This window comes from Ralstonia nicotianae, from assembly GCF_018243235.1.
Lineage (GTDB): Bacteria > Pseudomonadota > Gammaproteobacteria > Burkholderiales > Burkholderiaceae > Ralstonia > Ralstonia nicotianae.
Window position 1 is genome coordinate 1842168 of the sequence record NZ_CP046675.1, and the last position, 112872, is coordinate 1955039.

A 112872-nucleotide genomic window follows, 5' to 3' on the forward strand; every position below is an offset into this window, starting at 1 on the left:
ACAGGGCGCAGGCGAACGCGAACGGGTCGTCGATGCACAGCGCATAGCGGTTTGCTGGGCGGTCCGACCATGCCGCGATGCAGGCCGCTACATGCGCGCGGAACATGCCGCGCGTCATGGTCGTCGTTTCGTCGAAGCAGACCGGGGTATCGTCGGGCGTATCGGCGCACAGTAACGTGTGCAATGCGATCATGCCGCCTCCGTGCCGGAGGCATGGGGGCGGACGACCAGGTTGCGGTAAGCGATTTCCCCGACGATCAGCAGGCAGACCAGTGCATAGGCAATGGCGCCGTTGTAGAGTGCCCAGGCCTGCCGCGACCCATACAGCGCAACGAGCGCGGCGATCAGTGCGTTGACGGCAAAGAAGCCGCACCATACCTGCGTGACGTGGCGGGTGTACCGGACGGCGCGCGGGGGCAGCTCGGGCGTGCGCAGGCGGGCAAACTTCTCGACCATCGAGGGGCCATGGCGTAGCGTCGCGCCAAACGTGAGCAGCAATGCCGTATTCACCATGACGGGATACAGGCGCAGCAGGGTTTCACTGTCGGTGATGGCGATCGCCGCCGAGCCGCAGGTCAACAGCCCGGCAAGCGCCCAATCGAGCCGGGTGAGTACCCGCAAGCGCGCGGTTGCGCTGCCTGTTCCGATCCATCGCTGGACCCATAGCAGCGCGAGCAGGACGATGCCGACATAGCGGGGAGCGCCAATGTGCCAGGCGCAGAGGATGACTGCCGGATACGCCAGCTTCAGGACAACGTTGGCCGCATGGCGTGGCCACCGCGCACGGGAGGGAGGTGTCGCCTGCATCCGTTCAGGCCGCGAGCAGCGATTGGACCGCGCCGATGACGTCGCCAACCGTGCGGACCGATTTGAACTCTTCCGGTTTGATGCGGCGCCCGGTCATTTCCTGCAGTTTGATGGCCAGATCGACGGCGTCGATGCTGTCGAGGTCGAGTTCTTCGAACAGGTGCGCCTCGGGCGTGACGCGTGCCGGGTCGATGGCGAAGTTCTCTTGGAAAATGGAGCGGATGCGTTCCAGGATTTCGGTTTCGGTCACGTGATGTTCTCCCGTTCCAGCGGTGGTGCGTGTTGGTGTTATTGGTGGCTCTGGACCAGCGCGGCCAATGTGCTGACCGAGCGGAAGTATTCGCGCGTGCGCTGGTCATCGGCGGCGATGGTCAGCTGATACTGCTTGCGCAGTGCGATACCGATTTCCAATGCGTCGATGGAATCCAGGCCGATGCCGTTGGTGTCAAAAAGAGGCGCGTCGTCGTCGATATCCGCCGGCGTCATATCCTCCAGATCGAGCGTCTCGATCAGGAGCCGCTTAATTTCGAGCTTTAAAGAATCCATATTGGTACAAGTGGTCTGTGATCTGGGTCTCGACACCTGCGGTCAGCGTGCGCGCTGCCACTGCGGGCGGGGTATCCGGGGCTGCGTACTGCCCGATACGGATGGGGTCGAGGACGGCGATGCGCATGCGCATGCGTCGCGGCGGGATGTGATACCAGCGCATCGTCTTGGTGAAAGCGGGGGGATCGCAATCCATGAGCACCGGCACAATGGGCACCGCCGCGCTCAGGGCCATGTGGGCGAAACCGCGCGAGAACGGATGCAGCCGGTCCTGCCCCGGGCTGCGCGTGCCCTCGGGGAAGATGATCATGGTGTAGCCGGCGGCCAGTTGCCGTGCGCCTGCCTCGACCAGTGCCGTCGGGTCCGCGTTGCTGACGTATTCGGCCGCGCGCACGATGCCCCAGAAGCATGGATTGCCCCAGTGGGCGTTCTTGACCACGCAGCATGCCGATGGCGTGAGCGACAGCAGCACCATGACGTCAAGGTAGGTCGGATGATTGGCCACCACGATGGCTGGCCCGCCCGAGCGCAACGCCGATGCACCCTGCACTTCGAGCGTCATCACGCCCAGCCAGTCGAGCATGCGCACCAGCGCCTGGAAGAACCGGTGAATGACGGTCGTGACGGCACGCTGGCGCGACGCGCGATGCGGCCACAGCCAAACGAGCGGGAACACGGCGACGGAAAACAGCAGCCCGCATATGCCGAAAACCAGGAAGCCGAAGCCCGTCGCCAGCAAGCGCCATCCCCGGTTGAGGGCGGTTTTCAGTCGGCTTGCCATGCGCCCTCGCGCCAATGCCATTGCCACGCGCCATCAGGGTGCTCCCAGGCGCCCGATGTCCGTGATCGCAGGCAGTGCAGCACGGCTTCGCTTTGCGTACGAAGGCGAGTGGCAGGACGGCTGCATGCCGTGTCGCGCGAGCAGTCGAGCATGGCCGATGCGGAGGCGTCCAGCAGGATGGCAAGCGCGCCTTCCGTGATTTCATCGTCGATGACGCCGTAGCGCGGGTCCGCGGGTTCGTCGGCATAGACCAGCAATACCGGGGAGCCGGGATCGGACACATACTGCGCGTAGGCTTCCAGCAGCGCCCAGCCAAGCGTGCCGGGGCCGGCCGATATCGCCGTGGCGGCGGCGTTGTCGCGGCGCGCAATGCTGAAAATCCCGCTCATGGCATTCAGTACGGACAGGCTGAATGCCGTGGGCGAAACCGGCTCGGCATTGCCGATGTCATCCAGGACGCTGGTCGAGCGGCGCAGCTCGCCATGCCGCGATGCAAAGACAACGCGGACTTCCGGCAAATCGGCGGCGCAGTCGTGCGCAACTTTCAGCGCGCTTTTAGAGAGCGAACTCAAACGCCGCCGGACGATCGGCTCGATAAAGCTGATATCCGGAGACTTCGATTCTGATTCACTGCCAAGCCAGCAAGACCAGCGAGCAACCGGAATTGTCCAGTGCAAATCGGGCATATCGGTGTTCGCGCATTGGAGCATCGCTGACGATCGCGAAAAGCGTGCAGCGGCGAAGCGGCGATCACAGGCTATGCGTGACTGGCCGGCATCCCATCAGCTCTATTTGTTTTATGACTCGGGGGAATGCCCGGACTCGCTTGTTGCGATCCGTTAATGCCTGCTAAAGACGGTCGATTCTCCCACCCCGGGCCGAATCATACTGAAGAACCGCTGTCCGAAACAACCGTTCGCGCTTGCGCGTCTCGTGTGCGCGACGAATCTCCATGGATCCGCAGGGCCGGTGTCGATTGCGGTTGGAATGTTCTCAAGAGGGGCGCCGGTTTTTCCCCGTGTCACCCCTCAATTGGGTGAGGGAGCGCCTGATTTTCGTGTTTGGGGCAGGCAGATCATCGGGTGCCGAATTGCCCGAACGCCCGTCCGCCCAGTTCCAGCGCATTCATCACCGAGCGCTCCACCACGGGCGCCAGCGAGGTCATCATCACCATCACCAGCATCAGCCCGACCACCAGCGTGGCGGCGATGCCCACGGCGAACGGGTTGAGCGCCTGGGCCGTGCGCGACAGCACCGCAAAGGCCAGGTTGACGACCATCATGATGGCGATGATCGGCAGGGCGATGCGCACGGCCAGCGCAAAGACCGCGGCGCCGCCGCCGGCCAGCGTCTGCCAGCCGCCGCCCGCGAGCGGAGCGGCGGACACCGGCAGCACGGTGAAACTGTCGAACAGGGCGTGCATCAGCACCAGGTGGCCGTCGCCGGCAATGAAGGCGGTGATGGCGGTCAGGCTGATGAAGCGGCCGAGCAGCAGGCTGCTCTCGGTCTGCTGCGGGTCGAGCAGGGTCGCGAAGCCCAGGCCGATCTGGATCGACATCAGCTCGCCGGCGCCGCTGATGGCGGCAAACACCATCTGCACGCAGACGCCGAGCGCCATGCCGATCGCCACCTGCAGCAGGGTGATCCACAGCCCTTCGTACGAGCCGACGGAGATGCCGGCCGGCACCGGCAGCATCGGCGCCAGGGCCACCGTCAGCACCACGCCGAAGGCCACCTTGATCGAGGTCGGGATCTCCGTGTTGGCAAACGGCGGCGCCACCGCGATGAAGGCCAGCACGCGCACCAGCGGCCACCAGTACAGGGCGATCCAGCCGTTGAGCTGGGCGGCGGTGAACTGGATCATGGGCGGTGCGTCACGGTGGCGTGGCCGTCAGTTGACGTAGTTCGGGATATTGGTGAGCACGTCGCGCGTGTAGTCGACGATCACGCCCAGGACCCACGGGCCGGCCAGGATCATGGTGGCGGCCACGGCCAGCAGCTTGGGGATGAACGACAGCGTCTGCTCGTTGAGCTGGGTGGCGGCCTGGAACACCGCCACCAGCAGGCCGACGATGAGCGACACCAGCAGCATCGGCGCGCCGATCATCATGGCGACCTGCATGGCCTGGCGGGCCATGTTCAGCACGTATTCGGGTGTCATGGGGCGTTTCCTATGGCTATTGCGTGAAGCTCTGGGCCAGCGACCCCAGCAGCAGATGCCAGCCGTCCACCAGCACGAACAGCATGATCTTGAACGGCAGCGAGAAGATGGACGGCGTGACCATCATCATCCCCATCGACATCAGCACCGCCGCCACCACGATATCGATCACCAGGAACGGGATGAAGATGGCGAAGCCGATCTGGAACGCGGTCTTCAGCTCGCTGGTGACGAAGGCCGGGATCAGCGCGCGCATCGGCACCTGGTCCGGGCTGGCGATGGGCGGCAGGTTGCCCATCTTGGCGAACAGGGCGAGATCGGGCTCGCGGGTCTGCTTGAGCATGAACTGGCGCAGCGGCGTGGCGGCGGTGTCGAGCGCCTGCTCCACGGAGATCTTGCTGTCGCGCAGCGGCAGGTAGGCATCGGTGTAGACCTTGTCCAGCACCGGCGACATCACGAAGAAGGTCAGGAACAGCGCCAGGCCGATCAGCACCTGGTTGGGCGGCGTGGTCTGCGTGCCCAGCGCATGGCGCAGCAGCGACAGCACGATGATGATGCGCGTGAAGCTGCTCATCATCAGCAGGATGGCCGGCAGGAAGCCGAGCGAGGTCAGGAAGACCAGCGTCTGGACCGGCAGCGAATAGCTCTGGCCGCCGGCGGTGCCGGTCAGCAGCGGCAGGCCGGGCTGGGCCTGCGCGAACACGGCGGGCGCGGCGCACAGCAGGGCGAGCGCGGCCAGCGGACGCAGAAGGGCGGACAGCTTCATTGCGGCTTCCCCGTCAGGCGGCGCTTGATCTGCAGCGCCAGCGCATCGGCAAAGGCGGGCGGCTTGCCGCCGTGGGTGTCGTGGGTGGGCGGATCATCGGCCACGGGCGCGCCGGCATCGGCCGGGCGCGGCAGGGTGTGCAGCGTCTGGACGTGCTGCTGCGTGACGCCCAGCACCAGCCACGTGCCCTGCACCTCCACCACCACCACTTTTTCGCGCGCGCCCAGCATCTGCTGGGCCACCACGGACAGCACCTGGCTGCGGCGCCCGGCGGGGCCCATGCCCGCGCGCTGCTGCAGCTTGCGCAGCAGCCAGCCGGCCGCCACGATCATGGCAAGCACTATGAGCAGCCCGCCGAAGGTGCGGGCCCAATCGACTGCGTGATTCATCTCGACACGTTGCCCGGGGGGAGCGTTGGCTGTGCAGGTGCGTCAGGCTTGACGGCTTAGCGGTTGAGTTTGCGGATGCGCTCGGACGGCGTGATGATGTCGGTCAGGCGGATGCCGAACTTCTCGTTGACCACCACCACTTCGCCCTGGGCGATCAGGTAGCCGTTGACCAGCACGTCCATCGGCTCGCCGGCCAGGGCGTCGAGCTCGACCACCGAACCCTGTGCCAACTGCAGCAGGTTCTTGATGGGCACCTTGGTGCGGCCCAGTTCCACCGTCAGCTGCACGGGGATATCGAGGATCATGTCGATATCGTTGCGCGGCGCTGCCGCCGTGGTTTTTTCGCCGGGCATCAGCGGCTTGAAGACCGAGCTGAGGGGGTTGTCCGGCTCGGCCGCGGGCGCGGGCGCCGGTGCGGCGGCCGCGCGCTGGGCGGCTTCCAGCGCCATCGCCTCTTCCATCGTCATCTCGGCATCGAAATCGTCGGCGCCGGCGGCCTGGTTGGGTTGGGTCGATTCACTTGTCATTTTCTGGCTCCGGGGCAGGTTCGCTGCCATTCATGTTCAGCATGCGGTTGACGCGCAGCGCGTATTGGCCGTTGAAGGTGCCGTACGCGCATTCCATGACGGGCACGCCGTCCACCCTGGCGGTGACGCTGTCGTCCAGCTCGATCGGGACCACATCGCCCACCTTCATGTTGAGGATGTCGGACACATGCACGTTGGCGTTGGCCAGATGCGCCACCACCTCCACCTCGGCGGTCTGCACCTGCTGCGACAGCAGCCGCACCCAGCGCTTGTCCACTTCCAGCGCTTCGCCCTGGATGGCACTGGTGAGCAGATCGCGGATCGGCTCGATCATGGTGTACGGCATGCAGACATGCACGTCGCCGCCGTTGCTGCCGAGCTCCATGCTGAAGCGCGTCGAGACCACCACCTCGTTGGGGGTGGCCACGTTGGCGAATTCCGTGTGCATTTCCATGCGCAGGGGCTCGAACTCGATCGGGTAGATCGGCTGCCAGGCCTTGCCGTAGTGCTCGAACATCAGCTGAAGCATGCGCTGGATGATGCGCTGCTCCACCTGGGTGAAATCGCGGCCCTCCACGCGCATGTGGAAGCGGCCGTCGCCGCCGAACAGGTGGTCGACCACGATGAAGATCAGGTTCGGGTCGAACACGAACAGCGCCGTGCCGCGCAGCGGCTTGACGTGCACCAGGTTGATGGCGGCCGGCACGACCAGGTTGCGGATGAATTCGCTGTACTTCTGGACCTTCACTGGCCCGACGGAGATCTCCGCGTTGCGCCGCAGGAAGTTGAACAGGCCCATGCGCCAGTTGCGCGCGAACCGCTCGTTGATGATTTCCAGCGTGGGCATGCGCCCGCGGACGATGCGCTCCTGCGAGCCCAGGTTGTAAGTGCGTACACTCGCCGCTTCGGCCTCGGCCGGTTCCTCGTCGACCTCGTTGGTGACGCCCTTGAGGAGCGCGTCGATCTCCTCCTGGGAAAGAAACTCTTCCTTGAGCATGTCACTGGATCACAAAGTTGGTGAACAGGACATCGACCACCGGCGATTCCTTGCCGACCGCCTTGTAGGCCTGTTCGCACTGTTCGACGATTTCCTTGGCCAGCTTGGCCTTGCCTTCGTTGGAATACAGCTCGGCGGGCGCCTTGGACGACAGCAGCATCAGCACGCGGCTGCGCAGCTCGGGCGTGTAGGACTTGATTTCCTCTTCGGCGTGCTTGTTGTAGCTCTTGAAGGTGATGGCGATCTGCAGGTAGCGGTCGTTGCCTTCCTCGGGCTGCAGGTTGACGGTGAGCGTTTCCATGGGCACGAAGACCGGCTCCTTCGGCTTGGGCGGGGCGGCCGGGCTGGCGGCGTGGCTGCCGCCGCCCAGGAAGAACCATGCGGCGGCGCCGCCCATGCCGATCAGCACGAGCACGATCAGGATGATCAGCAGCAGCTTGGTGGAGCCGCCCTTCGCGGGGGCGGGAGCGGTATTGGCGGCAGCAGCTTCGGCCATGGGGATTACTCGACGAATGGGGGGGATTGGCCCTCCCGGCCGGAACGGGCTGGGCAGGGTCGGGTTCTCGGATGGCATTCTTCCGCAGCCGCGTCCACCTCATTCCAGTAAGAAACGCGGTCAATCCCGTTCATCTCGGGGGTTTGCGGACGCCGGACAGTCGGATCGCCGGTCGCCGCAGGTGTTGCAACAGGCACTTTCCGGGGCGGGAAATCGCATGGCGCCGGGCGCTGCGCACCGAATGCGGTGCCGGCCCGAAAGATTTGCCGCCGCCTGCCGTTTTAGCTTTCAACACAGGATCGCCGGGCCGCCCGGCGCCACATTTGCCGGAAGCCGCCTTGAACCCGTCGCCTCTTTCCGCCCGCGCCGTCTCCGCGCCCGTCAGTCCGGCCAGTCCGGACGCATGGGGCGGACTGCCCGCCGCTTGCCCCGCGCAGGCCGGGCCGCCCGGCGCGTGCGCGAAGCTGGACCTGCTGTCGATGGTCAACGCGCTGACCGAGGGGCTCCTGGTGTGCGATGGGCAGCGCCGGATCACCTATGCCAACCCGAGCGCGGCGCGCCTGCTGGGCGTGCCGCTCGACGCGCTGGTCGGCATGCGGCTGCCGGAGGTGGTGGCATCGGCCATCGACGAGTTCGATACCCCCATCCGCGAGGTCGACTGGCCGGACGGCGAGGTGCTGGCCCAGGGCCAGCCCCAGCTCAACCAGATCTTCGGCATGCGCTGCCTGGACGGGCGCACCGTGTGGGTTTCCACCAACTGGACGCCGCTGTATGCCGAGGCCGGCGAGCCGATGACGGCCGCGCCCGCGGCCCGCCACGCGCAGCCCTATGCCGTGCTGGTGTCGCTGGTCGACATCACGCAGATCCGCGAGGCGCAGCAGCGCATCCGCCACCTGGCCACGCACGATACGCTGACCGGCCTGCTGAACCGCTGCGCGCTGGAAGACCGGCTGGAGCACGCGCTGGCGCTGGCGCGGCGCAACCGCTCGCGCGTGTCCGTGATGTTCCTCGACCTGGACCGCTTCAAGAACGTCAACGACACGCTGGGCCACCAGTTCGGCGACCAGCTCCTGCGCGAGGTGGCCGCCCGCCTGCAGGCCTGCGCCCGCGAGGCCGACACCGTGGCCCGCCTGGGCGGCGACGAATTCGTCGTCATGCTGGAGTCGCTCGACGGCACGGGCACGCGCCGCGTGGCCGAGCGCATCCTGGCGGCCATCGGCGCGCCGTTCCATATCGACGGGCAGGAGCTGTTCCTGGGCGTGTCGATCGGCATCGCCGTGGCGCCGCACGACGGCGACGACCCCAACACGCTGCTGCGCAAGGCCGACGCCGCCATGTACCTGGCCAAGGAGCGCGGCCGCAACAACTTCCAGACCTTCACCAGCGACCTGGACGACCGCGTCTCGCGGCGCTTCCGCATCGAATCGGGCCTGCGCCGCGCCAGCGACCGCAATGAGTTCTACGCCAACTACCAGCCGCGGGTGGACGTCCGCACCGGCCGCATCGTCGGGGTAGAGGCGCTGATCCGCTGGAATTCCACCGATTTCGGGCGCCTGATGCCCGGCCAGTTCATCCAGGATGCCGAAGAGACCGGCCTGATCGTCGAGATCGACCGCTGGATCCTGCGCGCCGCCTGCGACCAGCTGGCGCGCTGGCGCCGCATCGGGCTGCCGCACCTGCGCATGTCGATCAACCTGTCGGGGCAGGCGTTCAGCTCCGGCCAGCTGAGCGGCATGGTGCGGGGCGCGCTGACGAGCAGCGGCCTGCCGGGCGAGGCCGTCGAGCTGGAGATGACCGAAGGCATCCTGATCCGCGATGATCCGTCGCTGCACACGCTGCTGACCGAGCTGCGGGCACTGGGCGTGTCCCTGGCGCTGGACGATTTCGGCACGGGGTATTCGTCGCTGTCCTATCTGCACCGCTTCCCGATCGATACCCTCAAGATCGACCGCTCGTTCGTGCAGGACCTGCCCCACGTGGCCGAACGCGCGGCCATCACCCGGGCCATCATCATGATGGCGCAGGCGATGGGCATGAAGACCGTGGCCGAGGGCGTGGAGACCGCCGGGCAGCTCGAATTCCTGAGCGAGATCGGTTGCGACGAGTACCAGGGCTACCTGCTGACGCGGCCGCTGGAGCCGGCCGCCATGCACGACCTCGTGCGCGAGCACGAGCGGCGCTACGGCGCGGCGCGGCCGGGTTTCCTGCCGCTGTAACCGCGGCTACAGCTGGAGCCCGTTGCTGACGACGTACATGGTCAGCTCCGCGTTGTTGCGCAGCCTCATCTTCGCCAGGACGCGCCCACGGTACACGCTGACCGTCTTGGCGCTGATCTGCAGCGCGTCGGCGATCTCGCCCAGCGTGCGGCCCGAGCCCAGCATGCGCAGCGTCTGGAATTCGCGGTCGGACAGCACGTCATGGCGCGGCTTGTCCCAATCCACGTTCAGGTTGTCGGCCAGCACTTCGACCAGGTCCGGGGGCAGGTATTTCTTGCCCTTGGAGATGGCGTTGACGGCCGCCAGCAGCTGCGGCTGGGTGGCGTTCATCGGCAGGTAGCCGGAGGCGCCGGCCTTGAGCGCGCGCACGGCGAGCAGCGCCTCCGGGTGGCGGCCCATCGCCAGCACCGCCAGGCGCGCGTGCTGCTGGCGGACCGCCTTGATGGTCTGGAACTCGTCGCCGCTGGCCGATTCGACGGAAAACAGCAGGACGTCCCACTCGCGCTGGTCGAGCAGGCCCGGGTTTCCGGATAAATCCGGTACGGCTTCGATCTGCCGGGCCAGGCGCGAATCCTTCAGGATCTGGCGCAGGCCCGTACGGGCGATATCGTGCGGTTCGACGATGAGGACGTTCAGCATGGCGGGTGTTGCGGTCGGGATAGGCTCGTTCGAGCTCTTGTTGCCGGGCGGGCCGGCAGCGTTGCAACTCCCCGTCTGTGCACTGTGCGGCGGCGCTCTGTGTTCATCCGATGCGTCGGAAGACGGGCGCCTTGTTTGTGGACCGAGTATAGCCGAGGGGCCTCCCGGCAAGAAGATGGTCGGGCGTCTCTTTCGGTGGAGGGCCCGTCCGGCGGGGCAATCCGCCGCCGGCGCACAAAATTGTCAAGGCGACCCTAAACTTTCTCCGGCGGCCACCGATAACCTGAGTACAACGCAGACCTGGTCCCCTTCAAGTTGCAGGTCACGTTGCCTGGCCTAGCCGGAACAAGTATTCATCGGGCAACACTTCATCGGGAAATTTAGGAGCCGTCATGTCCCTCAGCCTCAATACCAACATCTCGTCCCTGCAAACGCAGCAAGCCCTGTCGCAATCGCAGTCCGCTCTGCAAAAGTCGCTGCAGCGCCTGTCGACCGGTCTGCGTGTGAACAGCGCGCAGGATGATTCTGCGGCCTACGCGGCATCCAGCAGCCTGACCACGACCCTGAACTCGCAAACGCAAGGTATTCAGAACGCCAACGGTGCGAACTCGTACCTGCAAACGGCCGACTCGTACCTGGGCCAGGTTGAAAACAACCTGCAACGTATGCGCCAACTGGCTGTGGAATCCAACAACGGCGGTCTGTCGGCAGCCGACCAGACCAACCTGGACAAGGAATACCAACAGCTGGCAACGGCCAACAAGAACATCGAAACCAACGCCAACTACAACGGCAACAAGCTGTTCGACGGCTCGGTGGCTTCGACGACCTTCCAATATGGCCAGAACGCAGCCACGGACGTGACCACGGTCACCAACGTCAACATGTCGACCTTCGGCACGCTGACCGGCACGAGCGTGACCAGCGCTGCCAACGCGACCGCAGCCCAGGCCGCGATCGATACCGACCTGACCTCCCTGAAGGCCGCCCGCGCCAGCCTGGGTGCGCAGCAGTCGGGTCTGGCGTCGACCATCAACACGCTGACGTCGAACAACACGGCCCTGTCGGCCGCCAAGTCGACGCTGATCGATACCGACTACGCTTCTGAAACGTCGAACATGACCCGCCAGAACATCCTGCAGCAAGCGGGTACCGCCATGCTGGCGCAGGCCAACTCGGCACCCAACAGCATTCTGAACCTGCTGAAGGGCTAATCGGCAAGGCCGCATGACTTCCGGCCGGTACCGGCCGGAGGCGAGGCCGGCGCTCCTTCGGGGGCGCCGGCCTTTCTTTTTGCGCAACGCCCGCAATTTTGCGTTTCTCCCGCATGACGCGCTAAAGAAGTGGCGGGCGCCGCCGTTGATTGTGGAAACACCCGCTGGCGCAGACGTTCACGAGACTTTTTGACATGGCGACCACCACGAGCACCACGAGCACCACCAGCACCTCCAGCGCGGGGACGATTTCCTTCCCGGGCATCGGCACGAGCATCGATGTCTCCACGCTGGTCACCAAGCTGATGAGTGTGGAAAGCCAGCCGCTGACGCTGCTGCAGAGTACGCAAACGTCATATCAGGCACAGCTGTCCGCGGTGGGCACGCTCAAGAGTTCGCTCTCCACCTTTCAGTCCGCGCTCTCAAGCCTGACCTCGCTGTCGGGCTTCACCTCGATGAAGGCGAGCGGCTATGACACCTCGATCCTGAGCGCCTCGGTGACGAGCTCGGCCCCGTCGGGCACCTACGCCGTCAATGTGACCCAGCTTGCGCAATCGCAGGTCCTGGCGGCGCAGGGGCAGACCTCGACCACCGCGGCCATCGGCAGCGGCGCATCGACCACGATTTCGTTCCAGTTCGGCACCGTGTCGGGTGGCACGCTGTCCAACGGCAAGTACACCGGCGCGACGTTCACGCAGAACGGCAACCTGACCGGCGGTTCGATCACCATCAATTCGTCGAACAACACCCTGGCCGGCATTCGCGATGCGATCAATTCGGCCAACCTGGGCGTGTCGGCCAGCATCGTCAACGATGGCAGCAGCACGCCCAACCGTCTGGTGCTGACCTCCACGGCGGGCGGCTCCAGCTCGGAGATGAAGATCTCGGTGTCGGGCGATTCGACCCTGGCCTCGCTGCTGTCGAACGATCCGGCCGGCACGCAGAACATGAGCGAAGTCACCACGGGCCAGAATGCCCAGGCGACCATCAATGGCATTGCCGTGCAGAGCCCGACCAACACGCTGTCGAACGTGGTCGATGGGACCTCGCTGACGTTGTCCAAGACCGGCAGCACGACGGTCTCGGTCGCCAACGACTCGACGTCCACCACCACCGGCGTGGTCAATTTCGTCAAGGCCTACAACGCGCTGCGCATTTCGCTGAACTCGCTCACCAACATCGATACCAGCAACAGCGCCAACAACGGTGCGCTGGCGAGCGACGTCAGCACCAAGACGCTGATCAACCAGATTACCGATGTGCTCGGCCAAGCCATCGGCTCGGGCACCTATCAGTCGATGGGCAGCATCGGCGTGACAATGGGTTCGGACGGCACGCTGTCGATCGACGACACCAAGCTGTCGGCCGCGATCGCCGCATCGCCCAGCCAGGTGGCGAGCCTGTTCGCGGGCGCCGGCACGGCCACGGATGCGCTGGTGTCGGTGCCGAGCTTCTCGGATTCGACCCAGGCGGGCACCTACGCCGTCAACGTGACGCAACTGGCCACGCAGGGCTCGCTGAAAGGCTCGGCGGCGGCCAATACGACGATCACGCAGGGCGCGAACGACACGCTGGCGATTACCGTCAGCAACATCACCACCAATATCACGGTGCCGGCCGGCAGCTACACGGCCTCGAGCCTGGCGGCACAGATCCAGAGTCAGCTCAACGCCTCGACCGGTTTGCAGAACGCCGGGATCACGGCCTCCGTGGCGGCGGACTCCAGCGGCGTGCTGACGTTCACATCCAGCCAGTACGGCTCGACGTCGAACGTCTCGATCTCGGGCAACGGCGCTTCGTCGCTGGTGGGCAGCAGCCCGACCTCGGTGACCGGCCAGGATGTGCAGGGCACCATCAACGGTGTGGCGGCAACCGGGTCGGGCCAGAACCTGTACGGCGCCACCGGCACGGCGGTCGACGGCCTGACCGTGAAGGTGGCTGGCGGCGCGGTCGGCAGCCGCGGTACCGTGACCGTGCAGCGTGGCTATGCCGCGCAGCTCAACACGGTGATGACGAGCCTGCTGTCCTCCACCGGCATGGTGCAGAACGAGACCGACTCCATCAACAACTCGCTGACGTCGCTGGCGAGCCGGATCAGCACCATGCAGACACAACTGAGCGCCAAAGAGGCGCTGTACTACACGCAGTTCAACACGCTGTCTGCCCTGGTGGCCAGCATGACGAATACCAGCACCTATCTGACCACGCAGCTGGCGGCCATCGCGAAGCAGACGTCGTCGAGCAGCAGCTGATCTTGAGCGCCTCTGGCCAATTCTCGACCCCTTAACGAGCCCCAAGCGAGGATTCTTCCATGTACGCAGCACACCGTGCCATCGGTGCCTACGCACAAGTCGGCGTTGAAACGTCCGTGGTGGACGCCAGCCCGCACCGGCTGATCGCCATGCTGTTCGAAGCGGCGCGCGCCGCCATCAGCCTGGCGTCGGCCGCCATGCAGCGCGGCGATGTGCTGGTCAGGCTGCGCGCCTTCGACAAGGTCATCTCGATCATCGGCCAGGGCCTGCAGGCCAGCCTGGACCGCGAGCGCGGCGGCGAAATCGCCACGCAGCTCGACACGCTGTACGATTACATGCTGCGTCGGCTGTTGCTGGCCAACGCGACCAACGATGTGGCGATCCTGGAAGAAGTCGATCGTTTGCTGGCGCCGTTGCAGGAAGCCTGGAGCGAGATCGGCAAGCCTGGTGTCGTCGCAGGCCATCTGAGTGTCGTGAGTTGAAGCGGTTGACCGCGTAGCTACCACGTCATCGATTCCGGCCCAACTCAACTGGAGCCATCATGTTCCGGAACCTACCGATCAAGGACAGCGAAAGCCTGTTCATTTGCTATGAAGCCATCGCACGGCTGACCGCCGAGATGGTCGCCGCGGCCGATGTGGGCAACTGGGAAGTCGTCAGCACGCTCGAGCGCGAAAGCGCGACCTACGTCGAGATGCTGCGTCGCTCCGAGCCCCATCCGCCGCTGTCGCACGCGGATCTCGAGCGCAAGCGCGCGCTGCTCGTGCGCATTCTCGAAGACGATGCGCGTGTGCGGGCCGTGGTGCATCCCAGGCTCGACCGCCTGCAGAAGCGCATCGACACGGCGCGCCGCGCCAGCAACGCCAGCCTGGCCTACGGCAGCATGGCGCGCTTCTAGATCCAGCGAAATGTTTGATTGCGGGCCGGCCGCTACGCGCGGTCGTCCGCGACTGCCAGCGCATCCAGCAGCTTGCGCAGCACATCCCGCGTGGCGCCGATTTCGCCGGGTTCGAGCGGAATCCGGCACACCAGCGCATCCGGCACTTTGACTGCGCGTTCGCGCAGCCCCCGGCCGGCTTCCGTCAGTTCGATCACCACGCGGCGCTGGTCGTCGCGGTCGCGGGTGCGGGTCACCAGCCCCTGTTCTTCCAGCCGCTTGAGCAGCGGCGTCAGCGTGCCGGTGTCCAGGTACAGCGTGCGGCCGAGGTCGCCCACCGCGCACGGCGCCTGCTGCCAGCAGGCCAGCATCACCAGGTATTGCGGATAGGTCAGCCCGAGCTCGTCGAGCAACGGACGGTACAGCCGGGTCAGCAGGTGGCCGGCGGCATACAGGGGAAAGCAAAGCTGCTGATCGAGCGCCAGCGCGTCGGTCACGGAAGACTCCCGGAGAGGGTCGCGGCTCGCGTCGCGGTGCTTGCCGCGAAGCCGCCCGCGAGCGGCTGATGCGCGACCGTGGTCTATTCAATGGGATGTCAATATTGCCACGGACCGCATGCAAATAGGCGCACCCGCCGTGCGCCGGCGCAACAAGCGCCGTGGCCGCCACCTGGCGGGCGACGCTGTCGATGAAGGGGACCGCAGGATGATTGCCGGGGCTGCGATCGGCGCCGTCAGCGCGCGGCCGGGTCCGCCTTCAGGCGCTGCGACAGCGCCTGGTATTCGTCGGCTTTCAGGGGCTGGTTCAGGGCCCGGTAGACGACGGCCAGGTTCTCGGCCGCGGCGAAGCTGCCGCGTCCGAAGACGCTGTCGTCGAGTTTCGGCTGGTCGCCGATGGCCAGGCAGCGCAGGAAGGCGTGCTCCGCCATCGGCAGCCAGTGCTCCGCGGCCTGGGCGGGGTGCCTGAGCGCCGCATCGAACATGAGGTGCCCGAGCACGAAGAAGTAATCGGGCGATGCGGCCCATGTGTCCATCCACTCGCCGGCGCGGGTGATCGCCTCGTCGAGCCGGCCCGATTGCCTCAGGCACAGCAGCAGGCGGATGCAGGCGTCGTGCCGATAGGGCGCGTTGGCCGGCGCGCCGGCAGCGGCCTGCGCATACAGGTCGGCGGCTTGTGCCGGGTCCTTGCCGTTGATTTCCGTTTCCTTGCCCAGTTGGTACAGGACATAGGGATCGTCCGGGCGATCGGCCAGCTCCGCGTGCAGCAGCGCGGCATTGCGGCCGCGCTTCTTTTCCAGCTTGGCGCTGACGTAGCCGTCGTGGCCGAACACCAGCGGCAGCCGCACGCGCCGCAGCGACGCGACCGGCTGCTCGTGGACGCGGCCCTGGTAGCGGACGCCGCGCGGCAGCAGGCGCGGAATCCAGGTGTTGGTCCGCTGCGTCGCGCCGCCGGCATCGTCCAGGCTCTGGATGCAGACCACCCCGAGCAGGGGGCCGAACGTGCAGGCTTCGCGCAGTTCGCCGGCGCCGCTCTCCAGCCACTCGTCTGCGTCCATCACCAGGTTCCAGTCGGCATCGGCGAATTGCAGCGCGGCATTCCGGGCGGCGGAAAAATCGTCGACCCAGGTGAAATGGCGGACCTGCGCGCCGCAGGCCTCGGCAATGGCGACGGTCGCGTCGGTCGAGCCCGTGTCGAGCACGATCATGCGGTCGACATGGGGCCGGGCGCTGCGCAGGCAGCGCTCGATGCAGGCCGCCTCGTTGCGCGCGATGACGACCAGCGCGAGGTCAGGCCGCCTGCCGGGCTTGGGCTGTCTGCGCATGGTCGTCAGCGGCGTTTGCTGGCCAGCATGAACAGCGAGATCGCATTGAAGAACCACATCCCGTCGATCGCCCAGGGCGTGTACTTCCGGATCGTGTTCGAGAACGTGTAGGGCGTGTACCAGCAGTTGTGGTCGGGGTGCACGACCTCGACAAAGGTCTGCGCGTCGTGCAGGTAGTCGAAATGCCGGGCGCGGCACTGAAAGGCGTCCGGCACGGTGATGGCGTACGAGGCGGCGTCGAGCGCATCGAGCTGCGCCAGGAACTCGGCCGTGTTGGGCACGTGCTCCATGACCTCGGGCACCAGCACGATGTCGTACTGGTCGACGATGTCCTCGAAGCGGGAGAACAGCCTGCCGCGCGTATAGGGCGCCAGCGCCTCGAGCGCTTCCGCGTGGATATCGAAGCCGTCGAGCTTCGCGCACACCGATTCCAGGGCCAGGTGCAGCGAGGTCTTGGGATCGGTGATCGGCCAGTCGGCGCAGCCGATATGCAGCACGCGCTGGCCGGCGCAGAGCTTGCGGAAGACGTCGACGCGGCTCAGGTTCATGATGTCCGTGCTGATCGGCACGCGTTGCACGAAGTAGGGGTCGTGCGCGGCCTCCAGCGGCGAGCGTGACGGGGCGGGCTGGGCCGGTGCCGGCGTTGGCGTCGGTGCCGTGTCCGCCTGGGCCGCCTGCCGGGCCGGGACCGGGGCGGCCGCTTCGTCCGCGCCGGCCTGCGCCACGATGTTGCCGTCGGCGTCGAACTGCTGCAGGTGCAGGCTCTGGTAGGCGTTCTTGGTGCTGCCCCACATCTGGTTGGCATACACCGGGCCGGGCCCGCTGTACTTCACGCCGGTGAAATGCTCGGGGATGAAGTAGTGGCTCGGCAGGATGCGCAACGGGTGGTACTGGTAGCGCCGGTACGACTCGGTCAGGCGCTGGGGGCCGACCGTCTTCCAGGCTCGGTCGTGCACGACCGACGGCTCCCGGTGGATGTCCTGCATGATCTGGTGGACGAACGGATTCTTCGCCCGGCATCCGAAATAGCCCGCCGCGATCAGCCCCGGGCGCGCGATCTCGCTTTCCCAGCAGGCGAACGCCTCGCAATCGAGCAGGGCATCGTCCAGCGCCCGGATGCAGATGCTGTCGGCATCCACCACGATGCCGCCTTCGCGGTAGAGGATCTCCCAGCGCATCATGTCGGCCACGCCGTTGAATTCGCGCTCGAGCATGGCGTCCATGTGGCGCGCATTGAGCCACGTGTGCTGCCCCAGCGTGTCGTTGCCCCAGATCTTGATCTGGTAGTCCGGGTTGAGCCTGGCCCAGGTCTGGATGCAATTGTCGGGCCGCTTGGCCTCGTCGCCGATCCAGATGAAGTGAAGTGTCTTGGGGATCATGGGGATTTGACCGGAGTCGGGATGAGCGCCACCGGGGGCGCCACGGCAACGCGCGGCGCCCCGGCGGGCCTGCCGGGTGGATCGGACGGCCGCGCGGGCGGCGTCAGATCGACATGCTCATGATGTTCTGGTAGGCCGAGACCAGCTTGTTGCGCACCTGCACCGCGGTCTGCAGGTCGATGTTGGCCTTCTGCAACGACAGCATGACGTCGTGCAGGTCAACGTCGTTGTTGCCCAGCTCGAAGCTGCGCGACAGGGTTTCGGCCTTCTGCTGCGAGGCGTCGACCTTGTCGAGCGACGATTTCAGCACCGCGCCGAAATCGATGCTGACCTTGGCGTTGTCGCCGGCGCTGCCGTCGAGGCTGCCGACTTTGCTGGACGGTGCCAGCACGCTGTTCATCAGCGAGACGACCGAGTTGGCGTTCGTAATGTCCATGTGATGAGTGCTCCCCTTGATACACCGGCGCCCGGCGGCCTTCGTCCGGCCGGCATGGCGCCACGGTGCAGCAAAGGTAGCACCCGGACCGGGGCGGCCAAGCCCCCAAATGAGCCGGAAAAGGCCTTCTTCTTGCCGGTTTGCTTGCGCGAGCCCTGCTGATAATGCCAACACGGAGCCTTGCCTGTTTTTGGGGCTGGAGGGCTCCCGCAACGCAGTCAGTCAGGAGAAACGGATGCCAACGACAGCAGATTCCGTCGCTGTCGCCGACACGCTCGGTACGGTTGAAATGCCAGCGGTGGGCCAGGGCGCGATCGTGCGCCAGAACGCAGGGGGGCTGGGCGCCCTCGGGCCGCTGGGCCGCCTGTCGCCGCGCATGCTGGCGATGATCGCCGCCGCCGCGCTGATTGCCGTGGTCGCCGCCGGCATGCTGTGGAGCCGCGCCCCCAGCTATCGCGTCCTGTACAGCAATGTGGCGGACAGCGACGGGGGCGCCATCATCGCCGCGCTGCAGCAGATGAACGTGCCGTACCGCTTCGCGGACGGCGGCAGCGCCATCATGGTGCCCGAAGCCAACGTACACGAGGCCCGCCTGAAGCTGGCGGCGCAGGGGCTGCCCAAGGGCGGCCTGGCCGGCTTCGAGCTGATGGAGAACCAGAAGTTCGGCACCAGCCAGTTTGTCGAACAGGTCAATTACCAGCGCGCCCTGGAGGGCGAGCTGGCCCGCACCATCCAGGCCATGCAGGAGGTGCAGTCCGCCCGCGTGCACCTGGCGCTGTCCAAGCCGTCGGTGTTCGTGCGCGAGCAGGTCAAGCCCAGCGCCTCGGTGCTGCTCAAGCTGTATCCGGGCCGCATGCTCGACCGCTCCCAGGTGCAGGCCATCGGCCACCTGCTCGCCAGCAGTGTGCCGGACCTGCCGCTGGCCAACGTGACGGTGGTCGACCAGTCGGGCCGGCTGCTGTCTGCGTCGTTCCAGGACAACGCCTCGGGCCTGGACCCGACCCAGCTCAATTACGTCCGCGACATCGAGCAAGGCTACATCAAGCGCATCGAGGCCATCCTCGGCCCGGTGGTGGGCGAAGACAACGTGCGCGCCCAGGTGACCGCCAACGTCGACCTCGACAACACCGAGCAGATGGCCGAGACGTACCGTCCGAACCAGGACCCGGCCAACGGCGCCGTGCGCAGCACGCATACCAGCGAATCGACGCAGAACAAGGCCGGCGCGCAGGGCGGCGTGCCGGGTGCGCTGTCCAACCAGCCGCCGACCGCGCCGCGCATGCTGCCGACCGCGCCGGCGCCCGCCGCGCAGCAGGCCGCCGCCGGACAGAACGGCCAGAATGGCCAGAACGGTCAGCAGCAGGGCGCCGCCGCCGGCACCGGTCAGGCCGCGGCCAACACCGCCGAGTCCAGCGCGCGCGACACCACCATCAACTACGAAGTCGACAAGACCGTGCGCCGCACCCGCGCCGCGGTGGGCACCGTGCGCCGCCTGTCGGTGGCCGTGGTGGTCAACTACCGCGCCGACGGCAAGACGTGGAAGCCGCTGTCGGATGCCGAGATGACCAAGCTCAACGCGCTGGTCAAGGACGCCGTGGGCTATGACGCCAAGCGCGGCGATTCGGTGAATGTGGTCAACAGCCAGTTCTCGGGCACGTTGCCGACGTCCAAGGACGACCTGCCGCTGTGGAAGCAGCCGGAGATGATCCACTACGCCATCCAGGCCGCCAAGTACGGTGCGCTGGCGATCGGGTTCCTGATCCTGGTGTTCGCCGTGATCCGCCCGCTGATCCGTTCGATGAACAAGAAGGACGAGCCCGTCACGGCCACCTTCGTGGGCCGCGAGGGCGAAGACCCGAACGCGCCGATCATCACCGGCGCGGCGGCCCCGGCCGGTCCGGAGCTCGAAGGCCCGTCGGCCTCCACCGACGGCGACGAAGTCCCGGACGAGCTGCCGCAGCTCAAGCAGAACCACGATTTCGAACAGAAGCTGGAGACGATGCGCCGCGTCGCCCAGCAGAACCCGCGCGCGGTCGCGGCCGTCATCAAGCAATGGGTGAGTAACGAATGAGCGCCGAAGGACTCCAACGCAGCGCCATCCTGCTGATGTCGCTCGGCGAAAACGAAGCCGCCGAGGTGCTCAAGCACCTGGGCCCGCGCGAAGTGCAGAAGCTGGGCGCCACCATGGCCGCGCTCAAGAACGTCTCGCGCGACCGCGTGCTCGATGCCTTCGACGCGTTCTTCATCGAGGCCGAAGACCTGCCGCTGGACATCGACTCCAACGAGTACATCCGCTCCGTCTTCCGCAAGGCCCTGGGCGACGACCGCGCCGCCAACATCATCGACCGCATCCTGTCGGGCGGCGATACCAGCGGCATCGAAGGCCTGAAATGGATGGACGCCTCGTCGGTGGCCGAACTGATCCGCAACGAGCACCCGCAGATCATCGCCACCATCCTGGTCCACCTGGACCGCGACCAGGCGTCCGAAATCCTGACCTACTTCACTGAGCGCCTGCGCAACGACACCGTCCTGCGCATTGCCACGCTCGACGGCATCCAGCCGAGCGCGCTGCGCGAGCTGAACGAAGTGCTGACCGGGCTGCTGCAGGGCAACGACCACCGCAAGAAGAGCACGCTGGGTGGCGTGCTCACGGCGGCGGAAATCCTCAACCTGGTGCCGAGCGCCGTGGAAAGCGCCGTCATCGAGGGCGTGCGCTCGCGCGATCCGGAACTGGCCGATGCCATCGTCGAGAAGATGTTCGTCTTCGACAACCTGATCGACCTGGACAACCGCAGCCTGCAGAGCCTGCTGCGCGAGGTCGGCCAGGATGTCCTGGTGGTGGCGCTCAAGGGCGCCAAGCAGGAGTTCCGCGACAAGGTGTTCGCCAACATGTCGCAGCGTGCCGGCCAGATGCTCAAGGAAGAACTGGAGGTGCTGGGCCCGGTCAAGGTGTCGGAGGTGGAGACGCAGCAGAAGGAAATCCTGCAGATCGCCCGCCGCCTGGCCGACGAAGGCGAAATCACCATCGGTCGCAAGGCGGAGGACGCCTATGTCTGACGCCGTCCTGCATGCCCGCCTGACGGAGCGCTGAGATGCCGCGCCCGCCCATCATCCCGCGCGATACGCTGGTCGACTGCCATCCGTGGGAGCCGACCGACTTCGTGCGCCAGGCCGAGTTGGCCGCCGCCGCCGCGGCACCGCCGCCTCCGCCGCCCGAGCCCGAGCCGCCCGAGGAGCCGCCGATTTCCGAAGAGGAATGGCAGGCCATGCTGGAGGCCGAGCTGGCCAACGCCCGCGACGAAGGCCGCCGCGACGGCTTTGCCCAGGGTTTCCAGGACGGCTTCGAGCAGGGCCGCCGGCAGGGCGAGGAAGATTCCCGGCAGATCGCCGCGCTGATGCAGTCGGTGCGCGAGGCCATCGACCAGATGAACGGCAGCGTCGCCGAAGAGCTGGTCGGCCTGGCATTGCAGCTGGCGCAGCAGTTCCTGCGCGGCGCGCTGCGTGCCCAGCCCGAGCGCATCCTGCCGCTGGTGCGCGAAGTGCTGGGCGATGCGCCCACCGCGCCGGCGCCCGCCATGCTGCGCGTGCATGCGGACGACGCCGAACTGATCCGCCAGGCGCTGGGCACCGAACTGGCCGCCGCCGGCTGGACACTGGTGGTCGATGCCGCCATCGAGCGCGGCGGCTGCCGCGTGCAGACCCGCTTCGGCGAGACCGACGCCACCCTGCAGACGCGCTGGGCCGAGCTGACCCGCGCACTGGGCCGCGACACCGCCTGGATCGTCAGCGAACGGGTCGAAGCCGAGCGCGTGGCGGGAGGAGCGCTCCATGTTGCCTGACCCCGCGCAGACCGGCGCCCGCGCGCCGGCCTCCCAGGCCAACCCGAATGTCAACCTGTGGCAGGCGCACCTGCACCAGACCGCCCAGCGCGCACGCCTGGCGCGTCCGGTGGTGACCTGCGGCAAGCTCACGCGGGTGGCGGGCCTGGTGATGGAAGCGGTGGGGCTGAAGCTGCCGGTCGGCAGTGCCTGTCGCGTGGAGCTGCCGTACGGCCGCCACGTGCTGGCGGAGGTGGTCGGCTTTGCCGAGGAGCGCGCCTTCCTGATGCCGCAGACCGATCTGGTCGGCGTGGTGCCGGGCGCGCGCGTGTTTCCGCTCGAGCCGCAGCATCTGCCGCTCGATACCGCCGATCCGACCATCGCGCACAGCAAGTTCCTGCCGGTCGGCCCGCGCCTGCTGGGCCGCGTGGTCGATGCCAACGGCGAGCCGCTGGACGGCAAGGGCCCGCTGGGCGCGTCGGAAGAGCTGGCGTGGGGCTCGCTGGCGCCCGCGCCGCTGAACCCGCTCAAGCGCAAGCCGATCGAGCACGTGCTCGACGTGGGCGTGCGCGCCATCAACGGCCTGCTGACGGTGGGCCAGGGGCAGCGCCTGGGCCTGTTCGCCGGCTCCGGTGTCGGCAAGAGCGTGCTGCTGGGCATGATGGCCCGCTACACACAGGCCGACGTGGTGGTGGTCGGGCTGATCGGCGAGCGCGGCCGGGAAGTGAAGGAATTCATCGACGAGATCCTCGGCGACGAAGGGCTCGCGCGCTCGGCCGTGGTGGCCGCGCCGGCCGACAACTCGCCGCTGATGCGCCTGCAGGGCGCGGCCTACGCCCACACCATCGCCGAATACTTCCGCGATCGCGGCTGCAATGTGCTGCTGATCGTCGATTCGCTCACGCGCTATGCGATGGCGCAGCGCGAGATCGCGCTGGCCATCGGCGAGCCGCCGGCCACCAAGGGCTATCCGCCCTCGGCCTTCGCCAAGCTGCCGGCGCTGGTCGAGCGTGCCGGCAACGGCATGGTCGATGCCGCCGGCCGGGGCGGCTCCATCACCGCCTTCTACACCGTGCTGGCCGAAGGCGATGACCAGCAGGACCCGATCGCCGACGCCGCGCGCGCGATCCTGGACGGCCACTTCGTGCTGTCGCGCAAGCTGGCCGAGCAGGGCCACTACCCGGCCATCGACATCGAGCAGTCGATCAGCCGCGTGATGTCCGCCATCGTGCCGCGCGAGCAGCTCGACGCCGCGCGCCGCTTCAAGCAGCTGTATGCCCGCTACCAGCGCAACCGCGACCTGATCGCCGTGGGTGCCTACGCGCGCGGCAGCGACCCGGTGACCGATCAGGCCATCGCGCGCTACCCCAGCATGGAGGGCTTCCTGCAGCAGGGGATGTTCGAAAACGAAAGCCGCGAACGCACGCTGGAAAAGATGAACGCGGTGCTGTCTTGACAGTGTGAAGAGGGGCCGGGGCCCGCGCGTCGCGCTAAAGCCCCCGCAGTTTGCAACCGATTGGATTGAAGTCACGGAAATCATCCGGAGGATCGACGATGACCACCACGCACAAGCCGTTCCGCCTTGAAACCGTGCTGGAGCTGGCGAAAAAGGACACCGAAAAGGCCACGCAGGAAGTCGGCCGCCTGATGAACACGCGTGAGCTGGCCGCGCAGAAGCTGGCGATGTTGTCCGACTACCGCAACAACTACCGCCAGCAGATGCAGGTCAACGCCGAGGGCGGCATCGACGCCGCCCGGCTGCACAACTACGCCGCCTTCATCGACCGCCTGGGCTCGGCGGTCGACCATCAGCGCGGCACCATCAGCGCGCTGGAGGCGCAGTTGCAGCGCAGCCGTGACAACTGGCTGGAGAAGCAGCGCCGCGAACAGTCGTTCGACATCTTGCGCCAGCGCCATGTCGAAGAGCAGCGCCAGGACCAGGAGCGCCGCGCCCAGCGCGAAAACGACGAACACGCCGCCAAGCTGATCCGCATGCGTGCGGCGCAGGCCGGCAGCAACTGAACGAGCAAGACGGAGGCAACGTGGGCTTGAGTGCCACTCCCAATACCGCCGCGACCGACCTGGGCGCGATGCTGTCGAGCGCCGGCACGGCCGCCGACAAGTCGCAGGCCGCGTCGTCCGGCGCCGATACCTTCGGCAACCTGCTGTCGGATCGCCTGAACCAGGAGGCCGCGCGCCGCCAGACCGATGCGCAATCGGCCGGCAGCCGCGCCGCCGCCCGCCGCGCCGATGCCACGAAGAAAGACGCGGCCAAGGCCAGCGCGGCCGGCAACGATCAGGACGCGCGTCAGGCCGACCGCAATGCCGACGCGGCGCCGGCGACCGCCGCCGCTTCGGCCACGCAGGATGCACAGGCTTCCAAGGCCGCGTCGAGCGACGACACCCAGGACAAGACCGCCGCCGCGCAGGCGGGCGTCGATCCCGCGGCACAGCTGGCCGCGCAGATCGAAGCCGCGCGCCAGGCCATGCAGCAGGCCGCCGCTCCGGTGGCCCAGCCCGGCACGCAGGTCGCGACGGCGGACGATGCCGCCGCGCAGCTCGCGGCCGGCAAGGCGGGCGCCGCCACCACCGACGCGGCCGCGCTGGCGGCCTTGAGCGCCGCCAATGCCGCGGCCGGCAAATTGACCGATCCGGCGGCCACCGTCGCCCAGCCGCAGGCTGCGCAAGCCGACGCCCTCAAGGCGGCGGCCGGCAAGGAGGCCCAGGCGGCCAAGCCGACGCCGCTGCCCGATGCCAGCACCGTCGCCCAGGCGCTGGCCCGCACGCGCGGCACCACCGACAATACGCCGCCGGCCGTGCGGCACCTGGGCAGCGCATCGTCGTCCGCGCAGGGCGCCGGCAGCGAGCGTGGCAGCGCGGCGCACCGCACCGAAGCCGGGCAGGGCACGCAGGCGCAAGCCGCGACCGCCGCCACGGCCGAGACCGGCCGCAACGCGGACACCAGCGGCAACCCCAACACGCAGGCCGATGCCCAGGGCGCCGGCACCAAGTTCGATGGCGTCCTGACGCGCGCCAACGGGGATGCCGTCGCCACCGCGCCAACCTTCACCGTGGGCGGCGCCGGTACCGCCGGCAGCGCCGCGAGCGCCGCGGTCACACCCGCGCAGACGCATACCCTGCCGACCTTCGGCGATGCCGCCTGGCCGCACACCATGGCGAGCCAGCTGGCCTACATGCAGGTCCATCGCCAGTCGTCCGCTGAACTGCAGTTGAGCCCGGCCGAGCTCGGCGGGCTGCATGTCAAGCTCGAGATCGACAACGGCGCCGTCAATGCCAGCTTCGTCTGTCAGCACCAGGCCGTGGCGGAACTGGTGCAGGACGCCATGCCACGCCTGCGCGATGCCATGCAGCAGGGCGGCATGGAGCTCGCGCAGACCTCCGTCAGCACCGGCGATTTCAGCCAGCAGGGCGCCTCGCAAGGGTCGTCCGCGCAGGGCAACGGCAGCGGTGGCGGCAATGGCGGCGGCAGCGGCGGCAACCGGTTTGCCGGCATGCAGGGGCAGGCCGGCACCGGCACGGTGGCCGTGTCCGCGCCGCGCGTCTCCAGCCATGCCGGCGCCATTGACACCTTTGCTTAACTCCGCAGATTAAAGTTTTGCGAAAATCTGACGTTGAATCGCCGGAGCAACGTACAATCAGCGAGCCCGCGGGGCGATGAGCCCGGCAATAGCGAAGGGTGGGGTGTATTGACCAGACAGCACGCAACGACCCACGACGTGTCTGCAACGAATAACAAGGGGGTCAAGTCCGATCGGCGAAGACGGGATCAAACGGGGATCACTTCGCCACATCCGCTCTCGGGCGGGTGCAAAAACGGACTGATGCGGTGTGTCCGAGCCGGGGGGCTGGCACACTGCATGTTTGCCGTGCTTACGGGGGAGCGCACCGCGAGGTGCGCTTTTTGTTTTTGTGCGCCCCGGAATCAGCCGCCCGCCGCCTCGGCCGCGGCGAGCGTGGCCGGCGTGACCGACACCACGTGCTCGACGCCATAGCCCCGGTCCATCCATGCATCGATGCCGCCGTGCAGCGGACGCACGCGCCTGAAGCCGCGGCCCATCAGCGTGCGCGCCAGCATCACGGCGGATGCCTCGTTGGGGCAGGCGCAATAGATGACGATCTCGCGATCCGGGCCCTCGATCTCGATGGGCCCATCCTTGGCCGACATGTCGTACAGCATCGCCCCGGGAATGCGGTGCGGCTGGCTCATGCGCGAGCTGCCCGCGCGCACGTCGATGATGACCGGCGCCTCGCCGGATTCGATCAGCGCATGGAGCTCGTCCGGAGAGATCCGCACCATCTCCAGCATCTTGCGGAAGCGCCAGCGCTGCAGCCAGCGTGCCGCGACGTATACCGCCACCAGCAGCGCCACCAGCACGACGGCATGCCCGCCGAGCTGGTCCAGGTGCGTCAGCAGCGGGTCGATGCTGCCGTGCGCGCCGCGGCCGAGCAGCATCCAGCCAGCCGCCCATAGCGCGGAGCCGAGCAGGTCGTACAGCGCAAAGGTGCTGAACGGCGTGCGCATCGTCCCCAGCAGCGCCGACGAGACGGTCGACAGTCCCGGCACGAACTTGGCGATCAGCAGCATCGGCGCGCCCCAGCGCTCGAACTGCGTGCGCGTACGCCGCACGCAGGAATCCGGCGACAGCGACAGGCGGCACAGCAGCGCCATCACGTGGCGTCCGTATCGCTGGCCGGCCAGGTACCAGAGGCCATCGCCCAGCAGCGCGCCGGTCAGCGCGGCGGGCAGCAGCTCGGGCCACGGCAGCGCGCCGTTGGCGGTGAGGGCGCCCGCCACCAGCAGGGTCGGGACAGCGGGCAGCGGCGCGCCCGCCTGCGTCAGGAAGACGTTGGCAAAGACGGCGAACACGCCGTATTCGGCGATCAGGGGAAACAGGTCGTGCATGGAAGACACCCGCCGCGGCGAGGAGCGGCGCGGCTGCCAAGTTACCGCATTCCGGCCGTGTCCGATAGCCATGTCACGATGCGGGATCGGGTGACGTGTGCGGCGCCCGGTTTGGCGAGGCAATGGGCGTTTGCCCGGCGTGCCCGGCACGTCTTCTTCCTCTGCGCATCATGTCGTCCGCAACGCCCGCCGCTGTCTCCCCGCCGATCGCCGGCGCCTCCGATGCCGTCGTGGTCCGGCCCGCGCGCCTGGCCGACCTGCCGGCCATTGCCGCGATCTACGCGCATCACGTGCGGACCGGCACCGCCAGCTTCGAAATCGACCCGCCCGACCTGGCCGAGATGACACGCCGTTTCCAGACCCTGCAGGACACCGGCATGCCCTACCTCGTGGCGCAAACCGGCCGCAAGCTGCTCGGCTTCGCCTATGCCGGCCCGCATCGCGCGCGCCCGGCCTATCGCCATACCGTGGAGGACTCGATCTACCTGGATGCCGCCGCGCGGGGACGCGGCGTCGGCACGCTGCTGCTGGAGGCGCTGGTGCGCGAATGCGTCGCGCGTGGGTTCCGGCAGATCGTGGCGGTGGTCGGCGGCGGGCAGGAGAACCTCGGGTCGATGCGGCTGCATGCCCGCTGCGGGTTTCGGGAGGTCGGGGTGCTGGCCGGGGTGGGCTACAAGTTCGATCGATGGCTCGATGTCGTGCTCATGCAGCGGACGCTATAGCCTCTCGCCCGACGCCGCCATGCCTGCGCTCCGCAGGCATCCCGGCGCTACGGCATCGTCCGATTCCGCCCCGACGTCTTCGCCCGATACAACTGCGCATCCGCCGCCTTGGTCAGGGTCGCCGCACGCGGCTCGCCCGACGATGCCGGCGTGCCGGACGCCGCGCCGATGCTGACGGTCAGGGCAGTGGATGCACTTCGCGCATGCGGAATGTTGAGCACCAGGATGGCGCGGCGGATGGTTTCCGCGACAACGTTTGCGCTGTCGAGATCGCTGCCCGGCAGCACGACGCAGAACTCTTCGCCGCCGTAGCGCGCGGCGAGGTCGCCGGGCCGGCGCAGGTTGGCCTGGATGCAGCGCGCAACCGCCTGGAGGGCGGCGTCGCCGTCGGGGTGGCCGTAGTGGTCGTTGTAGGCCTTGAAGTGGTCCACATCGATCATCAGCACGGACAGCGGCTGCCGCTCGCGCGCGGCGCGGCGCCACTCCGCGTCCAGGCGCTCGTCCAGCGCGCGCCGGTTGGCCAGGCCGGTGAGGGCGTCGGTGGCCGCGAGCTCGGCATGCCGGCGCTGTTCTTCGATCCGTCGCTCCAGGTGCTGGGCAAACAGGTAGGCCATCGCCAGTGTGACCACGTTGAACAGCACCACGAGCATGCCGATCCACCAGGCCCGGGCTTTCCAGTTGGCGTAGATGTCTTCCGTCGCGGTGCCGACCGCTACGAACAGCGGGTAATTGCCGATGCGCCGATAGGTGTAGAGCCGCTCGACACCGTCGCGCACGGAGGCATCGAGATAGGTCCCGCCCGCGGTGTTGGCGAACAGCGCCAGGTGCTCGCTGCGTTTCGCGGCGGCGGTGGCCGATGTGAGCGCGGGACGGCGCGTGGCCAGGGTGCCGTCGGCGTACAGCAGCGCGATCGCGCCGTTCTTGCCCAGCGTCACGCCGGAGAACAGCCGATCGAAATAGCGCACGCGCAGGCCGCCCGACACCACCCCCGAGAACCGGCCGTCCGCATCGTTCAGGCGCAGGCTGAGGGCGATGGCCAGGCCGAGCCCGGTGCGCGCCTCGAACGGCTTGCTGACATAGATGCCCAGGTTGTCGTTCTTGGCCTGCTGCAGGAAATAGTCGCGGTCGCCGAAGTCGAGCGCGCGCGCGGGTTCGACTTTGGAGTCGAGTATCACGCGCCCCTCGCGGTCGGTCACCAGCATGGAGCCGAGATCCTGCGCCTGGATCCGCCCGTCGAACAGGACCATGCGCTGGACATGATCGGGCAGGCGGCGGACTTCGGGGTCGGCCAGCCTGTCCGCCACGTTCTGCAACGACAGCGAGTAGAACTCCAGGTTGCGCGTGATGTCGTGCTCGATGACCAGGGCGATGTTGGCCCCGGCGTCCTTGGCCCGCTCGAAGGCGTCGACCCGCATCTCGTGCAGCGACAGCATGGCGGCGGCACTCACGGTGAGCGAGAGCAGCAAGGCGAGGCCAATCAGCCGTTTGGGCTTGTTGATCAGCAGTTTCAGCATGTCGCCTCGATGGGGCTCGGTATCCTGGAAGGGGCAGAATGGGTTATCGACCTGGTCGGCATTTTCTTTAGAGTTTGATGCCAAATCATCGGGAAATCATGTTGCCCGGGCAATGTTACCGGGATTGGAGCGGCTCGCGGCGCCGGGGTCGAGGGGGCAGGCCAGTGTCAGCGGTGCGCGGCTGCTTGCCCGAGCGGCGGCAAGTGTCTTCCGGCGTCGTGACAGCGCGTCGGGCCGCTCCATGAAAGCGCGAGGGTGGGCAGGCGGGGGACGCACGGCCGCCACGCGGCTTCGTCGGCATGGCCGTGATCCGGTCGTCCGGCCGTTGCCCGCAGATGCCGGGCTCGCGGAGACGGGGTGTTCCTCTTCTTTTTGATTGCCGCCGGCAGGAGGAAAACCCGGTTTGCATGCATATGGGCAGATTTCGTGGATGTCGGCGACTCGAACATCCAAACCTGCATGCGTTTTGAATGACGCCGATTTTCGAATGGCAGATCGGATTTCCGCTGGATCCGTCGTGCAGTCATGCGCGGTCCGACTGCGATGCCGCGGCCTGCCCGGTCCCGGGAAATACCAAGGCCGACGCCGGCAGGGGCAATCGCGGACCGGTAAAACGCAGCGACTCGGCTGCGTACGATGTGCCCGTGAGGGGAAACCTTTCCTTGCTCAGGAATCCGACCGGCACATAACGAAAAATATTGTCGCGATCAGATTTAAGTGGAATTTTGTTGGTTTACTGACATCGCTCTGTCAAAAATACAGGGTATGGCGTCAACCGTGTAAAAGGGGACGTATGCCGACTTGGTCTATCGAACGGTATCGGGGGTGCTCGATCCATGTGCTGGCCGTGCCTGGCGGTGGCGGTTTTCAGTACGCCTACACCGGATTCGTCTGCTCGCCCAAATCAGACGCGATGGCGTATCCGGATCTGCAGCGCTTCCATCACGTGTCGGCGGCGTTCGATTCCGCCGGCGAGGCGATTTCGGCGGGCATGGAAGCAGGGCGCGCCATCATCGAGGGCTGGCTCGGCGCGCATCCCGTGCCGGTTGGCCGCAGAGGCGAGCGCAGGGGCGCGGTCGCGCTGCGGGTTTGACGCTCGTCGCCGTGAGCCGTGTTCCGTGATTCAGCTGCCGTGCTCCGCAAGCACGGCGGGGTGGCCGGGCGTCGTTTTCGGGGCGTTCTCCGCCTCCGCGCCGGTGGGCATGGTGCGGTTGCGTCCCTGCGTCTTGGCGCGATAGAGCTGGGTGTCCGCCGCCTGGGTCAGGGTCTCGGCACGGTCGCCCGACAGCGCGGGCGTGTCGGTGGCCGCGCCGATGCTCACGCTCAGGATGCCGGCCGGCCCCTGCGCGTGCGGAATATGCAGGGCTAGCACGGCCTGGCGGATGTGCTCCGCGACCGCGATCGCACCCTCCAGATCCGTGTGCGGCAGCACGATACAGAATTCTTCGCCCCCATAGCGCGCGGCGAGATCGCCGGATCGGCTGGCATGGGCCTGGATGCAGCGGGCGACGGCCTTGAGGGCGGTGTCGCCGCCCAGGTGACCGTAGTGATCGTTGTAGGGCTTGAAGGCGTCGACGTCGATCATCAGCACGGACACCGGCCAGCGCTCGCGCAGGGCGCGCTTCCACTCCTTGTCCAGGAAGGCATCCAGGGCGCGCCGGTTGGGCAGGCCGGTCAGCGCATCGGTGATCGCCAGTTCCGCATGCCGGCGGCCTGCCGCGAGCCGCTTTTCCAGCTGCTTGGCGAACTGGTAGGCCAGCGCCATCGTGACGAGATTGAACACCGCGACGAGCAGGCCGATCGCCCAGGCCCGCGATGTCCAGTTGGCATAGATGTCTTCGGTCGCGGCGCCGACGGCAACGTAGAGCGGGTAGTGTCCGATGCGCCGGTAGGTATAGAGCCGCTCGATGCCGTCGCGCACCGATTTGCCCAGGTAGAGGCCATCCGTCGTGTCGATGACCCGCTTCAGCGCTTCGGGACTGCGTTTTTCTGCCGCGCCGGCGGCCGGCGGGGCCGGGCGGCGCGCGATCAGGGTGCCGTCGGCGTAGAACAGCGCGATCGCGCCCTTGGGGCCGAGCGTCATGCCCGAGAACAGGCGATTGAAATAGCTGATGCGCAGCGCCCCCGAAACCACCCCGGCGAACTTGCCCTGTGCGTCGTTCAGGCGCCGGCTGACCGTGATGGAGGCGCCATAGCCCGTGCGCGCCTCGAGCGGCTTGCTGATGAGAACGGCCGTGCTGTCGATGCGGGCCTGCTGCTGGAAATAGTCGCGGTCGCCGATGTGGATGTTGCGTGCGGGCTCGGCCTTCGAGTCCAGGACCACCTGGCCCCGGGCGTCCGTGACGAGGATGGAGCCGAGATCCCGCGCCTGCGCGACACCGTCGAACAGGACGAGGCGGCGGATATGGTTGGACACCTGGTGGACTTCGGGATCCGCCAGCCGTTCGAGCACCGTTTCCACGGACAGCGAATAGAGCTCCAGATTGCGCGCGACATCCCGCTCGATGATGAGGGCGATGTTGGCGCCGGCGTCCTTGGCGCATTTCAAGGCGTCGAGCCGCATCTCATAGAGCGACAAGGCGGCCCCGGCACTGACGGTCAGCGAGAAGAGCAGGGCCGTGCCGATGAGACGGGCGGGCGTGTTGATCGAGAAAATGGACATGACGTCTCAGCGGCGCGCTGGAACTCTGGAGCGGGGGCTCTGGACGCTATCGACAAAGGTGCGCCCTTCTTTAGCGCGCCGTACCCGTCGATGGCGGAAGCGGGGAAGCCGGTTGCGTGGGCAGGTCTACGATGTCTTGCGGTACGGCCTGGAAAGGCGGCCTGGCGGCGGGTCGCTGAGTGTCCGGCAGCCTTGGGCGGGGGCGGGGTCAGTCGATGATGTCCGCGCAGGCATCGGTCGGCGCGGCCGCGACGTGGCCCACCAGCGGCACCATCTTCAGCCCGGCCGAGGCGACGCGGCACGGTGCGGCAGCCACGCCGCAGCCGGAGAGCAGGACGACAACCAGCAGGGACAGTCCGGAGAGGAGACGTTTCATGTTCGTCGAGGCGAAGAATGCGCAGGGAGCGATGGCCGTCGGAAAGGGCCGGCCTGGATTGTCGCAGAGTCTGGCGTGGCCGGCACGCCGGATCGGTGCGCGTGGTCTGGGGCTGGCGATCTGCATGGCCATGCCCGTCGCTTTTGCGCAAATGCCGCCCGCGTCGGGGCCGTCCGGCGTGCCGGGCCGGGACCTGCGCAATGGGGTCAGCGCTCCGTTCGTCCAGATCAGCCAGGACGTGCCGGACTGCTCCGTCCCGCGTGACCCCTTGCCGGCGGGGGCCCAGGCGCGCGGCCAGCCGCACGATCGCACCGAGCGCGGCAACAACTGCTGCCACCCCGGCGGCCATGCCACTGACCCGGAGATCGCCGGCGCCGCGCAGCAGCGGCTGCGCAACGATCCGCGCCTGCGCGACAGTACGCTGTGGATCGCGGTGCAGGACCATGTCATCGCGCTCCAGGGCTGTGCCGCGTCGGCACGCCAGATCGACTACGTGGCGGAAGTGCTGCGCCAGCTCCCGGACGTGCAGCATGTCACGGTCGACGTGGCTGTGCGGCGTCCGGGGGCGGCGGCCATGCCCCGGTAGCGATTGGTGCGTTGCACCAAATGTGCGGTAGAAAGACTGTTCGAATATCGAACATATTGTGCGCCGCGCTGGAAAACAACAGGTGTCCAGATCAGCCGGATCGGCGCCATGCCTCGTCATGCCTGATACGAGACTGTAGAACGTGCCGCTACGCGGGTTTCTCAAGAATTGTTGATTGCACAACAATAAATTGTTTTTCTGGATATTTATTGTCTTGAAATGGTCGCCTACGATGGGTGCATCACTCTGCGGCGCCGCAGCGAAAACGTCCTCGGGACGGCTGCCGGACGCGCTGCGCCCCCACCGGAAAGGACCCATCATGAAAGCCCAACGCACCCTGATCGCCCTCGCCTCCGTGCCGGCTCTGGCGGCTGCCCAGTTCGATGTCTATACGCAGGGCGCGAAGGCTGGCGAGCGCTTCGATGTCTACACGCAGGGCGCCAAGGTGAACGGCAAGTTCGACACCTACACGGAAGGCGCCAAGGCCGGCAGCAAGTTCGATCCGTACACGGATGGTGCGCTTGCCCGCGTCGGCAAGTTCGATACCTACACCGAAGGCGCGAAGGCCGGCAGCAGGTTCGACCCATACACGGACGGTGCGCTCGCTCGCGCCGGCAAGTTCGATACCTATACCGAAGGTGCCAAGGCCGGCAGCAAGTACGATCCGTACACGGATGGCGCCCTGGCCTGAGCCGCGCTCCGGCGTGACCGCGCCGTTTTCAAGCCTGCAACGCCCGCATTGATGCGGGCGTTTCTTTTTGGCCGTTGCGCCTGAATCTGCCCGGTGCCATCGCGCTCGGGCCGCTGTTTCCCGGTCTCGCGGCCCACGGTCCGAGCCTCGCGGCCGCGTTGCAATCGGAACCCCGGTTGCCCACACTGATTGCAGTGCCGCTCCGGAGCCTGCCAATGGATTCAGTGCTCGATTGCCTGGAACACTGGGCGCGACTGCAGCCGGAAAACGTCCTGTTCGAGTTCCGCGATATCGCAGGGGCGGCTGTTGCGAGGCACACCTACGGGTCGATGCTTGCGGCAGTCGATGGCCTGGCTGCGCGGTTGCTGGAGCACGGCCGCTTCCGGCATGGCGACCGCGTGCTGCTGGCGCATGGGCCGGGGCTGGGCACCATCGTCTCTCTGCTGGGCTGCGCGCGGGCCGGGTTGATTGCGGTGCCCGTCGCCCTCCCGGCACGCGCGGACGATGCGGCCATGCGCCGGCTGCGGGCGATCGCCGCAAATTGCTCGGCCGTGGCGGTCTTGTCGGAAGGCGCGCAGCTGCATCGCTTGCGTGATTTGCTGGCGGCCTGCCCTGAGACGGCGGGCCTTGCCGTGCAGGACAGCGCAGCGGGATCGCCGGACGGGGCGGCCGGGCGATCGGGCGTGCTGCGTCGCGCTGTGGGCGCCGCGTCGCAACCCGTGCTGTTCCTGCAATACACCTCGGGCTCCACGGGCCGCCCGCGGGGCGTGGTGGTGTCGCACCGCAACGTCATCGCGAATGCCGGCGCCACGGTCGAGGGCTCGCCCGTCGGCGTGTCGTGGCTGCCGGCGCACCATGACATGGGGCTGATCGGCTACACCCTGTTTCCTCTCGTATCGGGCGGCGCCAGTTACGGCATGGCGCCGGCGGACTTTCTGCATACGCCGGCCGCCTGGCTGCGCCTGATCTCGGAAGTCCGCGCCACGCACACGTCGGCGCCCGACTTCGGCTACGACTATTGCCTGCGGCCCGGCAAGATCGACGATGGCGAGATCGCGGGGATCGACCTCGGCTGCCTGCGCGCGATGATGAGCGGAGGCGAGCGGGTGCGGCCCGCGACGATACGGCGCTTTCTGGAGCGCTTCGCCCGGTACGGGCTGCGGCGCGAGGCGTGCGTCGCGTCCTATGGGCTGGCCGAGGCCACGCTCAATGTCGCGCACGAGGGACGCGGCAGTCTGTGCTTTTCGCGCGAGGCGCTGCGCGGACATCGCGCCGTGATCGCCGCGCCCGGCGAGGCGTCGGTCGAGATCGCGAGCTGCGGCAGGCCGGCGCCGGGCGTGGTGGTGTCGATTGCGCCCGCGAAGGGCGCGGTCATCGACGCGGCCGGCGCCCCGGCCGCGAACGGGCAGGCGCATGCGGCGGTCGCGATGGCGCCGGAAGATCCGTCCGGCGCCAGGGTGGGAGAAATCTGCGTGCAGGGCGAGAGCGTCACCGCCGGCTACTGGAACGACGCCGCGCCGGCGGGGGGTGCGCTGCGTACCGGCGACCTCGGCTTCCTCTGGCAAGGCGAGCTCTATGTCTGCGGGCGCCAGAAGGAGTTGATGATCGTAGCGGGCGCCAATTTCTATCCGGAGGACGTGGAGGAGGCGGTGCACGCCAGCGGCGCCGCGGTGCGCCCGCGCGGCGTCTGCGCGTTCCAGGATGCGCAGGGCCAGGTGATCCTGCTGGCGGAGCCGCGCCGCGTGGAGGCCTTGCCCGACCCGGCCGAGCTGGCCCAGGCGGCGCGGCGCGCGGCGGGCCTGATGCCGGACCGGGTCGAGCTGGTGGCGCCGCGCAGCATCGCGCTGACGACCTCCGGCAAGCTGGCCCGCGCCGAGACGCGCGCGGCCTGGGCGGCGGGCGCGCTGCGGGTGCTGGCGAGCCATCGGTGCGGCGCCGCGCCGGGCCTGGTGCCCGAGGGCCGGCAATATGCCTCCTGGCGACAGGGCTTGCGGGATGTGCTGGGCCGGTACGGCGCGGCCGGCCCGGTCAACGCGGCGCTGCCGCTGTCGGCGCTGGGCATCGACTCGCTTGGGCTCGCGTCGATCCAGGTCGAGCTGGAAGCGCTGCTGCGGCAGCACGGGTCGGGCGCCGTTGCCGAGGCGCTCGATGCGCCGCTGCTTCAGCAGGTGTCGCTCAATGGCCTGCTGGCCGCGCTGGCGCCGCTGGATCGCGGCCGGGCGGAGGGCGCGCCGCAAGCGCTGGCTTCGATCGAGCAATTGAAAGCCGCGTTCGACAGCGCCGTCGGCAGCCGCATGCAGGCCGATCTTCAGCTGGACACCCAGCCGCTGCCGCAGGCCCGGGCGTCCTTGCCGGCCGAGCCCGGCCGGGCCGGCACCGCCATCCTGCTGACCGGGGCGACGGGCTTCTTCGGCCCGTTCCTGCTGCACGCGCTGTTGCGGCAGACCGCGCGGGACGTGATGGTGCTGGTGCGCGCCCGCGATCCGGAGCACGCAATGGAACGCATCGACGACGCACTGCGCCGCGCGTACCTGCCGTCGCCGGCGCCGCGAACGCGCGTGCGGGCGGTGTGCGGCGACCTGGCCCTGCCACGGTTCGGGCTGGCGGACGAGGCCTGGGATCGGCTGGCCGCCGAGACCGCGGAGGTCTTTCACAACGGCGCCTGCGTGAACTACGTGATGACCTACGATGCCATGCGCCCCGCGAATGTCGAGGGGACGCGCTCCGTGCTCCGGCTCGCCCGGCACGGCGGCGCGCGGCGGACGGTGCATCTGGTGTCGAGCACCTTCATCTTCGGCTGGAGCGCGCGCGGCGTGCTGCTGGAGACGGACTGCAACGCGGCCATGCAGGCCCTGGATTTCGGCTACGCGCAGACCAAGTGGGTTGCCGAGCAGATGGCCATGGCGGCCCGCGCCGACGGGCTGGACGTGCGCATCTATCGCCCGTCGCTGATCTCGGTCTCCACGCGCGGCGCGGGCGACACGGACGATGTGGCGCTGCGCATGCTGGCGTTCATGATCCGCCACGGCGTGGCGGTGGACACGCCGAACCAGCTGAGCATCGTGGCCGCCGATGTCATTGCGCACAACATGGTCGGCATTTCACGCAACGCCGCGAGCGCGTCCGCGCTGCATTTCACGGCAGACCGCTACTACAGCATGACGGAGCTGACCCGGGTGATCGAGCGGGATTACGGCGCGACGTTCCGCTACTACGACATCCCCCGCTTCATCGACGAACTGAACCGGCGCTGCAGCGACCGGGACCCGGTCTTTCCGCTGCTCGATTTCTTCAATCGGTCCGCCGACAAGATCGCGGCGATGCAGCTCAAGCGCTACAGCAGCGAACACTACCAGCAGGCGCGCGCGGCGCTGGCCGATCCGATGATGGACCCGTCCCTGGCGCAGACGGCGGCGTATCTGATGCGGTATCTGCGTGAACGCGGATGGGTGGAGCCGGCACCGGTCTTGCCGCATTGAGCCCCGTGGACTGCCATGTCGTGGATCTCGCCGGTATCGCGGCGGGCTCGTCCGGCTACGCGATGGCATCCCGCCGGCCGGCGGTGGCCAGCCGGGCGCACAGCCACGCCAGCAGCAGGCCGGCCACGGCGTCCAGCACGGTGTGCTGCTTCACCAGGCAGACCGATGCCGTGATGGCGACGGCGGTGACATGGCAGGCATGGCGCCATGGCCGACGTTGCCGCCCCAGCGCCCACGCCGCCAGCCACGCCAGCGCGACGTGCAGCGACGGCAGCAGGTTGACCGGCGCATCCATGCGATGCAGCGTGAGCAGGGCCCACGCGGTCGCGGTGCCGAGCCCGTCGGGCACCGCTTGCGCGCGCAGTGCCGGCGCTTCGGTCTGCAGCGCGGTGAAGCACAGGAAGCCCGCGCCGATGGCGATGGCATAGGCAAACGCGGCGCGCCGGAACAGGCGAGGCTCGCGGACCAGCGCCAGCGGCGCGATGATCCAGGCCAGCCCGGCCAGGTAGACCCACACGGTCCAGCCGATGAACGGTATCGCCGTGTCCAGCGCGGTGGTCGGGTCCGCGACGGGCGCGATGCGCCAGGCAATGCCGAAGTAGCCGACGGCCCAGATGCCGCCCAACACGGCACCGCATGCGATGCGGTGGGTCAGCGGCAGCCGGTGGTTTTGCGGGAAGGTCGCCGTGTGTCCTTGCTTCGGCGGGAGGCCGAGCATGGCCGTGGATGCCCGGGCGAAAGACTCCGCTCCGGGCATCCGTGCCGCGCTGTGGGTTTCCGGGGCTGCGATCGGGGCCTCCTCAGGTCTGGCGTTCGCACAGGTCGACACGGGCCAGGGCCTCGGCGCTGGCCGGCCAGGCGGCGGCCAGCCGCACGCCCACGGTCGAGCGGGCATCCGCATCGAACGCCAGCAGCGAAGCCAGATCGGCCAGTTCGGCATGCAGCGTAGCGGCATCCGGCATGGCCAGCGTGTCGAGCGGTGCGCCGCCCAGCCAGGCCGCCACCTGCTGCCGCATGTCGAGGTGATCCGCCGCGCCTTGCCAGGTGCGCAGCAGCGGCTCGAGGATCGCCCAGCGGACCAGCGGCAAGCCCAGTGCCTGCTGCAGCCTGGGCGCCAACTGCGCGAGCAGCGGCGGCATGGAGGCGGGCAGGGCCTGTCCGTCGGCAAGCTGCTGCAGGTAGCCGGCCACCTTGGCCGGGCCGAGGTAGCGCGGGCAGGCGCCGCGCAGTGCCTTCTCGGCTTGGCCGACGGCGGCGGTGTCGGACGGGCCCAGCGCCAGCTGGCCGGCGAGCTGGTACCACGCGAACAGCGGCCGCACCACCAGCGCCATGACGGCCATGCGCGCGCTTTCGCTGTCGCGGATGCGGTCTGCGATGGCCGGGCTGAATTGCCAGTACTCGTCGTAGATCGCGTCGATCAGGCGGCCCGCCAGCGCGGACCGCGCGCTCACCCGGTCGCGCAGCGCGCGCATGCCGGCGACTTCCTCGGAGGTCTCGGAACCGGTCGCGGCGGTGACGATAAAGCAACTGATCTGCCAACCACCGCCGCCGCCGCTGGGCGGCGCCACGTAGACGGTCAGGCAGGTGTTCTGCACGGTGCCGATCTGCGAGCGGTCGAACGTGAAGTTGCGCGCGTTGTAGTTCGCCTTCGAGATCTGGACGACGTAGCCGGTGTAGGCGTCGTCGATGACGGCGATGAACTGTCCGTAGCTGTCGGTGTAGCCGCCGCCGACGCCATCGGTGACCAGCGCGCCGGGGATGGGGGCCGAGGAGCTGCAATCCTTGACGATCAGGGTAACTGCCCAGGGCATGATCATTCTCCTTTGGCGCGAGTGGACCCGAACACCGAGCCGCCGCTGAAGTGATGCGTCGGAATCGACGGGCCGGCGGCCTCGCCGCGGCGCAGCAGCCCGGCCGCCACGTTGGCGACGGCATCGCCCACGGGCGTGCCCTGGCCGCCCTGGTGCGCGGCGACGGTCAGCACGCCGGCGATCTTGCGCACGAGGTCCTTGCTGTCCTGGATCGGCAGCAGCTGCTTGATGCCCATCCGCTCGATCATGCCCGCCGCGATGGGATGGCCGCCGATGGTGCCGTACTTCGCGGCCTGCTCGAGCGCGTCGGCAGAGGTGATCGGCAAATGGCTGTGCAGCATGCGTGCGACTTCCAGGGTGAGCTGCGCCTGCGGGAACTGCTCGATGACGAGGTCCCGCAGATCGTTGCCCTTATCTGCGCCGGCTTGTTGCATGGGGTTCTCCTTCGATGAATGCGTCAGCGGGTCTTTGAGCCAGTCCGGATGCACGAGGACCAGCACGTACCCGCCGCGGATGACGCCCGCGGACACGAGCGTCACGTTCAACACAACAAATTCGTGGGCCTGCAGCGGGATGGCGCGCAGTTGGAGCGCGATCTGGCGCGCCGTGCCGGGTTCACCATCGATGAACAGCAGGTGCTGCCTGCCGGCACCGGCATCGCGGGCCGGCATGCCGCAGGGTTGCGGTGCGCCCTCGGCGCCCTTGTTGCCGCAGCAGCCGGCCGGGTGTTCGCCGCCGCATTGGCGCCGCTGGATGGCCTCGGTGAGGCGCGCCGATTCGATGACGTCCTGCGCGTCCAGCAGCTTCGCGATGACCGGCGGCGGTGGCGGCGCGGCGTTGCCGGCCTCGCGCCGGGCGGTGACCTGCGGAGGCACCAGCCCGGTCAGCAGCCGCGCCGCCGCCTCGCTGAAGAACCGCGCGGGCGGAAGGCGCCGGTCGGGCAGGGCGCGCAGCACTGCGTGCAGTGCCGTGACACGCAGTTCTGCACGCACCCCCTCGATGCCCGCCGGCGCCCAAAGGTGGAAAGCTTGCGCGACGGCCGGCAGCACGTGCATGTTGCGCTGGCCCACATGGCGATCGGCCCAGGGCTGGAAGGGCAGCAGCAGCGGGTCCAGCACGTGGTTGTCGCATTGAACGAAGACGCACTCGTGGCCGTCATTCAGATAGCTGGGAATCCATGGCGTGGCGCAGCGCACGACCTGCGAGGTCATCGGCTGGACTTCGACGTACTCGGTGCCGATGAAATGGGCATCCGCCGCGCCCAGGCCCACCGACGGATCGCTCCAGAAGAAATCGACCTTGGTGGGCGCGGCCGTCGCCGCGCCGAGGTTGAAGATGCGGGCCACGATGTGGTTCTCGGCGCCGGCCACCGGGTTGCCCGACGGGCTCGGGCTCTCGGCCCAGATGAAGGGCGAGGCCCAGTACGGCGTGCCGGAGGGCAGGGCGCGCATGCCGTAGTCGCTGGCATTGCAGGGCAGCACCAGCCAGGCCGAGTAGCGCGCCCGTTCGGTCTGCTCCTTGACATAGCCGGGCCACGCACGCTCGCGGGCCTGCTGCTGCCGCCTGAGCACGGCGTCGGACTGCTTCCACTGGTCGAGCCACCACGCGTCGTCGCGCTTGCCGTCGTTTTGCTGGTTGCCCATGGCAGCCCCCTCACGCAGACGGTTCGATGTTGACCGGATTGGTCCAGTCGTCGTTGATGAAGTGCCAGTTCTGGTGGCCCAGGCCGCGGTCGCCGTCCAGGTCGTGCTCCGGCAGCGGGGTGCCGGTCGGGGCCGCGAGCCAGCCCAGCATGGCATCCACGGTGTTGATGAATCCGGCGGGCGTCTGCATGCCGGCACCCTGCGTGGCGAACGGCCAGGGTGCCGCATCGAAGGTCGAACGGCTGCCCAGCGGATTGGCGGGATCGTCCAGGAAACCCGACGGATAGGCGGCCGCCAGCGCCGCGACCCGCATGGGCGCTTCCAGGGTGCCGGTGGCGTCCTCGAACCAGGTGAAGCCGCTGCCGTCCCACGGCACGACGGGATACCGCTCCTGCCCGGGCCGGGACATCACGATGTGGTCGCCGGTCCGGATGTGCGTGGGCATGCTGGAGAGCAGTTGGACGGCGGTGTCGTCCGCGCTCAGTTCCGGCGTGTAGGGATGCACCAGGCCGCCCAGGCTCATCACGTCGTGCAGGGCGCGCAGGCCGTTGTACATATAGACCCGGTACCACACCAGGCTGCAGCGGAATCTGTCCCAGTCGATGGTGCCGGCGGTCGCGGCCAGCGCAATCGCGCCGGCGATCGCGGCGCCGCCCGCGACCCAGCCGCCGAAGCAGAACGCGACAATGCCCAGGATGGCCAGGATGATCGCGCAGACCACGTTGCCCGGCTTGACCTTCTTGTCGATCTCCGGAGGCGGCGGACCGCCCACGCCGGCGCCCGCGTCGCCCGGCACCACCGGGTTGCTCCAGGGCGGCGCGCCGCCGCAGTTGGTGGGGGCCACCGGGGCCACCGCGTTGCAGCCCAGGCTTTCGCGGCTGGTCTGGAACCACAGCACCAGCCACGCCATGGCATAGGCGTCGTTCAGCTTGTCGGCGTCCATCTGGGGACGGTTGGTGCCCAGGTCGCCATAGACGGTTTCGTAGGCATTGAGCCACCACGCGGTGAACTCCGCCGGGAGCGCCGTGCCGAGCGCGTTGCCCAGGCGCAGGTCCTTCATCATCTGCACCGGGTCGAAGCCGGCGCCGGGCAACTCCACGGTCTTGTGCAGTTCCTGCGCGCACAGATTGGGCCAGTCGGTGTACGGCTTGGGCCGCGGGCCGACCTTGGCATACCCGTAGCTCCACAGGTCGATGTAGTTGCCGACGAAGCGGGAGCGCCACCACTGGTTGCGGTACGGGGCGCCCACGATGCTGGCCACCGCGCTGGCGCCGCCCGCGCTCAGCGACCAGCTCGAGAGCCAGCCCAGCGCGTATGCCCGGAAGCGGTCGTCGCCGGTGCTCTGTGCGGAGTCCCACAGCTGCCGGGCGAATTTGCCGGTGCGCCGCTTGGACAGGAAGTCGCGCACGGTCCAGAAGCGCGGCGGAAAGCCCACCCCGCCGCCCACGCGCGGGCGCACCATGGCCGGCTGCGCGTGCGCGCCGATCAGGTCGACCACGCGCGGCACGATGCCCAGGTTCGCCAGCGTGCCGTCGCCCTTGATGGCCACCAGGATGGCGTTCAGGTCGGTGGCGATCTGGTTGAGCGTGTCGACCTCGCCGCTCATCGCTTTCAGGGCATCGAGGTCTTCGGCCGCGGCGATGGTGTCCAGCTTGTCGAGCAGGGTGCGGATCTTGTCCAGCACCGGCTTGAGGCCGGGGTTGGTGGTGGTGCCGTCGCCGCCGAACACGTTGAAGACCAGCTTCCAGAGTTCGACGTACGGATTGGCCCCCGATGACCCGAGCGGCGCGTCCGCCGGCAGCCTGACCGGTGAGAAGTCGCCCAGCGCGGTGCCGAGCGCGCCCATGCGGCAGAACTCGGGGTGGGTGTCGATCAGGTGTCCGAGGCTCTGCAGGTTGGCGTCGGCGCTGGAGAGCAAGCGCTTGCGCAGCAGTTCGAGCGCGGCAAGCTTGGTGGTCATGCCGATCATGTGCACCTCCCTCTGCGATGGCTGCACAGTCAGGGGTGCGTCCGGTTGATGCCGGATCTGGATTGGCTACGTGGGCGTCGACGTCGAAGTCGGCGATGCAAGCGTGGCTCGCACCGCCGTGTCCCGGTCAGCCCTCGTCCCCCCCTTTCCTCGACGGGCGGCGGTTGCGGCGCCGCCCGTTTGCGGTATCAGCACTATATGTGGCGAACCGGGAAAGGCAACGCGAACGGATTTAACTCTGATTTTTCGCGATGTATTTGTGAGATCAATGAAGCGGATGCCTAATTCGCGCGTTTGCACGGGGCCGCGCAGACGTGCTTGGCACGGCACCGGAGGGCTGCGCGGCGGTGCGCTTCCCTCCATTTGAGGCCGTGATGTCGGGTGCACGGCAGGGGGCGGCAACCCAAACCCAACCCATGTCCACGTCGCGTCGCATCCTCGGCGGTCGCGCGGATCGGCGTGCCGTTGCATGCCGTCGTGGCGCGCGATCGGCAAGCCGCATCGCCCGGCCGGCACCGGGCGCATCCTGGTGCTGACCTGCGGTGGGGGCAGCGTTGGCATCGTCCACGCATCCGCGCGCTTGCGCCGGCGGCTCCGGATGCCGACGCGGCCGGACGGCGATGTCTCGATGGCGCAGGCGGATTGGCCGGCGCGGGCGCCGGGCACTTGCCTGCCCGGGGCAACGCGAGGCGCCTCGCGGCAGCGCGCGCGGCCATGCGGACTGAACCTGCGGTGACCCTGGACGTCTGATCGTATTTGCCACGGAGTGTCCCGATGATGCCTGTCTGCCCGATCCATTGCCCGCAGACCCGAACGCCACGGCAGGCGCGGCGGCCGCATCCGGTGCGGGCGGCTTCGATGGTCGTGGCGGCGGTGCTGGCGGCCGGCTGTGCCACGGTCACGCCCGGTCCGTTCCAGATCACCGTGCGCGATGCGGACGACTCGGTGCTGGAGCAGTTCCAGTTCCAGGCGGGTTCGCAGGCCTCGCTGGAGAGTGCGATGATCGGGATGTGCCGCGTGTATCCCGATGCCACCGTGGTGGCCGAGCAGTTGCAGACGCATGAGCAGCTGCACGAGCGCTGCAAGCGTTCCCTGGCGTCCATGCTGTCGGCTTCCTGAGCGGGCAGGGTGCCCGGCATCGCCGGCGCGGGCGGCTACCATGTCGGCTTGGTGGCCGGCACGCCCGGCCAGGACACACGCCAGGGAGAACGCACGTGAAGGAACAGGTGGAACCCGTCGAGCCGACGGCGGTGCAGCGCTTCATCGCCACGCGCCCGCGCCTGCTGGCCGCGCTGATGCTGGGCGCGGTGGCGGGTATCCTCGCGCCGATCGAGAGCAGCCGGCTGACGCGCATCCTGCTGGGCTGGGATGTGGCGGTCTGGACCTACCTGGTGCTGGCCGGCGCGATGATGTTGCGGGCCAACCCGCGCCGCATCCAGGCCGTCGCCCGCCGCGAGGACGAGCGGGCCGCGGCGGTGCTGGCGGCCGTGTGCGTGGGCGTGATCGCCAGCATGGTGGCGATCGTCTTCGAGCTGGCGACGGCCAAGTCCGCCGGGCACGCGCAGGCCGTGCACTACGCCTTCACGGGCGTGACGGTGCTGGGCGCATGGTTGATGGTGCCGATGATGTTCACCGTGCACTACGCGCACCTGTACTACCGCACCGACGGCGAGCCGCCGCTGAAATTCCCCGACGAGCAGATCGCGCCCGATTACTGGGATTTCCTCTACTTCTCCTTTACCATCGCGGTCGCCAGCCAGACGGCGGACGTCAGCATCCGCTCGCGCGCGATGCGGCGCGCGGTGCTGGGGCAATCGCTGCTGTCGTTCTTTTTCAATACGAGCATCCTCGCGCTCTCCATCAATATCGCCGCGGGCCTCTTCTCATGACCAAGCTTCCCCAACCCCTGCCTTCGCGCACCATCGATACCGCCAGCTACGTGCTGGTGGCCGCCATGATCGCGGCCGTGCTGTGGCTGCACCTGCTGTCGGCGGCCATTGCCGGCTTCCTCGTCTATGCGCTGGCGCGCCGGCTGGAGGCGCGCCTGCATGCGCGGCGTGTGCTGTCTCAGCGGGCCAAGTCGATCGCCGTGATCGGCGTGTTCCTGATCGCCGCGCTGATCCTCGGGGGGATCGGCCTGGGCATCGGCCGGCTGGTGGAGCACGGCCACGGCCTCGACGGCATGCTGCTGCGCATCGCCGATGTGCTCGACCATCTGCGCGACTCGCTGCCGCCGACCTTTGCCGATTACGTTCCGCAGTCGGTCAGCGAGCTGCGGGCACGGCTGGTCGAGATGCTCAAGGAGCATGGCCGCCAGGTCTCGACGCTCGGCATCGACGGCCTGCGGGCGAGCGCGATGGCGCTGGTGGGGCTGATCCTGGGCGCCATGGTGGCGTGGTCGGAGGCGCCCGATCCGGCGGGCAGCAAGCCTCTGTCGGCGGCACTGCTGCGCCGGCTGGGCCGGCTGGAGACGGCCTTCGAGGCGGTGGTGTTCGCCCAGGTCAAGATCTCCGCGCTCAACACCGTGCTGGCCGTCATCTACCTGATGGGCGTGCTGCCGGCGCTCGGTCTGCATGTGCCGTATTCCAAGTCGCTGGTGCTGCTGACCTTCGTGGCCGGGCTGATCCCGGTGGCGGGCAACCTGATCTCCAACACGGCCATCGTCCTGATGAGCGTGGCGGTGTCGCTGGAGCTGGCGCTGGCGTCGCTGGCGTTCCTGGTGATCGTGCACAAGCTGGAATACTTCGTGAACGCGCGCATCATCGGCAGCCGCATCGATGCGCGCGCCTGGGAGCTGATCCTGGCGCTGATCGTGATGGAGGCGCTGTTCGGCGTGGGCGGTGTGATTGCCGCGCCGGTGCTGTACGCCTATCTGAAGCGCGAGCTGTCGGACGCCGGGCTGATCGGCTGACGGCCGGTGGGCAGGTGAGGCCGCCAGCGCGCTTGCGCTGGCGGTGTCGGCAGAAAAGAGCGCGCCCTACGGGACGATGGGCGCGCAATAACTCGCTGACCGAGAGACGTCAGCGAGCCGAGGGCCGGTACGCGGGATGCGGTGCCTGGGGCGGTGGGCGTGTCGCGTCGCGCGCCGTGTCCGCTGCTTCGGCAATCACGAAGCAGCCGGTCATGCGGCCAGCGAGCGGCGCCTGGTGGACGTGGTCTCCCATCGCGCGGCGGATCGTTCCCGGTGATACAACATGCATGCTCCCCTCCCGCGGACTGGCCGGCGTGCGCGTCTGTTGCGCGTGTCGCCGGCTCGGGATGCGGATCGGCGCGCGTCGCACGTTCCATGCGGGCATCGTTTCCGTCCGCTCGCCTGCATCGTGCAATGGCGTGTGCGGCGATCCATGCAGCCGAGTATAGAAAGCGTCTCCTGACGGACCCATGCTCCGAACGGACGAGCCCGGCCGACGAAAATGACTAACGGGTCTGCTGCCTGCCGAGGCAGGTGTCATGCGGGTTTGCGGGAGACCGGCGGTTTTTTTCGGGCAGCGATGCGGGCCTTCGCCGGCTCGTTTGCCCAATCAGCAAATTGTCCGCTTCGCGCTAATCATTGTCGAATTTGCGGCATCACGCCTGCCCCGTTCCGGCGCATGATGGAGCGCGTTCCGCTTCTCCTTCCCTCTGTCTCGACACCATGGACACCACCGCAAACGGCACGGCCACCGCGCAGGCGCGCGCTCAGGCCGGGACGACCGGCTTCGGCGTGATCGGCGCCATCAGCTTCGCCCACTTCCTCAACGACATGATGCAGTCGTTGATCCTGGCGATCTATCCGCTGCTCAAGGGCAACTTCCATCTCGACTTCACGCAGATCGGCCTGATTACGCTGACCTACCAGATCACCGCCTCGCTGCTGCAGCCGATGGTCGGGCTGTACACCGACCGGCACCCGAAGCCGTATTCGCTGCCGGTGGGCATGGGCTTCACGCTGGTGGGGCTGCTGCTGATGTCGGTCGCGCCCAATTTCGGCACGCTGCTGCTGGCGGCGGCGCTGGTGGGCACGGGCTCGTCGATCTTCCATCCGGAATCGTCGCGGGTGGCGCGCATGGCTTCGGGCGGCCGGCATGGGCTGGCGCAGTCGCTGTTCCAGGTGGGCGGCAACGTGGGCAGCGCGATGGGGCCGCTGCTTGCCGCGGCGGTCATCATGCCGTACGGCCAGCACAGCCTGGCGTGGTTCTCGATTGCCGCGCTCGTCGCCATGGTCGTGCTGTACCACGTGGGCGGCTGGTACAGGCGCGAGCGCGCCGCCGGGCAGGGCCGCAAGGCCGGGGCGCGCGCGCATGCCGCCGCGCGCCTGCCGGCGGGCAAGGTGGTGACGGCGATGCTGCTGCTGGTGGTGCTGCTGTTCTCCAAGTACTTCTACCTGGCCAGCCTGAACAGCTATTACACGTTCTACCTGATCAGCAAGTTCCACCTGTCGGCGCAGGCGTCGCAGCTGTTCCTGTTCCTCTTCCTGTTCTCGGTGGCGGCGGGCACCATCGCCGGCGGCCCGATCGGCGACCGCTTCGGCCGCAAGGTCGTGATCTGGGTGTCGATCCTGGGCGTCGCGCCGTTCACGCTGCTGCTGCCGCATGCCAACCTGTTCTGGACCGCCGTGCTGACGGTCGTGATCGGGCTGGTGCTGGCCTCGGCGTTCTCGGCCATCCTGGTCTACGCGCAGGAGCTGATTCCCGGCCAGGTGGGGATGGTGTCGGGGCTGTTCTTCGGCTTCGCCTTCGGGCTGGGCGGCATCGGCGCCGCGGTGCTCGGCAGGCTGGCCGACGCGACCGGTATCGACCACGTCTACCACCTGTGCTCGTTCCTGCCGCTGATCGGCCTGCTGACGGTGTTCCTGCCCGACATCGAGCGCCGCCGCGCCCAGCCGGCCTGAGCCGCTACGCCAGGGCGGCGACCCGCGCGCCGTGCGTGGCGCCCAGCACTGTCAGCGGGATCTCCGTGCCGGGCAGCGCGGGCGCGAAGCGGTGGCGTGTCGTTTTGTACGGGAACAGGCGCCGCTGCGCCACGATGCGCTGCCGGATGCTGGCGACGCTGAACGGCGCGCCCGACTCCCAGTGCGTGACCGACACGCGCGGGTCGGCGTAATCCAGCAGCACGCATGGCAGGTGGTGCAGCCCCAGCAGCGCGGCCGCGCGGATGCGGTGGTTGCCGTCCATCACGATGCCGGTGTCGCGCTCGATCGGGATCGGCGTGGTCCACAGGCCGGTGGCGCGGATGGCGTCGGCCAGGCGGCGGACATGATCGGCGTCCACTTCTTCGGACGGCATGAAAAACGCGGTGGGCCGCAGCGCCACGCAGTATGCAAGGTCAGCCTGCATCGGCCATCTCCTGTGCGAGGTTTGCGAAGGGATCGGCCAGCGCGCCGGTTGCCCCGATGCGGCCGGTGCGCGAGCGGCGCGCGGCGGGGATCGGCGTGCTGGGGTGAGTCGATGAAACAGGGCGGTGCCTGCCCGGCGCCGGCGCGGTTCAGAAATCCACCGCAGCCGACAGCAGCACCGTGCGCGGCGCGCCCAGCGAAATGGTCCCGAACGACGCCACGCCCGACCAGTACTTGCGGTCGAGCACGTTCAGCACGGTGGCGCGGAAGGTGGTGGACTTGCCCTGCAGCCTGGTGGTGTAGCGCGCGCCCACGTCCACCGTGGTCCACGACGGCACCGACTGCGTGTTGGCCTGGTTGATGTATTCCTTGGCTGTGTAGGTGACGCTGCCGTTCAGCGCCAGGCCGGGCATCCATGGCAGGTCCCATTCGGCGCCGGCATTGGCCATCAGGCCCGGCACGCCCACCGGACGGTTGCCGACCGTGGCGGCGCTGTTGGTCTTGGTCAGCACGGCGTCGAGCACGGTCACGCCGCCCAGCAGCCGCACGCCCCTGACCGGCTCGCCGGACAGGTTCAGTTCCACGCCGCGGTTGCGCTGCTCGCCGTCCACGCCATAGACGGTGCCGGTCAGCTGGCCGCTGGGCTTGGTGATCTGGAACACGGCGAGCGTGGCCAGCAGGCCGTTGCGGTCCACCTTGACGCCGGCCTCGTACTGCCGGGTCTTGTACGGCGCGAAGACCTGGCCCGCGTTCGATGCCGTGGTCGGGGCGATGTCGCCCTTGCTCAGCCCCTCGATGTAGTTGGCGTACAGCGAGACGTCGCCCCGCCAGGGCTTGATGACGATGCCCGCCATCGGCGTCACCGCGCGCTTGTCGTACGAAGCCGTGACGGCACCGGTGCTGGCGCTGAAGTTGTCGGAGTTGACCTGCTGCTGCCGCAGTCCGAGCGTCAGCTGTAGGCGATCGTCGAGCACGCCCATCGTATCGGCCAGGGCCACGCCGGAGAGCTGCGACGACGAGGTCTTCGGCACCGCGGCCGGCGCGGCGATGAACGGCTCGGGCGCGCTCACCGGCGCATAGAGGTTCGACAGGATCGCCGTGCCCATGTTGCTGGCCGTGGCGATGCGATCGTGATAGGTGCTGGCCTGCAGCGCCAGGGCGTGCCTGACCGGGCCGGTGTCGACGCGCGCGCGCACGCCGGCGTCGGCGCTCAGGCGGTTGACCTGGAACTTGTAGTAGCCCGGCGTCGACCGGGTGTTGCCCGCCGCGTCGAGGAGGGTCGGGGTCTGGTCCGACAGCCGGCCGATGCGGGTCTGCGAGCCGCCCGCGTCGGCGAACACGGTGACGCGGTCGGAGACGTCGTATTCCGCATGCGCCAGCGCCGACTGTCCGTCCGATTTCCACCAGCCCCACGGCTGCGAGACGTTGCGACGCCCATCCGCCGCCGAAGGCATGGCCACGCCGGCGGCCAGCAGGAAGGGGCGCGTGGGCGCATCCACCGCTTCGTGCTGCGTGATGACGTCGAGCGAGGCGCGCAGGCGGTCGCCCTGGTAGTCGAGCGACAGCGCGCCGATGTCGGTGCGCGAGCGCTGGTGGTCGAGCGGGGTCTTGCCCTGGCGGGCCACGCCGTTGAAGCGGATGCCGAACGCCCGCCCTTGGCCGAAGCGCCGGCTCAGGTCGATGTGGCCGCCCAGCTGCAGGTCGGAGGCGTAGGTTGCCGTGAAGCGGGTCAGGTCTTGCGGTAGCGCGCGCTTGGGCACGATGTTGACCACCCCGCCCACGCCGCTGTTGGGCGACATGCCGTAGAGCAGCGCGGCCGGCCCCTTGATGACTTCGACGCGCTCCACGTACTCCGGAAAGACGTGGTAGTTGGGCGCGACACCGTAGACGCCGTCGAACGCCACCTCGCTCAGGTTGCCTTCGCCGACGGGGAAGCCGCGGATGTAGAAGGAGTCCGTCACGCCGCCGGTCTGGCCGGTGAAGCGTACCGACGCATCCTTGTTCAGCACGTCGGCCAGCGTGGTGGCCTGCTGGTCTTCCATGCGCCTGGCGGTGGTGGTGCTGACGCTGAAGGGCGTGTCCATGGTGTCCTGGTTGCCGAGCAGGCCCACGCGGGCGCCGCGCGCGGTCTGCCCGCCTGCGTACGGGCGCAGCGGGTCGTCGGAGGTGCGGCCGGTCGCCACCGTTTCCGGCAGCTGGATGGCCTGCTCGGCGGTCTCCGTGGCCGACTTGGACACGCTCTGCGCGAAGGCGGGCAGCCCGAGCCCGGAGGTCAGCACGCCCGCGAACGCCATGCGCGCGGTCAGGGCCAGCGGCCGGAACGGTGCCCCGGACCCGCGGGCAGGTAGCGGCATGGCCGAGGCGGGCTTGCGGCGAAGCGAGGACAACATGAAACGGGCTCCAGGTGCGTTGGGTTGCAATCAGGCCTGCACAATAGTACAAATGAGAATTATTCTCAATAATTCTCATGGAAGGCGTGGGTGCATGGCGCGCCGGGCTGGCGATCTGGCGGCTTTTGATCGGAGTTGCGTGATCTTCCTGCTGGAAAACCTGCATTGGGCGGCAAATCCCCATGACTGCCGATGGTTTCCATGCGAGTTGACAGCTGCAAAAATGAAACTCGATAATGAGAATCATTCTTGATAAAGGCAGCTAAAGCTCGCTCATCCCGGATGACCATGACCGGTCCGCATTGCGATTCCGCCTGTTCCTCGTTGATGACTGCCTTCGTCGATCATTACGAGGAGCTGGTCGATCATGTCCGGCACCGTTTCGGTGACCGGGCGTTCGCCCGCGATGTCGTCCAGGATGTCTGCGTGCAACTGCTGCACCGCCCGCCGGCGGAGCCGATCTGTACGCCGCTGGCGTTCCTGCGGCATCTGTCGATCCATCGGGCGATCGATCGCTGGCGCAGCGACGAAACGTACGCCGCGTACGCGGAGCAGGCCGGGCAGGTCGCGCCCGATACCGACGATGTCGATGGCGAGCGGGTGGTGGCCTCCCGCCAGGCCGTCCACCAGGTCGAGCAGGCCATCGGCGGCCTGCCGGCGCGCTGCCGCGAGGTGTTCATCCTGCACAAGCTGCACGACCTGTCGCAGGACGAAGTCGCGGTGCGGCTGTGCATTTCACGCAATATGGTCGCCAAGCATCTGGCCCGCGCGATGCTGGCGATGGATCCCATCTCTCCCGCGCTCCGCATGCCGAAACGGCGGGCGCCGATGTTGACCGCGTATTCCAGCGGTCCCGATCCCTGCGGGCCCTGATATTGCGCATCCTGATCGCCGGTGCCGGCACGGTGCCATGGCATGGCGCATCTCCCCGGTGACCTTAAGAAATCCTTTCTTCGGCAGGTCAACAAAACCACCGCGTCAAACGGCAAGCCTCATGAAACCAATCCATTCTGATAAGGAGTTGCGGCATGAGCGGTACTGGGCGCCACTGGGGGGTGGGGCATTTCGTGTGTGTGGCAGTTGCAGGCGGCTGCGTGTCGACCGTTGCCTGGGGGCAGGGGGCGACGGTGCCGATCGACATTCCGGCGCAACGGCTGGACCGTGCGCTGACTGCGCTCGCACAGCAATCCGGCGTACCAATCCAGTTTGCCGATGCGCTTGCCGGGCAGCGGACCGCGCAGGCGGTGCAGGGCCGGATGGCGGTCTCCGATGCGCTCGAGCGGCTGCTCGCGGGCTCGGGGCTGCGGGCCCGGTCGACCGGGGCGAACGCGTTCACGGTCGAAGCGCAGGCGCAGGACGTGCCGGCCAAGGCTGCCGCGGACGGGCCGAAGGCGCCGGCCGTGGCTGAACTCGAGGCCACCGTGGTGTCCACCGACCGCACGCGCAGCGACCTCGTCCGGCCGACCCGCCAGGTCACGCAGATCAGCCACGAAGAGCTGGGCGACCTGCAGGTCGGCTCGGGCACCCTGGCGACGGCGCTGAGCAAAGTGGTGCCCGGCATGGCCGATTCCAGCCACACGATCACCGACTACGGACAGACGCTGCGCGGCCGCGGCACGCTGGTGCTGCTCGACGGCATGCCGCTCAATACCAACCGGGATTCCGCGCGCAACCTGGCCAGCCTCGACCCGAACAACATCGAACGGATCGAAGTGCTGCGCGGCAGCAGCGCGCTCTACGGCAGCGGGGCCACGGGCGGCATCGTGTCGATCACGACCCGGCCGGCCGGGGGCGAGCCGCGCGCCGAGACGACCGTCTCGATGACCTCGCCGTTGTCGCATCCCGGCGCCGCGGGCCTGGGCGGCGCGGTGCAGCAGTATGTGGCCGGCAGCAAGGGGCCGGTCGATTACGAATTCAATGTCGGCACACAGCATGTCGGCGGCTCCTACGACGCCCGCGGCCACCGCATCGCGCCGGAGCCCAGCCAGGGCGATCTGTTCGATTCGAACATCTACAGCATCGGCGGCAAGCTCGGGCTGCGCATCGATCCGAACCAGCGCGTGGTGTTCTCGGCCAGCCACTACGACGCGAAGCAGGACACCGACTACGCGAGCGATCCGTCGGTCGCGCGGCTGCCGGCGGGCTCGGCCGTGGCGCGCGCGATCAATGGACTGCAACTGGCCGACCAGAACCGCATCAAGAACACGCTGCTCAACCTGCAATACGAGAACAAGGATGTGTTCGGCAGCCAGGTGGGCGCCCAGTTCTACTACCGCGACTACTTCAGCCGGTTCGCGCCGTTCGATGCGCGCGCCGTGTCGACGCGCGGCAACAATGTCGACCAGGTGATGCAGGACAGCAAGGTCTTCGGCAGCCGGCTGACCGTGACCACGCCGCTCGACAAGGACGCGCGCACGAAGCTGCTGTGGGGCGCGGACTTCAACCAGGAACGCAGCGACATGCCCGACGACATCTTCTCGCCGACGGCCTATGACGCGAGCGGCGGCCTGGTCTACCGGAAGATCGGCACGGTGACCTACCTGCCGCCGCTGACCACGCGCAGCGTCGGCGGATTCGGCCAGCTGCAGCACAAGTTCAACGATCGCTGGTCGGCGGAGGCCGGGGTGCGCTACGAACACGCGAGCGCGAGCTTCGACAGCTTCGTGCCGCTGTCGCAATCGCGGCTGGCGCAGAAGTACACGGTGCCCGGCGGCGAGACGGGCTTCGGCGCCTGGCTGTTCAACGCCGGCGTCACGTACGCGCCGGTGCGCGGGCAGGAGGTCTACGCGTCGTTCAGCCAGGGGTTCCAGCTGCCGGATGTCGGGCTGCAGCTGCGCAACGCCACGGCGGGCTTCAACATCAATTCGTCGAGCCTCGAGCCCGTGAAGACCAACAATTACGAGATCGGCTGGCGCGGCAATCTCGGCAGCCACGCACGCGGGACGCTGGCGCTGTTCTACACGACCTCGGAACTGGGCGACGTGCAGAGCTTCAACAACGGCCTGATCCTGACCCGCACCGCCGAGCGGATCGCCGGCGTGGAGGCCGGCGTCGACTACGCGACCGACGATGAGAAGTGGGGCGCGGGCGGCACGGTGACCTACATGGAGGGGCGCGAGCGTCCGCAGGGCGCGGCGAACTTCCAGAACATGACGGGCTACCGCATTCCGCCGCTGAAGCTGACCGGCTATCTCGAATACCGGCCGAACGCGCGCTGGAGCAATCGCCTGCAGGCGACGTTCTACGCGGCGCGCGACTATCGCCTGAACGGCAGGACGAGCTTCGGGCGGATCGACGTGGCCAGCTACACGACGATCGACCTGATCTCGACCTACCAAGTCACCAAGAAGGACAAGGTGCGGGTGGGCATCGAGAACCTGCTGAACCGCTATTACCTGCCGCTGTACAGCCAGCTGATGCGCAACAGCAATAACACCAGCCGCCTGCCCGCCGCGGGCGCGGTCTTGACGGTGAGCTACACCCACCGCTGGTAACGGCACACGGCGCCCGAGGGGGCGTCGTGCGGCCTAAGTATGGAATGAGACGCATTCTCATTCCAAATTGATGGATCGCCACGACAAGGAGGCAAGCATGATCGCGAAAAGCATCGTCGACTGCATTGGCGGCACCCCGCTCGTGCAGCTCGCCCGCCTGTACGACGGCCGCAAGGCCGAGGTGTTCGCCAAGCTGGAAATGCTGAACCCGGCCGGCAGCATCAAGGACCGGCCGGCCCGCTACATCATCGAGCGCGGATTGGCCGAGGGTTCGATCGCGCCGGGCACGCACATCATCGAAAGCTCCTCGGGGAACCTCGCCATCGCGCTGGCGATGGTGTGCCGGATCAAGGGACTGCGCTTCACGGCGGTGGTCGATCCGAAGATCTCCCCGACCAACCTGAAGATCCTGCGCTGCTACGGCGCCGGCATCGAGCGCGTGACCCGCAAGGACAGCCAGGGCGGCTACCTGGAGACGCGCATCGAGCGTGTCCGGCAGATGCTGGCGAGCGAGCCGGGCGCGGTGTGGATCAACCAGTACGGCAATCCGCGCAACTGGGAAAGCCACTTCCACGGCGAAGGCGATGAGATCGCGCGCGCGCTCGACCGGCCGGCCGACATGCTGGTGCTGGGTGTCAGCACGTCGGGCACCGTGCTCGGCATTGCCCGGCGCCTGCGCCGCGAGTGGCCGGGGCTCAAGGTGGTCGCGGTCGATGCGGTGGGCTCGGTGCTGTTCGGCGCCAAGCCGGGCCCGCGCGAGCTGCCCGGCATCGGCGCGAGCCGGGTGCCCGAGCTGCTGTGCCGCGACGACATCGACGACGTCATCCATGTCGACGACTACGACGCGGCCATGGGCTGCCGGCGCCTGCTCGAACGCGAAGGCATCTTCGCGGGCGGATCGTCGGGCGCCGTCGTGGTCGCCATCGATCGCCTGCTGGCGCGCGCCACGCGGCCGCTGCGCATCGTCACACTGCTGCCCGATCGCGGCGAGCGTTATCTCGACAGCGTCTACGACGACGAGTGGCTCGCGCGCATCGCTGCATCCCGGGCGGGCGGCGCCGTTTCCGCCGCCTCGCCGTCTCTCCACGTCCCATCCCTTGAAGAGGTGCTCTGAACATGACCCATCCAGCCGATACCACCGGTCTGCTTTACCTTGGCCGCCAGGACCTGGTCGCCCTCGGCGGCGACCGCTCGCAGCCTTACGTCGACGCGATCACCGAAGGGCTCGCCCTGCATGCGAAGGACGACTTCGTGCAGCCGCTCAAGCCGTACCTGCGCTGGCCCGGCGCCGACCACATCGCCGACCGCATCATCGCGATGCCGTGCTATGTCGGCGGCGAGAAGCCGATCGCGGGGCTGAAGTGGATCGGTAGCCGCCAGCACAATCCGTCGCGCTTCCAGCTCGAACGCGCGAGCGCCGTGATCGTGCTCAACGACGCCGACACCAACTATCCCGTCGCCATCATGGAAGGCGGCCTGATCAGCGGCATGCGCACGGCCGCGATCAGCGCGGTCGCGACGCGGCACCTGGCGCGCGAGGGCTTCACCGACGTCGCCTGCATCGGCTGCGGCCCGATCGCGCGGATGCAGATGCAGACGCTGATCGAGCAGTTCCCCGGCATCCGCCGCATCCATCTCTTCGATGTGTCCCGGGACGCGATGCGCGCGTTCGGCGATGCGCTCACGGCGCGGTTCCCGCAAGTGGCGTGCGAAGCGGCCGACAGCGCGGAGCAGGCCGTGCGCGCGGCCGACGTGATCGTCACCTGCACCGTCACCGATTCGCCCTATCTCGAATACGACTGGCTGCGGCGCGGGGCCTTCGTCTGCAACGTGTCGATCATGGACGTGCACAAGGAGGTCTACGAGAAGGCCGACAAGGTGGTCGTCGACGACTGGGATCAGTCGAACCGCGAAAAGAAGGTCATCAACCAGCTGGTGCTCGAAGGCCGCTTCAGCCGCGAGCGCCTGCATGCCGAACTGGGCGAGATCGTGATCGGCGAACGCCCCGGGCGCGAGAACGACGACGAGATCATCCTGCTCAACCCGATGGGCATGGCGATCGACGACATGGTCTGCGCGCGCCATTTCTATCAGCTTGCCGCGCGGGCCGGTGTCGGCACGCGGCTGCCGCTGCTATGACGCACGTCGAGGAGCGACCGGAGGCCCCGGACACCGCCGCCGAGGGGCCGGCCGGGTTTGCGGACCGCATCGACCGGGTACTCGCGCAGGACCTGCTCGACGCGCTCTGGCTGGAGGACCTGTACGGATTCCGTGGTCGGGCGACGTGGCGCACCGATGCGGCGGGCGAGGCCGTGCTGTCGGTGCCGGTGGCCGACGGTGCCGCGCTGCGGTGGCGCGGGGCGCGGCTGTCGGGCATGCGCGCGCTGCGGTTGTCGCAGGACGGCGCGGCCGTGGCGCTGCAACACGCCGCGACGTGCCGCCCGCTGCGCGCCGTGCAGACGCTCGATGCCCTGCAGCATGCGCCCTGGTGGCCGGCGTACAGCGAGCGCCTGGCGCAGCAGCTCGCGGTTGCGCAGCATCAGATGGCCCGCACCTTCGCGGCCGAGGCGGCACTGCTGGCGCGCGTGGCCGCCGCGCCGCGCAGCCTGGCCGCGTGGGAGGCCGTCTGCTGCCTGCGCGACCGGCCGTTCCATCCGCTCGCGCGCGCGAAGGTCTGGCCGGACCTGCCGGGCGAGGCGTTCGAGGTGGAGTCCGGACGCAGTGTCCCGCTGCATTGGGTGGCGGTGGCGCGCGACGCGCTGTTCTCGGGCGACGGCGCGGCCGGCGCGGACGAGGGCCGGTACGCGGCGCAGCCCGTCGCGGCGGCGCTGCTGAGCGAGGACGACTACGACGGGCTGGCCCGGCGCGCCGTCGAGCGCTGTACCGACCCCGCGGCGCTCTGGCTGCCGGTGCATCCGTGGCAGTGGCGCTATCTGCAGCGCAACCGCGTGGCGCTGGCGCTGCAGTGCGTGGATCTGGGCAGCGGGCCGGGCGCGGCGATGCCGACCGCATCGCTGCGCACGCTGAGCGTGGCGGACGGCGAGCGCCTGCACCTGAAGCTCGCGCTGAACGTGCAGGCGCTCGGGGCGGCGCGCACCTTGCCGCCGCGCTATCTGCGCAACGGCGTGCTGGCCGAGCGCTGCCTGGAGGCGCTGCGCGCGCGCGATGCCTGGCTCGGCGCGCACCTCGCGTTGTGCGGCGAGGGCGCGTGGTGGGCGCTGGGCAACGCCGCCTCGCTGATCGAGTCGCAGGGCGAGCTGGCCTGCATGCTGCGGCATTACCCCGCGCACGACGGCTGGCTGCTGCCGATGGCCGCCTGCGCGGCGGTGACGCTCGACGGCCGCCTGCCTGCACTCGAGGCGCTGTGCGGCGACCCTGCGTTGCAGACGTTGGCCGGGTCGGTGCCGGACGCACCCGCGGAGCGTGCGTGGCGCGTGTTCGGCCGGATCGCGCACCTGCTGATCGAACTCGGGCTGCGCTGCTTCGCGCATGGCGTGATGCCGGAACTGCACGGGCAGAACGTCATGCTGCGCATCGGCGCGGATGGCCTGCAGGGGCTGGTCCTGCGCGACCACGACACGCTGCGCATCTGCCCCGTGCTGATGGCGGCGGCCGGTGTCGAGGCGCCCGACTACGCGATCGACCGGAGCACGCCGAACACGCTGATCCTCGACGCGCCCGAGGCGCTGCTGGCGTACTTCCAGACCCTGGCCGTCGAAGTCAACCTGTACGCGATCCTGGCCGCGCTCGCCGAGCGCTACGGCACCGACGAGTCCATCGGCTGGCGCATCGTCGGGCGGACGCTGCGCGAAAGCGTGGACCTCGTCTTCGGCGAGGGTGGGGCCGCGGCGCTGCAAGGCTGCGTCGCGCAGGCGCTGTTCGACGCGCCGCAGTGGCCGTTCAAGCAGATCCTGGCTCCGCTGGCCGCCCGCGCTTCGATCGGCACCGGCATGCCGAGCGGCCTCGGCACGATCGCCAATCCGTTGCGGCAAGAGGCGCCGCCGCAGGAGGTGCCGCGCCGATGACCTTCCGCCCGAACCTTGCCGTCGTCACGCTGATCGGCTGCCAGGCCGTGATCACGCTGGGCCTGATGGTGCTGGTGCCGATCATGCCGTTCTTTCTGCGCGACCTGATGGGCGGTGGCGTTGCCGCCGCCGATGCGGTGCGCTGGACCAGCATCGCGCTCGCCGCGCCCGGCGTCGGCGCGCTGCTGTGCGCGCCGTTTGCCGGACGGTGGTGCGAGCGCTTCGGCTACCGGCGCGCGCTGCTGCTGGCGCTGTCGCTGTTCGTGGCGAGCATGGCGATGATGGCGCTGTCGCGCGGCCTCGCGATGTTCATCGCCGGGCGCCTGCTGCAGGGCGCGAGCACTGTCGGCGTGATCGTGACCGCGTTCATCGCGCGCGTCAGCGATCCGGCCGGCCGGGGGCGCGCGCTGGGCTGGCAGGAGTCGGCGGTGGCCGCCGGCGCGCTTGCCGGGCCGGTGCTCGGCGGCGTGCTGCAGGATGTCTGGTCGGTGCGTCCGCTGCTGCTGGCCGTGGCCGTCTGTACCGGATGCGCGGTGCTGGGGCTGGCCCTCAGCCTGCGCGAGCCCGCGGCGCCGGCCACGCACGAGGCCTCGCCCGAGGCCGGCGACGGGCCGTCCGCCCGCGGCCTGCTCGCCGATCCGGCGTTCGTGCGCTGGCTGATGGCGGGCGCGCTGACGCAGGCCGGCGCGTTCGCGCTCGTGAATGTGTTCGCGCTGTTTGTCGAGGCGCGCTTTGCGGGCATGGCCGCGCTGGCCAGCAAGGTGGGCGTGCTGCACGCGCTCGGGTGGTGCGCGACGCTGGTCGCCGGGCCGCTGTGGGGGGCCTGGAACGACCGCCGCGATCCGGCGCGCCAGTTTGCCGGCGCGGCGCTCGCGTGCGCCCTGGCGCTCGCGCTGATGCCGTGGGCTGCCCATCTGTGGCAGATCGGCCTGCTGCGTGTCTTGCAGGGGGCCTGCTACGCGGCGCTCGCGCAGTCGATGCTGCTGATCTGCTGTCGCGCCGCGCCGCCCGCGCTCCAGGGCCGGGCGACCGTGATCGCGAAAAGCGCGATGACGCTCGGGCAATTGCTCGGGCCGCTCGCCGTGCTCGTTGTTCTCCCGTTCACCGGACCTGCCGCGACGCTGTGGCTGACGGCGGCGATGTTCATCGCTGCCGCGGCCATCGCGCGGCCGAGGCTGGTGGTGCGTTTCTCTCCCGTATCCGATCCGAGGTGAGTGCCATGACGTTTTCTTCCACGCAGCGCGGCTCGCCCGTGCGAGACGCCGCCCTTCACGTGCCGCAGGCATCCCGCGCGATGCACCGCGTCGATGCGCCGGCCGGCCGCGACCGATTGCCGGCGCTCGATCGCCGGCTGCTCGAACAGTACTTCAACACGTATTGCCGCGAAACGGGCCGCTTCGATCCGCGCGTGACGGACGATGCCGGCCTGGCCGACGACCTGCGCCGCGCCGCGCAGGCCTGGCGCGACGAAGGCCATGCCGTTGCCTGCGTGGCGTTTGCGCACGACGGCAGCCGGCTGTATGTGGCGATCGAGCGGTTTTCGCCGATGGGGTTCCACCGGCTCGCGCCTTATGCGGCACTGCAGCTGGCCGACGGCAGCGTGACGGCCTGCGACAGCCCCGAGGCGCTGACCGCGCGCATCGCCGGGGCGCTCGCGTTCCGCCAGCCGCCCGCCGATGCGGCATGGCCGCAGCGCTTCGCCGCGCTGATGCGCAACAGCATCGAGCGCGTGCGCTACTACCACGACCACGCGCCGCGCCGCGAGCAGCCCGCCACGCCGTTCGTCGGCGCGGAGCAGGCGCTGCTGTTCGGCCATGTCTTCCATGTCACGTCCAAGGCGTCGGAGGGCTTCAGCGAGAACGACATGCAGGCCTACGCTCCGGAGCTGGGCGCGTCGTTCCGCCTGCACTACTTCGCGGTGTCGAGCCGCTTGTTCGACGCGCGCACGATCGACGCATCGCAGCCGCCGATCGATCCCGAGGCGATGCATGCGGCCACGGCGCTGCTCGGCGACAGCGAATACCGGCTGCTGCCGTGTCACCCGTGGCAAGCCGGCCATCTGCTGCGGCAGGCCGTGATCCAGTCGCTGATCGCGCGGCGCGAGCTGATCTCGCTCGGCGCGCTGGGTGAGGTCGTGTGGCCGACGTCGTCGGTGCGCACGGTGTGGCTGCCCCGGCAGCGGCAATTCCTGAAGCTGTCGCTCGACGTGCGGATCACGAACTTCGTACGCAACAACCCGCCCGAGCAGGTTGCCCGCGCGCTCGACGCGAGCCGGTACCTCGCGGCGTTGCCGGCCGCGTGCCGGTCGTCGGAGGCCTTCGAGATCCTGCTCGATGCCGGCAGCGCGTCGCTGGCGGTGGGCGATGAAGCGCTGCGCGCCAGCACCACGGTCGTCTATCGCCAGGCGATGCGCGACGCGGTGGGCGACGATGCGCGCGTGCTGGCCACCGTGCTCGAAGCGCCGGCGAGCGGCGCGGCGCCGCTGCAAGCCCTGCTGCAGGAAGCCCTGGGCCAGGCGCCGTCGTTCGAGCGGCTCGCCGCCTGGTGGACGCGCTACCTCGATGTCACGCTGATGCCGCTGCTGCGTCTGTTCGCGTGCCACGGCGTCAGTCTCGAGGCGCATCTGCAGAACGCGATGGTGGCCTTCCGGGCCGGCTGGCCGGTGCGCGGCTACGTGCGCGACATGGAAGGCGCCAGCATCAGCCGCACGCGCTGCGCACGGCCTGAGCTGCTCGCGCAACAGAGCCCCGCGCTCTACGACGACGAGGCCGCATGGAAGCGCTTCCGCTACTACGTGCTGGTCAACCATATCGGCCATGTCATCGCGAGCATTGCCCGCACCGGCGCTTGCGACGAAGCCGCGCTCTGGCGCGTGACCGCGCAGGTCTGGGCGCGCGATGCCGAGCCCGCCGTGGCCGCGCTGCTGGACGACGTGCGGCGCCGGCCGACACTGCCCGCCAAGGCGAACATGCTGAGCTGCTTCGGCGGCCACGGCGAGGCGCCTGCCTGGGTCGAGATTCCCAACCCGCTTGCCGACGAGGAGCACCGCGCATGACACCCACCGAATTCGATGCGCTGCTCGACAGCGGCGCCTATCGCGACGCGGCACAGCGCGTCGTCCGCCAACTGCTCGAAGCGCTGCTGTTCGAGGGGGCGCTGCCGGACGTCGCGTGGTCGGGCGACGTGCTGTCGATTGCCGGCACGCGCGAGGACGGCGCACCGCTGGTCTACCGTTGCCGCGCGCGCCGCACCGTCTCGTTCGGCCGCATCCGCATCGTGTCGCCGGTACGGCGCATCTGCGGCTCGCAGGAATCGGACGCCGACGATGTCGCGCGCGTCGTGGCCGAACTCGGCGCCCAGTTGGGGGCCGATCCGCTGCGGCTCGCGCAGTTCAGCGCGGAGCTGCTGGCCACGCACATCAAGGACGCGCAGACGCGGGCCGCGCAGGCCGGCCATCTGCTGCGCGAGGCCGGCTACGACGCGATCGAGGCGGGCCTGACCGGCGCGCATCCCTATCACCCCGGCTACAAATCCCGCATGGGATTCACGCTGGACGACAACCGCCGCTACGCGCCCGAATGCGCGTCGGGTGTCACGCCGCTGCTGCTGGCCGCGCGGCGCGATCGCTGCCGCTGGAGCGCGAGCCGCGATGTCGGGCAGGGTGAGCCGCGGCATCTGCTGTCGGCCTCCGAACAGGCTGCGTTCGATGCGCGGCTCGCGCAGCTGGGGCTCGATCCGGCGGACTATCTGCCGCTGCCGGTGCATCCGTGGCAATGGGAGGCGCTGGTCGAGACGGCCTATCACACGGCATTCGCCCGCCGCGAGCTGGTGCCGATCGGCATGCTGTCCGAGCGCTACGCGCCGCAGCAGTCGATCCGCACGCTCGCCAACACCGGCCGGCGCGATGCGCCTTCGCTCAAGCTGGCGATGAGCCTGGTCAACACCTCGACCTCGCGCGTGCTCGCGCCGCACACGGTGCGCAACGCCGCCCTGATGAGCGACTGGCTCGCCGACCTTGCCGAGCGCACCGACTGGCCCGCGCCGCTCGCGCGCCCGGTCTTCCTCAAAGAGATCGCGGGCGTCGGCTATGTGCCGCAGACGCCCGTCGCGGGGCAGTACGGCGCGCTGGCCTGCATCTGGCGCGAAAGCGTGCATCGCCACCTGCGCGCGGGCGAGGCGGCGCTGCCCGTGACCGCCATCACGCACGTCGATGCCGACGGCCGGCCGCTGGTCGCCGATTGGGTCGCCCGCCACGGTGTGCAGGCGTGGGTGCGCCGGTTGGTCGAGCGGGTCTGGCTGCCGGTGCTGCACATGCTGTGGCGCAACGGCACCGCGCTCGAGTCGCACGCGCAGAACATGGTGCTGCTGCACGTGGACGGCCTGCCCGAACGGGTTGCCCTGAAGGACTTCCACGACGGGGTGCGCTACTCCCGCCGCTGGCTGCGGGTCGCGCCGCCGGCGCTCGAAGGCCCGCCTGCCGAGCACGCGCGCGTCAATCCCAATTCGTTCATCGAGACCGACGATGCCGACGAGCTGCGCGACTTCACCGGCGACGCGCTGTTCTTCGTCAACCTGGCGGAGATCGCCTGGTTCTTCGCCTGCCATTTCGGGCTCGACGAAACCGCCTTCTGGGAGATCGCCGCGGGCGCGATCCGCGACTACCAGGCGAACTGTCCGGACCTCGCGGACAGCTTCGCCCGCTTCGACTGCTTCGCGCCGACGATGCAGATCGAGTTGCTGGCCAGCCGGCGCTTCCTGCCGGAGATCCGGCTGCGCACGCGCGCCGCGAACAACCCGCTGGCCCAGATGGAGTACGCATGAGCGCGCCGCAGTCGCTCAAGGCCCGGCTGCGGCAGGCGGAAGGCCGGCCGCTGGTCGGGCTGTTCTGCTCGACGCCCGCGCCGCTGATGGTCGAACTGATCGCGGCGGCCGGCTACGACTTTGTCGTGATCGACCTGGAGCACACGCTGCTCGACGGCGCCGCGCTGACGGCCATGCTGCTCGCCGCGCGCGCCGGCGGCATGGCGGCGCTGGTGCGGGTCGCCGCGCCCTTCCAGATCGTGCAGGTGCTGGATGCCGGAGCGCAGGGCGTGGTCATCCCGCGTGTCCGCTCGGTCGAGGAGGCGCGTGAGGCGGTCGCGGCCGCCCATCACGCGCCGCTCGGCCGGCGCGGGCTGAATGCGATCTGCGCGAGCCGCTTCGGCCGCGACGACCTGGCCCGGACAGTTGCGCGGGCGGCGGCGGACACGCTGGTTGTCGCGATGATCGAAGACCGCGCGGGGCTCGATGCACTGGATGCCATTGCCGCCGTCGATGGCGTCGACGTGCTGCTCGGCGGCGCGGCGGACCTGTCGCAGGACCTGGGCATGCCCTGGCAGACCGGGCACGCCGACGTGCGCGCGGCGATCGCGCGGGTGGCCGCCGCCGCGCGCCGCCACGGCAAGGTGTTCTGCGCCCTGCCGCGCCATCCCGACGACATCGCGGACATGCATCGCACGGGCGTGCGCCTGGCGATTGCCGGCGACGACCGCGGCATTGCGCGTCGCGCGATGGCCGCGCAATTGCAGGCGCTTTTGCCTGATCTCGAACACGAAGGAGCCGCCCGATGCACCGGGAACTGATCGAACGCTATCTCCAGGGCGCGACCTCGCCCGTCTGCGCCTATCTCTACGACCTCGACCACTTGCGCGAGCGGGCCGCGCGGCTCAGCGCGATGCTGCCGCCCGGCTGCGAGCTGTTCTACGCGATCAAGGCCAACAGCGATGCGCCCGTGCTGGCCGCGCTCGATGGCGCGGTGGCCGGCTACGAGGTCGCCTCGCTCGGCGAGGTAGTGCGCGCGCGCGAAGTCGGCGCGCAGGCGCGGATCGTCTTCGGCGGCCCCGGCAAGACCGACGATGAGCTGCAGGGCGCGCTCGAACGCGGGGTCGAACTGATCCACGTCGAAAGCGAGTTGCAACTGCGCAGGCTCGACGCGATTGCGTGCCGGATGGGGCGGCGCGCCCGCGTGCTGCTGCGCGTCAACCCCAACCCGCTGTCGGCGGATGCCGTGGGCAAGCGTGCGCAAGGTACGCTGACCATGGGCGGCCAGCCGACGCAATTCGGCATCGAAGAGGACGCGGTGCCCGATCTGATCCGCCTGGCGCGGACCTTGCCGGGCGTCGAGGTGGTCGGCCTGCATCTGCATGCCTTGTCCAACAACCTCGATGCCGAGTCGCATCTCGCGCTGATGCGCCACTACCTTTCTCTGGCGCTGCGCTTGCGCCGCGAGCACGGGTTGACGCTCGACACGCTGAACGTCGGCGGCGGCATCGGTGTGGACTACGCGGATCCGTCCCATGCATTCGACTGGCGGCGGTTCTGCGATGGGCTCGGGGTGCTGCTCGCCGAGGCCGGCGCCGGCTGCCGGATCGTGTTCGAGTGCGGGCGTTTCATCGCGGCCGACTGCGGCTATTACGTCACCGAGGTGGTGGACCTCAAGCGCAATCACGGCCAGTGGTTCGCCGTGCTGCGCGGCGGCACGCATCATTTCAGGCTGCCGGCATCGTGGCAGCACAATCATCCGTTCGTGATCCTGCCGAATGCGCGATGGGACTACCCGTTCGAGCGGCCATCGGTGCAGGCGCAGGCGGTCACGCTGTGCGGCGAGCTGTGTACGCCGAAGGACGTGCTGGCGCGCGACGTCGTGGTGGACCGCCTGCGCGTCGGCGACCGCATTGTGTTTCAGCTGGCGGGCGCCTACGGCTGGCACATCTCGCACCATGACTTCCTGAGCCATCCGCATCCCGAGCGTCGCTTCGTGGGGGCGTTGCATGCGGCGAGCGATGCGCGCCTGGAAGTCGCTGCATAGCGCCTGGGGCATGCGTGGCCCGTCGTGGTTGTCGCGCGAGTGGTTGCCGGGCGCAGCGGCGCGGATGGCGCGGCGCGCAGCAAGGCGGCCCGGACCGCGGCGCTAGGGGGCGCGGCAGTCGGCCAGCAGGGCGATGACCTCATCATCGCCGGTCTGCTCGAAGTCGCGGTAGTACAGGCCGACGGCGCGGAACAGGTCGGAGGGGGGCGTGAGCAGACAGACGCTTTCGTCGGCCTGCCCGCGCAGCATGAGCCAGGCATCGTCCGGTGCGACCGGCACGGCGAGCACCAGCCTGGCTGGGTGCGCACGCCGCACGGCGGCCAGCGCGGCGCGCATGGTGGCGCCGGTCGCCACGCCGTCATCGGTGACGATGACCGTCGCGTCGGCCAGCGAGCCGGCCTGTGGCGGCTGCATCGCGCCGTAGCGGACGCGGCGGCGTTCGAGTTCGTCCCGCTCGTCGGCCACGGCCCGGTCCAGATAGGCCTGGAGCGGGCCGGCCGCGTGCAGCAGCATCGTGTTCCATTCGATGTAGGGCGGCACGCCGGCGCCGCAATCGGCGATGGCCCCCAGTGCCAGTTCGGGTTGGCCCGGCGCGCCGATCTTGCGCACCAGCACGATGTCCAGCGCCGCATCCAGCGCCTGCGCGATCGCATGGCCCACCGGCACGCCACCGCGCGGCAGCGCCAGCACGATGCGCGGCGGGGGCAGGTCCAGTACCGCCAGCGCGGCGGCCAGTTGCCTGCCCGCGTCGGTCCGGTCGCGGAAGTCGGCGGACATGGCCGGGCACTCCGGATGCGCTCGGGCTACGCGAAGGCGCGGGCCGAGCCGCTGCGCGCCCACCTGCGGATGCGCAGCGCGGCGCCGACCAGCGCGGCGCCCCAGACCAGCGCCCACGCGCCGATCCACCACAGCACCGCCAGCGCCCCGGCCTGCGGCTGCCACAACAGCCAGATCGACAGCAGCACGCTGAGCACGCCCGACGCGATCAGCCACCACTCGCCGCTCAGCGCTTCGCGCAGGCGTACCGCCACGACGATCTGCAGCACCCCGTGGGCCAGCAGCCACGCCGCGATGTAGAACAGCAGGGCCAGCGCCGTGACGGCCGGGCTGAGCAGCGTCAGCGTGCCCACCGCCACGCCCAGCAGGCCCTGCAGCAGCAGCGGCCAGCGGTCCGGCGCGGCGCGATGGTTGCCGAGCGCGGTCACCAGCAGCAGGGCGCCCTCGACCAGCGCATAGGCCCCGAATACGAGGATCAGGACAGCCAGCGTCGCGGCCGGCACCACGAACGCCCCGGTGCCGATCACGATGGCGCAGAGTCCGCGCAGGGCCAGCACCCACCACAGTTTGGAAAGCGCATGCAGCATCCGTGAGCCTCCTTGAAGCGACCTGCCGTGAAACGAAAAGCGATCGCGCACCGGCCCGGCGTGCGATCGCTGCTGTCTTCAAGGTAGTGCAAGATGCCGAACCCCTCAATCGCATGACGGCTGCAGAGGCGGGATGCGTCACTTTCCCGTGACGGGCATGTTGGTGTGTGCGCTGGTCGTTGCCTCGCTTGCCGCGGCCTCAGGCCGTGCCGTCCGGGTGTGCGGATCGGCTTGCGTCGCGCGCCGGCCGCGCAACGCCCGGCATCATCCCGGCACGAGATCAGGCGTGCGCCAACGACGCGATCCACGGCGCGCCGCCGTGCGTGCCGGTGGGGCAGGGATCAGGCTGGGGCATGCCCGCCGGTGCGGTGGCCGGCCAGGAGCGCACGGATGCTGGCAAGGTAAGCCTCGCCGACCGCCCGGTTGATGGCGCCCGATCCGCGCCTGCGCGGCGGCGGTGCCAGCCCCAGCGCGCGGCAGACAGCCGAGGCATAGGGCTTGTCGCGCCCCTGCATGCGCAGCACCACTTCGCTCAGGGCTTGCTCACCGAGGCGCTCGCGCAGCCACGCTACGGTCTGGCGGTCGTATTCGTTCTCGATGCGGATCAGGTCGTCCATGATGGCGATGACTGTATATACGTACACTGTAAATATATACAGGCATCCGCCTTTTTCAAGGGGAATGTGCGGTCCAGGACGCCATGAGCGGACTCGCGCAGCAAGGGATGCCATGTTCTGCGTGACGCACGACATGGGTTTCGCAAAGGCGGTAGCGGATCGCGTGATCTTGATGGCCCCGGGATCGGTTGTTGAGCAGAACTCACCGCAGGCGTTCTTCAGCAATCCGCGTGGTGAGCGCAGGCAGGACTTCTTGTCCGATATCCTCGGTCACTGACGCAGTCCCGCCTGGGCTGACTCGGGCGGGCTTGAGCGAACCGCGCGATACCGCCTCGTTTCAGCCCGAACGGCTCAACCGTCTGCCTGCATTCCGGTTGCGCGCGGGAGGTACGCTTCGGAGCGTTGCCCCTCCTGCTTCCAATGGCGCATTGGCGCGCATGTAGGGCGATGACATGGTTTCTCAGTCACTTGACGCCTGTTGGCCTGTTCGGGGTGTTTTCCTTAGCAGCCAAAAAGCGCTTGCTGCTGCGATCAGCACCGGAGGCAAGATCAGGCCGCACACCAGTGACCATCCGAAAGTGGTCAACAGGCCGCCCGATGCGAAAGAGCCAACGACCATGGCGCCGAACACCACAAAATCGTAAATCGACTGGACGCGAGGCCCTTCCGCCGGCGTATGGCAGGCCAGCACCATGGCGGATGCCCCCAGAAACCCGAAGTTCCATCCCAAACCGAGCAGCATCAGCGCGCCCCAGAAGTGGTCCACCGCAAGGCCGGTCATGCCCGTGATGGCTGCCAGCGCCGTCAAGGCTAGCCCGGCCAGACTGACGTTAGGCGCGCCAAAGCGGGAGATCAGGCGTCCGGTAAAAAAGCTTGGCGCGTACATGGCGACGACGTGTATCTCAATGCCATCGTTGGCCTGCGCACGCGAGATGCCGCACAACTCCATGGCGAGCGGCGCCGAGGTCATCATGAAGTTCATCATCATGTAGCTCACGACACCGCAAAGCATCGCCACAACGAAACGCGGCTGCCGAACGATGGCGGAACTCGGGCGCCCTTGTACGCGGGCCGAGATCGGGGGCTGGTGTTCGAACCGCACGCCGAGCAACACGATGGCCGAGAGGGCCGCCGCGCCAGCGGAGGCCAGGTAGGTGACCGCATACGCATGGGGCGGCCATCGATTCATGGTGGCTGTAACCAGCTGCGGCCCAAGCACGCCGGCTGCGATACCGCCAGCAAGCACCGTGGACATTGCCCGCGGGCGATCCTCCGGGGGCACGCACTCGGCGGCCGCGAAGCGGAACGTCAGCACGACCGCCGCATACGCGCCGCCAAACAACATGGCGACGCAGAATAGGTTGAACGACTGGATAACGAGCGCCAATGCCGCCAGAAGGCCGACGATCACGCCGCACGCGTTACCGAGCAGGGCGGCAATTTTCCGGCCGTAGCGCCGGGCCACTGCGCCGACTGGAAGCGTCGCAGCCGCCATTCCCACGACGAAGATCGAGACCGGTACGGTTGCCAGCGCCGGACTCGGGGCGAGCATATTGCCGATGATGGCACCGGTCGCGTAGACAACCGTTGAATTGGCGCCGGCCAGGGCTTGCGCGGCGGCCAAGCGCAGGACGTGACGATTGAATCTTGAGGTGGACATCAGGATGTTGGATTTCGAGCGTTGCCGTCAACCGGCGTTCATCGTCAGCACCATGCGGAACTTGACTTGCCCCGACATCATGCGCTGGTACGCTTCGTGAGCCTTCTCAAGCGGCATGGTTTCGATCAGCGGACGAACGTCTGTCAGGACGCTGAAGTCCAGAGCCTTCTCGGATTCAAAAGGCGAGCCAGTGAGGGTCCCCTGGACCATGCGTTCACCACCTACCAGGGCGCTGGGCATGACGGCCAGCGGCGCTTGTCCGACGCCAACGACAAGCAACCGTCCTTGAGGCGCGAGGGCCGACATGAGCGGGGCGGCCGCGGCGCTGTCCGTGATGGTGGTCAAGATCACCTGCGCCCCGCCCAATTCCCGCAGCCGGACCGCCGGATCCTCGATATGGGTGTCGATATAGATGTGCGCACCCAACGCGCGAACGTCGTTGACGATATCGGTACCTCGGCCTACGGCCACAACCCGAAAGCCCATCCTGCGCGCGTACTGGATGGCCATGTGCCCCAGGCCCCCAATGCCTTGGATGGCAACGAGATCGCCTGCTTGCGCGCCCGATTTCCTGAGCGCGTTGAAGGTGGCAATGCCGGCGCACAGAATGGGGGCTGCCGCTTCCGAGCTAAGTGTGTCGGGGATCGAGACCAGCCCTGCACTGCGGGCCAGCATCATTTCCGCATAGCCGCCGTCTTGTGTGCTCCCCACAATGGGCTGGTTCCTGCAGAGCTGGAATTGCCCGCGTCGGCACTGCTCGCATTCGCTGCAGTGTCCGCCCAGCCGGCCCACACCTACACGCTGGCCCACCCTCCAGATCGAAGCGGTACCGGGTCCGGTCGCCACGATGCGCCCGACGACTTCGTGGCCCGGAACGCGTGGGTACTGCAGCCCGGCCTCCCGTCCTTCAATGACACCTGCATCGGCACCGCAGATGCCGCATGCCTCCACCTGGATCAGGACCTCACCGATCGCTGGTGTCGGCGTATCCCGTTCAACCATTTCCAGCACGCCTGGCCTGGTCACCTGCATCGCTTTGTATGTCGTCTTCTCCGGCATACCCAATGTTCCCTTGCAACGAAAAACTTGACCCGATGGACGCCCGCATGGCGCCCATGGGCGAAGGCCCCCGCTTTCGCAGACGGACCGGCCTGAATTCCGCCGCGCTCCAGCCACATTGGCGCACGGCACGCCTCTTCAATGTGAAAGCGTTGCGAGCAGCTTCGCTACCCCGCGCTGCGCTGCATCCACCGCTCCTGCGACATAGCCGGAGAAGTCCGGCGACCACTCGCTTGCAATGCCTGTGAGTCGATCTCGCCAGACGCCGGAGGGGGCCTCGGACGGGAGCATTACGCCGTCGTGCAGCGCCGGGTTTTGATCGGCTGTCACTGCCGTGCATGGGTCGCTGGTCCAATCCTTCAGGAACTCCGCCTTGGGTGTTCCAGCGCGCTCGCCAAACAGCCGTACAAGCTGGGCGCGGCAATGAGAAAGCAGGATCGTCTCCGGCGTCCTGCTTCGCACCTGAGCGGGAACGCCCAGGAATCCAAAGAGCGCGGCGCCGCCTTCCCGCGCCGACGCGTCATGAATTTCGGCGAGTGGCCCCACGGAACTCCGCGCCTCACCCGAAAGCCTTTGCTCGCGCCAGAAGGGCTTGCTGAACACTGCCACGTACTTCGCATGCGGTGCCATCCACGTCCCGCAGTCTTGCCACCGCCGCATCGTGGTCTCCGGCAGCATCGGCGCGAACCCGATCGTGGTCGCCGCAAGGCGCGGCGGCACGGCGAGCAATACATGCCCGACGCGATGACACATCATCGAACCCAGCGCGTCATCGGCCTCCAGTTCGATGCAGTCTCCCAGGTGCCGCAGCCGCCGCACGCGATGGCCGCAGACCAGGCATTCCGTTGTCAGGCGATCGCGAATGGCATCGGTGAACGCCCCCATGCCGCCCACGAGCCGCAGGGCGGGCGGCGACGAGCGATCACCCTTCACTCGCGTGGGCGCGCTCGACCTTGAGCGTTCCAGCAGCATGTCACCGGTTTCGAACTGCTCGAATGTCTCCAGCCCAAGCGTTTCCACCACCTGCGCCAGGTCGGCATGCAGCGCTGGCCAGAGCCAGGTTGCACCGAGGTCGTAACGCTCGGTCGCTGCCGACGGTGCATGATGTTCGTCCGCACGTACGCCGGAGTCGGCCGACACGGACAGGATGCGTCCGCCAAATGTCTCGCGCGCCTCCAGCAGTACGTAGTCCTGGATGCCGTGCTGCTCAAGCAAAGCAGCCGCATACAGGCCGCTGAGGCCGCCGCCAATAATTGCAATGCGCGCTGTCAACATTCGGCACCCTCATTCGAGCGGCTGCCCATGAGGTGGCCCGTCTTGAGATACACCATGGCGCCGGCGCCACCCGAAACCAATGTCGGGCACTCGCCTGGCGGCAGCCGTATCCAGGCCCCGCGGTCATGCTGTTGCGTGCCTTCCTGCAGTGTGCCGTCCAGCACCAACAGCTCTGCGCCGCCAACAGGGGTGTCCAGGATTTGCACGCCTGCCGCGATGCGTTCGATGGACACATGCTCGGTGTGATCCGCGAAGAGCCGGCAGGTTTCGCGTCCTTCCCGAGCCACCCATCGCGATGGGTCGCGGGTATCGATGCGCACGGGTTCTTGCTCACGGCCAGACATCTGCCAGAGCTTGACAAACAGGAGCGCGCCTTCATCGCTGGACGGCTGGTGGGATGATCCAGGCGGGTTACGCAGATACCAGCCTGCCGGATAGCGGCGCGCACCTTCTATCAACGTGCCGGCGAGGACCAAGATCTCCTCGCCTCCCGGATGCTGGTGATGCGGAAAATGCGAAGCCGTGGCATATCGCACGATGCTGGTGGCGCGGGCCTTTTCTTTGCCGAGCCTGTCAAGCATCACGCGGTCCACGCCATCCTGCGGCGACGTGACCCAGTGGTACTGGTCTGGCGCGACAACCGCACGCTGAGAAAAATCGTGATTGACGAGCATGGCAATGGGGACACCGTGAGTAGACCGAGGGGGCACCGCGGCCGCCCGATCTCCCCGGCGCGGATCCGTGGCCGGTGAAATCATGGGGCCGTTGTCCTATCAAGTCGCTCCGGGTGTCTCGATCCGCGACTTGAAGTGAGCGGCATCAAGCGACCTGATAGACCCTGATGTCGGGCGTGTCGTCAAGCAGCGGCGAGAGGCTGCGGACCACATCAGCGTTGAACAGCGCGCTATTTAGATAGGCCTGCGCGTTTTCCTTGGAGTCGAAGCCATGCAGTACCTGTACGTCCTCGTCGCGCACCAGCAACGACTTCGATTTCGCACCGGTGATTGTGTCGAGGAACGCGGCCTTGTACTTCTGGTAGACCTCAGCGGCCGCGGCGCGGTTAGCGACGACGATCTTCAGGGTGATTTGCAAATAGACCATGGGTTGGCTCCTATGTAGAAAAGATCAGGCTTGGCGACCAGCCATCACGTTGCCGTCGACAATTGGCCGTTATGCCCAGGTCGATGGAATGTGTTGCAGGCGGGTGCCTTTGCGACGGCGATGCCTCGTGTGGCCGTGTTGACTTTAGCGGGAAGAAAAACTATTTAACGATACTTAAGAAGGGGCGAGTGTGGGGGCGCGCAGTTCGGGCGTTTTTCCATGTCTATGCCAGGAATAAGCCTATTGTTCGACGGATCACGCTCTGTCGCAAATGAGATATTCTGTTTGTCATTGAAAGAAAATCTTTCTTGATGTGAAATCGCCCATCTACTTGAATGCACTGCGCGCGTTCGAGGCAAGTGCTCGGCATCAGAGCTTTTCCGCCGCGGCCGCAGAACTCAACGTGACCCCCGCGGCAGTTGGCCAACTTGTGCGCAGCCTGGAGGCATCGCTTGGCACCCCGCTGTTTCATCGAGGCAGCGGTGGACGGGTTCGGCTTGTCGCCACGGAGGTCGCGCAGCGGGCGCTGCCCGACATACGCGCGGGGTTCGATCGATTGAGCCTCGGCCTGGAACGACTCAAAGAGGCATCGGCAAGCGGTGTGTTGACAGTGACGGTCAGCCCCGCCTTTGCGGCCAAGTGGCTGTTGCCGCGAATCGATCGGTTTCAGGCGGCATGGCCAGACACGGATGTCCGGCTCGATACCAGTCTCAGGCTGGTCGATTTCGTCGTCCAGGGGATCGACATTGGTGTGCGGTATGGCGCCGGGAGCTGGCCTGGCCTGGTGGTGGAAAAGCTCATGGACGAGGAGATCTACCCTGTCTGTTCCCCGGAGCTATTGCGCCGGAAACGGCGATTGCGCAGTCCGGCCGATCTTGCCGGTGAAACGCTGATTCATGATCTGTCGGTGGATCGTCACGAGGGCTTCGCGTCCTGGGATGCGTGGCTCGAGAAAGCGGGCGTGACGACGGTCACAACCAAACGTGGCATGCGGATCAACAACTCCGCCGCGGTGTTGCAAGCGGCGATCGACGGACACGGAGTGGCATTGGCCCGTAGCGTCATGGCTCGCGACGATCTCGTGGCTGGACGGCTCGTTCGTCTCTTTCCGGAGGTCGAGTTCACGTCGGCGCTTGCCTATTACGTGGTGTATCGAGCGGAATGTGCCAGCTTGCCGAGGCTGGTTGCTTTCCGAGACTGGCTGGTCAGCGAAGCCGCCGCCGGATAGGCCGGTCATCTTCGCGCTGATCGCCTCGGAATGCATGCCTGTGAGCGTGCCGATGCCGCTTACCGCTGAACTCCATGTGCGCGAAGGCGTCGCAGGCTACTGCATCGCAGGCTTTCCCGGCACGATGCGCATTGGCGGAGGCTCGAAGACGGGCATGTACGTACCCTGACGGTCAGGCTGCTGCCATCGCCATGACCGCGCTGGCCCTGGTCGCTTTCCGGCGGCTGGATTGCCGTGGTTTTCGTGTTGCTTGGCCGCTGAGGGCTGCTGGTGACGGCGCCCTCCCAAGAGGCTGGCGGTTATCCGCCCGCATGGAAGGTTCCGAAGGCGCGAACACGTGCTGGATGACGAACACCGGTGCCCGTGGCAAGCCCTGGGGCGTGCAATCAACTCCGTTCAACCATGATCCCGCGAGCCCGCAGGCTGCGGCGTCCCTCGGTCAGGATCTTCATCAGCCGATCGCGGCTATCGCGGAGATGCTGGCTGACGAGTGCGGATGCCTTGGCGGCGTCGCCTTCGCGCAAGGCCGCGAGCACCGCGCGATGCTCGTCCCAGCCCTGATGCTCGGGCGTGGTGCCCAGCCAGCGGGCGCGAGACAGGCGCGTCATGGCGTCGGCAACGCCACGGGCGATGAAGTCATTGGCCGCCAGCGCCGCCAGTTGAACGTGGAATTCCGTGCCGAGCTGGTGCGCTTCGCGTGTTGACGTGCCCGGCCTGCAGGCTTCAAGCGCGGCCTCCAGCCGGTCCAGCGCTTCGATGTTTGCGTGCTTCGCGGCAAGCTGGATTGCAGCCACTTCCAGGACCTCGCGATAGACGAAGAGCTGCTCGATCTCCTGAATGTCGAGCGGCGTCACCATCCAGCCGCGGCCTTCGCGGCAGATCAGGCCGTCCGTCTCCAGGCGCAACAACGCAGCCCGGACCGGCGTCCGCGAGGCGCCCAACTGGGCTTCGGCCCAGCGTTCCGTCAGGCGCTCGCCGGGGCCGATCTCCATGTTGAGGATCATTTCCCGAAGGCGGGTTTCCACGTTTTGCGCTTGTGTCATGGGCAGATAGGGGCGGTTGGGACCGTTCGACGTGTCTCGGATTCAACGAGGGTTGTTTGACAGCAACCTTCGTGGATTGTTATTGTATCCCACTTTGGGATACCAAAGTGGGGGCCCCTTTCCCATGACACCGGGTAGTGATGAGCCCTGGCGGCGCAACCTTGCCGTTTGCCTGTTCGGCTCCTTTTCGACGGTCCTGGCGATGACGCTGATGCTGCCGTTTCTGCCGATCTATGTGGAGCAACTCGGCGTGATCGGCCATGCGGCCATCGTCCAATGGTCTGGCGTCGCGTTTGGGGCGACCTTCGTCACCGCGGGGCTCACTGCGCCGCTATGGGGGCATCTGGGCGACCGCTACGGCCGGAAGCCGATGCTGCTGAGGGCGAGTCTCGGGATGGCGATCGTGGTGTCGCTGATGGGGCTCGCGACGAACATCTGGCAACTGGTGGCGCTGCGCTTATTGGCCGGTCTGGCGGGCGGGTACGCGTCGGGGGCCACGATCCTCGTCGCGGTGCAAACGCCGAAAGCGCGGTCGGGCTGGGCGCTCGGGGTGCTCGCTTCCGGTGTGATGGCCGGCAATCTGGTGGGGCCGCTCGTCGGCGGCGCATTGCCCCCGATGATCGGCATGCGCGCCACCTTCTGGTGTGCCGGTGGACTGATCTTCGTCTCGTTCCTCGCGACGGCGTGGTTGGTCCGCGAAGCGCAGAAACTGCCGGAGGCGGTGCGGACCGTTGCCTCTTGGGCGCAGGTTCCGAACAAGCGCGCCGTCATCGCGATGCTGCTGGCCGGGCTGATTCTGATGGTCGCCAATATGTCCATCGAGCCCATCATCACCGTCTATGTGCAACGCCTCGTCAGCGATCCGCGGAAGGTCACGTTCGTGGCGGGTCTGGTCATGTCGGCCGCGGCGCTGGGCAGCGTGCTTTCCGCTTCGCAGCTCGGCAAGCTCGCGGACCGGATCGGCCATTCCACCGTGATCATCACCGCGCTGGCTTCGGCCGGGCTGCTGCTCATCCCGCAGGCGTTGGTCACGGCAAGCTGGCAGCTCATCGGCTTGCGCTTCGCCATGGGCCTCGCGCTGGGCGGTCTGTTGCCCTGCATCGCCGCAGTCCTGCGTCACAACGTACCCGACCCGCTCGTCGGCAAGGTGATGGGCTATGCGCTGTCATTCCAGTTCGCGGGGCAGGTTGTGGGGCCCTTGGCCGGTGGCTTTGTCGGCGGTCACGCCGGTATGCGTGCCGTGTTCTTTATGACTGGCGGGCTGTTGCTGCTTGGCGCTTTTTTTATCTGGCGGATCGTGGGCTTCGCGCCGGGCCGGTCACGTATTCGCGCTTCCCGTCTTTGATGGAGCTTGTCGATGTCTGAGCCGTTTCAACTGAACCCAGCCAAATCAGCCTTGCTGGTGATGGATTACCAGAACGTGTTGCTGGAGCACTTTGTTTCGGAGGATCAGCGTGCCGGCGTGCTCGCCAACACCGCACGGATGATCGAGGCCGCGCGTGCGGCCCAGATGCCGGTCGTCTACGTGATGGTGGCATTCAGGCAAGGCTACCCGGAAGTCAGCGAACGGAACCGGCTGTTTTCGCGGGTCAAGCAAAGCGGTGCGTTCGGGTGCGGTCAGGTGGAAACCGCCATCCATCCCGCCGTCGCGCCGCTGGACAACGAACCCGTCGTCATCAAGCACCGCATCGGCGCGTTTACCGGGACAGCGCTGGAAACGCTGCTGCGCTCGAACGGCATCGAAACGCTCGTACTTGCCGGCGTCACGACCGCCGGCGTCGTGCTGTCGACCGTCAGGCAGGCGCTCGACCTGGACTACCGTGTCGTGGTGGCAAGAGACTGCTGCGCCGATCCGGACCACGACGTGCACCACGTGCTGCTCGACAAGGTGATCGCGCAGCATGCGGAGGTCGTGTCTGCGCAGCGGGTCGTCGACGCTTTGCCGGCGTAGACCCGCGCCCCTTCCGTGACGCCACGGACGGCAGGGTGGGCGCCCCGCTGATTCGCACACGGTTCCAGGGCGGCCATGCTCCCGATATCATTTCGGGCATCGCGGCAGCCAAGTCACGCTGCAGCGCCGCGGCCATCGTGAACCGGCCGGCAGTGCCCGTGGCCATGGCATGGCGGCCATCCGCCGGGCGGCGCCAGCGGGATCGCCCGATCGGCGGCGCACGGCAGCGTCCCCCGGTATTCCGGCGGGCTCGTGTCCGAAACAGGCGAGCCCGCGGACAAGATGATTGCCGTTGGGAAGCATGACTTCCGTGATGGCCTTGATGTTTCACTTGCCTACCACCCAAGCATCCGACACCCAGACTGATGAAGCCAGCACATCGAAAGGACGCCAATGGCACAACCCTGGCGGCGGCCCCGGGAAGCCGGGACGAGCCGCCCGGCGAGCTCATCGATGCCAGGACGGCGATGGCGATGCTGGCCGTCAAGCCGCAAACGCTTTACGCCTATGTGAGCCGGGGATTGATCCGCGCGGTCAGTGCGCAGCCGGGCAGCAAGGGCAGCCTGTACTACCGCCAGGATGTGGAGGTGCTGCAGCTGCGCGGACGCAAGGATCGTCCCCGCGTGCAAACGGCCCAGAGCGCGCTGCGCATCGGCGGCGAGCCGGTGCTCAAGAGCGGCATCACGGCCATCACGGACGAGGGGCCATGCTATCGCGGCGTCAAGGCGACGGATCTGGCGCGCAGCGGCCGCCCGTTCGAGGATTGCATCGAACTGCTCTGGAGCGGTGTGCTGCCTGCACGATCCCTCCGCTGGCAGGCCCAATCGCTGCCGCCGGCATTCGATGGCTTTCTCGATTCGATTGCCGCGGCCGCGGCTGTCAGCAATACGCGGCGGCTGTTCTCGTTGAGTATCGAAGCGTTGGCGATATGCCGGGGCGCGAACGCCGAACTCAGCGCTGGCGCCTCGGTGCTCGCGGCGCGGCAGCTCATGCAGGTGCTGGCGTCGATGCTCGGCTTCTTGCGGGAGCGCCCCCGCTTCGAGCCCGCCAGCGAACACGCTTCGCTTGCCGAATGGCTGTGCGGCAGCCTCGACCTGGAGGCCAGCGCCGCGAACGTGCAGATGCTGAACGCCGCGCTGATCATTTGCGCCGATCACGAACTGGCGCCTTCCACGTTCGTTGCCCGCATTGCCGCATCAGCGGGTGCCGACCTCTATTCCTGCGTGAGTTCGGCGCTCGGCGCGTTCGAGGGGATCTTCACCGGCCTGGGCTGCGATCTCGCCGAGGACATGCTCCGCCGTTGCCCGACGCCCGCGAAGTACGTGGAAAGCCTGAGGGAGATCATGCTGACCCGGCAGCCGCTGCCCGGCTACAACCATGCCATCTATCCCGATGGCGATCCGCGCGCCGCGGTGCTGCTCAACCTGCTGCATGCGCGTGCCCAGAAAGACAAGCGGGCGGAGATCGTGCTGGCCTCGATCCGTGCCGCGCGCGCCAGGCTCAAGGTGATGCCGAGCCTCAACGTGGGATTGGCCGGCGTGACGGTGGCGCTGGGGTTGCCGGCGCGCACGGCGGGCGCGCTGATGGCGCTTGCGCGCACGGCCGGATGGATCGCCCATGTCTTCGAGCAGCGCCTCGCCGGGTTTCTCGTGCGGCCGCGCGTGGAGTACGTCGGGGCCATCACCGCTGCGCCCCGGTGACGCCTCGCGCAAGAAGGCGCGCGAAGCTAGCGTGATCCACGGGAGGCATCGGCCGGCCCGGTGCCGGGCATGACGCCGACCGTGTTCCGATGGTGAAACGCCGGGTTGCAAAAGCGCTGCGCTGCGTCTGCCGGCCGCGTTCTAGTATGGGGCCTCAAGAACGACTCGGGACAGGCATTCAACCATGCAGGAAGCGACTTCTTTCTCTCCCCGGCAGTCCGATGATCGCGATCTGGTCGCGGCGCTGGAGCGCGTCAATGTGCAGCCGCTCTGGGACCGGTTCAAGACCCTGATGACGCGCGAGCCGGCGGCGCCGGATGCGCCGTTCCTCTGGCCCTGGAAGTCCATGCTGCCGATGATCGACCGGGCCTCGGCCGAGGTCCGGATGGAGGATGCGGAACGGCGGGTGCTGCTGCTGGTCAATCCGGCGTTCGGCGGCAAGGTGAAAACCACCACCAACCTCAATGCCGCGCTGCAGATTCTGGGGCCGCACGAGCATGCGCATGAGCATCGGCACCGGCTGTCGGCCATCCGACTGATTCTCGAAGGCAACACCGCCACGACCACCGTGAACGGCGAGCATGTTCCGATGAGCCGGGGCGATCTGATCCTGACGCCCGCCATGTGCTGGCACGGCCATGTCAACCACGGCGAGGACCGCATGGTCTGGCTCGATGGGCTCGATCTGCCGCTCGCGCTGTTCGACCTGGGCGTTGTCTCGTTCGAGCCGGGGGCGGCCAATGAGGCTGCCGCCTCGCCGCCGGCTTCGCTTGCCGGCGGCGCATTCGCGCAGGCCGGCATGTCGCCCCAAGGGGTGCTTCCCCAGGGCGGCGCGACGTTCCCGCTGCTGCGCTACCCCTGGGAATCCATGTGCCGGACCTTCGAGAGCATGCCGGCAGCGGCCGACGGCTCCAAGACCGTGCGATACACCCATCCCGTCGCCGGCGGCGCCGTGATGCCGACGATCGACTGCTATGCGCTCGAGCTGTCCGGGAATGCCCAGACCGTCGCGCGCAGGACCACGCACAACGCCATCGTCGCCGTGCTGGAAGGGGAGGGCACCTCTCGGATCGGGTCGACGGAGATCCGCTGGCAGCCGAACGATGTCTTCACCATTCCGCACTGGAACTGGGCGTCGCACCGCGCTGAAGGCGGCAACGCACGGCTCTTCATGATGACCGATCGCGAGGTGCTGGCCCGCCTGGGCTATCTCGTGGAAGAAGCGTGGGCATGACCGCCGCGTGACGGGCGAGATGGCGGCGGCGCGCGGCTGCCGCGCCACGCGATCAGTGGGGCCCCGTGCCCAACGGGGACACGGTGCTTCGTGCCGTGGCCGGGTGAGGCGTGGCCTCGTGCCCGATTCCGTTGACCAATAAAAATGATTCAGGGCTGGATGCCCAGGAGACATCGTCATGAATACCAGGAACGTCGCCAAGCCGGAGGTGGTGGTGATCGGTGCAGGCATCGGTGGCCTTGCGCTGGCATTGGCCCTCCATGAGGTCGGGGTGCCTTGCCGGATCATCGAGTCGGCGCCGGAGATCAAGCCGCTGGGCGTGGGGATCAACCTGCTGCCGCACGCGATGGCGGCGCTGGACCGGCTGGGCGTGGTCCAGGATCTGGAGCGCAAGGCCGTGCCGACGCGCGAGGTGTGCTTCTACACGCGCCGCGGGCAACTGGTCGACAGGGAGCTGCGCGGTCGCTTTGCCGGCTATCCCTTGCCGCAGCTGTCCATTCACCGGGCCGATCTCCATGAGGTGCTGCTCGATGCGGTGCGGGCGCGGCTCGGCCCCGACGCTGTCGAACTCGGGCGCCGGTGCACCGGGGTCACCCAGGATGGCCGGTGGGTGGAGGTGCATGTCCAGGATGCCAGGAAGGATCCGCTCCCGGCGATTCGCGGCGACATTGCCGTCGCCTGCGACGGGGTTCATTCGGTGGTGCGCAAGCAGATGCACCCGGTCGAGGCCGTGCCCCGCTACGAGGGCACGACACAGTACCGGGGCACGACACGCTGGCAGCCCTTCCTGAGCGGCGCCAGCATGGTGTACCTCGGGACCGAGAAGACCGGCAAGCTGGTCCTCTACCCGGTTCGCGACAACGTCGATGCGCAGGGGCGCCAGTTGCTCAACTGGGTGGTGGAGATCGAGCGGCCCGATGCATTGCTGTTGCGGGACTGGAATCGTCCCGCCCGCGTCGAAGACTTCATCGGCAGCTTCGAGGCCTGCGCTTTCGATTGGCTGGACATTCCCGCCGTCATGCGCGCCGCCGATTCGATCTACGAATATCCCATGGTCGACCAGGAGCCTTTGCCGTTCTGGTCCGAAGGGCGCGTGACGCTGCTGGGCGATGCCGCGCATCCCATGATGCCGCGCGGCTCCAACGGTGCGGCACAGGCGATCATCGATGCGCTCACGCTGGCCGACCAGCTCGCCGCGCACGACGACCCGGAACGCGCATTGAAGGCGTATGAGGACAAGCGCCTTGACGTCACCGGCAAGATCGTGCTCGCCAATCGCGAGATCTCGCCCGACGCCATCCTGCGCCTGGTCGAGGCGCGCACGGGCGGCCAACCCTTCGACCGCATCGAGGACGTGCTGTCGGCCGGGGAATTCGAACAGTGGCAGGCCCGCTATCGCGAGGTGGCGGGGTTCGACCGGGCGCAGGTCCAGCCCGGGTCAGCCGGGACAAGGTGACGGCCATGAACATCTGCTGGTTTGACGACAGCCGGCTGGGCCTGGTTGTCGGCAGCGAAGTGTGCGACGTCACGCGCGCGCTGGAGGTGCTTCCCCCGCCGCGGTATCCGGCCCCCCTGGGCGACACGCTGGTGGCCCATCTCGATGCCGTGCGGGCCGAGATCGGACGGCTGAAGGACAGCGCGCGGCGCTGTCCGCTGGCGCAGGTGCGCCTGCTCAGCCCGGTGGCGCGACCGTCGAAGATCATCGGGGTCCCCGTGAACTACGCCGATCACGTCCGCGAGGCCCGGAACGCCGCCGCGACGTTCAAGCAGTACGCAGGGGGCATCGAAGAACAGGGCCTGTTCCTGAAAGCGACGAGTTCGCTGGTCGGTTGCGGCGAGGGGGTCCAGGTCCACTTTCCGCAACGCCCGACCCATCACGAGATCGAGCTGGCCGTCGTGATCGGCAAAGCGGGCAAGGCGATTCCGAAGGCCATGGCGCTGTCGCATGTGGCGGGCTATGCGATCGGCCTGGACATGACGGTCCGTGGCGGCGAAGACCGGTCATTCCGCAAGTCGATCGACACCTACTCGGTGCTGGGGCCCTGGCTGACCACGGCCGACGATGTCGCGGACCCGCAGAATCTGGCGCTCGGCCTGAGCGTCAATGGGCAGCCGCGTCAGCAGTCGAACACGCGCCACATGATCATGGACATCGCCCAGCAGATCGCGTGGGCATCGACCTTCTATACGCTGGTGCCCGGTGACGTCATCATGACGGGCACCTGCGACGGCGTAGGACCGGTCGGGGCGGGTGACCTCATGCTGGCGACCATTGAGGGTCTCGGGAGCATGAGCGTCGAGGTCCGGTGAACGGCTGATGCACCGCGCGGCGAGGACGCCGGCGCTCGCTGCGCCGACGGCAAGCCTTGCCGCGATGCGTGCCCCGGCGCCGCCTCAGGCGAGCTGGGGCGGGATCTCTTCCTCCAGGAAGGCCAGGAAGGCCCGGGACTTGGCGGACAGGCTGCGCCGGTTCGGATACATCGCGTAGATTTCCGTGCTGCGCGTCGAGTGCCATTGCGGCAGCACCGTTTCGAGCCGGCCGCATGCCACCTCTTTCTTCAGAAGCCACAGGGGCAGCAGCGATATGCCGAGGCCGGCGGCGGCCGCGTCGCAGCGCATGATCGGGTCATTGGCGTCGAAACGGCGGGCCACTTCGACTTCCACGCGCTCATCGCCATGCGTGAAGATCCAGTGGTGGTGCTCGGCGCCGTTGAAGACGTCGATGATGGCATGGCGCGACAGGTCTTCGGGGCGCCGTACCCGGGCGTGGGCCTTCAGGTAGCCGGGGCTCGCGCATGCCGCGAAGTTCACGATGCCCAGCGGCTTGGCCACCAGTGACGTGTCGGCCAGCGGCCCGAGCCGAACGACCAGGTCGAAGTTTTCTTCGCTGGGATCGACCCGCCGATTGGTGAGCTCGACCTCGACGTGCAGCTGAGGGTGGCGGGCCAGGAACCTGGGCAGGACCGGCGACAGCAGCGAGCGGCCGAACGTCAGCGGCGTGGCGATCCGGAGCTGGCCGCTCATGGCGGTTTGCGTGGCGCCGATGGCTGCCTTCGCTTCTTCGATCTCTTCGACGACCCGCTGGCCATGGCGTGCGATCCGCTCACCGGCCTCGGTCAGCCGCATGCCCCGGGACGAGCGCTCGAACAGCCGCGAGCCCAGGGCATCCTCCAGCCGCGTCAGGCTGCGGCTGATGGTCGCCTTCGGGATGGAAAGCAGGCGCGCCGCACGACTGATGCTATTGAGCCGCACAACCTTCGCGAAGAGTACGAGGAGCTTGGGATCAAGATCGTTCATGGGGCGGTCCGCAATGCAATGGAACGGAAAGAAAAATTCTACCGGTTTCCGTTCCACGGAACAGGCCGGCCGCGCCTCAGAAGGGCAGGACGGCCTTGATGACCAGCCCTTCGCCCTGCGCGCGGTTGCGGACCCCGAATTCCTTCTGGTATTTGGCCGTCACGAACCATTTGCCCCCGTCGAACCGGATGGACGGCCCCAGCGCTACGGCGCGCCCCCGGTGACCGGAGAGGGTGTTGCCGTCTTGCCGGTCGTCGGTCGTCTGCTGGTAGACGTACCCGCCGGCGCCGAGGGTCCAGCCGTTGCCGAGTCCCCAGCCGAGGGCGAAATCGGCGTGCAGCTCCTGGCCGGAGCGATAGCCGGTTGCCGCGTTGCGCCCATTGAAGTCGTACATGACCTTCAGGTCCGCATTGAATCCCGAGGGCTGGAGATAGCTGATGCCGAACACCGGCTCGGCGCTCCAGTAATTGCGGCCGATGTTGGCCAGGCGATTCTGGTCGTACTGGCCGGTCGGCGCAAAGACATCGAGCGCAACGATGGCGTGGAGCCGCGGCGAGAGGTGATAGGCCAGGCCCGCGCCGAAGGTCATGTCGCCCAGCCCCTGGCGGGAATCCGCCTTGCCGGCCAGGCTGACGTCGAGGCTCACCAGCGGCGCGATGACGTGGAACACGGGCTGTCCGCCCAGCAGCGTATTCGGCGTGACCACGACCAGCCGGGGCGTGATGCCCGAGGCGCGCAGACGGAAGCCGACCGGGACCCGGTCGCCACTGTTGTCGCGAAGCTGGTCGGCTTCCATGTGCAAGCTATACAGCAGCAGGTAGGTGCCCGGCGGCGGCGCGGCGGCCATCGTGAAGTTCTCGATGCCGTTCGGATACAGGCTGCCGCCGCCTTCCGTGGCGTGCGCGGAGACTGCCGCCGATAGGGCGGCCAGCGTGGCCAGGGCGGCAGGCAGGGGCCGGCCGCGTTTGGGTTGGGACATGGGGGACGCCTCCTGTGATCGGCCCGGTTGCCCGAGGCTCTTATTCATGGCGAATGCATCGCTGGGCGCATCTCCGGATGCGCTTGCCGCTTTCGTCGATCGCTCCCGCGGCGGCACGGCAGCCGTGGCGCTGCCGTGCCGATCCGATGGCGGTGTCAGACGTAGGTCGAGGCCAGGCCGCCGTCGACGGGAAGGTTGACGCCGGTCACGCCTCGCGCCGCGTCGCTGCACAGGAACGCCACCACCGAGGCGATCTCATCGCTGAACGCCGGACGCTTGGTGCGCCAGGCTTCTTTTTTTACGTGTTCGGCGCCCAGCATCTCGACGAAGTCCCCGAGGCGCGGGGTGAAGACGGGGCCGGGAGCCACGCAGTTCATGCGGATGCCCCGCGCCAGGAAGATCTTCTGGGACTGCGTAAGGGTCCAGACGATCAGGGCCTCTTTGAAGTACTGGTAGCCGGTGGCTTGTGGAACCGGGTTCGCCGCCAGCCATGCGAGTCCCGCCGCGAAGTCCGGCGTCTCGGCCAGCGCCCGATGCTGGGCAATCCGCTCGGGCCACTGCCTGCCGAGGGCGGACGAGATGTTGACGATGCTGCCGCCGGCGGGCATGCGTTCGATGAGCTGGAGCGTCAGGTGGCGCAGCCCGAGATAGTTGACGCGCGCGACGGTGTCCTGTGGCGCGGTGCCCGGCACGCCCGCGATGTTGGCCAGCGCGTCGATGTGTCCGGGCAGTTGGCGGACGGCGTCGTCGATGGTGGCCTCCTGGGACAGATCGGCCTTGACGAAGCCGTCGAGCGACTGGGCCGGGTCATTGCGGTCTACGCCGATCACGCGCGCGCCTTGAAGGCGCAGCAGCTTGGCGGTGTCGGCACCGATGCCGGAGCTGACGCCGGTGACGACGATGGTTTTGCCGTGGAAGGTCATGGCAGTGCTCTCCTCAGTGATGAAGTGGAAGACATGCAGGGCGGGTGCGGCGCCGGTGGTCGCGGGCAACGTGCGGGCCGCATCGCCGGCTGCGGTTGTGGTGGCAGGCCGGATACCGTGGCGTCCCCGCGCTGCAAGGCGGGGACGTGGTCGAAACAGGCAAAGCGAATCTCCTCGGCAGGCCGGCGGGCCTGCAGGATCGGTCTCGAAGGCGCGGCGCCGGCGCCCGGGGTCTGCGGCCGTGGCGGGCCGGATGCGCTGCCTCGTGGTCCCCGGCGCGGCGTCGTCAGAAGGGGTAGCTGGGCGGCGCGGACTTCACCGTCACCCATTGCCAGCGCGTGTACTGGTCGATGTCGGCCGGCCCGCCGACCGCGCTGCCGTTTCCGCCCAGGCCCGGCCCGCCGAACGGATTGGTGTAGTCGTTGCTCACGGTCTGGTCGTTGATGTGGAGCATGCCGGCATGAATGCGCTCACCGATGGCCAGCGCCCGCGCAACGTCGCGGCTGATGATGCCGGCCGCCAGTCCGCCGTGGCTGTTGTTCGCCAGCTCGACGGCTTCTTCGTCGGTGCGGAAGGTCACGAGATTCACCACCGGGCCGAACGGCTCCTCGTCGAAGCTGCGCATGCCGGGCTGCACGTTCGAGAGCACCGTCGGCCGGTAGTACAGCCCTTCGCAGGTGCCGCCGGCTTCGAGCACCGCGCCTGCCGCGACGGTGTCCCTGACCACAGCGTCGAAGCGCTCGAGCTGCCGCCGGTCGATCATCGGCCCGAGCGCGACCCCGCCGCTCGCGCCGTCGCCCACCGGCAAGCGCCTGGCCTTGTCCACCAGGCGCTGCCTGATCGCTTCGGCGACGGCCTCGTGCACGAGGACACGGTTGCTCGCCATACAGATCTGCCCCTGGTGAAACCAGGCGCCGAAGGCTGCGGCACTGGCCGCGGCATCCAGGTCGGCGTCGTCGAGGATGATGAGGTTGTTGGCGCCGCCGAGTTCGAGCGAGACCTTCTTCAGGTGCCGGCCGGCCAGCTCACCGATCCGCCTGCCCACGGCAGGCGAGCCGGTGAAGGCGATCATTGGCACGCGCGCATCGGTCACCAGCGCCTCGCCGGATTCGGCGTCGCCGGACAGTACCTGGAGTACACCCGGCGGCAGCCCGGCGTGCCGGAACATTTCGGCCATGATCGCGCCGCCGGAGAACGGCGTGCGGGGATCGGGCTTGAGCACCACGGCGTTCCCCAGCGCCAGCGCGGGCGCCACCGAACGGATGCCGAGGATGAGCGGCATGTTGAACGGCGAAATCACGCCCACCACGCCGTACGGCATGCGCCGCGCGATCGACAGGCGGCCCGGCGTGCTCGGCAGCACTTCGCCCTGCGCGCGCACCGGCAGGCCCGCGCCGAGCTGGCACAGGAAGATCGCTTCCCTGACTTCGCGTTCGCCCTTGGGCAGGACGCCGCCGGTCTCGCGCGCAATGGCCTGCGCCAGTGCCTCGACATGCTGCTGCAGCCATTGTGCCGCGCGCAGGAGCACGGCCGAGCGTTCGCGCGGCGGCAGCGCCGCCCAGGCGGGCTGTGCCTGCGTCGCGTGCGTGATGGCCTCGCGCATGTCTTCGGCCGTGGCGATGCCGGCCTGGCGCAGCACCGCGCCCGTGGCCGGCTCCAGCACCGGCCGCGTGCCGCCGCGCGCCGGCTTCCACGCGCCCTGGTCGAACAGGCGGCCGGTGTCCGCTGCGGCGTCCATGAACGCGAGCGTTTCGAAGGTGCCCATGTTGTCTCCTCCTGCCGGTCGGTCGCCGGCGTTGTGTTGCCGATGAAGTGGGGTCCTGCGGATCCGTGGATCAGAGCGGGTTCGGGTGAAGGCTTCCCATGCACAGATACTTGGTGTCGATGTAGTCCTGGATGCCGTACTTCGAACCCTCTCGGCCCATGCCGGACTGCTTGACCCCGCCGAACGGCGCGGCGGCCGTGCTGATGAGCCCGGAGTTGATGCCCACCATGCCGTACTCCAGGGCAGCGGCAACGCGCCAGGCACGGCGCAGATCGTTCGTGTAGAAATAAGCGGCCAGGCCGAACTCGGTATCGTTGGCCATGCGAACGGCATCGGCCTCGTCCCGGAAACGGAACAGCGGGGCGACGGGGCCGAAGATTTCTTCGTGCGCTAGGCGCATGCCGGAGGTCACGTCGGCCAGCAGGGTGGGCTGGTAGAACGTGCCGCCCAGCGTGTGGCGTGCGCCTCCGGTCAGCAGGCGCGCGCCCCTGGACAGTGCGTCGGCCACCAGTTCCTCGACCTTCTCCAGCGCGGGCGGGTCGATGAGCGGGCCCTGTTCGATGCCTTCATGCGCGCCGTCTCCCACGCGCAGCGCGGCCACGGCGGCTTTGAGCTTCTGCGCGAAGGCGTCGTACACCCCGTCCTGCACCAGCAGGCGGTTGGCGCATACGCAGGTCTGGCCGGTGTTCCGGTATTTGGCGACCAGCGCGCCCTGCACCGCCTCGTCGAGATCGGCGTCGTCGAAGACAATGAACGGCGCATTGCCGCCGAGCTCCAGCGACATCTTTTTCAGTGTCGGCGCGCATTGCGCGGCCAGCACGCGGCCGATTTCGGTCGATCCCGTGAAGCTGAGCTTGCGCACCGCCGGGCTGGCCGTCAGCGTGCCGCCGATGGTCCGGGCGCTGCCGGTGATCACGCCCAGGACGCCCGCCGGGATGCCGGCACGCATTGCCAGTTCCCCCAGGGCCAGCGCGGACAAGGGCGTCTGCGAGGCCGGCTTGACGATCATGGTGCAACCCGCGGCCAGCGCCGGCGCCACCTTGCGCGTGATCATGGCCGCCGGAAAATTCCAGGGGGTGATGGCCGCGCACACGCCGACGGGCTCCTGCGTGACGACGAGCCGCTTGTCCGCCCACGGCGACGGGAGGACATCGCCGTAGACGCGCTTGGCCTCTTCGGCGAACCACTCGATGTAGGCGGCCGCATAGGCGATCTCGCCGCGCGCTTCGGCCAGGGGCTTGCCCTGCTCGCCGGTCAGCAGGCGCGCCAGGTCTTCCTGGTGCTGCATGACCAGCTCGAACCAGCGGCGCAGCAGGCGCGAACGCGCTTCGGCGGTGCGCTGCCGCCACGCGGGCCAGGCGTTCTGCGCGGCCTCGATCGCCTGCTGGGTCTGCACCGCGCCGACGGATGGAACGTGGCCCAGCAACCGGCCGGTGGCGGGGTTGTGCACGGCGAGGGTCTCGCCGCTGTCGGCGTCGATCCACCGGCCGTCGATCAGGCATTGGGTCTTCAGCAGTGCCGGGTCGGAGAGTTGCATGCCGGTCGCCTTTGGGAATGGATGCATGGGGAAGGAGGGTTCAGTAGGCCTGCGCGATGCCGGACCGCGAGGGCTCGTCGCTGCCGCTCGCCCGGTACTGCCGCGCCAGCCTGGAGGCGGCGCCGACGAGCAAGGTGGTGTCCACGCCGACGGCGACGAACAGGGCGCCGTGCGCGAGGTAGGTGGCCGCCAGCTCCGGGTCCGCGGCCAGCACGCCGGGCGCCTTTCCGGCCGCGCGCACGCGCCGGATGCCGTCGCAGATCGCCGCCACCACATCGGGATGCCCCGGCTGGCCCAGCAGGCCCATCGACGCACTGAGGTCGGCGGGGCCGAAAAAGACGCCGTCCACACCGTCCTGCGCCGCAATCGCGTCGAGCTGGGCGAGCGCGGCGGTGGTCTCGGCCTGGACCAGCAGGCACATCTGCGCATCGGCCTGCTGCAGATAGCCGCGGACCTGATTCCAGCGCGAGGACCGTGCGAGCGCGCTGCCGACGCCACGGATGCCGTGCGGCGGATACCGCATGGCCTGCGCCAGACCGTGCGCCTGCCGTGCGCTGTCCACCATCGGCACGAGCAGCGTCTGCGCACCGAGATCGAGCAGCTGCTTGATCTGCGCCGCGTCACCGGTCGGCGGGCGGACAATGGGCTGCGCGGGATAGGGCGCGACGGCGCGCAGCTGGGCCAGGATGGACTGCAGATCGTTCGGCGCATGCTCGCCGTCGATCAGCAGCCAGTCGAAGCCCGTGCCGGCGAGCAGCTCGGCGGCATTCGCATGGGCCAGCCCCAGCCACAGGCCGATCTGCGGACGCCCTTCGCGAAGCGCCTGCTTGAAAGCGTTGTGCGGCATCTGCACGGCGGCCTCACACGAATCGGAACGAGATGCTGCCCAGGCTGCCGTAGTCGGCGTGCAGGGTATCGCCGCGCTGGGCATGGGTCGGCCGCGTGAACGAGCCAGCGAGCACGATCTGGCCGGCCTCCAGGTGTTCGCCGTAGGGGGCGATCCTGTTGGCCAGCCAGGCCACGCCGGTGGCCGGATGATTCAGCACGCCCGCGGCGAGCCCCGTCTCTTCGATGACCCCGTTCTTGTGCAGCAGCGCGCCGACCCAGCGCAGGTCGACGTCGAGCGGGCGCACGGGGCGGCCGCCCATGACGATGCCGGCGTTGGCGGCCAGATCGGAGATCGTGTCGGTGACGCGCCGCATCTCCTTCGTGTCGCGGTCGAACTGCTCGATGCGCGCATCGATGATCTCGAGCGCGGGCGTGACGTATTCCGTCGCGCGCAGCACGTCGAACACGGTCACGCCAGGCCCCTTCAGCGGCGCGCCCAGCACGAAGGCCAGCTCGACCTCGACCCGCGGTGCGATGAAGCGGTCGAACGGGATGTCCGACCCGCATTCGAAGAACATATCGTCCATCAGCGGGGCGAAGTCCGGCTCGCTGATCTGGGACGCCATCTGCATGGCCCGCGAGGTCAGGCCGATCTTGCGGCCCCGCACCTGGCGCCCGTCGGCTTCTTCGAGGCGGACCCACTCGCGCTGGATGGCATAGCCGTCCTCGATCGTCATCTCGGGGTACTGGCGCGAGAAATGCCGCACCTGCACGCGCGACTTGCGCGACGCGTACAGATGCCGCGCCAAGGTCTGGATCGTTTCCTGAGCAAGCATTCGGGACCGTCCGTTCAGGCTGCCTGGCGGTTGGTGGCGAAGCCGAGTTGGCTGCCCAGCACGGCCAGCTCGTGCTTGAGATCCTCCTGCCAGAGCAGCGACTCCATGTGGATGTTCAGCGGCTGGTCCTGCACCGTCAGCTCGTACACCGGCTCGTCGTGGGAGGCATGGTTGTGGACCGCCCAGCCCGGCGCGGAGAGCATCAGGTCGCCGGCCTTCCATTCGTACCGGTTGCCGGCCACGACGCTGTGGCCCGTGCCGTGGAAGTAATAGTTGATGGCCGCCGACACGTGCCGATGCGGACGATCGACGATCTTCGGCGGCCGGATCGTCATCGTTGCGAAGAAGTTCGGGGTGATGCCGTTGGTGCGGCCCGTGGCGGGGTTGTAGTACATGTAGAGGCGGCGGCCGATGTAGTCCTTGCCCAGGGCCTCCAGCTTGTCGAGCTCGGGCTTGACGCGGCTCCACTTGAACAGCATCGGATTGGATACGACGCGCTCGGGGTTGATCAGCACTTCGTACGGCATCAGCAGGCCGCCGTCGTCGCTGATCGGGAAGACGCCGAACGGGTTCTTGCGGCGCGGATCGTCGCTCGCTTCTTCGTGCGCCGCGGCGACCGTGCCGCTGCTCGCGCCGTCCTCGGTGATGTAGATGTCCATGAACTGCAGCAGCGGCGCGTTCGAGTAGGTCAGCCGCACCTGCAGGTCGCGCGTGTCGTTGTGATGGGTGTAGGCGAGGTAGCTCGGGTGGTTCCAGACGTCATAGCGCTCGAAGTCGATGCGCCGGCCGGCGATCTCCGTATGCCCGCCGCCACGGATGCAGAAATTCACCTCGGTCGCGTTGTGGCGGAACGCGGCGGTCGACTCCCCCGGCTTGAGCACCGACAGGCGTACCTGGATGCCCGGCGCGAGCCCGGGCGTATCCGGGCGCGCCATGGGGTGCACCAGCAGCGTTTCGCGGCGGCCGTTGCCGGGCCTGGGGAGCGAGGCGAGGCGCTCGACCTCGGCTTCGATCGTCTCTTTCGGGATGATCAGCGGCGCCCATTGTTCATTGTGGGTTTGGGGCGTCTGGCCGCTGACATCGATCAGGTTCGCGGAATGCGTTTCGAAGTCTCTGCGCAGGTCATGCATCGTCATCTCCTGGTGGCATGGTTGATCGTTATGCGTTTGGGGCGACGGCACTCAGGGCCGTGTCCCCGGCTGCCGTCCGGAGCCGGATCGGCGCCTTCTTCGGTGGATCGATCGGGCGGCCGAGGCCGGCGTGCCGCGCGCGCGCGACCAGCGCGGCGCCGATGGCGACGTCCGAAAGCCCCATGCCCATGGCCTTGAAGAGCGAGATGCGCGTCGGCTGCCAGACGGCCTGGCCGGCGGCGATGACGCTGCCGAGCGTGCGCACGCGGTCCCACGAGCCATCCCCGAAGCGGTGCCTGAACTCGCGCGACAGTTGCTTCACCCCGTCGAGGTAGTCGACGCAGATGGCACCGGCGTGCTCGAAGAGGTCCTGCGCGAATTCCTCGCGGTCCGGGCCGATCGCGCCGATGGCGTTGACATGCGCGCCCTGCCGCAGAAAGCGGCTGGACAGGATGGGCTCGGTGGCGCGCGTGGCGAGCGTAATGACATCCGCGCCATCGGTGGCCGCCTCGACACTCGCGGCGGGAACCGCGCGGATGCCGAGCTCGCGCTCCACCCGGTCCGCGAAGGCCTGCCGGGTGTCGGCCGAGCGCGCGAATGCGCGCAGTTCGGTGATCGGCCGCACCGCGACGACGCTGGCGACCTGGGCGAGCGCCTGCTTGCCGCAGCCGATGATGGCCATGACCGCGGCGTCCGGCGACGACATCCACTTGGTCGCCACGCCGGAGGTGCCCCCGGTCCGCAGGTTGCCCATGGCAAAGGCTTCGATGACCGCCACCAGCTGGCCGTCGTGCGCGTTCCAGAGCATGAGCAGCGGGCACGTGCCGGCCTCGGCGTGCACCCAGCTCTTGGTGCCGACCAGCGTTTCGAGCTGCCCGCCCAGGGCGTGCAGATTGCTCTTGCCATACTGCAGCATGGTCTTGCCCATGTTGCGGGCCTGGCCCGTGCACTCGGCGGCCAGGGAATGCTCCAGTGCCGCAATCGCATCCGGCAGCTGCATCAACTCGACCACGTCTTTTTCGGTCAGCCAGATGGGCTTTGTGCTCATGGTGCTGCCTCCTGTTCAGCGGGTGTTCCTGGCCGGCGCGCCGTCGCCGCGGAAGCCGTCCTCGAAGATCGACGGCACCGGCGGGGCCAGCTCGAGGGTGTTCACGGTCAACGCATGCGTGATGTAGCGACCGACCAGCATCACGATCGCCATCGACTGCGATGGGCCGAGCCGTTCGAGCATGCCGGCGAATTCCTGCTGCGCGTTCTGCGCGCGGGTCTCGACGGCCGCGATCACGTAGCGCTGCACCGCCTTCTGCTCCGCGGTCATCAGGGTGCTCGACTCCGGCTGCAACGCCTCGACCTCGGCAATCCACTCGGCCCCGTAGCCGAGCCGGATGCTCAGTCGCTCGTGCTGGTTCCGCTCGTAGCGGTTGCGCATCAGCGTGGCGGTGGACAGGACCGCGACCTCGGTGAGCGGGTCGGGCAGCGCCTCTTTCAATGCGTCGGTGAAATGCATGAACGAGAGCAGCGCGCCGGGCGCATGCGCAGCGCACTTGAACAGTTCGCCGAGGTACTTGAGGCGCTCCACGCGCGGCGTCAGATACTGGCGGAGGTCTTCCCGCATGTCCTGCAATTCGAGACGGGGGATCGGCGATGGCAAGGTTCGGCTCCTGATGGATGTCGGGATGAGACCGGCACGGGGCGGATGCCGCAGCCCCGCCTGGATGCCGTGTTCGGCGGGCGCATTGCACCGGTGCCGGGGCGCGTTGTCTGCAGTGCTCGAGTGCGTTGTCCGTGCTGGCCGGCCGGTCGGGGCCGCCTCGCGACGAACCTGCCCGCAGGGCCGGGAGCCGGACCGCCGCGATATCGGCGATGCCGATTTCCGCACCGACGGCGCTGGCCTGCATGGCCGCGCCGTTGTCTTGTCTCCTGTCATGAAGCCACAGAATAATCGTGAATCAACATTGGCGGATGTTGATTAATCATCAATGTATTTCGGGGCGCAGGGCTCGCGATGCGCGGCATTGAAAGCGGGCGGCACGACCCTGCAGATCCGGTCGCGCCGAGCCGGCGGCTCAGGCGAACAGCGTCGATATGTCGACGTAAATCTCGAACCTGGAGATGCGGTGGCCGCGCATCCGCCAGATGATGGCCGCCGGATAGCGTTTGCGAACGCCATCCTTTCTCGTGTAGGTCACCTGCAGCCGGGAGAGGATCGTGTCGTCGATGCGCCATGCATCGTCGATCTCGTGCCGCATGCCGTCGACCATGGCCATGAAGCCGCCGAGGTCGTGCTCGATGGCCGCCCGCCCGACCAGCGGGGCCCCATTGGCGAAGCACAAGGTGCAATCGTGGGTCAGGTATGCGGACAGCCTGCGCACGTCCATGGTGTCCGTTTCGCGATACACGCGGCGGACGAAATCGATGGTCTCGTTCATCTGCTCGTTCATGGTGTTGATGCCTGCGGCGGCTTGCGGCAGGGCGGTCCCGCCGCGTTGCCCAGGTGGCGCCCTCGCATGCGATGCCGCGATGGCCGGCCCTTACCGGGCGGTGTGTCCGGCAAGCTCCTGGATGGAGCCCATCTGCCCGGCATGAAAGAACAGCGGCGGATCCTCGGTCGAGGTGAAGCGCTCGATCTTCCCGATCAGGACACTGTGATCGCCTTCCTCGTGCGAGGCATGCAGCCGGCATTCGAACGTCGCGACGCATGCCTTCAATCGAGGGCAGCCGCCAAGGCCCGCCTCAAACATCGACGCGTACGCTTCGAACTTGTCGATGGCCGGGCGGGCGAAATGCAGGGCCAGGTCCTTCTGCTCCATCGACAGGACGCTGACGATGAAGTGCGGGGCGGCCAGAAAGCTGGCGGCACTGCGCGCCGATGTCCGCACGCTCCAGAGGATCAGCGGCGGATCAAGGGAGAGCGATGCGAACGAATTGATGGTCATGCCCTCCCGCTTGCCGAGCGGCCCGACGGTGGTGACCAGGCAGACGCCGGTCGGGAACGCACCCAGCGAGCGGCGCAGCCGCTGCTCTTCGACGCCGGGGGCCGTGACCGTGGGGGTAACCGATTGAGAACACATGATGTTGCCTCCGCAAGACTTAGTACTGGCCCTTGGGCTCGAGGCCGAGCAGGTGCTGGCCGACCATCGACGAGACGGCATCCCAGTTCAGGCTGAAGTGCTTCACGATCATGTTCGAGTCGCGCCACATTCTTTGGATGGGCTGATCCAGCGACAGGCCGGCCGCGCCCACCCCGGAGAACAATGCGTCGACCGCCTGCTGGCACAGGCGCGCCGCGAATGCCATGTCCCGGCGGTTGCGGATGCGCCGGGCCACATCGACATCCTTGCCGTCCAGCGCGAACTGCTCGATCTCCGCCGCGCCGCGGTACAGCAGCAGCCGAGCCGCATCGACCGCCGCGGTGGCTTCCGCAATGCGGGACTGAATCGGGAAGAACTGGCTCAGCCGATTGCCCGCGCCGCCCACCCCGCCCCGGGTGATGCGGTTGCCGCACAGGAGCAAAAAGCTCTCGATGGCGCCTTGCGCGTTGCCGAGCATGGGGGTGGCCAGGCAAATCGGGATCATCGAGAGCAGGGGGATGCGGTAGAGGTAGCTGGGGCTGGCTTGCGCGCCCGGCGGATGACCGCAGGCCGCTTCGGCGAAAGAGAGGAGCCGGTGAGCGGGCACGAACGTCTCGCGATCGATGAGGATGGTCTTCGAGCCCGTTCCTGCCTGGCCGGCCATATGCCAATCATCCTCGATGCGCCAGTCCGATGACGGTACGAGCAGGAAGCCGGCCCCGGGTGGCTGCCCCTCTTTCTCGGGCGGCGTCTGCACGCCCAGCAGCGCCCATTGCGAGTTGTCGACGTTGGAGGCCCACTGCCACCGGCCTTTGACGACATAGCCGCCATCGACGCGATGCGCCATGGCCGCCGGCGCATAGGACCCGCACGCGATGGCATCCGGATCGGCGCCCCAGACGTCCTCCTGCGCCTGCGCCGGAAAGAGCGCGACCACCCATTGGTGGATCGCCCCCAGCGAACAGCCCCAGGCGGACGATGCACACCCCCGCGCGACCTCGCTGACAACGTCGATGAAGGCGGTAAAGCCGTATTCGTAGCCGCCGAATCGGGCTGGCTGCATCAGGCGGAAAAAGCCGGCATCGCGAAAGCGCGCGATCGTCTCCTCCGGAATCCGGCGCTCGCTCTCTGTGCGGCGGGCGTTGTCCTGGAGAAGGGGCACGAGTGCGCGCGCGCGCGCGGTCAGTTCGTCCACCGGAGGCACGTCGGCGGCATGCGATGTCCGGCCCGGCCCGCCGAACGGCACGGCGGAGAAAGAGAAGAAACGTTGGTCGGCCGTCTCGCCGGCCATGTGCGGTTCCTGCATGGGTCCATGCTCCTTGGTTGGGGTTCGGCTGCGGTGCGCTTGTTCTTCGGGCGGGGCACTGTGCAGCGCTTCTGCTTCTGTTGGCGCGCCGGCGCCCGGGGACCTCGGCGACATCTTCGATGCGCGAGATCGGATTCGCGGCGCGCCGGCAGGTACGGCAGCCCGTCGACGGATCAGGTGCGGCCGGGCTTCCCGATGAGCGCGCGATACGCGTCGGCCGTCGCGGGGGCGCGGCCGTGCAGCGCGGCAATGTCCCTGGCCATGGAGAACATCTCGAGGTTGTCGTTCAGGCGCTCGTCGCTGTTCGGGTACTTCCAGGGGGTGTCTTCCGTGCCCACCCGGATGTGCAGCCCCATCATCGTCGCCAGCGTGGTCATGTACAGCGTCGCCCGGCCCGCGGCGCAGACCGTGATCACGGAGGTCGGATCGATCTGGCGGATCTGGTCAACCATCAGGAACATGTGCCGCGCCATGTCCTGCGTGTTGCTGACCCACGTCCCCGAGAGCAGGCTGCGCCCGACGCTGAAGGGCAGGCCGTAGAGGATCAGCCAGTTGTAGGGCTTTTTCAGGATGCCGGTGTCGATGAGCTTGCGCTTGGCAAGGTCGATCTCGCCCGAGCTGTGCACCGCCAGCTCCGGCTTGACGCCATATGCCTCCAGTGCCTGGATGGCGGGCACCATGAAGGCGTCGGGGTGGCCGGGTGCGCACGGCGCGACCTCGGCGAGACCTTCCCGTGCGGGACTGACGCAGACGTCAAAGGTCGTGCCGTTGAGGACGTTGAGGTTCGGCACGAAGTTGTTGCCGAACCGTTGCTGCAGCGGCGTCAGGACGGCTCCGTAGGCCTCGACCGGCGGCACATCGCGGTCCAGGCGGCGACCCTTGTCGTCGGTGACCCACGTGAAGTCGATGTGCACGCCGCAGGCGCCGGCCTCGATCACGTCGGAGGCCGCGTCCACGTAGCGCTGGATCGACGTCGGCGCTGCATGCCCGGTGCCGTCAAACCGCCCCGAGACCGCCACATTGATGGCGATTTGCCTGGGCACTTCCCATTTCGGCTGGACTTCGGCCGGCGCATGGAACTGGTACGTCTCCATCTCCAGCCTGGCGGCTTCCCAAAGCGGCAGTTTTGCGCTCATGATTGCTCCTTTTTAGGCAAAGCGATTCCCTCGGCACGGATGCGCCGATTGTTCGAAAAAGCGGGGTGGGTGGGCTGGACTAGGTGCCGGCGCTCGGATGCCGACCGTAGTTTCCGGTTTCCATCAGTGCCGACACGGCGAGCGCTTCCGGCGTGAAGCGCAACGTGGCGCGCGTCTCAAGCAGCCATGCCTGGTATCCCTGCGGGACGGCTTCGTTCGGGCCGTGATGAATGACGCCCTTGGGGACCCACGCGAGCGTTCCCGGCTCGGTGCAGGCCCCATAAGCGCCCGGTCCGCCGACGTAGAGGATCAGCTCGTCGAAATCCGCGTTGACATGCACCGGCGGCCGGCCGCCCGAGCGCGAGCTCAGGTTGAACATCAGCGACTCGCCGCCGCGCGTGGACAGGAACATCGAAGGCGGGCCGCCGTCGGGTTCGTAGGCATGCAGCTGGATGTTTTTCAGATTGAGCTTCCAGACCGGCACGCAGGCGGACAGTTGCCGCCCCAGCGCGAGCGGATCGTGGGGCACGACGTAGGTCGTCACTTCGTCATCGGCCGTCTTGAGCACCAGCTTGCCTGGGCCGCCGGCGTCGACCTCGGGGTCGATCTTCGCCGGGTGGACGTCGCGCGCGTAATTGATCATGCCGAACGGCGCCGGCGGGGTTAGCGTTGCCGCCGACGGATATTCGAGAATCACGCTGCGCATGCTGCCCTGCGTGGGCGCATAGCGATAGGCGACGGAGCGGGGGATGCAGACGAAGTCGCCTTCCTCGGCGAGCAGGCTGCCGACTTCGGTATCGAATCGGACCTGGCCGGACTGGATGAAGTGCAGCTCATCCGCTTCGGCGTTCCTGACCGTGAACGGCATGGGCGTCTTGCGCGCCGAGGTGAGCAGGCGTACGCCCAGCTTCGATGTTGCGATCACGCTCGGGAGGGCATCTGCCGTGTCCCGGTCAAGCGGGACCAGCTGTTCGAGCACCAGGCGCCTCGGCGCATGCACGCCCGCCACCGATACATAGTCGGGCGCGTAGTTGCGCCGCGTCACGACTGAGGCCGGGCCGGCAAATCCTTCGCGTGTCCACAAGTGCGGAAAGCCTGCGGCTGCATGACTGCTCATGTTGTCTCCCGTGGGGCCATCCACCGCCGATCGCAGCATCGCGCTGGGGAACGCTGGCAGCGGTTTGCGGCAGGCCCCGGTCTGTTGTTGGCTACAGTGGTCCGCTCGCAATTGCCTGGCAAAGCGACGGCCTCCAGAACACCCGCGTGTAAAATGATACGGAATCAGATCATTCGATATCGGATGATATGATCCCAATTTACCTGGATCAACCAAACTAGTGAAATCACCTATACAGGACTGAGCGTGCCCAGGACGTGACGACCATGAGAGTGTTCCAATGACGAAAGCGCAAAGAAAAGCCGTTCCGCCGGACGAAGGTCCGGGGGGCGTTTCCCGCCGGCACCATGCCGGCAAGTCGGCGTTGGCGTTCGACGAACGCGACCGGACGATCGCGTGGATGACGCGGACGATCCACCGGCTGTACAACGTCAACGCCCAGCGGATCCTCGACCGCGAAGGCGTGAACATCGCCCACTGGTACTACCTGCGCGTGCTCGCCGAGCGCGGCATGCTGAATCAGCTCGAACTCAGCAAGCGGGTCGGCATCGCCTCCACCACCGCCGTCACCGCGCTGGACAATCTCGAGAAGCGCGGGCTGGTGCGCAGGTCGCGCGATACCAACGACCGGCGCAAATACTTCGTCAGCATCACGGATGAAGGCCAGCGGCTCATCGATGAACTGATGCCCGATATCGAGCAGATGCTCGTGGACTCCGTGCAAGGGATTCCCGCCGCCGAGATGCGCACGTTCTGGGCCGTATTGCAGCGGATCGCCGACAATCTTTCCAAGACCGCGGGCAACGAAACCGTGCTCGACTAGGGGCCGGAAGCGCCCGTCCTCACGACGACGCGATCGCCTTCGCCGGGCTTTTCCCCGGATGCGTCGCCTGGGTCTCCTGGGCCCGCACATCGATGGACGGGCGCACCGACATGCCGACGCGCAGCAGGCGGGCGTCTTCCTGCCCCGGCTCGATGCGGATGCGCACCGGCAGGCGCTGGACGATCTTGGTGAAGTTGCCGGTGGCGTTATGGGGCGGGGTCGTGGAGAAGCTGACCCCGCTGGCCGGCCCGAGGCTTTCTACCCGACCCTTGAGCCGGACGTTCGGCAGCGCATCCACGGTGATGGTCGCCGGCTGCCCGACCCGCACGTGGGCGAGCTGCGTCTCGCGGAAGTTGGCCTCCACGTAGACCGCGTCCAGCGGGACCAGCGTCAGCAACGGCTGGCCCACGCGGGCATAGCCGCCGACGCGGGCGCTGCGCTGGGCGACCACGCCGCTGACGGGCGCGATCACGCGGGCGTAGGACAGGTTCAGCTCCGCGGTCGCCTTTTCTGCTTGCGCCGACAGCAGGCTCGCCCGCGCCTTCTCAAGGTCCGCGCGCAGGATCGCGGTCTGCTGCTCGGCCGAGTGCAGACCGGCCAGGTCCCGCTCGCGCGCGGCGCGCTGGATATCCCATTGCGCGTCGGCCTGCTGCTGGGCCTGGACCGTGCCCGAGCCGTCGCGGGCCAGATTGGCGAAGCGGTTGCGGTTGGCCTCGGCGAGCTTCAGATTGGCGCCGGTGGCGGCGACTGCCGCGCGCGCCTGTTCGATCGTGCTCTGCTGCCGGGCGATCTGGGCTTGCAGGCCGTCAATGGTGGCCTGGGCGCTGGCGATGTGGGCCTTCGCATTGTCGGCGGCGATGCGCAGGTCGCGCTCATCGATGCTGGCCAGTGGGGCGCCGGCCTGCACCTCTTGGTGGTCGGCGACCTCCACCCGGGTGATGGTGCCGGCCACCTGCGAGACGATCACCGTGGAGTCGGCCTGCACATAGGCATCGTCGGTGCTCTGCTCGGAAGCCTCGGACTCCGGGCGATTCAGGACGAGGAAGGCGCCGGCCAGCGTGGCAGCAACAGTGAGGCCGGCAAATGCACGAAAGCGAGAGTGTGTAGTCATGGGATACCGCTGTTCTGGAACAAGGGGTCAATGCGCCGTACCGGTCTGCGTGCCTGCCGGCGGCGTGGCCTGGGGCGTGCGCGTCTGCGCCGGCGCGGGGATGTACTGCAGCTTCAGGACGATCGGGATGAGCAGCAGCGCCAGCCATCCGAACACCCGGTAGACATCGGCCGCCGCCAGCACGCCGGCCTGCTGGGAGACCATCGCGGCAAGCGTGAGCGCGCCGGGATCGGACGGTGGCAGCCGGGGCAGCAGGTGCCCTGCGTGATCGAGCAGCATGTCGGCGTGGAAATGGCTGCGCACGGTCGTGAGCTGGCCGATCAGCGCGCCGCCGAGCACCGAACTGAATGCGCGGAACGTGTTGACGATGCCCGCCACAGAAGGGCCTTCCATCGGCTGGACCACGCTGGTGGCCAGGAACAGCAGCGCGATCACCGCCATGGGTTGCCCGATGGCCTGCAGGATCTCGGCCCACATGAATTGCGGCACCATCCATTCGCTCGTGATGCCGGCGCCGAGCCAGCAGGCCGCGGCAATGCAGGCCAGCCCCGCGGCGAAGACATGGCGCGCGTCGACCCATCGCTGGTACAGCAGCAGCGCGACGGCGGGGCCCAGCACCAGCTGCGGCAGCCCGACGATCAGCCCGATCGAAGCCATCTGCTCCATGCGGAACCCCTGCAGACGGCCGAGCAGGCTGGCGGGCAGGGTCACGGCCGTGGCCATCGTCATCAGCAGGCAGACGAACACGCTGAAGCCGACGCCGAGGTTGCGGCGCCCGAGCATCTGCAACTGCATGAAGGGCGCCGGATGGCGCCACTCGCTGGCCAGGAACAGCGTCGTGAGCACGATGCCGACGCCCAGCGCGGCGACGATGAGGGGGGAGTGGAACCAGTCCAGGCGCACTCCCTGGTCCAGCCCCGCCACCACCAGGGCCAGCCCGGGCACGCCCAGCGCCATGCCGAGCCAGTTGCCTTGCTTCAGCCGCGACAGCGCGGGCGGCATCTTCGGAACGCCCCAGGCGACCAGCCCCATCGCCACCAGGCCGAGGGGGATCGCCTGCCAGTAGACCCAGCGCCAGTCTTCCAGCCGATCCACGCACAGGGCGGCCAGCCAGAGCGCGACGTTCGGCGCGAACGTGGCGGTCATCGCGTACAGCGCCAATCCGTGCAGCCGGATCGGCGGCGGCAGGAAGCGCAGCGCGGACATCATCAGCATGGGAATCAGCGCGCCGGAGAGCAGCCCCTGGAGCGCACGCAATGCCAGCAGCAGCGACAGGCTCTGCACGAACGGCAGGATCGCGGACAGGACCAGGGCGCCGGCCAGCATCGCCAGGTGGAAACGCCGCATCGAGAAGGTGACGGCGAACCACGTGGCAAAGGGCATGGCGGCCAGCTCGCCCGCGGCATAGGCGGTGTTGAGCCAGGAGGCGTCATCCTGCGCAAAGCCCAGGGCACCCTGCACATCGGCCAGCGCCAGGCCGGGGACGCGGTTGTTCAGGCCGGACAGGATGGCCGCCAGCAGCACCCCCAGCAGCCCGGCGGCGAGGCGGACACCGAATGCCGGCGGCGGAGCGGAGGGCGGGGGGGCGGTTCCCGCCGGTCCGGGCGTGGGCGTGGACACGGGTTGGGTCATGACGCGCTTCCCGAGGGGGCAGCGTCTGCGCGCAGTTGCGAAGACCAGCCCCCGCCAAGGGCGCGATAGAGCCCGACGACCGACAGCGCCGATGCCGTCGAGCAGTCGATCAGCTCGGCATGGCTGGCCAGCAGCGAACGCTGGGCCACCAGCACGGCGGTGAAGTCGGCCGTGCCTTGCTGGTAGGCGCGCTGCGCCACCTTCAGCGCCGTCTGGTTCTGGTCCAGCGCGAGCTGCAGTTGCGCGTGCCGCCTCAGTTCGCTGGCGTGGGCGCCGAGGGCGTCGTCCACCTCGTGCCAGGCGCGCAGCACCGTTTGCTGGTACGCGATGGCGGCCAGGCGATGGCGCGCTGCGCTCAAGGCCAGGTTGCTCTTGAGCCGGCCGCCCTCGAAGATCGGCAGATACAGCGTCGGCCCGAAGGCGTAGCGCCGGGACGCCCAGCTGCCCAGGTCCGAGAAATCGAAGGCCTGCACGCCGGCGCTGCCGGTCAGGCTGATGCGGGGGTAGAAGTCGGCCTCGGCCGCGCCGATGTCGGCGACGGCGGCACGCAGCCGCGCATCCGCCTGCAGAATGTCCGGGCGCTGCCGGGCCAGTTCAGAGGGGATGCCCACCGGCAGGCGCTTGGGCATGGCCGGCAGCGCCGCCGCGGCGAGGCGGTCGTCCAGTTCCCGCGGCGGCTTGCCCAGCAGCAGCGCCAGGGCGTTCATCAGGGCCTCGCGCTTGTGGTGCAGCTGGGAGAGCCGCGCATCGATTCCGGCCACATCGGCGCGTGCCGCGGCCGCGTCGAAGCGGGTGGCCACGCCATGGCGCTCCCGGCTTTCGGCCATGCGCACCAATCCGTCCGCGAGCTGGCGGTTTTGCTCGGCAACGGACTCCTGGGCCTGGACGCCGCGCAACTGCAGATAGGTGTACGCCACTTCCGCCGTGATCGACACCCTGACCGCCTCCTTGCCGTAGCCGCTGGCTTCGAGATTGGCTTCGGCGGATTCGCTCTGATGGCGCAGGCGCCCCCAGAGGTCCAATTCCCAGCCGGCCTCCAGGCCGAGCAGCCAGGTATCGGAGGCCCGCGTCGGCGCGCCGAGCACGGCCAGCGGCGAGTGCTCGCTGATGGCCGAACGGGTGTACCCGGCATCCGCCGCCAGCTGCGGCTGGCGCGCGGCATCGGCCAGCCCCAGGCGTGCCCGGCTTTCTTCGATGCGCGCGGCGGCGCTCTGGAGATCCAGGTTGGATTCGGTGGCCTCGGCTTCCAGGGCGATCAGCGTCGCGTCGCCGAACAGGTCCCACCACTGGGACGGCACGGCGGTCTCGGCCAAGGCGGGTTCGCCCGCCACGACGGCCGCCCGCGAGCGCAGCGCCGCCTCGGGCGATGCAAGGGCGGGCCCCCGAACGTCGGGCGCGGTGACGCAGCCGGCGAGCGCCAGGGCCAGCGCTGGCGCGCTGCATGCGGCGCGGCGAAGGTCCCAGCGTTTAGTAGCACGGTTCATACGAGTCCTTGATTCATGGGGTGGCACCGGGCGCGCACTCGATCAAAATCTGCCGCATCAGTACCGATCGGTACTGTAGTGGGAGTCGCAGGGGAAAGTCAAATACAGTGGAGAAATCGCAAATCAGGCGGGCGGGTCCAAGGTGGATTTGCGATATCGGAAACCGATCGGTATAGTCGAGGGCCAGACTTCCATCCCGAGCCGCAAGTGATGTCAGAACCCCGCCGCACTGAGCAGAACGATAAGGAAACGTCCGTCCTGAAGGCCGCCACGGCCGTGTTCCTGGCGCACGGCTTCAGCGCGGCCACGACGGACATGATCCAGCGCCGGGCCAGTGTCTCGAAGGCGACGATGTACGCCTGCTTTCCCAACAAGGAGGCCATGTTCGCCGCCGTCATCGAACGGGAATGCGCCGTGATGGCCGAGACGATCCGGGCCATCCAGACCGCGCCGGGCGACATCGCCAGGACGCTGACCGACATCGGCCTGTCCTATCTCAGGTTCGTCGTCGCGCCGACCGCGCTGGCGCTGTACCGCGTGGTCGTGGCCGAGGCGCCCCGGTTTCCCGACCTGGCGCGGCGGTTCTATCTGGCCGGCCCCAAAGTCGTGACGTCCATGGTGGCCGCGCGGCTGAAAGAGGCCGCGCAGGACGGCGAGATCAACATTCAGGCGGTGGGCGTCGAGGCGGCCGCGACGCTGTTCATCAGCCTGGTTCGCACCGAAGGGCAGCTCGAGAGCCTGACCCACCCCGATGCGCAGCCGTCCGCCGCCCAGCTGGATCACTGGGTCCAGCTGGCGGTCACGACCTTCATGGCCGCATTCGGCGTCCCCAGGGCCTGAAGAAGACCCCACATGAGTCTGGTGCGGGCCGCGTGGGGTCATGTCAGATCGGCAGCGTGAGATGCCTTGGCGTCAGGTTGCGCTGGTGTGCAGCGGTGCGCCGCTGAACAGCATGACCTTGGCGCTGCCGTGGGGGGCCTGGAGCGTGATGGCGCGCGGCGCTTCGCGCGGCGTGAAGACCGGGAGCCTGAGGTCGTCGTGGCCGAAGTCTTCGCCGTCCACCATGACCGTGCCGAAGATCGGCATCACGAAGGCGCTGTGGCCCGCCGCGATGGGTAAGGCCAGCGCGGCGCCGGCTTCCAGCGAAATGTCGAGCATCGTCACGTCGGTCGGCGGATCCAGCAGCGCGCGGACTTCGCCGAAGCGCCCGACGGGCACGCGCACCTTGACGCCCGGCAACTGCACCACGGGGATGTCCTGCGGCGCCAGGCTCAGCGCGAACGGTGCGATGTCCCGCCGCTGCGGCGGGAGATTGACGAAGATCTGCAGCGAGTGGACGGTCTTGCCGGTCTCGGCCGGCACTTCCTCGTGCACGATGCCGCGGCCGGCCGTCGTCCAGTGCAGGCCGCCCGGCCGGATCAGGTTGTGGGTGCCGATCGAGTCGCGGTTGTCGATCCCGGTCTCCGAGTCGAGGAACAGGTAGGACACCGCCGAGAAGCCGGCGTGAGGGTGCGGCGGGAAGGTGGGCGCGCTCATCCAGGCGTGATCGACCCCGATGAAGGGATCGATCAGCGCGGCCGCGCCACGCAGGCCGTAGGCCCGGAAGTGGCTGCCGTGGTTGGCGCGCTGCAGTGTTGCAATGGCAGGCATGATGGTGTGCCTCAGGCGCTGGCGCCGGCGGTTTCGCCCAGGGTAGGGTAGTCGGTGTAGCCCGGCGCGCTGCCGCCGAAGAAGGTGTTGCGCTGGGCTTCGTTCATCGGCGCATGGGCCTTGAGCCGCGCGACGAAGTCCGGGTTGGCCAGCACCATCTGCCCATAGGCTTCCAGATCGGCCAGCCCCGAAGCCACGTCGGCCCCGACCTGCTCGCGCGGACGGCCCGGGCGGTTCACGATCAGCGGCTGCTTCCAGCGGCGGCGGAGGTCGGCCAGCAGGGGCTCGTCGCCCTGGTGCATGACGTGCAGGTAGGCGAGCCCCAGCTTGTCGAGCTCGGCGACCAGGTAGCGGTAGAGGTCGGGTCCTTCCGCGCCTTCGTCGATGCCCCACATCGTGGTGCCGGGCGACAGGCGGATGCCGGTCCGGTCCGCGCCGATCTCGTCGGCGATGGCGGCGGCGACCTCGATCGCAAAGCGCGCGCGGTTCTCGATCGCGCCGCCGTATGCATCCGTCCGGGTGTTGGCGCTCGGGGCGAAGAACTGCTGGATCAGGTAGGCATTGGCGCCGTGGATCTCGACGCCGTCGGCGCCGGCCTCGATCGCGCGGCGTGCCGCCAGGCGGAAATCGTCGACGGTCCGGCGCACTTCCTCGGTCGTCAGCGCGCGCGGGGCGGGGATATCCTGCATGCCCGTGGCGGTGAACATCGGCGCGCCCGGCGCGATGGCCGAGGGCGCGACGCCCGGGCGATGATGCGGCGTGTTATCGGGATGCGACATCCGCCCCGCATGCATGAGCTGGATGAAGAGGTGGCCGCCCTTGGCGTGCACGGCCGAGGTGACCGCCTTCCAGCCGGCGACGTGCGCGTCGGTGTAGATGCCCGGCGTGGTCAGATAGCCCTGCCCGTCGTCCGAGGGCTGGGTGCCTTCGGTGACGATCAGGCCGACGCTGGCGCGCTGGGCGTAGTAGTCGGCGGCCAGGTCGCCGGGCGTGCCGTCGGCCTCGGCGCGGCTGCGGGTCATCGGTGCCATGGCCAGGCGGTTCTGCAGGGTGTGGCGTCCGACGCGGACGGGGGCGAACAGTGCATTCATGTGCGTACTCCTTGGAAAGCGGATGGGTGAGATCCGAGGGGCATGCCGTCTACTGCGTGGCGTGCGCGGTGAAATCGATCAGCGGCTTGCGCCCGGCATCCTTCGCGCTGGCGGCTCATGGCCGGTCTTCCTGGCCGATCGGATGGATGCCGGTGCGGTTCGCCAGCGCCTCGGAAGCGGCCATGAACTTGCGGATGTGCGCCTCGCCCAGTCCCGGCGAGGGCAGGATGGCCTGGCCCTTGCTGTTGAACATCGCACCGCTGTGGCCTTCGAGGTCGGGCGACATCAGCAGCGGCGTGATGCGCTGGGCATAGGTGTCGGCCGTGGGCGTCAGCCAGCCGATCAGCGTCTCGGCGATGCGCGATTTGACGGAGCCCTTGCCGAAGAAGTTGTCGCGGATGCCGGTCTTGATGAGGCCGGGATTCAGCCCGAAGAACGTGGCCTGCGGGTAGCGCCGGGCGGCGTCGAGCACCAGCATCTCGTTGCCGGCGACGGTGTTCATGTGCGCCGCCATGGCCTTGTAGGACGCCTCGGCGTTGAGGTCGTCGGGCGCCCCGGTCTGGCCGCTGCCGGGATACCCCATGATGAACACGCGCGGCTTCATCGCCGGCCTGGCGCGCTGCGTTCCCAGCGTGGGCGCGATGGCGCGCAGCATGACCAGCCGGTTCAGGTAGCTGACGGCCAGGTCGCGCTCGATGCCCTCGGTGGTTTCCTGGCGCTGGGGCGCGGCGAAGATGCCGGTGGTGAAGATGACCAGGTCCAGGGTTTGCGCCGGCAGCAGCCCGGCAACGCGCTGGGCTTCATGCATCAGGCTCAGGTCGGCCTGGATGAAGCGGATGCCGGGCACGTCGGCATCGCGGAAGGTCTGTCCCACCACCACGACCCGAGCGCCGAGCGAGGCCAGGTGGCGGCTCAGCGCTCGCCCGATGCCGCCGGTCCCGCCGATCACGGCGACCTGCCGGCCTTCAAGATTCGGGCGGAGGGCATCGGTACGATGCCATGTCAGGTTCCTGTCTCGCTTCATGATGACTCCCTTGGTGTTTCGAGGGGGAATCATCCTCTGCTTACTTGATGGAATAAATACGGTTTGTTGGATAATATTGCTCTAAATATGGAGCAATGTGATGGACCATCTGAACGACATGGCCTTGTTCGTGGAGGTCGTCAAGGCCAGGGGCTTCCGTGGCGCGGCGCAGGCGCTGGGGATGCCGAATTCGACGCTGTCGCGCAGGATCGGCGCGCTGGAAAAGGCGATCGGGCTGCGCCTGCTGCACCGCACGACGCGCAAGATCGAGCTGACCGAGGCCGGCCTGATCTACTTCGAGCGCTGCAAGCGCATCGTCGACGAAGCCCGGCTCGCGCACGAGCAGCTCGGCGAACTGCTCGCGCAACCCAGCGGCGTGCTGCGCGCCTCGCTGCCGGTGGATTTCGCCGTGACCTACCTGGCGCCCCTGATCGCCGAGTTCGCCAGCCTGTATCCCGGCATCACCTTCGATTTCGATCTCACGCCGCGCCAGGTCGATCTGGTGAGCGAACCCTTCGACGTGGCGATCCGCATGGGAGAGCCCGAGAACTCCCAGCTGATCGCGCGCCCGCTCGCCTCGCTCCAGGCGAACCTGTATGCCTCGCCCGGCTATCTCGAGCGCTCGGGCGAGCCGCGCACGCCGGCCGACCTCGGGCAGCACGAGTGCCTGGGCATGCTGAAGGTGGGTTCATGGACGCTGCACGAGGGGGCGCACACGGTCACTACTCCGGTCGGCGGCCGCTTCATGCTCAACAGCGTCGGCATGATCCGCAGACTGGCGACGCTCGACCTGGGCATCATCCTGGTGCCGGAGGAAATCGTCGCCGACGATCTCGCCGCCGGCCGGCTGCGCCGCGTCATGCCCGGCTGGCACGGCAAGCCGATGCCCGTCTATGCCATCACCGAAACCCGCCTGCTGCCGGCGAAGACGCAGCGCTTTATCGAGTTCCTGCGGGAGCGTCTGGCGCAGCGCAGGTGAAAAGGGGCGGTTGTGCGGTGCTAGCGTACAGCGCTGGTTTCTGCCTTCGTGTGAGCCTCGTGCCTGGAGGCCGGCTGATCGGTGCTGGATGAGATCGCTACCGGCTTGAGGCCGCTGCTGGCGGGGCCGTGCCGCTGCGTGCCATGAAGACGGGCACCAGCGCCGGCGCGACACCGCCATCGCACCGGCTTCCACCTCAAGCCGCAGCCAACATCCCCCTCCCCAAAAACGCATTCACCCGCGGATTCGCGTGCTCCTTGCCGAAAAACACCCCCGGCGCCGCATCCACCGCGATCTCTCCCCGATCAAAGAACAGCACCCGGTCCGCCACTTCGCGCGCGAAGCCCATCTCATGGGTGACCACGATCATGGTCATGCCTGAACTGGCCAGGCCGCGCATCACGTCGAGCACCTCTTTGACCATCTCGGGGTCGAGCGCCGAGGTGGGCTCGTCGAACAGCATCACGCGCGGCTGCATGGCCAGCGCGCGGGCGATGGCCACGCGCTGCTGCTGCCCGCCCGACAGGGCGAACGGATGCTTGTGCGCGTGGGCCTCCAGGCCGACGCGGCGCAGCAGCTCCATCGCCTGGTCGTTGGCCTCCTTGCGGCCGATCTTGCGCGTGCGCCGGGGCGCCAGCGTGACGTTGTCGAGCACCGACAGGTGGGAGAACAGGTTGAACTGCTGGAACACCATGCCGACCTCGCGGCGCAGTGCTTCGAGGTGGCGCGGGTGGTCGTCGACCTCGATGCCGTCCACGGTGATGCGGCCGCTGTCGTGCCGCTCCAGGCGGTTGAGCGTGCGCAGCAGCGTGCTCTTGCCGGAGCCGGAGGCGCCGACGATCACCGCGACCTGCCCGGCATGGAATGCCGTGCTGACGTCCTTCAGCACATGGTGCGCGCCGAACGATTTGTTGACGTGCTCGATCTGGATCAGGGGTGTGCTCATCGCCGACGGCCCTCCACGTCCATGCGCTGTTCCACGGCATTGGAGAACTGGGTCAGCACCGTCGTCAGGGCCAGATAGATGACGGCCGTCGTCACCAGGGCCGGCAGCGGCTGGAAGGTGGCGGCCTGCAGGCGGTTGCCGACGTTGGTCAGCTCCACCACCCCGATCGCATACGCCAGCGAGGAGTCCTTGAGCAGCGAGATGAAGTTGTTGACCAGTGGCGGCAGGGCAACCTTGAACGCCTGGGGAAAGATCACGTCGGCAAAGGTGTGCCAGCGCGACAGGCCGAGCGAGTGCGCGGCCTCCAGCTGGCCCTTCGGCACCGCCAGCAGCCCCGCGCGGATCGATTCGGCGTTGTAGGCGCCGGCGTTGAAGGCCAGTGCCACGCAGGCCGAGGTGAAGTCGTCCATCTGCAGCCACGGCAGCCAGGCCGGCAGCGCCAGGAAGACGAACAGGATCTGCACCAGCAGCGGCGTGCCCCGGATCACCCAGATATAGAACGACGCCGCCTGCCGCAGCAGCGACACCGGCGAGAGCTTGCCCAGCGCCGCCACGATGCCCAGCAGCACGCCCGCCAGGGCTGAGGCCAGCGTCAGCTTGACGGTGGTGCGCGTGCCGTCGGCAAAGATCTGGGCATTGGCGGCGATCGGCTCGGGCGCCGCCGCCAGCGGAATGGCGATCAGCCACAGCAGTACCAGCAGCAGCGCCGCCGCCGCGGCCATCGCCAGCGTGCTGCGCTGCTGCCGGCTCCACCCGACCGGCCAGCTTGCAAAGATGAAGGTCATGCTTGTCTCCTCCGCGTGGGTGCCTTATTGGCAGCGGATGTCTTCGTGGAAGTACTTGTTCGAGATGGCGGCGTAGGTGCCGTCCGCCAGCGTCTCGGCGAGGGCCGTGTTGTAGCTGGCGGCCAGCGCGGTGTTGCCCTTGGCGACGGCCGCCGCGATGCGCTCGACGAACAGCGGGCTGCCCAGCTTCAGGCCGGCCCCGGGGTTGGACTGGATGGCGGCCAGCGCGACGAACTTGTCGGTCACCCAGGCGTCGGCGCGTCCGGAGGACAGGGCGGTGCGCGCATCGCGGTCCTGCGGGAAGTTCTTGATCTCGCGGGGCTTGGCGAGCTTGCGCACGTTCTCCAGGTAGGTCGACCCGGTCTGCACCGCGACCACCTTGTCGGTCAGGTCCGCGGCGGTGCGGATGGCCGGGTCGCGCGCGACGATCGAGCTGCCGGAGCAGTAGTGCGGCGAGGTGAAATCGACCGCCTTGGCGCGCGCCTCCGTCACGCCGTGCGATGAGATCACGAGGTCCCAGCGGTTCTGCTGCAGCCCGGCGAGCAGCGAGTCGAAGCTCAGCGTCTTCCATTCGATCGCCAGGCCCATCTTCTTGACCACGGCCTGCGCGACTTCGATCTCGAATCCCGTCAGCGTGCTGCCGGCGAAGTAGTTGAAGGGCGGAAATTCTCCGCCGGTGGCGACGATGAGCTTTCCGCTCTGCTTGATCTCCTCATAAGAACGGGCCTGGGCCGGCAATGCGGTGCTGGCGAGCAGGGCCAGCGCGGCGAACAGTTGGGTGGCGAGTTTCATGGATTCGCTTTTCTAAGGGTTGGGGGGGGCGCCTCTGGCAGGTGTGCCTTGCCGGCGAAATCCGCGAAGACCAGGTGCTGATGGCCTGACTGAAACGGAATGCACCATGCATGGCAGGCAAAGTCTGCGGGCGGATGACGCTAACGAAAACGGAGCGAATTGAAACGAATCGGTCTGAAAAATGACAAATCGCCAGATGAAACTGGCGATTTGTCATATGGGCAGACCGGCGCACACGGGTGGTGCGGCGGCGGGCGGGCAGGCCTACAGCTTGTAGGTCGACAGCAGGATGCTTGTCTCGGTATTGGCGATGCCGTCGATGAGCCGCAGCTCGTTGAGCACCGTATCGAATGCCTCGAGCGTATCGGTGCGCAGTTCGGCCACCAGGTCCCAGCGGCCGTTGGTGGTATGCAGGGCGACCACATTGGGATGTCCCGTCAGCCGGCGCCGGATCTCGGTGGCGCGGTTGCCCTCCACCGCGATGCAGGTGATGGCCCGGATGCGCTGGGTATCCACGTTCGGGCGCAGCCGCACCGTGTAGCCGACGATCACGCCGTCGCGCTCGAGCTTGGCGATGCGGTTCTGCACGGTGGCGCGGGCCACGCGCAGCTTCTTGGCGAGCGTCACGATCGACAGGCGGGCGTTGTCGCGCAGCAGGCCGATCAGCTCGCGATCGGTGTCATCCAGGGACGAGATGGACATGATTGCTCCAAGCGCTAGTCATTTTGCTCAGTCTACTGCAACTTCTGCGCAGCTTGGTCGATTCAAACTGGCCTGCAGGGCCCGAACAATACATCGGTCCGCCGCGCCAAGCGGCCTTTCTTTGCCGGAGCCCTGAACGTGACACGCTTTGTCGATGTTTCCACCATGACCCGCCTGATCCAGGAGGTCGGTCTGACCCGATTGATTGGTGAACTGGCCGATTTCATCCAATCCGACTTCATCCGCTGGCCCGAATTCGACAAATGCGCGCGGGTGGCGAACCATTCCGAGATCGGCGTCATTGAATTGATGCCGGTCTCGAACGCCAAGAACTACGCCTTCAAGTACGTCAACGGCCATCCGAACAACACGCGGCAGGGCCTGTACACGGTGATGGCGTTCGGGGTGCTGGCCGAGGTCGAGACCGGCTACCCGGTGCTGCTGTCCGAACTGACGCTGGCCACGGCGCTGCGCACCTGCGCGACGTCCCTGATGGCCGCGCGCGCGCTGGCCCGTCCGGATGCGCGGCGCATGGCCCTGATCGGCAACGGCGCGCAGAGCGAATTCCAGGCGCTGGCGTTCCACCATCACCTGGGCATCGAAGAGATCGCCGTCTACGATGTCGATCCGCTCGCCACCGAGAAGCTGGTGCGCAACCTGTCGGCCTGGCCGTCGCTCAAGATCGTCCGCGCCCGCTCGACCGCCGAGGCGGTGCGCGGCGCCGACATCGTGACCACGGTCACCGCCGACAAGGCCTACGCCACCATCATCACGCCGGACATGATCGAGCCCGGCATGCACATCAACGGCGTGGGCGGCGATTGCCCCGGCAAGACCGAGCTGCACGCCGACGTGCTGCGCGGTGCGCGCGTGTTCGTCGAGTACGAGCCGCAGACGCGCATCGAAGGGGACATCCAGCAGTTGCCGGCCGATTTCCCGGTGGTGGATCTGTGGCGCGTGCTGGCCGGCGAGGTGGAGGGGCGGCAGAGCGCGGGGCAGGTCACGGTGTTCGATTCCGTGGGCTTCGCGCTGGAGGACTACTCCACGCTGCGCTATGTGCTGGAGCAGGCCGAGCGCCGCAATCTCGGCGAGACCGTGCAGCTGGTGCCGTGGGCCGACGATCCCAAGGACCTGTTCAGCCACACCCGTTCCAACGCCCACCGCGCCACGATGCGCCGCGCAGCATGACGACGATGCCGACGTTTGCAGCCCGGGTGCCGGGCGTGCGTTCCATCCAGGCGCCGGCCGCGGTGGTGATGGTCCGGCCGCACCGCTTCACCCCCAACCCGGAGACGGCCGCCGACAACGCGTTCCAGCAGGCCGCCACCGAGGCAGCCGCCCGCACCGCCCAGGCGGCCTACGACGAGGTCACCGCCGCGGCCGAGCGGCTCGAGGCCGAGGGCGTGCGTGTCCACCTGTTCGACGACACCGGCGAGCGGGACACGCCCGATTCGGTGTTCCCGAACAACTGGTTCTCGACGCACCCGGGCGGCCACGTGGCGCTGTATCCGATGTACTCGCCGAGCCGCCGCCGCGAACGCCGCGCGGACGTGATCGAGATGCTCAAGGCCAGCTACCGCGTGCAGGACGTGATCGACTACACCGGGCTGGAGCCGGACGGCCTGTTCCTCGAGGGCACCGGCGCCATGGTGTTCGACCACATGGCGCGCATCGCCTACGTGGCCCGCTCCAACCGCGCCGATCCGGTGCTGCTCGAACGTTTCTGCACGCACTTCAACTTCGAGCCCATGGTGTTCGACACCGCCGACGAGGCCGGGCGGCCGGTGTACCACACCAACGTGCTGATGACCGTGGCCACCGAATTCGCCATGGTCGGCTTCGGCCTGTTCGCCGATCCGCGCCGCGCCGATGCCATCCGCGCGCGCCTGGAGGAGTCCGGCCGCGAGATCGTCGCGCTGGAGAACGGGCAGATCGCCGCGTTCGCGGGCAATGCGATCGAGCTGTCGGGGCGGAACGGCCGCCTGCTGGCGATGTCCGCGCGCGCGGCGGCCAGCCTGACCGATGCGCAGCGGGCCATCATCGAGCGTTCCGCGCGCATCGTCGCCCTGCCGGTCCCGACGATCGAGCTGGCGGGCGGTTCGGTGCGCTGCATGATCGCCGGCATCCATCTGGCGGCGCGCTGAGCGGGCCGGGAGCGCGCCGCCCGCCGGGGTGGTGTGCGCCCGGGTCACACGGCCAGCAAATCCTCCGGGCGCTCCAGCAGCGGCGCGTCGCAGTGCGGTTGCAGCGCCGACGGCGCGGTGTAGCCCCACGCGACGCCCCTGAACGGGATGCCGGCCGCTTGCGCGGCCTGCGCATCGCGGATCTCGTCGCCGACATACAGGGCCTGTTCCGGCCGCAATCCGGCCGCGGCAATCAAGGCTTCGAGCTTGCGCTTCTTGCCGAACACGGAGAGGCCGCAGCTGAAGTCAGTGACCAGGCCGCCGGCCGCGCCGAGGGTGGTACGTACGAGGCCTTCGGCATTGGAGGTGGCGATGGCGATCCGCACGCCGCGCGCGGCCAGCTGGCGCAGCGTGTCGTCGACGCCCGGAAACAGCCGGATCTGCGCAGCGCGTTCGCTCATCCGCCGCCGCATCTCGACGGTGATGCGCGGCGTCTTCCATAGCGGTACCCCGAGCAGCTGCATGACCTCCCGGGCGGACAGGCCGCGCGCCTGGTCGAGCAGCGCGTCGTCGAGCGCGCGGAAGCCGTGCCTGGCCGCCAGCTCGTTGAGCGACGCGCGAAAGCACGCAAAGGAGTCGGCCAGCGTGCCGTCGAAATCCAGGGCGATCAGTCTGCTGTGCATCGTGCGTTCCTTCATGGGCGGGCCGCGATGGTGTCCGGGCTGACGGGGCATGGTCCCGGTTCGATGCCCCGTGGGTCGGGTCCGATCCTGGCCACGGCGCGTGTGTCGTGGCGCCGCTTGAGCGACTGTCCGGAGCCGCCGCGACCGGTGCGTGCGCCGCGAGGGCGGGCGCAAGCGGGCATCGGGGGGACACGGCCATTGCCGGCGCTTGTCGTGGGACGGGCGGCAATGCGGGCGTGCGCTCCGGCAACGAACGGGCTGGTCCGGTCGGGCCGGCGATTTTAGCCCAGCCGGTGCGGACGTGCATCATGCGGCGT

General features: G+C 68.2%; 107 protein-coding genes (1 of these 107 cut by a window edge). 43 read left to right on the forward strand and 64 right to left on the reverse strand.

Annotation, left to right across the window (positions count from 1 at the left end):
• The 13 genes from GO999_RS23840 to fliL form a co-directional block, all read right to left on the reverse strand.
• Nucleotides 1-193 carry the 5' portion of an ApeI family dehydratase gene (locus tag GO999_RS23840; protein WP_211906970.1) on the reverse strand. 1499 nt of this gene lie to the left of the window's left edge, so only the first 193 of its 1692 coding nucleotides appear in the window; the start codon lies at nucleotides 191-193; the stop codon falls past the left edge of the window.
• Nucleotides 190-807, reverse strand: coding sequence for a COG4648 family protein (locus GO999_RS23845; RefSeq protein ID WP_165592107.1), 618 nt, complete (start codon nucleotides 805-807; stop codon nucleotides 190-192). The genes GO999_RS23840 and GO999_RS23845 overlap by 4 nt, the downstream gene beginning before the upstream one ends.
• A 4-nt stretch (nucleotides 808-811) precedes the next feature.
• Entirely contained in the window at nucleotides 812-1057 is a 246-nt protein-coding gene (locus GO999_RS23850) for an acyl carrier protein (protein ID WP_011003681.1), read from the reverse strand.
• Between the two features lie 38 nt (nucleotides 1058-1095).
• Nucleotides 1096-1353: an ApeE family acyl carrier protein gene (gene apeE / locus GO999_RS23855; protein WP_020829815.1), complete on the reverse strand. Its 258-nt coding sequence runs from the start codon at nucleotides 1351-1353 to the stop codon at nucleotides 1096-1098.
• Nucleotides 1328-2122, reverse strand: coding sequence for a lysophospholipid acyltransferase family protein (locus tag GO999_RS23860; RefSeq protein WP_103026041.1), 795 nt, complete (start codon nucleotides 2120-2122; stop codon nucleotides 1328-1330). The genes apeE and GO999_RS23860 overlap by 26 nt, the downstream gene beginning before the upstream one ends.
• Nucleotides 2119-2820: a beta-ketoacyl synthase chain length factor gene (locus GO999_RS23865; protein WP_071011854.1), complete on the reverse strand. Its 702-nt coding sequence runs from the start codon at nucleotides 2818-2820 to the stop codon at nucleotides 2119-2121. Before GO999_RS23865 ends, GO999_RS23860 begins: the two co-directional genes overlap by 4 nt.
• Before the next feature lie 389 nt (nucleotides 2821-3209).
• Entirely contained in the window at nucleotides 3210-3998 is a 789-nt protein-coding gene (fliR, locus tag GO999_RS23870; protein ID WP_019719148.1) for a flagellar biosynthetic protein FliR, read from the reverse strand.
• A 27-nt stretch (nucleotides 3999-4025) separates the two neighbouring features.
• Nucleotides 4026-4295, reverse strand: coding sequence for a flagellar biosynthesis protein FliQ (gene fliQ / locus GO999_RS23875; RefSeq protein WP_011003686.1), 270 nt, complete (start codon nucleotides 4293-4295; stop codon nucleotides 4026-4028).
• A 16-nt stretch (nucleotides 4296-4311) separates the two neighbouring features.
• Complete coding sequence (gene fliP / locus GO999_RS23880) at nucleotides 4312-5061, reverse strand: flagellar type III secretion system pore protein FliP (RefSeq protein ID WP_011003687.1); 750 nt, start codon at nucleotides 5059-5061, stop codon at nucleotides 4312-4314.
• Entirely contained in the window at nucleotides 5058-5450 is a 393-nt protein-coding gene (gene fliO / locus GO999_RS23885) for a flagellar biosynthetic protein FliO (RefSeq protein ID WP_011003688.1), read from the reverse strand. The genes fliP and fliO overlap by 4 nt, the downstream gene beginning before the upstream one ends.
• A gap of 56 nt (nucleotides 5451-5506) precedes the next feature.
• Nucleotides 5507-5977, reverse strand: coding sequence for a flagellar motor switch protein FliN (gene fliN / locus GO999_RS23890; RefSeq protein WP_011003689.1), 471 nt, complete (start codon nucleotides 5975-5977; stop codon nucleotides 5507-5509).
• Nucleotides 5967-6974, reverse strand: coding sequence for a flagellar motor switch protein FliM (gene fliM / locus GO999_RS23895; RefSeq protein ID WP_011003690.1), 1008 nt, complete (start codon nucleotides 6972-6974; stop codon nucleotides 5967-5969). Before fliM ends, fliN begins: the two co-directional genes overlap by 11 nt.
• A gap of 1 nt (nucleotide 6975) precedes the next feature.
• The gene (gene fliL / locus GO999_RS23900; protein WP_211906971.1) at nucleotides 6976-7470 is read right to left on the reverse strand and encodes a flagellar basal body-associated protein FliL; all 495 of its coding nucleotides are present in this window, start codon (nucleotides 7468-7470) and stop codon (nucleotides 6976-6978) included.
• Nucleotides 7471-7949: 479 nt separating this feature from the next.
• On the opposite strand from fliL, the gene GO999_RS23905 reads away from it, so the two are divergent.
• Nucleotides 7950-9686 (forward strand): putative bifunctional diguanylate cyclase/phosphodiesterase, encoded by a 1737-nt coding sequence (locus tag GO999_RS23905; RefSeq protein ID WP_011003692.1) that lies wholly within the window; start codon nucleotides 7950-7952, stop codon nucleotides 9684-9686.
• A 6-nt stretch (nucleotides 9687-9692) separates the two neighbouring features.
• Here GO999_RS23905 and GO999_RS23910 read toward each other — a convergent pair whose 3' ends face one another.
• Entirely contained in the window at nucleotides 9693-10325 is a 633-nt protein-coding gene (locus GO999_RS23910) for a LuxR C-terminal-related transcriptional regulator (RefSeq protein WP_011003693.1), read from the reverse strand.
• A gap of 392 nt (nucleotides 10326-10717) precedes the next feature.
• Here GO999_RS23910 and GO999_RS23915 point away from each other — a divergent pair, with 392 nt between their 5' ends.
• From GO999_RS23915 to fliT, 4 genes are all read left to right on the forward strand, one after another.
• On the forward strand, nucleotides 10718-11539 hold the full coding sequence (locus GO999_RS23915) for a flagellin N-terminal helical domain-containing protein (protein WP_011003694.1): 822 nt from the start codon (nucleotides 10718-10720) through the stop codon (nucleotides 11537-11539).
• A gap of 194 nt (nucleotides 11540-11733) precedes the next feature.
• Nucleotides 11734-13791, forward strand: coding sequence for a flagellar filament capping protein FliD (gene fliD / locus GO999_RS23920; protein ID WP_016727701.1), 2058 nt, complete (start codon nucleotides 11734-11736; stop codon nucleotides 13789-13791).
• A 59-nt stretch (nucleotides 13792-13850) separates the two neighbouring features.
• Nucleotides 13851-14273, forward strand: a complete 423-nt coding sequence (fliS, locus tag GO999_RS23925; protein WP_020829809.1) for a flagellar export chaperone FliS — start codon at nucleotides 13851-13853, stop codon at nucleotides 14271-14273.
• Between the two features lie 59 nt (nucleotides 14274-14332).
• On the forward strand, nucleotides 14333-14689 hold the full coding sequence (gene fliT / locus GO999_RS23930) for a flagellar protein FliT (RefSeq protein WP_011003697.1): 357 nt from the start codon (nucleotides 14333-14335) through the stop codon (nucleotides 14687-14689).
• 32 nt (nucleotides 14690-14721) lie between these two features.
• On the opposite strand, the gene GO999_RS23935 is transcribed toward fliT, so the two are convergent.
• From GO999_RS23935 to fliE, 4 genes are all read right to left on the reverse strand, one after another.
• Entirely contained in the window at nucleotides 14722-15165 is a 444-nt protein-coding gene (locus tag GO999_RS23935; RefSeq protein WP_016727700.1) for a MarR family winged helix-turn-helix transcriptional regulator, read from the reverse strand.
• 236 nt (nucleotides 15166-15401) lie between these two features.
• Nucleotides 15402-16490, reverse strand: coding sequence for a glycosyltransferase family 2 protein (locus GO999_RS23940; RefSeq protein WP_211906972.1), 1089 nt, complete (start codon nucleotides 16488-16490; stop codon nucleotides 15402-15404).
• A gap of 5 nt (nucleotides 16491-16495) precedes the next feature.
• A complete protein-coding gene (locus tag GO999_RS23945; protein WP_021155494.1) occupies nucleotides 16496-17869 on the reverse strand; it encodes a glycosyltransferase family 32 protein in 1374 nt (457 codons plus the stop codon).
• A gap of 103 nt (nucleotides 17870-17972) precedes the next feature.
• Nucleotides 17973-18305 (reverse strand): flagellar hook-basal body complex protein FliE, encoded by a 333-nt coding sequence (gene fliE / locus GO999_RS23950; RefSeq protein WP_011003701.1) that lies wholly within the window; start codon nucleotides 18303-18305, stop codon nucleotides 17973-17975.
• A 235-nt stretch (nucleotides 18306-18540) separates the two neighbouring features.
• Here fliE and fliF point away from each other — a divergent pair, with 235 nt between their 5' ends.
• From fliF to GO999_RS23980, 6 genes are all read left to right on the forward strand, one after another.
• The gene (fliF, locus tag GO999_RS23955; protein ID WP_028854094.1) at nucleotides 18541-20376 is read left to right on the forward strand and encodes a flagellar basal-body MS-ring/collar protein FliF; all 1836 of its coding nucleotides are present in this window, start codon (nucleotides 18541-18543) and stop codon (nucleotides 20374-20376) included.
• Nucleotides 20373-21365: a flagellar motor switch protein FliG gene (fliG, locus tag GO999_RS23960; RefSeq protein WP_011003703.1), complete on the forward strand. Its 993-nt coding sequence runs from the start codon at nucleotides 20373-20375 to the stop codon at nucleotides 21363-21365. The genes fliF and fliG overlap by 4 nt, the downstream gene beginning before the upstream one ends.
• 35 nt (nucleotides 21366-21400) lie before the next feature.
• Nucleotides 21401-22147, forward strand: coding sequence for a flagellar assembly protein FliH (gene fliH, locus GO999_RS23965; protein ID WP_071623658.1), 747 nt, complete (start codon nucleotides 21401-21403; stop codon nucleotides 22145-22147).
• A complete protein-coding gene (gene fliI / locus GO999_RS23970) occupies nucleotides 22137-23582 on the forward strand; it encodes a flagellar protein export ATPase FliI (protein WP_019719139.1) in 1446 nt (481 codons plus the stop codon). The genes fliH and fliI overlap by 11 nt, the downstream gene beginning before the upstream one ends.
• Before the next feature lie 98 nt (nucleotides 23583-23680).
• Nucleotides 23681-24148 (forward strand): flagellar export protein FliJ, encoded by a 468-nt coding sequence (gene fliJ, locus GO999_RS23975; RefSeq protein WP_011003706.1) that lies wholly within the window; start codon nucleotides 23681-23683, stop codon nucleotides 24146-24148.
• A gap of 20 nt (nucleotides 24149-24168) precedes the next feature.
• Nucleotides 24169-25725 (forward strand): flagellar hook-length control protein FliK, encoded by a 1557-nt coding sequence (locus GO999_RS23980; protein ID WP_020829803.1) that lies wholly within the window; start codon nucleotides 24169-24171, stop codon nucleotides 25723-25725.
• A 344-nt stretch (nucleotides 25726-26069) separates the two neighbouring features.
• On the opposite strand, the gene GO999_RS23985 is transcribed toward GO999_RS23980, so the two are convergent.
• Nucleotides 26070-27050: a DedA family protein/thiosulfate sulfurtransferase GlpE gene (locus GO999_RS23985; protein ID WP_020829802.1), complete on the reverse strand. Its 981-nt coding sequence runs from the start codon at nucleotides 27048-27050 to the stop codon at nucleotides 26070-26072.
• A 170-nt stretch (nucleotides 27051-27220) separates the two neighbouring features.
• Here GO999_RS23985 and GO999_RS23990 point away from each other — a divergent pair, with 170 nt between their 5' ends.
• Nucleotides 27221-27772, forward strand: coding sequence for a GNAT family N-acetyltransferase (locus tag GO999_RS23990; protein ID WP_011003709.1), 552 nt, complete (start codon nucleotides 27221-27223; stop codon nucleotides 27770-27772).
• Nucleotides 27773-27819: 47 nt separating this feature from the next.
• On the opposite strand, the gene GO999_RS23995 is transcribed toward GO999_RS23990, so the two are convergent.
• Nucleotides 27820-29286, reverse strand: coding sequence for a GGDEF domain-containing protein (locus GO999_RS23995; protein ID WP_071011871.1), 1467 nt, complete (start codon nucleotides 29284-29286; stop codon nucleotides 27820-27822).
• A gap of 793 nt (nucleotides 29287-30079) precedes the next feature.
• Between GO999_RS23995 and GO999_RS24000 the strand changes: the two genes are divergently transcribed.
• Nucleotides 30080-30379, forward strand: a complete 300-nt coding sequence (locus GO999_RS24000; protein ID WP_028854097.1) for a hypothetical protein — start codon at nucleotides 30080-30082, stop codon at nucleotides 30377-30379.
• A gap of 30 nt (nucleotides 30380-30409) precedes the next feature.
• Here GO999_RS24000 and GO999_RS24005 read toward each other — a convergent pair whose 3' ends face one another.
• On the reverse strand, nucleotides 30410-31948 hold the full coding sequence (locus tag GO999_RS24005) for a diguanylate cyclase (protein ID WP_011003712.1): 1539 nt from the start codon (nucleotides 31946-31948) through the stop codon (nucleotides 30410-30412).
• Nucleotides 31949-32156: 208 nt separating this feature from the next.
• Nucleotides 32157-32324, reverse strand: coding sequence for a DUF6726 family protein (locus tag GO999_RS24010; protein WP_011003713.1), 168 nt, complete (start codon nucleotides 32322-32324; stop codon nucleotides 32157-32159).
• Here GO999_RS24010 and GO999_RS24015 point away from each other — a divergent pair.
• From GO999_RS24015 to GO999_RS24025, 3 genes are all read left to right on the forward strand, one after another.
• Nucleotides 32323-32910 carry a BON domain-containing protein gene (locus tag GO999_RS24015; protein WP_016724300.1) on the forward strand — a complete coding sequence of 196 codons (588 nt, stop codon included), beginning with the start codon at nucleotides 32323-32325 and terminating at the stop codon, nucleotides 32908-32910. The genes GO999_RS24010 and GO999_RS24015 overlap by 2 nt on opposite strands.
• Before the next feature lie 319 nt (nucleotides 32911-33229).
• Nucleotides 33230-33601, forward strand: a complete 372-nt coding sequence (locus GO999_RS24020) for a hypothetical protein (protein WP_211906973.1) — start codon at nucleotides 33230-33232, stop codon at nucleotides 33599-33601.
• Nucleotides 33602-33816: 215 nt separating this feature from the next.
• Nucleotides 33817-37080, forward strand: coding sequence for a thioester reductase domain-containing protein (locus GO999_RS24025; protein WP_249215096.1), 3264 nt, complete (start codon nucleotides 33817-33819; stop codon nucleotides 37078-37080).
• Between the two features lie 55 nt (nucleotides 37081-37135).
• On the opposite strand, the gene GO999_RS24030 is transcribed toward GO999_RS24025, so the two are convergent.
• The 4 genes from GO999_RS24030 to GO999_RS24045 form a co-directional block, all read right to left on the reverse strand.
• Nucleotides 37136-37798 carry a phosphatase PAP2 family protein gene (locus tag GO999_RS24030; RefSeq protein WP_211906974.1) on the reverse strand — a complete coding sequence of 221 codons (663 nt, stop codon included), beginning with the start codon at nucleotides 37796-37798 and terminating at the stop codon, nucleotides 37136-37138.
• A gap of 82 nt (nucleotides 37799-37880) precedes the next feature.
• Entirely contained in the window at nucleotides 37881-38891 is a 1011-nt protein-coding gene (locus tag GO999_RS24035; RefSeq protein ID WP_211906975.1) for a CFI-box extended C-terminal domain-containing protein, read from the reverse strand.
• A 2-nt stretch (nucleotides 38892-38893) separates the two neighbouring features.
• A complete protein-coding gene (locus tag GO999_RS24040; RefSeq protein WP_211906976.1) occupies nucleotides 38894-40534 on the reverse strand; it encodes a hypothetical protein in 1641 nt (546 codons plus the stop codon).
• 10 nt (nucleotides 40535-40544) lie between these two features.
• On the reverse strand, nucleotides 40545-42503 hold the full coding sequence (locus GO999_RS24045; protein ID WP_211906977.1) for a hypothetical protein: 1959 nt from the start codon (nucleotides 42501-42503) through the stop codon (nucleotides 40545-40547).
• A 774-nt stretch (nucleotides 42504-43277) separates the two neighbouring features.
• On the opposite strand from GO999_RS24045, the gene GO999_RS24050 reads away from it, so the two are divergent.
• The 4 genes from GO999_RS24050 to GO999_RS24065 all read left to right on the forward strand — a co-directional run bounded on the left by GO999_RS24050 (nucleotide 43278) and on the right by GO999_RS24065 (nucleotide 47373).
• On the forward strand, nucleotides 43278-43622 hold the full coding sequence (locus GO999_RS24050) for a hypothetical protein (RefSeq protein ID WP_231674248.1): 345 nt from the start codon (nucleotides 43278-43280) through the stop codon (nucleotides 43620-43622).
• A 95-nt stretch (nucleotides 43623-43717) separates the two neighbouring features.
• On the forward strand, nucleotides 43718-44392 hold the full coding sequence (locus tag GO999_RS24055; RefSeq protein WP_011003722.1) for a DUF1345 domain-containing protein: 675 nt from the start codon (nucleotides 43718-43720) through the stop codon (nucleotides 44390-44392).
• Nucleotides 44389-45414, forward strand: a complete 1026-nt coding sequence (locus tag GO999_RS24060; protein ID WP_064047936.1) for an AI-2E family transporter — start codon at nucleotides 44389-44391, stop codon at nucleotides 45412-45414. The genes GO999_RS24055 and GO999_RS24060 overlap by 4 nt, the downstream gene beginning before the upstream one ends.
• Before the next feature lie 723 nt (nucleotides 45415-46137).
• Complete coding sequence (locus tag GO999_RS24065) at nucleotides 46138-47373, forward strand: MFS transporter (RefSeq protein WP_071013170.1); 1236 nt, start codon at nucleotides 46138-46140, stop codon at nucleotides 47371-47373.
• A gap of 4 nt (nucleotides 47374-47377) precedes the next feature.
• Here GO999_RS24065 and GO999_RS24070 read toward each other — a convergent pair whose 3' ends face one another.
• The 3 genes from GO999_RS24070 to GO999_RS24080 form a co-directional block, all read right to left on the reverse strand.
• Complete coding sequence (locus GO999_RS24070; protein ID WP_019719126.1) at nucleotides 47378-47818, reverse strand: ParB N-terminal domain-containing protein; 441 nt, start codon at nucleotides 47816-47818, stop codon at nucleotides 47378-47380.
• A gap of 148 nt (nucleotides 47819-47966) precedes the next feature.
• Nucleotides 47967-50207, reverse strand: coding sequence for a TonB-dependent receptor (locus GO999_RS24075; RefSeq protein ID WP_064478317.1), 2241 nt, complete (start codon nucleotides 50205-50207; stop codon nucleotides 47967-47969).
• 65 nt (nucleotides 50208-50272) lie between these two features.
• Entirely contained in the window at nucleotides 50273-50497 is a 225-nt protein-coding gene (locus GO999_RS24080; RefSeq protein ID WP_152551846.1) for a hypothetical protein, read from the reverse strand.
• Here GO999_RS24080 and GO999_RS24085 point away from each other — a divergent pair.
• The 10 genes from GO999_RS24085 to GO999_RS24130 all read left to right on the forward strand — a co-directional run bounded on the left by GO999_RS24085 (nucleotide 50490) and on the right by GO999_RS24130 (nucleotide 64573).
• Nucleotides 50490-51080: an RNA polymerase sigma factor gene (locus tag GO999_RS24085; protein WP_043876817.1), complete on the forward strand. Its 591-nt coding sequence runs from the start codon at nucleotides 50490-50492 to the stop codon at nucleotides 51078-51080. The genes GO999_RS24080 and GO999_RS24085 overlap by 8 nt on opposite strands.
• Nucleotides 51081-51235: 155 nt before the next feature.
• Complete coding sequence (locus GO999_RS24090) at nucleotides 51236-53701, forward strand: TonB-dependent receptor (protein WP_211906978.1); 2466 nt, start codon at nucleotides 51236-51238, stop codon at nucleotides 53699-53701.
• Nucleotides 53702-53798: 97 nt separating this feature from the next.
• On the forward strand, nucleotides 53799-54815 hold the full coding sequence (gene sbnA, locus GO999_RS24095; protein WP_021154935.1) for a 2,3-diaminopropionate biosynthesis protein SbnA: 1017 nt from the start codon (nucleotides 53799-53801) through the stop codon (nucleotides 54813-54815).
• 2 nt (nucleotides 54816-54817) lie between these two features.
• Nucleotides 54818-55840, forward strand: a complete 1023-nt coding sequence (gene sbnB, locus GO999_RS24100; RefSeq protein WP_071013176.1) for a 2,3-diaminopropionate biosynthesis protein SbnB — start codon at nucleotides 54818-54820, stop codon at nucleotides 55838-55840.
• Nucleotides 55837-57726 carry an IucA/IucC family protein gene (locus GO999_RS24105; RefSeq protein WP_211906979.1) on the forward strand — a complete coding sequence of 630 codons (1890 nt, stop codon included), beginning with the start codon at nucleotides 55837-55839 and terminating at the stop codon, nucleotides 57724-57726. The genes sbnB and GO999_RS24105 overlap by 4 nt, the downstream gene beginning before the upstream one ends.
• Nucleotides 57723-58940 (forward strand): MFS transporter, encoded by a 1218-nt coding sequence (locus GO999_RS24110; protein WP_020829777.1) that lies wholly within the window; start codon nucleotides 57723-57725, stop codon nucleotides 58938-58940. Before GO999_RS24105 ends, GO999_RS24110 begins: the two co-directional genes overlap by 4 nt.
• Before the next feature lie 5 nt (nucleotides 58941-58945).
• Complete coding sequence (locus GO999_RS24115; protein WP_023470097.1) at nucleotides 58946-60781, forward strand: IucA/IucC family protein; 1836 nt, start codon at nucleotides 58946-58948, stop codon at nucleotides 60779-60781.
• Nucleotides 60778-62547, forward strand: a complete 1770-nt coding sequence (locus tag GO999_RS24120) for an IucA/IucC family protein (RefSeq protein ID WP_064047938.1) — start codon at nucleotides 60778-60780, stop codon at nucleotides 62545-62547. The genes GO999_RS24115 and GO999_RS24120 overlap by 4 nt, the downstream gene beginning before the upstream one ends.
• Nucleotides 62544-63347 carry an HpcH/HpaI aldolase family protein gene (locus GO999_RS24125; protein ID WP_211906980.1) on the forward strand — a complete coding sequence of 268 codons (804 nt, stop codon included), beginning with the start codon at nucleotides 62544-62546 and terminating at the stop codon, nucleotides 63345-63347. Before GO999_RS24120 ends, GO999_RS24125 begins: the two co-directional genes overlap by 4 nt.
• Nucleotides 63332-64573 (forward strand): type III PLP-dependent enzyme, encoded by a 1242-nt coding sequence (locus GO999_RS24130; RefSeq protein WP_016724682.1) that lies wholly within the window; start codon nucleotides 63332-63334, stop codon nucleotides 64571-64573. The genes GO999_RS24125 and GO999_RS24130 overlap by 16 nt, the downstream gene beginning before the upstream one ends.
• 102 nt (nucleotides 64574-64675) lie before the next feature.
• On the opposite strand, the gene GO999_RS24135 is transcribed toward GO999_RS24130, so the two are convergent.
• From GO999_RS24135 to GO999_RS24145, 3 genes are all read right to left on the reverse strand, one after another.
• Nucleotides 64676-65350 (reverse strand): phosphoribosyltransferase, encoded by a 675-nt coding sequence (locus GO999_RS24135; protein ID WP_020829772.1) that lies wholly within the window; start codon nucleotides 65348-65350, stop codon nucleotides 64676-64678.
• Between the two features lie 26 nt (nucleotides 65351-65376).
• Nucleotides 65377-65937, reverse strand: a complete 561-nt coding sequence (locus GO999_RS24140; protein ID WP_021154933.1) for an HdeD family acid-resistance protein — start codon at nucleotides 65935-65937, stop codon at nucleotides 65377-65379.
• 341 nt (nucleotides 65938-66278) lie between these two features.
• Complete coding sequence (locus GO999_RS24145) at nucleotides 66279-66554, reverse strand: CppA family protein (RefSeq protein ID WP_011003739.1); 276 nt, start codon at nucleotides 66552-66554, stop codon at nucleotides 66279-66281.
• Between the two features lie 112 nt (nucleotides 66555-66666).
• Here GO999_RS24145 and GO999_RS24150 point away from each other — a divergent pair, with 112 nt between their 5' ends.
• Nucleotides 66667-66831, forward strand: a complete 165-nt coding sequence (locus tag GO999_RS24150) for an ATP-binding cassette domain-containing protein (RefSeq protein ID WP_011003740.1) — start codon at nucleotides 66667-66669, stop codon at nucleotides 66829-66831.
• Between the two features lie 183 nt (nucleotides 66832-67014).
• Here GO999_RS24150 and GO999_RS24155 read toward each other — a convergent pair whose 3' ends face one another.
• From GO999_RS24155 to GO999_RS24175, 5 genes are all read right to left on the reverse strand, one after another.
• Nucleotides 67015-68214 (reverse strand): MFS transporter, encoded by a 1200-nt coding sequence (locus tag GO999_RS24155; protein WP_211906981.1) that lies wholly within the window; start codon nucleotides 68212-68214, stop codon nucleotides 67015-67017.
• A gap of 27 nt (nucleotides 68215-68241) precedes the next feature.
• Nucleotides 68242-69273: an alcohol dehydrogenase gene (locus GO999_RS24160; protein WP_211906982.1), complete on the reverse strand. Its 1032-nt coding sequence runs from the start codon at nucleotides 69271-69273 to the stop codon at nucleotides 68242-68244.
• 138 nt (nucleotides 69274-69411) lie between these two features.
• Nucleotides 69412-70548 (reverse strand): flavin monoamine oxidase family protein, encoded by a 1137-nt coding sequence (locus GO999_RS24165; RefSeq protein WP_011003743.1) that lies wholly within the window; start codon nucleotides 70546-70548, stop codon nucleotides 69412-69414.
• Nucleotides 70542-71222: a cupin domain-containing protein gene (locus tag GO999_RS24170; RefSeq protein WP_211906983.1), complete on the reverse strand. Its 681-nt coding sequence runs from the start codon at nucleotides 71220-71222 to the stop codon at nucleotides 70542-70544. Before GO999_RS24170 ends, GO999_RS24165 begins: the two co-directional genes overlap by 7 nt.
• A 145-nt stretch (nucleotides 71223-71367) precedes the next feature.
• Nucleotides 71368-71649 (reverse strand): hypothetical protein, encoded by a 282-nt coding sequence (locus tag GO999_RS24175; RefSeq protein WP_011003745.1) that lies wholly within the window; start codon nucleotides 71647-71649, stop codon nucleotides 71368-71370.
• Between the two features lie 313 nt (nucleotides 71650-71962).
• On the opposite strand from GO999_RS24175, the gene gcvA reads away from it, so the two are divergent.
• A complete protein-coding gene (gene gcvA, locus GO999_RS24180) occupies nucleotides 71963-72877 on the forward strand; it encodes a transcriptional regulator GcvA (protein WP_011003746.1) in 915 nt (304 codons plus the stop codon).
• A 386-nt stretch (nucleotides 72878-73263) separates the two neighbouring features.
• On the opposite strand, the gene GO999_RS24185 is transcribed toward gcvA, so the two are convergent.
• The gene (locus GO999_RS24185; RefSeq protein ID WP_211906984.1) at nucleotides 73264-73920 is read right to left on the reverse strand and encodes a GntR family transcriptional regulator; all 657 of its coding nucleotides are present in this window, start codon (nucleotides 73918-73920) and stop codon (nucleotides 73264-73266) included.
• 124 nt (nucleotides 73921-74044) lie between these two features.
• On the opposite strand from GO999_RS24185, the gene GO999_RS24190 reads away from it, so the two are divergent.
• From GO999_RS24190 to GO999_RS24215, 6 genes are all read left to right on the forward strand, one after another.
• A complete protein-coding gene (locus tag GO999_RS24190; protein ID WP_211906985.1) occupies nucleotides 74045-75265 on the forward strand; it encodes an MFS transporter in 1221 nt (406 codons plus the stop codon).
• Between the two features lie 12 nt (nucleotides 75266-75277).
• On the forward strand, nucleotides 75278-75871 hold the full coding sequence (locus tag GO999_RS24195; protein WP_011003750.1) for a cysteine hydrolase family protein: 594 nt from the start codon (nucleotides 75278-75280) through the stop codon (nucleotides 75869-75871).
• A gap of 587 nt (nucleotides 75872-76458) precedes the next feature.
• Nucleotides 76459-77571: a citrate/2-methylcitrate synthase gene (locus GO999_RS24200; RefSeq protein WP_158000579.1), complete on the forward strand. Its 1113-nt coding sequence runs from the start codon at nucleotides 76459-76461 to the stop codon at nucleotides 77569-77571.
• Between the two features lie 184 nt (nucleotides 77572-77755).
• Nucleotides 77756-78805, forward strand: coding sequence for a cupin domain-containing protein (locus GO999_RS24205; protein ID WP_019719297.1), 1050 nt, complete (start codon nucleotides 77756-77758; stop codon nucleotides 78803-78805).
• Between the two features lie 178 nt (nucleotides 78806-78983).
• Nucleotides 78984-80261 (forward strand): flavin-dependent oxidoreductase, encoded by a 1278-nt coding sequence (locus GO999_RS24210; protein ID WP_019719296.1) that lies wholly within the window; start codon nucleotides 78984-78986, stop codon nucleotides 80259-80261.
• 5 nt (nucleotides 80262-80266) lie between these two features.
• Nucleotides 80267-81115 (forward strand): fumarylacetoacetate hydrolase family protein, encoded by an 849-nt coding sequence (locus GO999_RS24215; protein ID WP_029240485.1) that lies wholly within the window; start codon nucleotides 80267-80269, stop codon nucleotides 81113-81115.
• 84 nt (nucleotides 81116-81199) lie between these two features.
• Here the strand turns inward: GO999_RS24215 and GO999_RS24220 are convergent, their stop codons facing one another.
• The 15 genes from GO999_RS24220 to GO999_RS24290 all read right to left on the reverse strand — a co-directional run bounded on the left by GO999_RS24220 (nucleotide 81200) and on the right by GO999_RS24290 (nucleotide 96730).
• Nucleotides 81200-82102: a LysR family transcriptional regulator gene (locus GO999_RS24220; protein ID WP_019719294.1), complete on the reverse strand. Its 903-nt coding sequence runs from the start codon at nucleotides 82100-82102 to the stop codon at nucleotides 81200-81202.
• Nucleotides 82103-82178: 76 nt separating this feature from the next.
• Entirely contained in the window at nucleotides 82179-83081 is a 903-nt protein-coding gene (locus tag GO999_RS24225; protein WP_211906986.1) for a SphA family protein, read from the reverse strand.
• A gap of 155 nt (nucleotides 83082-83236) precedes the next feature.
• Complete coding sequence (locus GO999_RS24230) at nucleotides 83237-84004, reverse strand: coniferyl-alcohol dehydrogenase (RefSeq protein WP_165592095.1); 768 nt, start codon at nucleotides 84002-84004, stop codon at nucleotides 83237-83239.
• A gap of 286 nt (nucleotides 84005-84290) precedes the next feature.
• Complete coding sequence (locus tag GO999_RS24235; protein ID WP_019719291.1) at nucleotides 84291-85769, reverse strand: aldehyde dehydrogenase family protein; 1479 nt, start codon at nucleotides 85767-85769, stop codon at nucleotides 84291-84293.
• A 70-nt stretch (nucleotides 85770-85839) separates the two neighbouring features.
• Nucleotides 85840-87306 carry an NAD-dependent succinate-semialdehyde dehydrogenase gene (locus GO999_RS24240; protein WP_165592094.1) on the reverse strand — a complete coding sequence of 489 codons (1467 nt, stop codon included), beginning with the start codon at nucleotides 87304-87306 and terminating at the stop codon, nucleotides 85840-85842.
• A 40-nt stretch (nucleotides 87307-87346) separates the two neighbouring features.
• Nucleotides 87347-88159 (reverse strand): 4-hydroxy-2-oxoheptanedioate aldolase, encoded by an 813-nt coding sequence (gene hpaI / locus GO999_RS24245; protein ID WP_019719289.1) that lies wholly within the window; start codon nucleotides 88157-88159, stop codon nucleotides 87347-87349.
• Between the two features lie 7 nt (nucleotides 88160-88166).
• Nucleotides 88167-88970 (reverse strand): 2-oxo-hept-4-ene-1,7-dioate hydratase, encoded by an 804-nt coding sequence (gene hpaH / locus GO999_RS24250; RefSeq protein WP_019719288.1) that lies wholly within the window; start codon nucleotides 88968-88970, stop codon nucleotides 88167-88169.
• Between the two features lie 14 nt (nucleotides 88971-88984).
• Entirely contained in the window at nucleotides 88985-90100 is a 1116-nt protein-coding gene (locus tag GO999_RS24255; RefSeq protein WP_019719287.1) for a cupin domain-containing protein, read from the reverse strand.
• A gap of 28 nt (nucleotides 90101-90128) precedes the next feature.
• The gene (locus GO999_RS24260) at nucleotides 90129-91148 is read right to left on the reverse strand and encodes an ornithine cyclodeaminase family protein (protein ID WP_165592092.1); all 1020 of its coding nucleotides are present in this window, start codon (nucleotides 91146-91148) and stop codon (nucleotides 90129-90131) included.
• Nucleotides 91149-91163: 15 nt separating this feature from the next.
• Complete coding sequence (locus GO999_RS24265; RefSeq protein WP_086004753.1) at nucleotides 91164-91751, reverse strand: hypothetical protein; 588 nt, start codon at nucleotides 91749-91751, stop codon at nucleotides 91164-91166.
• A gap of 415 nt (nucleotides 91752-92166) precedes the next feature.
• Nucleotides 92167-92541: a nuclear transport factor 2 family protein gene (locus GO999_RS24270; protein WP_197343060.1), complete on the reverse strand. Its 375-nt coding sequence runs from the start codon at nucleotides 92539-92541 to the stop codon at nucleotides 92167-92169.
• Between the two features lie 90 nt (nucleotides 92542-92631).
• On the reverse strand, nucleotides 92632-93171 hold the full coding sequence (locus tag GO999_RS24275; protein WP_019719283.1) for a flavin reductase family protein: 540 nt from the start codon (nucleotides 93169-93171) through the stop codon (nucleotides 92632-92634).
• 19 nt (nucleotides 93172-93190) lie between these two features.
• Complete coding sequence (locus tag GO999_RS24280; RefSeq protein WP_240924144.1) at nucleotides 93191-94477, reverse strand: acyl-CoA dehydrogenase family protein; 1287 nt, start codon at nucleotides 94475-94477, stop codon at nucleotides 93191-93193.
• A 173-nt stretch (nucleotides 94478-94650) separates the two neighbouring features.
• Nucleotides 94651-95613 (reverse strand): 3-keto-5-aminohexanoate cleavage protein, encoded by a 963-nt coding sequence (locus GO999_RS24285; protein ID WP_019719281.1) that lies wholly within the window; start codon nucleotides 95611-95613, stop codon nucleotides 94651-94653.
• A gap of 79 nt (nucleotides 95614-95692) precedes the next feature.
• Nucleotides 95693-96730, reverse strand: a complete 1038-nt coding sequence (locus GO999_RS24290; RefSeq protein WP_231681452.1) for a homogentisate 1,2-dioxygenase — start codon at nucleotides 96728-96730, stop codon at nucleotides 95693-95695.
• Nucleotides 96731-97130: 400 nt separating this feature from the next.
• On the opposite strand from GO999_RS24290, the gene GO999_RS24295 reads away from it, so the two are divergent.
• Nucleotides 97131-97553 (forward strand): MarR family winged helix-turn-helix transcriptional regulator, encoded by a 423-nt coding sequence (locus GO999_RS24295; protein ID WP_086004754.1) that lies wholly within the window; start codon nucleotides 97131-97133, stop codon nucleotides 97551-97553.
• A gap of 19 nt (nucleotides 97554-97572) precedes the next feature.
• Here the strand turns inward: GO999_RS24295 and GO999_RS24300 are convergent, their stop codons facing one another.
• From GO999_RS24300 to GO999_RS24310, 3 genes are read right to left on the reverse strand one after another with little or no spacing between them, the layout of a single operon-like run.
• Nucleotides 97573-98664 (reverse strand): HlyD family secretion protein, encoded by a 1092-nt coding sequence (locus tag GO999_RS24300; protein ID WP_211906987.1) that lies wholly within the window; start codon nucleotides 98662-98664, stop codon nucleotides 97573-97575.
• A 27-nt stretch (nucleotides 98665-98691) separates the two neighbouring features.
• Entirely contained in the window at nucleotides 98692-100296 is a 1605-nt protein-coding gene (locus tag GO999_RS24305; protein ID WP_211906988.1) for an MFS transporter, read from the reverse strand.
• Nucleotides 100293-101780, reverse strand: a complete 1488-nt coding sequence (locus GO999_RS24310) for an efflux transporter outer membrane subunit (RefSeq protein ID WP_211906989.1) — start codon at nucleotides 101778-101780, stop codon at nucleotides 100293-100295. The genes GO999_RS24305 and GO999_RS24310 overlap by 4 nt, the downstream gene beginning before the upstream one ends.
• 210 nt (nucleotides 101781-101990) lie before the next feature.
• On the opposite strand from GO999_RS24310, the gene GO999_RS24315 reads away from it, so the two are divergent.
• Nucleotides 101991-102620 (forward strand): TetR/AcrR family transcriptional regulator, encoded by a 630-nt coding sequence (locus GO999_RS24315; protein WP_011003755.1) that lies wholly within the window; start codon nucleotides 101991-101993, stop codon nucleotides 102618-102620.
• 72 nt (nucleotides 102621-102692) lie between these two features.
• Here the strand turns inward: GO999_RS24315 and GO999_RS24320 are convergent, their stop codons facing one another.
• From GO999_RS24320 to GO999_RS24330, 3 genes are all read right to left on the reverse strand, one after another.
• The gene (locus tag GO999_RS24320) at nucleotides 102693-103430 is read right to left on the reverse strand and encodes a pirin family protein (RefSeq protein WP_016724676.1); all 738 of its coding nucleotides are present in this window, start codon (nucleotides 103428-103430) and stop codon (nucleotides 102693-102695) included.
• Between the two features lie 11 nt (nucleotides 103431-103441).
• Nucleotides 103442-104521 carry an alkene reductase gene (locus GO999_RS24325; RefSeq protein WP_211906990.1) on the reverse strand — a complete coding sequence of 360 codons (1080 nt, stop codon included), beginning with the start codon at nucleotides 104519-104521 and terminating at the stop codon, nucleotides 103442-103444.
• Between the two features lie 115 nt (nucleotides 104522-104636).
• A complete protein-coding gene (locus tag GO999_RS24330) occupies nucleotides 104637-105545 on the reverse strand; it encodes an SDR family NAD(P)-dependent oxidoreductase (RefSeq protein ID WP_089190883.1) in 909 nt (302 codons plus the stop codon).
• Nucleotides 105546-105645: 100 nt separating this feature from the next.
• Between GO999_RS24330 and GO999_RS24335 the strand changes: the two genes are divergently transcribed.
• Complete coding sequence (locus GO999_RS24335; protein WP_016724673.1) at nucleotides 105646-106524, forward strand: LysR family transcriptional regulator; 879 nt, start codon at nucleotides 105646-105648, stop codon at nucleotides 106522-106524.
• Between the two features lie 196 nt (nucleotides 106525-106720).
• Here GO999_RS24335 and GO999_RS24340 read toward each other — a convergent pair whose 3' ends face one another.
• From GO999_RS24340 to GO999_RS24355, 4 genes are all read right to left on the reverse strand, one after another.
• Entirely contained in the window at nucleotides 106721-107470 is a 750-nt protein-coding gene (locus tag GO999_RS24340; protein ID WP_019719275.1) for an amino acid ABC transporter ATP-binding protein, read from the reverse strand.
• Nucleotides 107467-108255 (reverse strand): amino acid ABC transporter permease, encoded by a 789-nt coding sequence (locus GO999_RS24345; protein WP_011003785.1) that lies wholly within the window; start codon nucleotides 108253-108255, stop codon nucleotides 107467-107469. The genes GO999_RS24340 and GO999_RS24345 overlap by 4 nt, the downstream gene beginning before the upstream one ends.
• A gap of 24 nt (nucleotides 108256-108279) precedes the next feature.
• Nucleotides 108280-109047, reverse strand: a complete 768-nt coding sequence (locus tag GO999_RS24350) for a substrate-binding periplasmic protein (protein ID WP_019719274.1) — start codon at nucleotides 109045-109047, stop codon at nucleotides 108280-108282.
• A gap of 264 nt (nucleotides 109048-109311) precedes the next feature.
• A complete protein-coding gene (locus GO999_RS24355; protein WP_011003787.1) occupies nucleotides 109312-109749 on the reverse strand; it encodes an Lrp/AsnC family transcriptional regulator in 438 nt (145 codons plus the stop codon).
• A 138-nt stretch (nucleotides 109750-109887) separates the two neighbouring features.
• Here GO999_RS24355 and ocd point away from each other — a divergent pair, with 138 nt between their 5' ends.
• Nucleotides 109888-110937 carry an ornithine cyclodeaminase gene (gene ocd / locus GO999_RS24360; RefSeq protein ID WP_064478342.1) on the forward strand — a complete coding sequence of 350 codons (1050 nt, stop codon included), beginning with the start codon at nucleotides 109888-109890 and terminating at the stop codon, nucleotides 110935-110937.
• Nucleotides 110934-111893 (forward strand): citrulline utilization hydrolase CtlX, encoded by a 960-nt coding sequence (ctlX, locus tag GO999_RS24365; protein WP_021154927.1) that lies wholly within the window; start codon nucleotides 110934-110936, stop codon nucleotides 111891-111893. The genes ocd and ctlX overlap by 4 nt, the downstream gene beginning before the upstream one ends.
• A gap of 44 nt (nucleotides 111894-111937) precedes the next feature.
• On the opposite strand, the gene GO999_RS24370 is transcribed toward ctlX, so the two are convergent.
• Nucleotides 111938-112555 carry an HAD-IA family hydrolase gene (locus GO999_RS24370; protein ID WP_028854140.1) on the reverse strand — a complete coding sequence of 206 codons (618 nt, stop codon included), beginning with the start codon at nucleotides 112553-112555 and terminating at the stop codon, nucleotides 111938-111940.
• Nucleotides 112556-112872: the final 317 nt, after the last annotated feature.

Bases quoted from the DNA above. Each gene is read 5' to 3' on its own strand.
- GO999_RS23845 (WP_165592107.1), bottom strand. From the start codon at position 807: ATGCAGGCGACACCTCCCTCCCGTGCGCGGTGGCCACGCCATGCGGCC.
- apeE (WP_020829815.1), bottom strand. From the start codon at position 1,353: ATGGATTCTTTAAAGCTCGAAATTAAGCGGCTCCTGATCGAGACGCTC.
- GO999_RS23865 (WP_071011854.1), bottom strand. From the start codon at position 2,820: ATGCCCGATTTGCACTGGACAATTCCGGTTGCTCGCTGGTCTTGCTGG.
- fliR (WP_019719148.1), bottom strand. From the start codon at position 3,998: ATGATCCAGTTCACCGCCGCCCAGCTCAACGGCTGGATCGCCCTGTAC.
- fliQ (WP_011003686.1), bottom strand. From the start codon at position 4,295: ATGACACCCGAATACGTGCTGAACATGGCCCGCCAGGCCATGCAGGTC.
- fliP (WP_011003687.1), bottom strand. From the start codon at position 5,061: ATGAAGCTGTCCGCCCTTCTGCGTCCGCTGGCCGCGCTCGCCCTGCTG.
- fliO (WP_011003688.1), bottom strand. From the start codon at position 5,450: ATGAATCACGCAGTCGATTGGGCCCGCACCTTCGGCGGGCTGCTCATA.
- fliN (WP_011003689.1), bottom strand. From the start codon at position 5,977: ATGACAAGTGAATCGACCCAACCCAACCAGGCCGCCGGCGCCGACGAT.
- fliM (WP_011003690.1), bottom strand. From the start codon at position 6,974: ATGCTCAAGGAAGAGTTTCTTTCCCAGGAGGAGATCGACGCGCTCCTC.
- fliL (WP_211906971.1), bottom strand. From the start codon at position 7,470: ATGGCCGAAGCTGCTGCCGCCAATACCGCTCCCGCCCCCGCGAAGGGC.
- GO999_RS23905 (WP_011003692.1), top strand. From the start codon at position 7,950: ATGGTCAACGCGCTGACCGAGGGGCTCCTGGTGTGCGATGGGCAGCGC.
- GO999_RS23910 (WP_011003693.1), bottom strand. From the start codon at position 10,325: ATGCTGAACGTCCTCATCGTCGAACCGCACGATATCGCCCGTACGGGC.
- GO999_RS23915 (WP_011003694.1), top strand. From the start codon at position 10,718: ATGTCCCTCAGCCTCAATACCAACATCTCGTCCCTGCAAACGCAGCAA.
- fliD (WP_016727701.1), top strand. From the start codon at position 11,734: ATGGCGACCACCACGAGCACCACGAGCACCACCAGCACCTCCAGCGCG.
- fliS (WP_020829809.1), top strand. From the start codon at position 13,851: ATGTACGCAGCACACCGTGCCATCGGTGCCTACGCACAAGTCGGCGTT.
- fliT (WP_011003697.1), top strand. From the start codon at position 14,333: ATGTTCCGGAACCTACCGATCAAGGACAGCGAAAGCCTGTTCATTTGC.
- GO999_RS23940 (WP_211906972.1), bottom strand. From the start codon at position 16,490: ATGCGCAGACAGCCCAAGCCCGGCAGGCGGCCTGACCTCGCGCTGGTC.
- GO999_RS23945 (WP_021155494.1), bottom strand. From the start codon at position 17,869: ATGATCCCCAAGACACTTCACTTCATCTGGATCGGCGACGAGGCCAAG.
- fliE (WP_011003701.1), bottom strand. From the start codon at position 18,305: ATGGACATTACGAACGCCAACTCGGTCGTCTCGCTGATGAACAGCGTG.
- fliF (WP_028854094.1), top strand. From the start codon at position 18,541: ATGCCAACGACAGCAGATTCCGTCGCTGTCGCCGACACGCTCGGTACG.
- fliG (WP_011003703.1), top strand. From the start codon at position 20,373: ATGAGCGCCGAAGGACTCCAACGCAGCGCCATCCTGCTGATGTCGCTC.
- fliH (WP_071623658.1), top strand. From the start codon at position 21,401: ATGCCGCGCCCGCCCATCATCCCGCGCGATACGCTGGTCGACTGCCAT.
- fliI (WP_019719139.1), top strand. From the start codon at position 22,137: ATGTTGCCTGACCCCGCGCAGACCGGCGCCCGCGCGCCGGCCTCCCAG.
- fliJ (WP_011003706.1), top strand. From the start codon at position 23,681: ATGACCACCACGCACAAGCCGTTCCGCCTTGAAACCGTGCTGGAGCTG.
- GO999_RS23985 (WP_020829802.1), bottom strand. From the start codon at position 27,050: ATGCACGACCTGTTTCCCCTGATCGCCGAATACGGCGTGTTCGCCGTC.
- GO999_RS23990 (WP_011003709.1), top strand. From the start codon at position 27,221: ATGTCGTCCGCAACGCCCGCCGCTGTCTCCCCGCCGATCGCCGGCGCC.
- GO999_RS23995 (WP_071011871.1), bottom strand. From the start codon at position 29,286: ATGCTGAAACTGCTGATCAACAAGCCCAAACGGCTGATTGGCCTCGCC.
- GO999_RS24000 (WP_028854097.1), top strand. From the start codon at position 30,080: ATGCCGACTTGGTCTATCGAACGGTATCGGGGGTGCTCGATCCATGTG.
- GO999_RS24005 (WP_011003712.1), bottom strand. From the start codon at position 31,948: ATGTCCATTTTCTCGATCAACACGCCCGCCCGTCTCATCGGCACGGCC.
- GO999_RS24015 (WP_016724300.1), top strand. From the start codon at position 32,323: ATGTTCGTCGAGGCGAAGAATGCGCAGGGAGCGATGGCCGTCGGAAAG.
- GO999_RS24010 (WP_011003713.1), bottom strand. From the start codon at position 32,324: ATGAAACGTCTCCTCTCCGGACTGTCCCTGCTGGTTGTCGTCCTGCTC.
- GO999_RS24020 (WP_211906973.1), top strand. From the start codon at position 33,230: ATGAAAGCCCAACGCACCCTGATCGCCCTCGCCTCCGTGCCGGCTCTG.
- GO999_RS24025 (WP_249215096.1), top strand. From the start codon at position 33,817: ATGGATTCAGTGCTCGATTGCCTGGAACACTGGGCGCGACTGCAGCCG.
- GO999_RS24030 (WP_211906974.1), bottom strand. From the start codon at position 37,798: ATGCTCGGCCTCCCGCCGAAGCAAGGACACACGGCGACCTTCCCGCAA.
- GO999_RS24035 (WP_211906975.1), bottom strand. From the start codon at position 38,891: ATGCCCTGGGCAGTTACCCTGATCGTCAAGGATTGCAGCTCCTCGGCC.
- GO999_RS24040 (WP_211906976.1), bottom strand. From the start codon at position 40,534: ATGGGCAACCAGCAAAACGACGGCAAGCGCGACGACGCGTGGTGGCTC.
- GO999_RS24045 (WP_211906977.1), bottom strand. From the start codon at position 42,503: ATGATCGGCATGACCACCAAGCTTGCCGCGCTCGAACTGCTGCGCAAG.
- GO999_RS24050 (WP_231674248.1), top strand. From the start codon at position 43,278: ATGATGCCTGTCTGCCCGATCCATTGCCCGCAGACCCGAACGCCACGG.
- GO999_RS24060 (WP_064047936.1), top strand. From the start codon at position 44,389: ATGACCAAGCTTCCCCAACCCCTGCCTTCGCGCACCATCGATACCGCC.
- GO999_RS24065 (WP_071013170.1), top strand. From the start codon at position 46,138: ATGGACACCACCGCAAACGGCACGGCCACCGCGCAGGCGCGCGCTCAG.
- GO999_RS24070 (WP_019719126.1), bottom strand. From the start codon at position 47,818: ATGCAGGCTGACCTTGCATACTGCGTGGCGCTGCGGCCCACCGCGTTT.
- GO999_RS24075 (WP_064478317.1), bottom strand. From the start codon at position 50,207: ATGTTGTCCTCGCTTCGCCGCAAGCCCGCCTCGGCCATGCCGCTACCT.
- GO999_RS24085 (WP_043876817.1), top strand. From the start codon at position 50,490: ATGACCATGACCGGTCCGCATTGCGATTCCGCCTGTTCCTCGTTGATG.
- GO999_RS24080 (WP_152551846.1), bottom strand. From the start codon at position 50,497: ATGGTCATCCGGGATGAGCGAGCTTTAGCTGCCTTTATCAAGAATGAT.
- GO999_RS24090 (WP_211906978.1), top strand. From the start codon at position 51,236: ATGAGCGGTACTGGGCGCCACTGGGGGGTGGGGCATTTCGTGTGTGTG.
- sbnA (WP_021154935.1), top strand. From the start codon at position 53,799: ATGATCGCGAAAAGCATCGTCGACTGCATTGGCGGCACCCCGCTCGTG.
- sbnB (WP_071013176.1), top strand. From the start codon at position 54,818: ATGACCCATCCAGCCGATACCACCGGTCTGCTTTACCTTGGCCGCCAG.
- GO999_RS24105 (WP_211906979.1), top strand. From the start codon at position 55,837: ATGACGCACGTCGAGGAGCGACCGGAGGCCCCGGACACCGCCGCCGAG.
- GO999_RS24110 (WP_020829777.1), top strand. From the start codon at position 57,723: ATGACCTTCCGCCCGAACCTTGCCGTCGTCACGCTGATCGGCTGCCAG.
- GO999_RS24115 (WP_023470097.1), top strand. From the start codon at position 58,946: ATGACGTTTTCTTCCACGCAGCGCGGCTCGCCCGTGCGAGACGCCGCC.
- GO999_RS24120 (WP_064047938.1), top strand. From the start codon at position 60,778: ATGACACCCACCGAATTCGATGCGCTGCTCGACAGCGGCGCCTATCGC.
- GO999_RS24125 (WP_211906980.1), top strand. From the start codon at position 62,544: ATGAGCGCGCCGCAGTCGCTCAAGGCCCGGCTGCGGCAGGCGGAAGGC.
- GO999_RS24130 (WP_016724682.1), top strand. From the start codon at position 63,332: ATGCACCGGGAACTGATCGAACGCTATCTCCAGGGCGCGACCTCGCCC.
- GO999_RS24135 (WP_020829772.1), bottom strand. From the start codon at position 65,350: ATGTCCGCCGACTTCCGCGACCGGACCGACGCGGGCAGGCAACTGGCC.
- GO999_RS24140 (WP_021154933.1), bottom strand. From the start codon at position 65,937: ATGCTGCATGCGCTTTCCAAACTGTGGTGGGTGCTGGCCCTGCGCGGA.
- GO999_RS24145 (WP_011003739.1), bottom strand. From the start codon at position 66,554: ATGGACGACCTGATCCGCATCGAGAACGAATACGACCGCCAGACCGTA.
- GO999_RS24150 (WP_011003740.1), top strand. From the start codon at position 66,667: ATGTTCTGCGTGACGCACGACATGGGTTTCGCAAAGGCGGTAGCGGAT.
- GO999_RS24155 (WP_211906981.1), bottom strand. From the start codon at position 68,214: ATGTCCACCTCAAGATTCAATCGTCACGTCCTGCGCTTGGCCGCCGCG.
- GO999_RS24160 (WP_211906982.1), bottom strand. From the start codon at position 69,273: ATGCCGGAGAAGACGACATACAAAGCGATGCAGGTGACCAGGCCAGGC.
- GO999_RS24165 (WP_011003743.1), bottom strand. From the start codon at position 70,548: ATGTTGACAGCGCGCATTGCAATTATTGGCGGCGGCCTCAGCGGCCTG.
- GO999_RS24170 (WP_211906983.1), bottom strand. From the start codon at position 71,222: ATGCTCGTCAATCACGATTTTTCTCAGCGTGCGGTTGTCGCGCCAGAC.
- GO999_RS24175 (WP_011003745.1), bottom strand. From the start codon at position 71,649: ATGGTCTATTTGCAAATCACCCTGAAGATCGTCGTCGCTAACCGCGCC.
- GO999_RS24185 (WP_211906984.1), bottom strand. From the start codon at position 73,920: ATGACACAAGCGCAAAACGTGGAAACCCGCCTTCGGGAAATGATCCTC.
- GO999_RS24190 (WP_211906985.1), top strand. From the start codon at position 74,045: ATGACACCGGGTAGTGATGAGCCCTGGCGGCGCAACCTTGCCGTTTGC.
- GO999_RS24195 (WP_011003750.1), top strand. From the start codon at position 75,278: ATGTCTGAGCCGTTTCAACTGAACCCAGCCAAATCAGCCTTGCTGGTG.
- GO999_RS24205 (WP_019719297.1), top strand. From the start codon at position 77,756: ATGCAGGAAGCGACTTCTTTCTCTCCCCGGCAGTCCGATGATCGCGAT.
- GO999_RS24210 (WP_019719296.1), top strand. From the start codon at position 78,984: ATGAATACCAGGAACGTCGCCAAGCCGGAGGTGGTGGTGATCGGTGCA.
- GO999_RS24215 (WP_029240485.1), top strand. From the start codon at position 80,267: ATGAACATCTGCTGGTTTGACGACAGCCGGCTGGGCCTGGTTGTCGGC.
- GO999_RS24220 (WP_019719294.1), bottom strand. From the start codon at position 82,102: ATGAACGATCTTGATCCCAAGCTCCTCGTACTCTTCGCGAAGGTTGTG.
- GO999_RS24225 (WP_211906986.1), bottom strand. From the start codon at position 83,081: ATGTCCCAACCCAAACGCGGCCGGCCCCTGCCTGCCGCCCTGGCCACG.
- GO999_RS24230 (WP_165592095.1), bottom strand. From the start codon at position 84,004: ATGACCTTCCACGGCAAAACCATCGTCGTCACCGGCGTCAGCTCCGGC.
- GO999_RS24235 (WP_019719291.1), bottom strand. From the start codon at position 85,769: ATGGGCACCTTCGAAACGCTCGCGTTCATGGACGCCGCAGCGGACACC.
- GO999_RS24240 (WP_165592094.1), bottom strand. From the start codon at position 87,306: ATGCAACTCTCCGACCCGGCACTGCTGAAGACCCAATGCCTGATCGAC.
- hpaH (WP_019719288.1), bottom strand. From the start codon at position 88,970: ATGCTTGCTCAGGAAACGATCCAGACCTTGGCGCGGCATCTGTACGCG.
- GO999_RS24255 (WP_019719287.1), bottom strand. From the start codon at position 90,100: ATGCATGACCTGCGCAGAGACTTCGAAACGCATTCCGCGAACCTGATC.
- GO999_RS24260 (WP_165592092.1), bottom strand. From the start codon at position 91,148: ATGAGCACAAAGCCCATCTGGCTGACCGAAAAAGACGTGGTCGAGTTG.
- GO999_RS24270 (WP_197343060.1), bottom strand. From the start codon at position 92,541: ATGAACGAGCAGATGAACGAGACCATCGATTTCGTCCGCCGCGTGTAT.
- GO999_RS24275 (WP_019719283.1), bottom strand. From the start codon at position 93,171: ATGTGTTCTCAATCGGTTACCCCCACGGTCACGGCCCCCGGCGTCGAA.
- GO999_RS24280 (WP_240924144.1), bottom strand. From the start codon at position 94,477: ATGCAGGAACCGCACATGGCCGGCGAGACGGCCGACCAACGTTTCTTC.
- GO999_RS24285 (WP_019719281.1), bottom strand. From the start codon at position 95,613: ATGAGCGCAAAACTGCCGCTTTGGGAAGCCGCCAGGCTGGAGATGGAG.
- GO999_RS24290 (WP_231681452.1), bottom strand. From the start codon at position 96,730: ATGAGCAGTCATGCAGCCGCAGGCTTTCCGCACTTGTGGACACGCGAA.
- GO999_RS24295 (WP_086004754.1), top strand. From the start codon at position 97,131: ATGACGCGGACGATCCACCGGCTGTACAACGTCAACGCCCAGCGGATC.
- GO999_RS24300 (WP_211906987.1), bottom strand. From the start codon at position 98,664: ATGACTACACACTCTCGCTTTCGTGCATTTGCCGGCCTCACTGTTGCT.
- GO999_RS24305 (WP_211906988.1), bottom strand. From the start codon at position 100,296: ATGACCCAACCCGTGTCCACGCCCACGCCCGGACCGGCGGGAACCGCC.
- GO999_RS24310 (WP_211906989.1), bottom strand. From the start codon at position 101,780: ATGAACCGTGCTACTAAACGCTGGGACCTTCGCCGCGCCGCATGCAGC.
- GO999_RS24315 (WP_011003755.1), top strand. From the start codon at position 101,991: ATGTCAGAACCCCGCCGCACTGAGCAGAACGATAAGGAAACGTCCGTC.
- GO999_RS24320 (WP_016724676.1), bottom strand. From the start codon at position 103,430: ATGCCTGCCATTGCAACACTGCAGCGCGCCAACCACGGCAGCCACTTC.
- GO999_RS24325 (WP_211906990.1), bottom strand. From the start codon at position 104,521: ATGAATGCACTGTTCGCCCCCGTCCGCGTCGGACGCCACACCCTGCAG.
- GO999_RS24330 (WP_089190883.1), bottom strand. From the start codon at position 105,545: ATGAAGCGAGACAGGAACCTGACATGGCATCGTACCGATGCCCTCCGC.
- GO999_RS24335 (WP_016724673.1), top strand. From the start codon at position 105,646: ATGGACCATCTGAACGACATGGCCTTGTTCGTGGAGGTCGTCAAGGCC.
- GO999_RS24340 (WP_019719275.1), bottom strand. From the start codon at position 107,470: ATGAGCACACCCCTGATCCAGATCGAGCACGTCAACAAATCGTTCGGC.
- GO999_RS24345 (WP_011003785.1), bottom strand. From the start codon at position 108,255: ATGACCTTCATCTTTGCAAGCTGGCCGGTCGGGTGGAGCCGGCAGCAG.
- GO999_RS24350 (WP_019719274.1), bottom strand. From the start codon at position 109,047: ATGAAACTCGCCACCCAACTGTTCGCCGCGCTGGCCCTGCTCGCCAGC.
- GO999_RS24355 (WP_011003787.1), bottom strand. From the start codon at position 109,749: ATGTCCATCTCGTCCCTGGATGACACCGATCGCGAGCTGATCGGCCTG.
- ctlX (WP_021154927.1), top strand. From the start codon at position 110,934: ATGACGACGATGCCGACGTTTGCAGCCCGGGTGCCGGGCGTGCGTTCC.
- GO999_RS24370 (WP_028854140.1), bottom strand. From the start codon at position 112,555: ATGCACAGCAGACTGATCGCCCTGGATTTCGACGGCACGCTGGCCGAC.